Source organism: Bradyrhizobium sp. WSM1253, assembly GCF_000244935.1.
Taxonomy (GTDB): domain Bacteria; phylum Pseudomonadota; class Alphaproteobacteria; order Rhizobiales; family Xanthobacteraceae; genus Bradyrhizobium; species Bradyrhizobium canariense.
Genome location: NZ_JH600073.1, coordinates 6,578,085 through 6,692,288, shown reverse-complemented (window position 1 = coordinate 6,692,288; position 114,204 = coordinate 6,578,085). Strand labels below are relative to the sequence as shown.

At 62.3% G+C, this 114,204-nt stretch carries 97 protein-coding genes and 1 pseudogene (1 of these 98 cut by a window edge); 48 read left to right on the top strand and 50 right to left on the bottom strand.

All coding sequences use genetic code 11. From position 1 onward, the window contains the following. Window positions 1–1,087, top strand: the 3' portion of a protein-coding gene (locus BRA1253DRAFT_RS32450; protein WP_007601343.1) for a hypothetical protein. It extends 8 nt beyond the left edge of the window; only the last 1,087 of its 1,095 coding nucleotides appear in the window; its start codon lies beyond the left edge, outside the window; its stop codon occupies window positions 1,085–1,087. A 17-nt stretch (window positions 1,088–1,104) separates the two neighbouring features. Here BRA1253DRAFT_RS32450 and BRA1253DRAFT_RS32445 read toward each other — a convergent pair whose 3' ends face one another. After that, window positions 1,105–2,421 (bottom strand): esterase family protein, encoded by a 1,317-nt coding sequence (locus tag BRA1253DRAFT_RS32445; RefSeq protein WP_007601341.1) that lies wholly within the window; start codon window positions 2,419–2,421, stop codon window positions 1,105–1,107. A gap of 277 nt (window positions 2,422–2,698) precedes the next feature. Here BRA1253DRAFT_RS32445 and blaBJP point away from each other — a divergent pair, with 277 nt between their 5' ends. Beyond that, on the top strand, window positions 2,699–3,583 hold the full coding sequence (blaBJP, locus tag BRA1253DRAFT_RS32440; RefSeq protein WP_007601339.1) for a BJP family subclass B3 metallo-beta-lactamase: 885 nt from the start codon (window positions 2,699–2,701) through the stop codon (window positions 3,581–3,583). A gap of 326 nt (window positions 3,584–3,909) precedes the next feature. Then, complete coding sequence (locus BRA1253DRAFT_RS32435) at window positions 3,910–5,916, top strand: bifunctional diguanylate cyclase/phosphodiesterase (RefSeq protein WP_007601337.1); 2,007 nt, start codon at window positions 3,910–3,912, stop codon at window positions 5,914–5,916. Between the two features lie 12 nt (window positions 5,917–5,928). Here the strand turns inward: BRA1253DRAFT_RS32435 and hutU are convergent, their stop codons facing one another. The 3 genes from hutU to hutI are packed head-to-tail and all read right to left on the bottom strand — an operon-like array spanning window position 5,929 to window position 10,380. Beyond that, window positions 5,929–7,596 (bottom strand): urocanate hydratase, encoded by a 1,668-nt coding sequence (gene hutU, locus BRA1253DRAFT_RS32430; RefSeq protein WP_007601335.1) that lies wholly within the window; start codon window positions 7,594–7,596, stop codon window positions 5,929–5,931. Window positions 7,597–7,609: 13 nt separating this feature from the next. Next, on the bottom strand, window positions 7,610–9,169 hold the full coding sequence (gene hutH, locus BRA1253DRAFT_RS32425) for a histidine ammonia-lyase (protein ID WP_007601333.1): 1,560 nt from the start codon (window positions 9,167–9,169) through the stop codon (window positions 7,610–7,612). Further along, window positions 9,166–10,380, bottom strand: coding sequence for an imidazolonepropionase (gene hutI / locus BRA1253DRAFT_RS32420; protein ID WP_007601320.1), 1,215 nt, complete (start codon window positions 10,378–10,380; stop codon window positions 9,166–9,168). Before hutI ends, hutH begins: the two co-directional genes overlap by 4 nt. Window positions 10,381–10,479: 99 nt before the next feature. On the opposite strand from hutI, the gene BRA1253DRAFT_RS32415 reads away from it, so the two are divergent. The 7 genes from BRA1253DRAFT_RS32415 (at window position 10,480) to BRA1253DRAFT_RS32385 (ending at window position 18,803) form a co-directional block, all read left to right on the top strand. Beyond that, on the top strand, window positions 10,480–11,838 hold the full coding sequence (locus BRA1253DRAFT_RS32415; protein ID WP_007601318.1) for a formimidoylglutamate deiminase: 1,359 nt from the start codon (window positions 10,480–10,482) through the stop codon (window positions 11,836–11,838). Continuing rightward, window positions 11,835–12,563: a histidine utilization repressor gene (hutC, locus tag BRA1253DRAFT_RS32410; protein ID WP_007601316.1), complete on the top strand. Its 729-nt coding sequence runs from the start codon at window positions 11,835–11,837 to the stop codon at window positions 12,561–12,563. The genes BRA1253DRAFT_RS32415 and hutC overlap by 4 nt, the downstream gene beginning before the upstream one ends. Before the next feature lie 106 nt (window positions 12,564–12,669). Next, on the top strand, window positions 12,670–13,614 hold the full coding sequence (locus tag BRA1253DRAFT_RS32405; RefSeq protein ID WP_007601314.1) for an ABC transporter substrate-binding protein: 945 nt from the start codon (window positions 12,670–12,672) through the stop codon (window positions 13,612–13,614). Between the two features lie 73 nt (window positions 13,615–13,687). Beyond that, complete coding sequence (locus tag BRA1253DRAFT_RS32400; RefSeq protein ID WP_007601313.1) at window positions 13,688–14,461, top strand: ABC transporter permease; 774 nt, start codon at window positions 13,688–13,690, stop codon at window positions 14,459–14,461. After that, the gene (locus BRA1253DRAFT_RS32395) at window positions 14,458–15,243 is read left to right on the top strand and encodes an ABC transporter ATP-binding protein (RefSeq protein WP_007601311.1); all 786 of its coding nucleotides are present in this window, start codon (window positions 14,458–14,460) and stop codon (window positions 15,241–15,243) included. The genes BRA1253DRAFT_RS32400 and BRA1253DRAFT_RS32395 overlap by 4 nt, the downstream gene beginning before the upstream one ends. Beyond that, on the top strand, window positions 15,236–16,468 hold the full coding sequence (locus BRA1253DRAFT_RS32390; RefSeq protein ID WP_007601308.1) for a Zn-dependent hydrolase: 1,233 nt from the start codon (window positions 15,236–15,238) through the stop codon (window positions 16,466–16,468). Before BRA1253DRAFT_RS32395 ends, BRA1253DRAFT_RS32390 begins: the two co-directional genes overlap by 8 nt. A 1,195-nt stretch (window positions 16,469–17,663) precedes the next feature. Next, complete coding sequence (locus BRA1253DRAFT_RS32385; RefSeq protein ID WP_007601306.1) at window positions 17,664–18,803, top strand: MFS transporter; 1,140 nt, start codon at window positions 17,664–17,666, stop codon at window positions 18,801–18,803. A 6-nt stretch (window positions 18,804–18,809) separates the two neighbouring features. On the opposite strand, the gene BRA1253DRAFT_RS32380 is transcribed toward BRA1253DRAFT_RS32385, so the two are convergent. Next, complete coding sequence (locus BRA1253DRAFT_RS32380) at window positions 18,810–19,799, bottom strand: tripartite tricarboxylate transporter substrate binding protein (RefSeq protein ID WP_007601303.1); 990 nt, start codon at window positions 19,797–19,799, stop codon at window positions 18,810–18,812. 296 nt (window positions 19,800–20,095) lie between these two features. Here BRA1253DRAFT_RS32380 and BRA1253DRAFT_RS32375 point away from each other — a divergent pair, with 296 nt between their 5' ends. Continuing rightward, window positions 20,096–22,933: a winged helix-turn-helix domain-containing protein gene (locus BRA1253DRAFT_RS32375; RefSeq protein ID WP_007601302.1), complete on the top strand. Its 2,838-nt coding sequence runs from the start codon at window positions 20,096–20,098 to the stop codon at window positions 22,931–22,933. Between the two features lie 23 nt (window positions 22,934–22,956). Here the strand turns inward: BRA1253DRAFT_RS32375 and BRA1253DRAFT_RS32370 are convergent, their stop codons facing one another. The 3 genes from BRA1253DRAFT_RS32370 to BRA1253DRAFT_RS32360 form a co-directional block, all read right to left on the bottom strand. Continuing rightward, window positions 22,957–23,895, bottom strand: coding sequence for an aldo/keto reductase (locus tag BRA1253DRAFT_RS32370; RefSeq protein WP_007601300.1), 939 nt, complete (start codon window positions 23,893–23,895; stop codon window positions 22,957–22,959). Between the two features lie 84 nt (window positions 23,896–23,979). Beyond that, window positions 23,980–25,476: an MDR family MFS transporter gene (locus tag BRA1253DRAFT_RS32365; protein WP_007601298.1), complete on the bottom strand. Its 1,497-nt coding sequence runs from the start codon at window positions 25,474–25,476 to the stop codon at window positions 23,980–23,982. Beyond that, window positions 25,473–26,612 (bottom strand): HlyD family secretion protein, encoded by a 1,140-nt coding sequence (locus BRA1253DRAFT_RS32360; protein WP_007601296.1) that lies wholly within the window; start codon window positions 26,610–26,612, stop codon window positions 25,473–25,475. The genes BRA1253DRAFT_RS32365 and BRA1253DRAFT_RS32360 overlap by 4 nt, the downstream gene beginning before the upstream one ends. A 216-nt stretch (window positions 26,613–26,828) precedes the next feature. Here BRA1253DRAFT_RS32360 and BRA1253DRAFT_RS32355 point away from each other — a divergent pair, with 216 nt between their 5' ends. Then, window positions 26,829–27,389 (top strand): TetR/AcrR family transcriptional regulator, encoded by a 561-nt coding sequence (locus tag BRA1253DRAFT_RS32355; RefSeq protein ID WP_245286012.1) that lies wholly within the window; start codon window positions 26,829–26,831, stop codon window positions 27,387–27,389. Between the two features lie 49 nt (window positions 27,390–27,438). Here the strand turns inward: BRA1253DRAFT_RS32355 and msrA are convergent, their stop codons facing one another. The 6 genes from msrA to BRA1253DRAFT_RS32325 form a co-directional block, all read right to left on the bottom strand. Then, window positions 27,439–27,954 carry a peptide-methionine (S)-S-oxide reductase MsrA gene (msrA, locus tag BRA1253DRAFT_RS32350; protein WP_007601292.1) on the bottom strand — a complete coding sequence of 172 codons (516 nt, stop codon included), beginning with the start codon at window positions 27,952–27,954 and terminating at the stop codon, window positions 27,439–27,441. Window positions 27,955–28,106: 152 nt separating this feature from the next. After that, window positions 28,107–28,529, bottom strand: coding sequence for an OsmC family protein (locus BRA1253DRAFT_RS32345; protein ID WP_007601290.1), 423 nt, complete (start codon window positions 28,527–28,529; stop codon window positions 28,107–28,109). A 196-nt stretch (window positions 28,530–28,725) separates the two neighbouring features. Then, window positions 28,726–29,574, bottom strand: coding sequence for an enoyl-CoA hydratase/isomerase family protein (locus BRA1253DRAFT_RS32340; protein ID WP_007601288.1), 849 nt, complete (start codon window positions 29,572–29,574; stop codon window positions 28,726–28,728). Between the two features lie 61 nt (window positions 29,575–29,635). Further along, window positions 29,636–30,949 (bottom strand): epoxide hydrolase family protein, encoded by a 1,314-nt coding sequence (locus BRA1253DRAFT_RS32335; RefSeq protein WP_007601287.1) that lies wholly within the window; start codon window positions 30,947–30,949, stop codon window positions 29,636–29,638. A 261-nt stretch (window positions 30,950–31,210) separates the two neighbouring features. Next, a complete protein-coding gene (locus BRA1253DRAFT_RS32330; RefSeq protein WP_007601285.1) occupies window positions 31,211–31,936 on the bottom strand; it encodes a VOC family protein in 726 nt (241 codons plus the stop codon). Window positions 31,937–31,969: 33 nt separating this feature from the next. Continuing rightward, entirely contained in the window at window positions 31,970–32,641 is a 672-nt protein-coding gene (locus tag BRA1253DRAFT_RS32325; RefSeq protein WP_007601283.1) for a sensor histidine kinase, read from the bottom strand. Window positions 32,642–32,972: 331 nt separating this feature from the next. On the opposite strand from BRA1253DRAFT_RS32325, the gene BRA1253DRAFT_RS32315 reads away from it, so the two are divergent. Together BRA1253DRAFT_RS32315 and BRA1253DRAFT_RS32310 are read left to right on the top strand one after the other, a co-directional pair. Beyond that, entirely contained in the window at window positions 32,973–35,816 is a 2,844-nt protein-coding gene (locus BRA1253DRAFT_RS32315; protein ID WP_007601281.1) for a winged helix-turn-helix domain-containing protein, read from the top strand. A gap of 118 nt (window positions 35,817–35,934) precedes the next feature. Beyond that, window positions 35,935–36,642, top strand: coding sequence for a hypothetical protein (locus BRA1253DRAFT_RS32310; RefSeq protein WP_035994359.1), 708 nt, complete (start codon window positions 35,935–35,937; stop codon window positions 36,640–36,642). 25 nt (window positions 36,643–36,667) lie between these two features. Here the strand turns inward: BRA1253DRAFT_RS32310 and BRA1253DRAFT_RS32305 are convergent, their stop codons facing one another. After that, window positions 36,668–39,553, bottom strand: a complete 2,886-nt coding sequence (locus BRA1253DRAFT_RS32305) for a winged helix-turn-helix domain-containing protein (protein WP_007601279.1) — start codon at window positions 39,551–39,553, stop codon at window positions 36,668–36,670. Window positions 39,554–39,906: 353 nt separating this feature from the next. On the opposite strand from BRA1253DRAFT_RS32305, the gene BRA1253DRAFT_RS32300 reads away from it, so the two are divergent. After that, the gene (locus tag BRA1253DRAFT_RS32300) at window positions 39,907–40,890 is read left to right on the top strand and encodes a helix-turn-helix domain-containing protein (RefSeq protein ID WP_007601278.1); all 984 of its coding nucleotides are present in this window, start codon (window positions 39,907–39,909) and stop codon (window positions 40,888–40,890) included. 83 nt (window positions 40,891–40,973) lie between these two features. Here BRA1253DRAFT_RS32300 and BRA1253DRAFT_RS32295 read toward each other — a convergent pair whose 3' ends face one another. Beyond that, window positions 40,974–43,295 carry a molybdopterin guanine dinucleotide-containing S/N-oxide reductase gene (locus BRA1253DRAFT_RS32295; protein ID WP_007601277.1) on the bottom strand — a complete coding sequence of 774 codons (2,322 nt, stop codon included), beginning with the start codon at window positions 43,293–43,295 and terminating at the stop codon, window positions 40,974–40,976. Window positions 43,296–43,620: 325 nt separating this feature from the next. Between BRA1253DRAFT_RS32295 and BRA1253DRAFT_RS32290 the strand changes: the two genes are divergently transcribed. Continuing rightward, complete coding sequence (locus tag BRA1253DRAFT_RS32290; RefSeq protein ID WP_088941402.1) at window positions 43,621–43,971, top strand: RidA family protein; 351 nt, start codon at window positions 43,621–43,623, stop codon at window positions 43,969–43,971. A gap of 81 nt (window positions 43,972–44,052) precedes the next feature. On the opposite strand, the gene BRA1253DRAFT_RS32285 is transcribed toward BRA1253DRAFT_RS32290, so the two are convergent. Then, window positions 44,053–44,997 carry a LysR family transcriptional regulator gene (locus BRA1253DRAFT_RS32285; RefSeq protein WP_007601275.1) on the bottom strand — a complete coding sequence of 315 codons (945 nt, stop codon included), beginning with the start codon at window positions 44,995–44,997 and terminating at the stop codon, window positions 44,053–44,055. A 232-nt stretch (window positions 44,998–45,229) separates the two neighbouring features. Here BRA1253DRAFT_RS32285 and BRA1253DRAFT_RS32280 point away from each other — a divergent pair, with 232 nt between their 5' ends. Continuing rightward, window positions 45,230–46,165, top strand: coding sequence for an MBL fold metallo-hydrolase (locus BRA1253DRAFT_RS32280; protein ID WP_007601274.1), 936 nt, complete (start codon window positions 45,230–45,232; stop codon window positions 46,163–46,165). 15 nt (window positions 46,166–46,180) lie between these two features. After that, window positions 46,181–47,182, top strand: coding sequence for an alpha/beta hydrolase (locus tag BRA1253DRAFT_RS32275; RefSeq protein ID WP_007601273.1), 1,002 nt, complete (start codon window positions 46,181–46,183; stop codon window positions 47,180–47,182). A gap of 50 nt (window positions 47,183–47,232) precedes the next feature. On the opposite strand, the gene BRA1253DRAFT_RS32270 is transcribed toward BRA1253DRAFT_RS32275, so the two are convergent. From BRA1253DRAFT_RS32270 to BRA1253DRAFT_RS32215, 12 genes are all read right to left on the bottom strand, one after another. Further along, on the bottom strand, window positions 47,233–48,267 hold the full coding sequence (locus BRA1253DRAFT_RS32270; RefSeq protein ID WP_007601272.1) for a Gfo/Idh/MocA family protein: 1,035 nt from the start codon (window positions 48,265–48,267) through the stop codon (window positions 47,233–47,235). 6 nt (window positions 48,268–48,273) lie between these two features. Beyond that, window positions 48,274–48,723 carry a type II 3-dehydroquinate dehydratase gene (gene aroQ, locus BRA1253DRAFT_RS32265; RefSeq protein WP_007601266.1) on the bottom strand — a complete coding sequence of 150 codons (450 nt, stop codon included), beginning with the start codon at window positions 48,721–48,723 and terminating at the stop codon, window positions 48,274–48,276. A gap of 13 nt (window positions 48,724–48,736) precedes the next feature. Then, entirely contained in the window at window positions 48,737–49,483 is a 747-nt protein-coding gene (locus BRA1253DRAFT_RS32260; protein WP_007601264.1) for an amino acid ABC transporter ATP-binding protein, read from the bottom strand. A 62-nt stretch (window positions 49,484–49,545) separates the two neighbouring features. Further along, the gene (locus BRA1253DRAFT_RS32255; protein WP_007601263.1) at window positions 49,546–50,373 is read right to left on the bottom strand and encodes a transporter substrate-binding domain-containing protein; all 828 of its coding nucleotides are present in this window, start codon (window positions 50,371–50,373) and stop codon (window positions 49,546–49,548) included. 51 nt (window positions 50,374–50,424) lie between these two features. Beyond that, the gene (locus BRA1253DRAFT_RS32250) at window positions 50,425–51,081 is read right to left on the bottom strand and encodes an amino acid ABC transporter permease (RefSeq protein ID WP_007601262.1); all 657 of its coding nucleotides are present in this window, start codon (window positions 51,079–51,081) and stop codon (window positions 50,425–50,427) included. 12 nt (window positions 51,082–51,093) lie between these two features. After that, window positions 51,094–51,762 (bottom strand): amino acid ABC transporter permease, encoded by a 669-nt coding sequence (locus tag BRA1253DRAFT_RS32245; protein WP_007601261.1) that lies wholly within the window; start codon window positions 51,760–51,762, stop codon window positions 51,094–51,096. Window positions 51,763–51,813: 51 nt separating this feature from the next. Further along, window positions 51,814–52,668 carry a shikimate dehydrogenase gene (locus BRA1253DRAFT_RS32240; RefSeq protein ID WP_007601260.1) on the bottom strand — a complete coding sequence of 285 codons (855 nt, stop codon included), beginning with the start codon at window positions 52,666–52,668 and terminating at the stop codon, window positions 51,814–51,816. 15 nt (window positions 52,669–52,683) lie between these two features. Further along, on the bottom strand, window positions 52,684–53,511 hold the full coding sequence (gene aroE, locus BRA1253DRAFT_RS32235; RefSeq protein WP_007601259.1) for a shikimate dehydrogenase: 828 nt from the start codon (window positions 53,509–53,511) through the stop codon (window positions 52,684–52,686). 3 nt (window positions 53,512–53,514) lie between these two features. Continuing rightward, the gene (locus tag BRA1253DRAFT_RS32230) at window positions 53,515–54,741 is read right to left on the bottom strand and encodes a CaiB/BaiF CoA-transferase family protein (protein WP_007601258.1); all 1,227 of its coding nucleotides are present in this window, start codon (window positions 54,739–54,741) and stop codon (window positions 53,515–53,517) included. Then, the gene (locus BRA1253DRAFT_RS32225) at window positions 54,738–55,208 is read right to left on the bottom strand and encodes a MaoC/PaaZ C-terminal domain-containing protein (protein WP_007601256.1); all 471 of its coding nucleotides are present in this window, start codon (window positions 55,206–55,208) and stop codon (window positions 54,738–54,740) included. Before BRA1253DRAFT_RS32225 ends, BRA1253DRAFT_RS32230 begins: the two co-directional genes overlap by 4 nt. 13 nt (window positions 55,209–55,221) lie before the next feature. Beyond that, the gene (locus BRA1253DRAFT_RS32220) at window positions 55,222–55,608 is read right to left on the bottom strand and encodes a VOC family protein (RefSeq protein ID WP_007601253.1); all 387 of its coding nucleotides are present in this window, start codon (window positions 55,606–55,608) and stop codon (window positions 55,222–55,224) included. 1 nt (window position 55,609) lies between these two features. Next, window positions 55,610–56,554 (bottom strand): ketopantoate reductase family protein, encoded by a 945-nt coding sequence (locus BRA1253DRAFT_RS32215; RefSeq protein ID WP_007601252.1) that lies wholly within the window; start codon window positions 56,552–56,554, stop codon window positions 55,610–55,612. A gap of 102 nt (window positions 56,555–56,656) precedes the next feature. Between BRA1253DRAFT_RS32215 and BRA1253DRAFT_RS32210 the strand changes: the two genes are divergently transcribed. Then, on the top strand, window positions 56,657–57,640 hold the full coding sequence (locus BRA1253DRAFT_RS32210; RefSeq protein ID WP_007601251.1) for a LysR family transcriptional regulator: 984 nt from the start codon (window positions 56,657–56,659) through the stop codon (window positions 57,638–57,640). A 745-nt stretch (window positions 57,641–58,385) separates the two neighbouring features. Here BRA1253DRAFT_RS32210 and BRA1253DRAFT_RS32205 read toward each other — a convergent pair. The 3 genes from BRA1253DRAFT_RS32205 to BRA1253DRAFT_RS32195 are packed head-to-tail and all read right to left on the bottom strand — an operon-like array spanning window position 58,386 to window position 62,134. Next, window positions 58,386–58,736 (bottom strand): phasin, encoded by a 351-nt coding sequence (locus tag BRA1253DRAFT_RS32205; protein WP_007601250.1) that lies wholly within the window; start codon window positions 58,734–58,736, stop codon window positions 58,386–58,388. Between the two features lie 17 nt (window positions 58,737–58,753). Continuing rightward, window positions 58,754–59,617 carry an alpha/beta fold hydrolase gene (locus tag BRA1253DRAFT_RS32200; protein WP_007601249.1) on the bottom strand — a complete coding sequence of 288 codons (864 nt, stop codon included), beginning with the start codon at window positions 59,615–59,617 and terminating at the stop codon, window positions 58,754–58,756. A gap of 9 nt (window positions 59,618–59,626) precedes the next feature. After that, complete coding sequence (locus BRA1253DRAFT_RS32195) at window positions 59,627–62,134, bottom strand: alpha/beta hydrolase (RefSeq protein WP_007601248.1); 2,508 nt, start codon at window positions 62,132–62,134, stop codon at window positions 59,627–59,629. Between the two features lie 133 nt (window positions 62,135–62,267). On the opposite strand from BRA1253DRAFT_RS32195, the gene BRA1253DRAFT_RS32190 reads away from it, so the two are divergent. The 5 genes from BRA1253DRAFT_RS32190 to BRA1253DRAFT_RS32170 all read left to right on the top strand — a co-directional run bounded on the left by BRA1253DRAFT_RS32190 (window position 62,268) and on the right by BRA1253DRAFT_RS32170 (window position 65,646). Then, window positions 62,268–63,194, top strand: a complete 927-nt coding sequence (locus BRA1253DRAFT_RS32190) for an alpha/beta fold hydrolase (protein ID WP_007601247.1) — start codon at window positions 62,268–62,270, stop codon at window positions 63,192–63,194. After that, on the top strand, window positions 63,191–63,784 hold the full coding sequence (locus tag BRA1253DRAFT_RS32185; protein ID WP_007601246.1) for a hypothetical protein: 594 nt from the start codon (window positions 63,191–63,193) through the stop codon (window positions 63,782–63,784). The genes BRA1253DRAFT_RS32190 and BRA1253DRAFT_RS32185 overlap by 4 nt, the downstream gene beginning before the upstream one ends. An 89-nt stretch (window positions 63,785–63,873) precedes the next feature. Next, window positions 63,874–64,521, top strand: coding sequence for a CoA transferase subunit A (locus BRA1253DRAFT_RS32180; RefSeq protein WP_007601245.1), 648 nt, complete (start codon window positions 63,874–63,876; stop codon window positions 64,519–64,521). A 4-nt stretch (window positions 64,522–64,525) separates the two neighbouring features. Beyond that, window positions 64,526–65,176 carry a 3-oxoacid CoA-transferase subunit B gene (locus BRA1253DRAFT_RS32175; protein ID WP_007601244.1) on the top strand — a complete coding sequence of 217 codons (651 nt, stop codon included), beginning with the start codon at window positions 64,526–64,528 and terminating at the stop codon, window positions 65,174–65,176. A gap of 11 nt (window positions 65,177–65,187) precedes the next feature. Then, window positions 65,188–65,646, top strand: coding sequence for a MaoC family dehydratase (locus BRA1253DRAFT_RS32170; protein ID WP_007601243.1), 459 nt, complete (start codon window positions 65,188–65,190; stop codon window positions 65,644–65,646). Window positions 65,647–65,663: 17 nt separating this feature from the next. On the opposite strand, the gene fabI is transcribed toward BRA1253DRAFT_RS32170, so the two are convergent. The 4 genes from fabI to BRA1253DRAFT_RS32150 are packed head-to-tail and all read right to left on the bottom strand — an operon-like array spanning window position 65,664 to window position 70,880. Next, the gene (gene fabI, locus BRA1253DRAFT_RS32165) at window positions 65,664–66,452 is read right to left on the bottom strand and encodes an enoyl-ACP reductase FabI (RefSeq protein ID WP_007601242.1); all 789 of its coding nucleotides are present in this window, start codon (window positions 66,450–66,452) and stop codon (window positions 65,664–65,666) included. Beyond that, window positions 66,449–67,663: an acetate/propionate family kinase gene (locus tag BRA1253DRAFT_RS32160; protein WP_007601241.1), complete on the bottom strand. Its 1,215-nt coding sequence runs from the start codon at window positions 67,661–67,663 to the stop codon at window positions 66,449–66,451. The genes fabI and BRA1253DRAFT_RS32160 overlap by 4 nt, the downstream gene beginning before the upstream one ends. A 5-nt stretch (window positions 67,664–67,668) precedes the next feature. Then, window positions 67,669–68,631 (bottom strand): phosphate acetyltransferase, encoded by a 963-nt coding sequence (locus tag BRA1253DRAFT_RS32155; RefSeq protein WP_007601240.1) that lies wholly within the window; start codon window positions 68,629–68,631, stop codon window positions 67,669–67,671. Between the two features lie 23 nt (window positions 68,632–68,654). Then, window positions 68,655–70,880, bottom strand: a complete 2,226-nt coding sequence (locus BRA1253DRAFT_RS32150; RefSeq protein WP_007601239.1) for a DUF3141 domain-containing protein — start codon at window positions 70,878–70,880, stop codon at window positions 68,655–68,657. A 266-nt stretch (window positions 70,881–71,146) separates the two neighbouring features. On the opposite strand from BRA1253DRAFT_RS32150, the gene BRA1253DRAFT_RS32145 reads away from it, so the two are divergent. The 5 genes from BRA1253DRAFT_RS32145 (at window position 71,147) to BRA1253DRAFT_RS32120 (ending at window position 78,576) form a co-directional block, all read left to right on the top strand. Then, window positions 71,147–71,680 (top strand): GNAT family N-acetyltransferase, encoded by a 534-nt coding sequence (locus BRA1253DRAFT_RS32145; protein WP_007601238.1) that lies wholly within the window; start codon window positions 71,147–71,149, stop codon window positions 71,678–71,680. Window positions 71,681–73,218: 1,538 nt separating this feature from the next. Then, window positions 73,219–74,484, top strand: coding sequence for a glycosyltransferase (locus BRA1253DRAFT_RS32140; protein ID WP_007601236.1), 1,266 nt, complete (start codon window positions 73,219–73,221; stop codon window positions 74,482–74,484). Next, window positions 74,481–75,533, top strand: coding sequence for an HlyD family secretion protein (locus tag BRA1253DRAFT_RS32135; protein ID WP_007601235.1), 1,053 nt, complete (start codon window positions 74,481–74,483; stop codon window positions 75,531–75,533). The genes BRA1253DRAFT_RS32140 and BRA1253DRAFT_RS32135 overlap by 4 nt, the downstream gene beginning before the upstream one ends. Window positions 75,534–76,483: 950 nt before the next feature. Then, a complete protein-coding gene (locus BRA1253DRAFT_RS32125; protein WP_007601234.1) occupies window positions 76,484–77,248 on the top strand; it encodes an outer membrane protein in 765 nt (254 codons plus the stop codon). A gap of 278 nt (window positions 77,249–77,526) precedes the next feature. Beyond that, complete coding sequence (locus BRA1253DRAFT_RS32120) at window positions 77,527–78,576, top strand: transporter (RefSeq protein WP_007601233.1); 1,050 nt, start codon at window positions 77,527–77,529, stop codon at window positions 78,574–78,576. 211 nt (window positions 78,577–78,787) lie between these two features. On the opposite strand, the gene BRA1253DRAFT_RS42210 is transcribed toward BRA1253DRAFT_RS32120, so the two are convergent. The 4 genes from BRA1253DRAFT_RS42210 to BRA1253DRAFT_RS32105 all read right to left on the bottom strand — a co-directional run bounded on the left by BRA1253DRAFT_RS42210 (window position 78,788) and on the right by BRA1253DRAFT_RS32105 (window position 82,283). Next, window positions 78,788–79,321, bottom strand: coding sequence for an HdeA/HdeB family chaperone (locus tag BRA1253DRAFT_RS42210; protein WP_007601232.1), 534 nt, complete (start codon window positions 79,319–79,321; stop codon window positions 78,788–78,790). 584 nt (window positions 79,322–79,905) lie between these two features. Beyond that, complete coding sequence (locus BRA1253DRAFT_RS32115) at window positions 79,906–81,495, bottom strand: IS66 family transposase (RefSeq protein ID WP_007601229.1); 1,590 nt, start codon at window positions 81,493–81,495, stop codon at window positions 79,906–79,908. A gap of 69 nt (window positions 81,496–81,564) precedes the next feature. After that, window positions 81,565–81,918 (bottom strand): IS66 family insertion sequence element accessory protein TnpB, encoded by a 354-nt coding sequence (tnpB, locus tag BRA1253DRAFT_RS32110; RefSeq protein WP_007601228.1) that lies wholly within the window; start codon window positions 81,916–81,918, stop codon window positions 81,565–81,567. Next, entirely contained in the window at window positions 81,915–82,283 is a 369-nt protein-coding gene (locus BRA1253DRAFT_RS32105) for a transposase (protein WP_245285822.1), read from the bottom strand. Before BRA1253DRAFT_RS32105 ends, tnpB begins: the two co-directional genes overlap by 4 nt. Window positions 82,284–82,987: 704 nt before the next feature. Between BRA1253DRAFT_RS32105 and BRA1253DRAFT_RS32095 the strand changes: the two genes are divergently transcribed. Further along, window positions 82,988–83,461 carry a DUF2235 domain-containing protein gene (locus BRA1253DRAFT_RS32095; RefSeq protein WP_083869981.1) on the top strand — a complete coding sequence of 158 codons (474 nt, stop codon included), beginning with the start codon at window positions 82,988–82,990 and terminating at the stop codon, window positions 83,459–83,461. Window positions 83,462–83,592: 131 nt separating this feature from the next. After that, window positions 83,593–83,910, top strand: coding sequence for a hypothetical protein (locus BRA1253DRAFT_RS32090; RefSeq protein WP_007601226.1), 318 nt, complete (start codon window positions 83,593–83,595; stop codon window positions 83,908–83,910). 421 nt (window positions 83,911–84,331) lie between these two features. Here the strand turns inward: BRA1253DRAFT_RS32090 and BRA1253DRAFT_RS45600 are convergent, their stop codons facing one another. After that, window positions 84,332–84,592, bottom strand: a complete 261-nt coding sequence (locus tag BRA1253DRAFT_RS45600) for a hypothetical protein (protein WP_051058478.1) — start codon at window positions 84,590–84,592, stop codon at window positions 84,332–84,334. 313 nt (window positions 84,593–84,905) lie between these two features. On the opposite strand from BRA1253DRAFT_RS45600, the gene BRA1253DRAFT_RS32080 reads away from it, so the two are divergent. Further along, window positions 84,906–86,642: a sensor histidine kinase gene (locus tag BRA1253DRAFT_RS32080; protein ID WP_007601225.1), complete on the top strand. Its 1,737-nt coding sequence runs from the start codon at window positions 84,906–84,908 to the stop codon at window positions 86,640–86,642. Between the two features lie 401 nt (window positions 86,643–87,043). Here BRA1253DRAFT_RS32080 and BRA1253DRAFT_RS32075 read toward each other — a convergent pair whose 3' ends face one another. From BRA1253DRAFT_RS32075 to BRA1253DRAFT_RS32040, 8 genes are all read right to left on the bottom strand, one after another. Further along, entirely contained in the window at window positions 87,044–87,679 is a 636-nt protein-coding gene (locus BRA1253DRAFT_RS32075; RefSeq protein WP_007601223.1) for a response regulator transcription factor, read from the bottom strand. A gap of 156 nt (window positions 87,680–87,835) precedes the next feature. Continuing rightward, the gene (locus BRA1253DRAFT_RS32070; RefSeq protein ID WP_007601219.1) at window positions 87,836–88,462 is read right to left on the bottom strand and encodes a response regulator transcription factor; all 627 of its coding nucleotides are present in this window, start codon (window positions 88,460–88,462) and stop codon (window positions 87,836–87,838) included. Window positions 88,463–88,527: 65 nt separating this feature from the next. Continuing rightward, window positions 88,528–89,721 (bottom strand): ATP-binding protein, encoded by a 1,194-nt coding sequence (locus BRA1253DRAFT_RS32065; protein ID WP_007601218.1) that lies wholly within the window; start codon window positions 89,719–89,721, stop codon window positions 88,528–88,530. Window positions 89,722–90,391: 670 nt separating this feature from the next. After that, complete coding sequence (locus BRA1253DRAFT_RS32060) at window positions 90,392–91,210, bottom strand: outer membrane beta-barrel protein (RefSeq protein WP_007601217.1); 819 nt, start codon at window positions 91,208–91,210, stop codon at window positions 90,392–90,394. Between the two features lie 202 nt (window positions 91,211–91,412). Beyond that, the gene (arcA, locus tag BRA1253DRAFT_RS32055) at window positions 91,413–92,675 is read right to left on the bottom strand and encodes an arginine deiminase (protein WP_007601216.1); all 1,263 of its coding nucleotides are present in this window, start codon (window positions 92,673–92,675) and stop codon (window positions 91,413–91,415) included. A 25-nt stretch (window positions 92,676–92,700) separates the two neighbouring features. Continuing rightward, on the bottom strand, window positions 92,701–94,134 hold the full coding sequence (locus BRA1253DRAFT_RS32050) for a basic amino acid/polyamine antiporter (protein WP_007601215.1): 1,434 nt from the start codon (window positions 94,132–94,134) through the stop codon (window positions 92,701–92,703). Window positions 94,135–94,277: 143 nt separating this feature from the next. Then, entirely contained in the window at window positions 94,278–97,340 is a 3,063-nt protein-coding gene (locus BRA1253DRAFT_RS32045) for an efflux RND transporter permease subunit (protein ID WP_007601214.1), read from the bottom strand. Continuing rightward, on the bottom strand, window positions 97,337–98,440 hold the full coding sequence (locus tag BRA1253DRAFT_RS32040; RefSeq protein ID WP_007601213.1) for an efflux RND transporter periplasmic adaptor subunit: 1,104 nt from the start codon (window positions 98,438–98,440) through the stop codon (window positions 97,337–97,339). The genes BRA1253DRAFT_RS32045 and BRA1253DRAFT_RS32040 overlap by 4 nt, the downstream gene beginning before the upstream one ends. Window positions 98,441–98,752: 312 nt before the next feature. Here BRA1253DRAFT_RS32040 and BRA1253DRAFT_RS32035 point away from each other — a divergent pair, with 312 nt between their 5' ends. From BRA1253DRAFT_RS32035 to BRA1253DRAFT_RS32020, 5 genes are all read left to right on the top strand, one after another. After that, entirely contained in the window at window positions 98,753–98,977 is a 225-nt protein-coding gene (locus BRA1253DRAFT_RS32035; RefSeq protein ID WP_035994337.1) for a DUF3551 domain-containing protein, read from the top strand. An 81-nt stretch (window positions 98,978–99,058) separates the two neighbouring features. After that, complete coding sequence (locus BRA1253DRAFT_RS45595; protein ID WP_245286009.1) at window positions 99,059–99,589, top strand: Na+/H+ antiporter subunit E; 531 nt, start codon at window positions 99,059–99,061, stop codon at window positions 99,587–99,589. A gap of 1 nt (window position 99,590) precedes the next feature. Beyond that, window positions 99,591–99,746 (top strand): hypothetical protein, encoded by a 156-nt coding sequence (locus BRA1253DRAFT_RS46350; protein ID WP_371261347.1) that lies wholly within the window; start codon window positions 99,591–99,593, stop codon window positions 99,744–99,746. Window positions 99,747–99,815: 69 nt separating this feature from the next. Next, entirely contained in the window at window positions 99,816–100,523 is a 708-nt protein-coding gene (locus BRA1253DRAFT_RS32025; protein ID WP_051058477.1) for a proton-conducting transporter membrane subunit, read from the top strand. 188 nt (window positions 100,524–100,711) lie between these two features. After that, a complete protein-coding gene (locus BRA1253DRAFT_RS32020; protein ID WP_007601211.1) occupies window positions 100,712–101,215 on the top strand; it encodes a DUF1269 domain-containing protein in 504 nt (167 codons plus the stop codon). 6 nt (window positions 101,216–101,221) lie between these two features. Here the strand turns inward: BRA1253DRAFT_RS32020 and BRA1253DRAFT_RS32015 are convergent, their stop codons facing one another. Continuing rightward, window positions 101,222–101,935, bottom strand: coding sequence for a Bax inhibitor-1/YccA family protein (locus BRA1253DRAFT_RS32015; protein WP_007601210.1), 714 nt, complete (start codon window positions 101,933–101,935; stop codon window positions 101,222–101,224). A 240-nt stretch (window positions 101,936–102,175) separates the two neighbouring features. Here BRA1253DRAFT_RS32015 and BRA1253DRAFT_RS46345 point away from each other — a divergent pair, with 240 nt between their 5' ends. From BRA1253DRAFT_RS46345 to BRA1253DRAFT_RS31970, 11 genes and pseudogenes are all read left to right on the top strand, one after another. Further along, on the top strand, window positions 102,176–102,400 hold the full coding sequence (locus BRA1253DRAFT_RS46345) for a hypothetical protein (protein WP_083869979.1): 225 nt from the start codon (window positions 102,176–102,178) through the stop codon (window positions 102,398–102,400). Between the two features lie 152 nt (window positions 102,401–102,552). Beyond that, window positions 102,553–103,992, top strand: coding sequence for a basic amino acid/polyamine antiporter (locus BRA1253DRAFT_RS32010; RefSeq protein WP_007601209.1), 1,440 nt, complete (start codon window positions 102,553–102,555; stop codon window positions 103,990–103,992). A 302-nt stretch (window positions 103,993–104,294) separates the two neighbouring features. Further along, window positions 104,295–105,419, top strand: a complete 1,125-nt coding sequence (locus BRA1253DRAFT_RS32005) for an AI-2E family transporter (RefSeq protein ID WP_007601206.1) — start codon at window positions 104,295–104,297, stop codon at window positions 105,417–105,419. A gap of 11 nt (window positions 105,420–105,430) precedes the next feature. Further along, the gene (locus BRA1253DRAFT_RS32000) at window positions 105,431–106,030 is read left to right on the top strand and encodes a hypothetical protein (protein ID WP_007601205.1); all 600 of its coding nucleotides are present in this window, start codon (window positions 105,431–105,433) and stop codon (window positions 106,028–106,030) included. Continuing rightward, window positions 106,031–106,516 (top strand): DUF992 domain-containing protein, encoded by a 486-nt coding sequence (locus BRA1253DRAFT_RS31995; protein WP_007601203.1) that lies wholly within the window; start codon window positions 106,031–106,033, stop codon window positions 106,514–106,516. 151 nt (window positions 106,517–106,667) lie between these two features. After that, window positions 106,668–107,225, top strand: coding sequence for an HdeD family acid-resistance protein (locus tag BRA1253DRAFT_RS31990; protein WP_007601201.1), 558 nt, complete (start codon window positions 106,668–106,670; stop codon window positions 107,223–107,225). A gap of 15 nt (window positions 107,226–107,240) precedes the next feature. Further along, window positions 107,241–107,516, top strand: a complete 276-nt coding sequence (locus tag BRA1253DRAFT_RS46340) for a twin-arginine translocation signal domain-containing protein (protein WP_157158659.1) — start codon at window positions 107,241–107,243, stop codon at window positions 107,514–107,516. A gap of 80 nt (window positions 107,517–107,596) precedes the next feature. Further along, complete coding sequence (locus BRA1253DRAFT_RS31985; RefSeq protein WP_007601199.1) at window positions 107,597–107,839, top strand: hypothetical protein; 243 nt, start codon at window positions 107,597–107,599, stop codon at window positions 107,837–107,839. Window positions 107,840–107,893: 54 nt separating this feature from the next. Further along, window positions 107,894–109,138, top strand: a complete 1,245-nt coding sequence (locus BRA1253DRAFT_RS31980) for an efflux RND transporter periplasmic adaptor subunit (protein WP_007601198.1) — start codon at window positions 107,894–107,896, stop codon at window positions 109,136–109,138. After that, window positions 109,135–112,254, top strand: coding sequence for an efflux RND transporter permease subunit (locus BRA1253DRAFT_RS31975; protein ID WP_007601197.1), 3,120 nt, complete (start codon window positions 109,135–109,137; stop codon window positions 112,252–112,254). The genes BRA1253DRAFT_RS31980 and BRA1253DRAFT_RS31975 overlap by 4 nt, the downstream gene beginning before the upstream one ends. Before the next feature lie 1,567 nt (window positions 112,255–113,821). Further along, window positions 113,822–114,204: pseudogene (locus BRA1253DRAFT_RS31970) on the top strand (transposase); the annotation flags it as partial.

The following is a 114,204-nucleotide window of genomic DNA, read 5'->3' as shown; positions in this document are numbered from 1 at the left end:
GAGACTGATATCGTTGCTGCGCCGCATCCCCGCGGTGAAATGGGCGTTGACCCGGCTTCGGCCTGCGCCGCACGGCGGCAGCATCGCGGTCGCGCCTGATACCGCAGACGCCTCATCCGCCATTGTTGCTGACATTGCAGTAGCCGCGGAGGTTCTCGACACCAGCATCGGCGTGGATACGTCGCACTGCGACGCCGCGGTCGCGGCTTCGGCCGAAGACGACAGCGCCAGCCCTGTCATCGCGGAGAGCCCGTCGGAAGCGCCAGCCGATATCAGCGGCAGCGACGAATCCTCCCGGGAGACGGCGGCGGACGTCGAGCCGGTCGTCGTGGAGGAAGCGTCGGTCGCGACCATCGAGGTCGTGCGCGAGCCGGTCGACGTCCCCGAACTCATCACCAACAGCGATGCATCTCCCGAGCTTGCGGCCGTTGAGCCCGTTGTCGCGGAGGAGGCCTCGTCCGCCGATGCCGCGGTCGAGGTCGTCCCGGTTGATGCCCCCGCTCTCGCCGTCAACGACGAGCATTCCGCTACCGTCGACGTGGATACTCGCTCAACTCTCGACGATGCGTGTGTGGCGCTTGCCGATCGCGAAATCTCGGCGGAGCATGTCGCTGAGGATAGCATCGACAGCGATTCCTCCCCCAGCGCCGCGAAAGTCGCCGACGACACGCCCAGCGTCGTCACGGATGTTGCGCCGGAGCCGGCCCTCGAGGCCCCCGCTCCGGAGATCACTGGCGCGCCGAAGATCCGTGCAAAGATCGCAGAACCAGCCGACCGCGCCACGCTGATCCGGCAGCGTTGGGCGGAGACCGGGATCAGGATGTGGAATCCGCGCCTTCACGGCGCCGGTGATGCCACACTGAACATCCAGGGCAGTGTCGGGCTGCTGCCGCCCGCGCCCGGCGAGACGATGCCGCGCTACGACAAGCTGGAATTCCGGATGCTCGGTGGACAGATCGTTTGCGAAGGCGTGATTGTCGAAGCACCCGCGCATGCAAGCCAGCGCAGTTTTACGCGGCTCGCCGAGCCGGGGAAACCCGATCGGGTCCGCGAACCAATGCGGGAACGCCAGGCCGCTCTCGCCTGACCCTTTATTCCCTGCGCTCAGGGGATCGGATAGCCCTTCCAGACCCACTCCAGCGCCGACGGCAGCGTCTGCGCGATCGTGGGACGGTCGACGTGCTTGGCGTTGCGCACGAACAGAAACTGATAGTGGTAGCCCTTCTCCGCCAGCACCTTGGCCATCAGCGCGTTGGACAGGGTCCAGTCGTGCATGCCGTCGGGAATGGTGGGGTTCGGATAGAACAGGTCCTGGTCGCCGCCGAAGAACCAGAAGCGGATCGGCTTGGCCGGCGCAGCGACGATCAGCGGCACGCCGGGCGGCTCGGCCGGCGTGAGCACGCCAGCCTTGGAAATGAGATTGGGTGTGGCCGGCCCCGTCCATGCGCTGTGATATTCCCAGGCGCCGCCGCGCAGCGACGGGTCGTGCGGCCATTGCTGGTTGACCATGGTCGGCGAGAACGCCAGCACGCGGTGATAGAGATCGGGATAGAACCACGCTATGGTGAAGGCTGCCACACCGCTCGAACTCAGCCCCATGGTCGCACGCCCATCGGGATTTCTGGTCAGCTTGACGTCGGCATTCTTTTCGACCAGCGGCAGCACTTCACGCTCGACGAACTGCGCGTAGGCCCCTGACACCGCGTCATATTCGCGGCCGCGCTGACTGCCCTGCGCGTCCTGCCCGCCATTGCCGATCTGGATCGCGATCATCGGCGGCACGCGGCGCTGCGCGATCAGATTGTCGAGCGTGACGGCGAGATCCTTGTAGGCGTTGGAGCCGCCGTCGCCGACCACGATGAACGGCGCCTCGGTGCCGCGCACATATTGCGCCGGCACATAGACGTCGATGGCGCGCGACCAGATGCCGGGGTGGCTGGTGGTGACTATCATGTGCGACTTGTCGTCCGGCGCCGTGACGGTCGTCATGATCGAGGAGTTGGTGCAGCCGGCGACGTCGTCGCGGATCAGGCCGGGATTGTAGATGGTGCTCTCCTTCGACGGCAGCGTGAAGGATTTTGTCGTCCCGCGCGGCACACCCTCCCTCGCGATCGTCTCCGGCGCAGGATTGTGGGTGGGGCCGATGATAAAATTGCCCTCGGCACCCGGTGGCGGCAGCGTTCCGTCAGGAAGCTCGGTCGCGCGCGGGTAATTGGGATTGGATGGATCGCGCGTCGGAGGCGCCGTCTTGAAATCGAGACCCGTCGTATCGATAAAGAACGGGGCCGCCTTGTCGGTGCTGTTGGCCCCAGGCGGCATCACCATGTTCTGGGTGACGCAGGCCGGCTGCGAGTAGGCAATTGAAGTGAAGGAGACGAGGAAACTCAGCGTCCCCGCAAGGACGGAGGATGATCTGGTCATTTCAGCTCCCGATGCCGACGAGTCTTTCTGGCTCGCCTTGGGGCAAAGTATGGCGAGCCGACTGCGCGCGGTCAAACCCCAACCGGCCGCGTTGCAGCGATGGCCGCCATGCTCAAAACGGACGGGCACGGTTATTCCGCGCACGCCACGACATTTTTCAGACATGTGGCCGTTGCTGCCGCACCTCGCACGACGTAGCTTGCCGGCCGGCCGCGCGAAGGCCGCGCCCGATCAAGACGACAAGAACAATCTGCAAGAACAATCTGGGAGACAAACGATGAAAAAGCTCACGGCCGCGCTCTGTGCATTGGCGTTCCTCGCAACCGGCGCGCAGGCGCAGACCGTCAAGGATTTCATTGCGGCGGTCACCAAGAAATGGACCACGCCGTTCGAGCCGTTCCAGCTCATCGGCAACATCTACTATGTCGGCACCGACGGCATCGCCGTCTACATCATCAAGACCTCACAGGGCCTGATCCTGATGGATACGGCGCTTCCGGAATCCACCGGCATGATCAAGGACAACATTGCCAAGCTCGGTCTCAAGGTCTCCGACATCAAGATCATCCTCAATACGCACGCGCATTTCGACCACACCGGCGGCTTCGCCGAGATCAAGAAGGAGACCGGTGCACAGCTCGTGGCCGGTGAACGCGACAAGCCGCTGCTGGAGGGCGGCTATTATCCTGGCGACGAGAAGAACGAGGATCTCGCCTTCCCCACAGTGAAGGTCGATCGCGCCGTGAAGGAAGGCGACAAGGTCACGCTCGGCGACACCACGTTGACGGCGCATGCGACTCCTGGCCACTCGCCGGGCTGCACGAGCTGGGAAATGACCGTCAAGGACGGCAATCAGGACCGCAAGGTGCTGTTCTTCTGTAGCGGCACGGTGGCATTGAACCGGCTGGTCGGCCAGCCGACCCATGCCGGAATCGTCGACGACTACCGTGCGACCTACGCCAAGGTGAAGGCGATGAAGATCGACGTGCTGCTCGGGCCGCATCCGGAGGTCTATGGCATGCAGGCCAAGCGCGCCGAAATGAAGGACGGCGCACCGAACCCGTTCGTCAAGCCGGGTGAGCTCGCAGCCTACGCCACAACCCTGTCGGAGGATTTCGACAAGCAGCTCGCCAAGCAGACCGCCGCGCTCGAGAAGAAATAGCGGTCATCCGGGCATCCGCACACCTTTCCTCGACAAAGAGAGGTGTGCGAGCAGATCGCCTCGCACCATTGGCGATGCGACAGAATGCTGCGCCGACACCGATGGTTAGCAGAGCGTCACCAACGTTTTTGCGGTCTTTTGCAATCGATACGCTCGTTTTCGCCGCCACATATCGTTAACCCGGCCTCACCAATGCAGGCGGCCGGAAAACTCCCGGTAGCGTACAACCTTCGCCGGCTTTTCCTGCGAGACCCGCCTAACGCGACCTTTACCCTCGCCGTGCAACATCCCCAGCGTTTTGAAGGGGATCCGGGGCTCGTATTGCAATGCCTGTCACCAATTTGAAGTCTCATCTCGCCGCCGCGTTGCAGCTGTTTCGCGTGCCCGCTGACCCCGACCTCACGCGCGCGCAATTCGACGCCTTCTCCAAGCAGATCCCGTTGCTCTATTTCATCCTCATGAGCAACACGATCGCTGTCGCCTATACCTATGTGAGCGTGGCGCCGGACTGGTTGACGCTCATCGTGCCATCCGTGCTGACCGCGCTCGCGGCGCTTCGCACCTTCTGGTGGCTGCGCCAACGGCACCTCGTGCGCACCGATGCCGACATCCTACGCAATCTGCGCGCCACCAACTGGATGACATTGCCGATCGGCGCGGGCTTCACAGTCTGGTCCTTCGCGCTCTACCCTTACGGCGACCCCTTCGCCAAGAGCCAGGTTGCCTTTTACATGGCGGTGACCGTGATCGGCTGCATCTTCTCGCTGATGCATCTGCGCTCGGCGGCACTGATCGTGACGCTGGTCGTCGACGTGCCCTATGTGCTGTTCTTCTGGGCCACCGGCGAGCCGACGCTGAAGGCGATCGCCGTCAACAATCTGCTCGTGTCGGGGGCGATGGTGACGGTGCTGTTCATCTACTATCGCGACTTCGCCGATCTCGTCGCGAGCCGCAAATCGCTGCTGGCGCAGCAGGCGGCGACCCAAGCCCTCTCGGACGAGAACTTCCGCCTCGCCAACCTCGATTCCCTGACCGAACTGCCGAACCGCCGCCGCTTCTTCGCCGAGCTGTCGAGCGCGTTCACCGATGCCGAGCGCAGGAACGTTCGCGTCGCGGTCGGGATCATCGACCTCGATGGCTTCAAGCCGATCAACGACAATTACGGCCATTCGGTCGGCGACCGCGTTCTGATCGAGGCGGGCCGGCGCATCCGCGAAGTCTGCGAGGGCTTCGGCCCGCAGCGGGTGGAATTCGCCAGGCTCGGCGGCGACGAGTTCGGCCTCGTCGTGTGCGGCGACCCTGACGATGCGGATCTGATGCGGCTCGGCGAACGCGTTGGTGACCAGGTCAAGCTGCCCTACCAGCTCGACACCGCCCATACCGGGCTGTCCTGCTCGATCGGCTTCGCGCTATTCCCGCAATCGGCAACGACGGCGGAAGCGCTCTATGAATGCGCCGACTATTCGCTCTATCACGCCAAGCGGCATCTGCGCGGCCGCACCGTGATCTTCTCGAGCGAGCTCGAGGCCGAGATCCGCAGCCGCGGCGTCATCGAGAATTTGCTGCGCACCGCCGATTTCAGCACCGAGATGGACTTGGTGTTCCAGCCGATCGTGGACGCCATGAGCGAGCACACCGCCGGCTTCGAGGTCCTGGCGCGCTGGCGCAGCTCCCGCCTCGGCCTGGTTTCGCCGGCCGACTTCATTCCCGCCGCCGAGCGCATCGGCCTGATCCGGCCGCTGACGCAAGCGCTGCTGGCGCGCGCGCTCGCGACGGCCAGGACCTGGCCCGACCACATCCGCCTGTCGTTCAACCTGTCCGCGCACGACATCTGCTCGCCCGAGGGCATCCTGCCGCTGATCACCATCGTCGAGAAGAGCGGGCTGTCGTCGCGCCGGATCGATTTCGAGATCACCGAGACCGCCGTCACCTTCGATTTCGTACGCGCACAACAGTCGATCGCGGCATTGAAGGCGATGGGCTGCGGCATTTCGCTGGACGATTTCGGCACCGGCTATTCCTCGCTGAGCCACGTGCACTGGCTGCCGCTCGACAAGATCAAGATCGACCGCAGCTTCATCGCCGACGTCAATGACAATGCAGTGAGCCACAAGATCATCAAGTCCCTCACAGGCCTCTGTGACGACATGGAGATCGCCTGCGTCGCCGAGGGCGTCGAGACCCGCGCTCAGCTCGACACCCTGCGCCGGCTGGGATGCGACTTCATCCAGGGCTACTACTTCGCCAAGCCCATGCACGGCGACGCGATCGACGAGTATCTCGCAAAGGAACGCCAGCGCCTTGGCGGCGCCGGTGCCAGGGTCGTGGCCTGAGTCGCGCCTGGACTAGCGCAGGCTCGGCAGATCGAGCCCCTTGTCGCGGGCACATTCGATCGCGGTGTCGTAGCCCGCGTCGGCGTGGCGCATGACTCCGCTGCCAGGGTCGTTCCAGAGCACGCGCGCGATCCGCTTCGCCGCTTCCGGCGTGCCGTCGGCGACGATCACCATGCCGGCATGCTGGGAATAGCCGATACCGACGCCACCGCCATGATGCAGCGACACCCAGGTCGCGCCGCTGGCGCAATTGAGCAGAGCGTTGAGCAAGGGCCAGTCGGACACAGCATCCGACCCGTCCTTCATCGCTTCGGTTTCGCGGTTGGGGCTCGCCACCGAGCCGCTGTCGAGATGGTCGCGGCCGATCACGATGGGTGCCTTCAATTCGCCGCGCGCCACCATCTCGTTGAAGGCAAGGCCCAGGCGATCGCGATCGCCAAGCCCGACCCAGCAGATCCGTGCCGGCAGGCCCTGAAACTTGATGCGCTCCCTGGCCATGTCGAGCCAATTGTGCAGGTGCTTGTCGTCAGGCATCAGCTCCTTGACCTTGGCGTCGGTCTTGAAGATGTCCTCGGGATCTCCCGACAGCGCCGCCCAGCGGAACGGCCCGACGCCGCGGCAGAACAACGGACGGATATAGGCGGGGACAAAGCCCGGAAAATCGAAGGCATTCTTCAGGCCCATGTCCTGGGCCATCTGGCGGATGTTGTTGCCGTAGTCGAGGGTCGGGATGCCTTGCGCATGGAAATCCAGCATGGCCTGGACGTGCTCGACCATCGAGGTTTTCGAGGCGCGCTCCACGGCCTTGGGGTCGGCGGCGCGCGTGGCTTCCCACTCCGCGAGCGTCCAGCCCTTCGGCAAATAGCCGTTGATCGGATCGTGCGCGCTGGTCTGGTCGGTGACGATATCGGGCCTGACGCCGCGGCGGACCAGCTCGGGAAAAATCTCCGCGGCATTGCCGAGCAGACCGACCGAGACCGCCTTCTTCGTCTTGGCCGCCTCCGCCGTGATCGCAAGTGCCTCGTCGAGCGTGGCGGCCTGGCGATCGAGATAACCGGTGCGCAGACGCATCTCGATGCGGCTCGGCTGGCATTCGACTGCCAGCATCGAGGCTCCCGCCATGGTCGCAGCCAGCGGCTGCGCGCCGCCCATGCCGCCGAGACCGGCCGTCAGAATCCATTTGCCGGCGAGGCTGCCGCCGTAATGGCGACGCCCGACCTCAACAAAAGTCTCGTAGGTGCCCTGCACGATGCCCTGGCTGCCGATATAGATCCAGGAACCCGCCGTCATCTGGCCGTACATCATCAGGCCCTTGCGATCGAGCTCGTTGAAATGATCGAGCGTCGCCCAGTGCGGCACGATGTTGGAGTTGGCGATCAGGACGCGCGGCGCGTCAGCATGGGTGCGGAACACGCCGACCGGCTTGCCGGACTGGACCAGGAGCGTCTCGTCGGCTTCGAGCTTGCGCAACGTCGCAATGATCCGGTCAAAGCTCTCCCAGTCGCGCGCGGCGCGGCCGATGCCGCCATAGACCACGAGCTCGCTCGGACGTTCTGCAACGTCGGGATCGAGATTGTTCATGAGCATGCGCAAGGGCGCTTCCGTCAGCCAGCTCTTGGCGCTGATTTCGCTGCCGCGGGGCGCGCGGATGGTGCGGTCATTGTCCAGTCGGCGGTTCATGCGGAACACCTCGTCAGGCAAGCGTCGGAAACGGGTCGGTTGAAAGTACGGCGAGCGCCGCAGCCGGCAGCGCGTCGGCCTCGATCATCGCTGCAGCCTTGGCGAGATCGCCGGCCATGTAGCGGTCGGCGCCGAGCGGCGCTACCTGCTCGCGCAGTGCCGCAATGACGGCAACGAGCGGCGCACTCGTCGCGTGCGGCGCGCGTAGCGTGATGCCCTGGGCGGCGACCAGGAACTCGATGCCGAGGATGGCAGCGAGATTGTCGGCCATATCGGACAGCCGCCGTGCGGCATGCGCGGCCATCGAGACGTGGTCTTCCTGGTTGGCACTGGTCGGCGTCGAGTCGATCGAGCAGGCGGCCGCGCGCTGCTTGTTCTCGGCATAGAGCGCGGCCGCCGTCACCTCGGCGATCATGAAGCCGGAATTGATACCGGGATCGGGAGTGAGGAACGGCGGCAGGCCGAAATTGAGCGCGGGATCGACCAGCGTCGCGATGCGCCGCTCGCTGATCGCACCGATTTCCGACAGCGCAAGCGCGATGGTATCCGCGGCAAAGGCCACCGGTTCGGCATGGAAGTTTCCGCCGGAGACGATCTCGCCGGTCTCGACCAGCACGAGCGGATTGTCGGTGACGGCATTGGCCTCGACGATCAGCGTCCGCGCCGCCTGCACGATCAGGTCGAGCGCCGCGCCTGCGACCTGCGGCTGGCAGCGCAGGCAATAGGGATCCTGCACGCGCTCGTCGCCTTCGAGATGCGACAGGCGGATGTCGCTGCCCTCGAGCAGCGCCATCAAGGCTGCCGCGGCCGCGATCTGTCCCGAATGGCCGCGCAGCGCCTGGATTTCGGGGCGGAACGGCGCCGTCGAGGCCATCGCCGCATCGACCGACAGCGCGCCGGTGACGAGCGCGGCGCGGGCCAGGCGAAATGCGCGCAGCACGCCGGAGACGGCGTAGGCAGTGGAGAATTGCGTGCCGTTGATCAGCGCGAGCCCTTCCTTGGGACCGAGCGTCAGTGGCGGCAGGCCGGCCGCGGCGAGCGCCTCGCGGCCCGATACGATCTTGCCATCGACGATCGCCTGCCCTTCGCCGATCATCACGGCGGTCATATGCGCGAGCGGCGCGAGGTCACCGGAAGCGCCGACCGAACCCTGCTGCGGCACCAGCGGTGAGACGCGCCGCGCCAGCATGGCCTGCAGCTGCTCGATCACCTCGCGGCGCACGCCGGAGGCGCCGCGCCCGAGCGAGATGATCTTCAGTGCCATCATCAGGCGGACGATGGGCTCGGGCGTCGCCGCACCGACGCCGCAGCAATGCGAGACGATGAGGTTGCGCTGGAGCAGCGCGGTCTGGTCCGGCGGAATGCGCTTCGAGGCAAGTTTGCCGAAGCCGGTGTTGATCCCGTACACGGGAGCGTCGGCGCGCGCGGCCCTTGCAACGATCTCCGCGGCCGCGTCGACGCGCGGCCAGAACGAGGGATCTAGAACAACAGACGCGCCTTCGAGCACGCGCGCGAGGTCATCGAGGCCGACGGTTCCCGGCTTGACGACGATCGGCGCGCGCTTCTCCGTCATTGTCCCCTCCACACCCGGCGGTGCAGCGGATTGAAGCCGATACGGTAGACCAGCTCGGCGGGGCACTCGATGTCCCAGATCGCAAGATCACACCATTTGCCTGCCTCTAACGTGCCGGTATCATGGAGCACGCCGAGCGCTCGCGCGCCTTCCCGGGTGACGCCGGCAAGGCATTCGGCCACATTCATCCGGAACAGCGTCGCGCCCATGTTCATGGCAAGCAGGAGCGAAGTCAGCGGCGAGCTGCCCGGATTGCAGTCGGTCGCAAGCGCCATGGCAACGCCGTGCTTGCGGAACGCCTCGACCGGCGGTTTTTGCGTCTCGCGGATGAAGTAGAAGGCGCCGGGCAGCAGCACGGCCACCGTTTTAGCTTTTGCCATCGCCGCTGCACCGGCTTCGTCGGTGTGCTCGAGGTGATCAGCCGATAGCGCCGAGAATTTCGCGGCAAGCGCAGCGCCGCCGAGGTTCGAGAGCTGGTCGGCATGCAGCTTAACCGGCAGTCCAAGCCGCCCCGCTGTCTCGAACACCTGCGCCGTCTGCTCGCCGGAAAATGCAATCCCCTCCATGAAGGCATCGACGGCATCGGCCAGGCCGGCCTTTGCAATCGCAGGCAACATCTCCCTGCAGACGAGATCGATGTAACGATCCTTGTCGCCCTCCGCCTCGATCGGCAGCGCATGCGCGCCGAGGAAGGATGTGCGGATCGCGACCGACCGCTGACAGCCGAGGCTTCGCGCGGCGGCCAGCTGGCGCATCTCGGTCTCGGTATCCAAGCCGTAGCCGGACTTGATCTCGACCGTGGTGGCACCCTCGGCAATCAGCGCATCGAGCCGCGGCAGCGCGTGTGCTACGAGCTCGGCCTCGCTTGCCTTGCGCGTCGCGGCCACTGTCGAGACGATACCGCCGCCGGCGCGCGCGATCTCCTCGTAGCTCGCGCCCTTCAGGCGCAGCTCGAATTCATGGGCGCGGTTGCCGCCATAGACCAGATGGGTGTGACAATCGACGAGACCGGGCGTGATCCAGCGCCCTCCGCAATCGATCCGTTCGGCTGCATCGGCATCCGCCGGAAAATCAGTCTGCGCACCTGCATAGACGATACGGCCGGCGCGCGCGGCGATCACGCCATGCTCGATCTCACCAAGATCGGGGCGGTCGGCCCGCATCGTGGCGAGCCGGGCGTTATGCCAGATCCGGTCGAAGCGCTCTGCCATGCAACTGTCCCTTCGCGGATGCCCCTGCGCCCTGGGATGCTTGACTTATATGTCTAGACATATAATCGTGTCGCGGTTCTGTCCAGCCGGCATGGAAACATGACACGACTGCATTTCGCCTCCGCGCTCCTGCCCTCGGGCTGGGCCAATGACGTGCAGGTGGTGATCACCGCCGGCGCGATCGCCGAGGTGACGCCGGGCGTGGCCCCGGCCTCCGGGGACGAACACCACGACATCGCGCTTCCGGGACTTGCGAGCCTGCACAGCCACGCCTTCCAGCGCGGCATGGCGGGTCTCGCAGAACTGCGCGGCGACAGCACCGACACCTTCTGGACCTGGCGCGAGGCGATGTACCGCTTCGCGCTGGCGATGACGCCTGACGACGTCGCAGCGGTCGCGACACTGCTTTATGTCGAGATGCTGGAGCAGGGTTTTACCCGCGTCGGCGAATTCCATTATCTGCATCATGACCGCGATGGCTCGCCCTACGCCGACATCGGCGAAATGGCCGCACGCATCGCGCAGGCCGCCGAAGCCTCGGGTATTGCACTGACATTGCTGCCGAGTTTTTATGCGCACGGCTCATTTGGTGGCGCAGCACCGCATGCCGACCAGCGCCGCTTCATCTGTACGGTTGATCAGTTCGCCGCGCTGGTGAGCGCCTCGCGCAAGGCGATTGAACAATTGCCGGGCGCAAATATCGGTATCGCGCCGCACAGTTTGCGCGCTGTGACGCCGGCCGAGCTTGCAGCGATCATTCCGCTCGCGGACGGCGGCCCGGTGCACATTCATGCCGCCGAGCAGGTGAAGGAGGTCGAGGATTGCCTGGCCTGGTCTGGACAGCGTCCAGTGCAATGGCTGCTTGAGCACGCGCCAGTCGACCGACGCTGGTGCCTCATCCACGCGACCCACACGACGGATGAAGAAGTCACTGCATTCGCCAAGACTGGCGCGGTCGCGGGACTCTGCCCTATCACCGAGGCAAGCCTTGGCGACGGCATTTTCTCGGCTCGCGAATTCGTCGGTGCCGGCGGTGCCTTTGGCATTGGCACGGATTCCAATGTGCTGGTCGGCGTCGCCGACGAGCTGCGCCAGCTCGAATATGGCCAACGGCTCAAGCACCGCGAGCGCAACGTGCTCTCCGCCGGCGCAGGCCGCTCGACGGGACGCGCCCTGTTCGATCATGCGCTTTCAGGCGGCGCGCGGGCACTAGCACAGATGTCAGTCGGTCTCACGCCAGGTGCGCGCGCCGACATCGTCACGCTCGACACCACGCATCCCTCGCTGGCGGGGCGCGCGCGCGACGCCGTCATCGACGGCTGGATCTTTGCCGCAGGCAGCGGTGCGGTCGATTGCGTCTGGGCCGGCGGCGACAAGGTCGTCGAGGGCGGACGGCACCGGCTGCGCCAGACCGCACGCGAACGCTTCAACGCGTCGGTCCGGAGGCTCGTCGCATGAGCCTCGCCACAGATGCCGCCGACAAGCCGACGCTCTACAAACGGATCCGCGCCGACATCGAGAAGCGCATCCTGACCGGGGAATGGCCGCCGGGCCATCGCATCCCGTTCGAGCACGAACTGGTCGCGCGCTACGGCTGCTCGCGCATGACCGTGAACAAGGCGCTGTCGGAGCTCGCCCAAGCCGACCTGATCGAGCGGCGGCGACGTGCCGGCTCCTTCGTCCGCCGGCCGCAACACCAGTCGGCCGTGCTCAAGATCGCCGACATGCGCGCAGAGATCACCGGGCTTGGGCGCGCTTACGGCTACGAGCTGATCGGTCGCAAGCTCCGCGCCGCAACCGCTGCCGACCGCGACCGCCTCGGCGTCAAGAAGGCGGGCAAGGTGGTCGCGATCACCTGCCGCCACAGCGCCGACAACGTGCCTTTCGCCGTCGAGGACAGACTGATCGATCTCGCGTCGGTGCCGGATGCGGCGACCGCGGATTTTTCGCGTGAGCCACCCGGCTCATGGCTGCTTCACCATGTTCCATGGACAGAGGCAGAGCATACGATCAGCGCTATCGTTGCGGACGATCGCACGGCCGAAGCGCTCGACATCGCCGTCGGCGCACCCTGCCTCGTGATCGACCGCTATACCTGGCGCAGCACGCGCACGATCACCGCCGTGCGGCTGCTCTATCCCGGTGACTCTCACCGCCTTGTCGCCCGATTCAAGGGAGGCTGAGAGGACGATGTCGGCACAAATCGTGCAACGTTTCGGGCAACGGTCCATTGGGACTGACAATGATCAACAGGACGTCAATCCATCGATCGGCAAGAGGACGACAATCATGCGTAGTTCGAAAGTATTTGCGGCAGTCATTGCGCTTACGGTCTCCACCCCCGTGCTCGCCGACGACGTCAAGGTCGGCGTCGGCATCTCCGGATGGACCGGCTTCGCGCCGCTGACGCTGGCGAAGGAGGCCGGCATCTTCAAGAAGAACGGCCTCGACGTCACCATCAAGAAGATTCCGCAGAAGGATCGCCATCTCGCGATCGCGTCCGGCGACGTCCAGTGCGCGGCAACGACCGTGGAGACCTGGATCTCCTGGAACGCCAACGGCGTCGCGACCAAGCAGATCTTCCAGCTCGACAAGAGCTACGGCGCCGACGGCATGGCCGTGCGGAACGAGCTCGCCGCGATCAAGGATCTGAAGGGCAAGACGGTTGCGGCTTCCGCGCCCGGCACCTCGCCCTATTTCGCGCTGGCCTGGATGCTCAAGAAGAACGGCCTGTCGGTGAAGGACGTCACCGTCGTGAACCTCGAGCCGGCCGCGGCCGCGCAGGCCTTCGTCTCCGGCCAGAACGATGCCGCGATGACCTACGAGCCGTATCTGTCGACGGTTCGTGCCGCCCCCGACAAGGGCAAGATCATCGCCACCACGCTCGACTATCCGATGGTCATGGACACGTTCGGCTGCACGCCGAAATTCCTCACCGAGAACCCGAAGGCCGCCAAGGCGCTCGCCGACAGCTATTTCGAGGCGCTCGACATGATCGCCAAGGACCAGGCCAAAGCCTACGAGATCATGGGCGCCGACGTGAAGCAGAGCGGCGAGGCGTTCGGCAACTCGGCAAAGTATCTGCGCTGGCAGGACAAGGCAGCGAACCAGAAATTCTTCGCCGGCGATTTCCTGACCTTCAACAAGGAAGCCGCCGACCTCCTGCTGGAGATCGGCATCATCAAGGCCGCGCCGAAGGTCGAGGATCTCTTCGACGCCAGCTACATCAAGTAAATCTCCCAGGAGCCGCCGGCCCCGTCTCGCGGCGGGGCCGGTAGACTTGTTCACCACCCGGATACACAGTTTGATGCGTCCCCTCGATCCCGTGACGTCAAGGCAGCGCGTGGCTTACGGCCTTGCGTTCTTCGTGGTGTTCGTTGCCCTCTGGTCCTGGGCAACCTTCGGCGGCCACGTGTCGAAAGTGTTCCTCGCCAACCCGCTGACCATGGTGCAGGAAGGCGTCGATCTGATCATCAAACAGGGCTTCCTGTTCGACATCGGCATGACGATCTGGCGCGTCGTCGGCGGCTTCGTACTGGCCGCCATCATCGCCGTGCCGTTCGGCGTGCTGATGGGCGCCTACAAGCCGGTCGAGGCATTCCTTGAACCGTTCGTCTCCTTTGCGCGCTATCTGCCGGCCTCCGCTTTCATTCCCCTCCTGATCCTGTGGGCCGGCATCGGCGAGCTGCAGAAGCTGCTCGTCATCTTCATCGGCTCGGTGTTCCAGATCATCCTGATGATCGCGGTCACCGTCGGCACCACGCGGCGCGACCTGGTCGAGGCGGCCTATACGCTGGGGGCCAGCGACCGCGGCATCATCCGCCGCGTGCTGTTGCCCTCTTCCGCGCCGGAGATCGCCGAGATCCTGCGGCTGGTGCTGGGCTGGGCGTGGACCTATGTCATCGTCGCCGAACTGATCGGCTCCTCCTCCGGCATCGGCCACATGATCACCGACAGCCAGGCGCTGCTCAACACCGGCCAGATCATCTTCGGCATCATCGTGATCGGGCTGATCGGCCTGGTCTCGGACTTCCTGTTCAAGGCATTCAACGCGTGGCTGTTTCCCTGGAGGCTCGCATGACGATCCTCAAGATCGAACAGGTCTCGCGAACCTTTCCCGCGCGCCACGGCAACGCCCCGACGAGGGCGCTGGAGCCGACCGATCTTGTGATCGGCAACAACGACTTCGTTACTATCCTTGGCCCTTCCGGCTGCGGCAAGTCCACGCTGCTGCGCATCGTCGCCGGCCTCGATCGTCCGACCGGCGGACGCGTGGTGCTCGATGGACGCGAAGTGACCGGCCCGGGCGCCGACCGCGGTATGGTGTTCCAGTCCTACACGTTGTTTCCCTGGCTGACGGTGCGCGAGAACATCGCCTTCGGCCTGCGCGAGCGTGGCGTGCCCGAGGCGGAGCGAAACAAGATCGCCGACGCCTTCATTCGCCAGGTCGGCCTGTCCGGCTTTGAGAACCATTGGCCCAAACAACTCTCCGGCGGCATGCAGCAACGCACCGCGATCGCGCGCGCGCTCGCCAATGATCCCAAGATCCTGCTGCTCGACGAGCCCTTCGGCGCGCTCGACAACCAGACACGCGCCCTGATGCAGGAAATGCTGCTCGGCATCTGGGAGCGCGACCAGAAGACCGTGCTGTTCGTGACCCACGACATCGAGGAAGCGATCTTCCTCGGCAGCCGCGTCATCGTCATGAGCGCGCGTCCCGGCCGCATCAAGGCCGAGATCAACGTGGACCTGCCGCATCCGCGCTCCTACAAGATCAAGACCACGCCCGAATTCGTCCAGTTGAAGGAACGGCTGGTCGAGGAGATCCGCACCGAGGCGTTGAAGGTTGCCGAGCATGCCTGAGACCTTTTCACGCGCAAACGGCGAGCGGGTTCTCGCCGATCTCAATGCGCTCCGTGCCATCGGCGCCTACAAGACCGGCGTGCACAAGCCGACTTTCTCCGAGCCGCACAAGCTTTCGCTGGATTGGCTGGTGCGGAAGCTACCCGACGCGGGCCTCACCGCCGCGATCGACGGCATCGGCAATGTCTTCGGCACCAGCGCAAAGTCGGGACCCAAGCTGCTGGCGGGATCACATCTCGAAAGCCAGAACTACGCCGGCTGGCTCGACGGGCCGCTCGGTGTCGTCTACGCGCTCGAAGCGGCCCGCGTGCTCAATGCCGATCCCTCGCTCGAAGGTGCGGTCGAACTTGCCGCCTGGTGCGACGAGGAGGGACATTTTGGACACTTCCTCGGTTCGCGCTCCTATGTCGGGCAAGTGACCGAGGCCGACATTGATGTCGCACGCGACCGTACCAGCGGCCGCACCATGCGGGACGCACTCGCCGACATGGGGCTCGCAGGACGACCGCGCACTACCGCCGAGCCGGGCCGGCACGTCGGATATCTGGAAGCCCATATCGAGCAGGGCGACACGCTCGAGAGCGGCCGCCTTGCGATCGGCGTTGTCACCTCCATCGTCGGCATCTGGCAATACCAGATCAATTTCGTCGGTGAGCAGAATCACGCCGGCACGACCCGCATGGCTGCACGGAAGGATGCCGGGCTGGCGCTGGCAAAGTTCTGCGTCGCGATCGACGAGCGTTTCGCCGATAGCTGCGGGCCGCGCACGGTCTGGACCACCGGCCGCATCACGCTCGATCCCGGCGCGCCCAGCATCATTCCGGGGGGAGCCGAAATGCTGTTCCAGATCCGCGACGACGATCCTTTTGTCATCGCCCGCCTGGAGCAACTGCTGCGGAGCATGGCGGACGAGGCCAGCGCGAACGGTCCCTGCACCGTCACCGTGGAAAAGATTCGCACTGGCGCGCCGGCCATGATGAACGCGGGCATCCAGGACGCGATCGAAGCCGCGAGCAAGGCCCTGGCCGGCGGACGATCCATCCGCATGCCCAGCGGCGCCGGCCACGATGCGCAGATGCTTGCGGCCGTCATGCCCGCGGGCATGCTGTTCGTACCGTCGATCGGCGGCATCAGCCATCACTGGACCGAGAACACCGCTGACGCTGACATCGCCACCGGCGCCCAGGTGTTCGTCGACGCTTGCAGGCGGATACTCGGCGGCTAGAACGGCGCGCCGCCCCCACTCTCTCCCCATCGTCATTGCGAGCGAAGCGACTTGTCCGCCGAAGCTTTAGCGAAGGCGGAAGCAATCCAGAATCCCTCCGCGGCGGCAGACTGGATTGCTTCGCTGCGCTCGCAATGACGGCGTATGAGGCGGCAGCTTCGTCCTCCCAGCACCACTGTCATTCCCCGCGAGAGCGGGGAATCCAGTACGCCGCGGCTTCTCGGTTCAATCATAACTGTCTCGGAATACTGGATCGCCCGGTCAAGCCGGGCGATGACAGGGAGTGTGTAGCCGCAGACACGGCTTCGCGTCCTCGCGGCGCGTTCGCCCGAGCTTTGCCTGGTGATTCCACCCTCTTGTCCAAGAGGGCGCAGGGAAGGCCGGGTGCCGGCTGGCACCCGCGGTCCGCTGCGCGAAAAGCACACGCAGGAAAACCGCACAGCAGCATACAGGTGTAGCCAATCACTCGGCCTTCCCTGCGCGATGGTTGGACGGCTTATGCCGTGCTCTCCCGGGAGCCGAGTTCTCTTTGGCCTCCCTCGCCTTCGCGAAATTCACCGGCACCGCGCCGGTTGACGCAGATGCCGCATTCGCCAGGGCTTGACCGTAGCAACGACGGCCAGGACCACACGGTTTTGCCGTACGCACGGCCCGCCATTTCGCCGCAGTTTTTCCAGCCCTGTCGACGGAGCCGGAAACTTACAGACGAGACGAAGCCTAGCAGCGCCGCTCGTCGGAACGAAGCCTTGGGCTCACGGAGAGCAATCCGCCCTGCCCTTGGCCACTCGCACCCGAACGCTGCCGCGTCCACCGCAAGCCCGGCTCGCGAACATGACGACCACAAGATCGCCCCTCAAGGATGAGCCGGGATGGCCGATACATACGTCAAAACCGAATTTCGGTAAAGTGGAATATTTTTGCGGCGGCGGATTGACAGGGGGAGCGACACAGCAAGATCCGGTAGCCCGGATGGAGCGCAAGCGTAATCCGGGGTTTTCGCTAGCTAGCCGCACTAGCGGCCCCGGATTGCGCTGCGCTCCATCCGGGCTACGAAGCCTCACTCCTTGGTTCGCACTGGCGTTCCGTCCGCCCCACGGGCCGCCTGCGACAATCCGAGTCCGCCGCGGACATAAAGACGCGACAATTGCGAGGCTTGTCGATTGCCCCTGCCCTGCTTCCCCTCCCCGGAGTTCCCATGTCCTCTGCCGATAGGCCGGCGACACGCCTTGCGACCAGGCTTGCCTTTCTCGTCGCGGGCTTCGGCATCGCGTGCTGGGCACCGCTGGTGCCGTTCGCGAAGGCGCGGCTCGCCGTCGACGACGGCATCCTCGGACTGCTCCTGCTCAGCCTCGGCATCGGCTCGGTCGTCGCGATGGTTCTGACCGGCGTGCTGAGCGCGCGCTATGGCAGCAAGCCGATCATCATTGCGGGCGGGCTCGGTCTTGCCCTGGTCCTGCCTCTGCTGACAATCGCGAGCTCGTCCATGACGCTCGCGCTGGCACTCTTCGCATTTGGCGCCGCGCTCGGCTCCGTCGACGTCGCCATGAACATCCACGCGGTTGAGGTGGAGCGCGCCGCAGGACGTCCGCTGATGTCCGGCTTCCACGCGCTGTTCAGCATCGGCGGCTTCGCCGGGGCCGCGCTGATGACCGCACTACTCTCGCTGCAACTCGGCGCGCTCGCTTGCACGCTGATCTGCTCCGTCCTGATGCTGATCGCGATGCTGGCGGCGTGGCCGCGGCTGCTTCGCTCTGTGCAGGTACAGGAGGGGCCGTTGTTCGTGCTGCCGCATGGCGCCGTGCTCCTGCTCGCGCTGCTTTGCGCCATCACCTTCCTGGTCGAAGGCGCGATGCTCGATTGGGGCGCCTTGCTCGTCATCGGCGCGGGTCTCGTTTCCGAAGCGCAAGGCGGGATCGGCTACATCGTGTTCTCGGTAGCCATGACGATCGGGCGGCTCGGCGGCGACGCCGTCGTCGCACGCGTCGGAGACCGCACGACATTGTTCTGGGGCAGCCTGATTGCGATCGCGGGTTTCGTGGTCCTGCTCACGGCTCCCGTCGTGGCGGTCGCCATAGCCGGCTTCCTGCTGATCGGCCTCGGCGCATCGAACGTCGTACCGGTGCTGTTCCGCCGGGCGGCGAGGCAGACGGTGATGCCCACGGGGCTCGCCGTTGCGGCGATCACGACCGCCGGCTATGCTGGCGTTCTCGTCGGCCCCGCCGGTGTCGGCTTCGTCGCACGCTTTGGCGGATTGCCGATGGCGTTCTGGCTCCTGGCCGCGCTGATGGGCCTCGTCACGCTGACGGCGCGCATGGTTACGCGCGCCGACGGCTGAGCGGCCTCACAAATTGCTCAGCCCGATCGATTTGATCAGGGGCGCGAGGCTTGCGGATGTGGCCTCGACGATGCGCTGGAATTTGTCCGGACTTGAATCGTTGTCCGGCTCCATGCCCTGGGCGCGATAGCTCGCCAGAAGCGCCGGTTCGGCCATGGCGAGCCGCGTCGCCTGCGCGATTCGGTCGATGATCGCATCGTCGGTGTCCTTGGGCGCGAACAGACCGAACCATCCCTCATACCGGATGCCGGGCATGCCGGATTCGACGGCGGTCGGGATCTCCGGCGCGCCGCTCAGCCGCGTTTCGGTGGTGACCGCGAGCAGCCTGACTTTCCCCGCTTGAGTCAGCTGCTGCAATTGAACGGACATGACGGCAATGACGAGCGATATCTGGCCGCTGACGAGGTCGTTGGTCGCTTGCGCGATGCCCCGATAGGGCACGTGGACGATGTCCAGCGCGCCGGCCTGCTGCTTGAAGGATTCGCCGACCAGATGGTTTCCGGTGGCGATCCCCGGCGTGCCATAGGACAGCTTTCCCGGATTGGCTTTCGCATAGGCGATCAACTCGCGCAGGTTTGCGGCGGGCACCGAAGGATTGACGGCGAAAACCAGCGCGCTGTTGATCAGCCGGTAGATGGCGCGGAAATCGCCAACCGAATATCCGGGATTCGCCGACGTCATGGGAATGATGACCTGCGTGCTGCCGTTACCGAGCAGCAGCGAATAGCCGTCGGGCTCCTCGCGTGCGACCGCCGCGGTCCCGATGGCGCCGCCCGCACCGCCGATATATTCGACGAAGGTCGGCCCGAGCAGCGACGGCATCCTGTCAACCCAGGGGCGCGCGATCTGGTCACCCGATCCACCGGGTCCGTAGGGAATCACCAGGCGAATGGGACGAGACGGATAGTCGGCGGCTTGTCCGCTGCGGGGAAGCGCGGCGAGCGCCGCTGCGCTTGTCAACGCGTGCACGAATTTTCGCCGCGTGAAAGAGGCCATGCTGGAAATTCCGGAAGTCGGCAGTCGATGTGGTGGCGGGACCGGCTCCCGGACGATGCCATCGCAGCAATCCGGCATCACAGTCAATGCTCCATCCGGGCGAGCCTCGGCGTCATCGCATTGTCACATCGGCCTAACTCTTTACTTTCCAAGCACAATTTCGCGAGCGAGCCGACCCAAGCCGTCCACGCAGGGCTGCCAGCCCTGCCCACTGCTTTCGGCCAGTTTACTGTACGCCTCGTTCTGGTAGACCAAAAAGTAATACCTTTTGACTCCCTTCGAGGGGGCGATGGCGCGTGCCAGATCGTAGCGAAGACTCGGCCATTTCCTTTGGGCCATTTCGACTGTTTCCGAAGTCCCGGCTCTTGGAGAAGGAGGGGGCGCCGCTTCATGTCGGCGGCCGCGCGCTCGACATTCTCATCTTCCTTGCCGGACGCCCCGGAGAAGTCGTCGACAAGAGAGAGCTGGTCAAGCGCATCTGGGCCGGCGTCAATGTCGACGAGGGCAGTCTGCGCTTCCATGTCGCGGCGCTGCGCAAAGCGCTCGGCGATACCGGCAAGTCGGCCCGTTACGTCGTTAACGTGCCGGGCCGCGGCTATTGCTTTGTCGCCTCGTTCGCTCAAGCAGCTGCGCCAGCCGCCCCGCTCGCGGCCGAAACCGCCCCTCCCCGCTCCCTGCCCGCTCAGCTAACCAGGATGGTCGGCCGGGAAGATGTCATCGAGAAGATCTCGAACGGACTTTCCCTCTATCGCTTCATGACGGTCGTCGGCCCGGGCGGCATCGGCAAGACCTCGGTCGCCGTCACCGTCGGGCATCGCCGCTCCCAGGATTTCGGCGGGCGAGTCTTCTTTGTCGATTTCGGTCCGCTGAGGGATGCCAGTCACATCGCGACCACCATTGCTTCGGCGCTCGGACTGACCATCAGCGCGGAAGATCCGACGCCGGCCCTTCTGACTTTCCTCAAGATCGGCCCGGCCCTGCTGATCTTCGACAGTTGCGAACATGTGCTGGATCAATTGGCGCCTCTCGTCGAGCACATCGTTCGCGAAGCACCGCAGCTTCGTGTTCTCGCAACCAGCCGCGAGTCGTTCCGGAGCGAAGGCGAGCGGATTTTCCGGCTGTTCCCACTGGATTGTCCGCCCGAGCGCGAAGGGCTTGCTGTCGACGAGGTTCTTGCCTATCCCGCGGCTCAACTCTTTGTGGACCGCATTGCGCAGAGCTCGGGACCGTTTCAGCTCAGCGCAGAAGAGGCGCCCCTCGTCGCGAGCATCTGCCGGCGCCTCGACGGCATCGCGCTGGCTATCGAGCTCGCGGCGGGCCGCGTCAATGCTTACGGCATCGCCGGCACGGCATCCCTGCTCGACAGCCGCTTTTCGCTGCAATGGCGCGGCCGGCGCACCGCCGTGCCGCGGCACCAGACGCTCGCTGCGGCGCTCGACTGGAGCTACGACCTTCTGCCTCCCGTGGAGAGCGCCACGCTGCGACGCTTGTCGGTCTTTGCCGGGCCTTTCGCGCCGGAGGCGGCGGCAGCGGTCGCGTCCGGTGACGGCCTCAACGCATCCGAGACCCTCGAAGCAATCGACAGCCTGGTGACCAAGTCGCTGATCTCGCCGTCCGGCTCGCGGACGCTGCGCTATCGGCTGCTCGACACCACGCGCACCTATGCATACGGAAAACTCAACGAGCTCGGCGAAGCCAGGCAGTTCGCGCGGCGTCATGCCGAGCATTTTCGCGATTTATTCCAGCGCGCGGAGGCGGATATTTCGACGCCGCTGCCCGAATGGCTGAGCATCTATGGCGCGGAGCTGGACAATGTGCGCGCGGCGTTGGACTGGGCCTTCGGGCCCGACGGCGAGGCGACACTCGGCATCGCGCTGACGGCGGCCGCGATCACGCTGTGGGTACGTCTTTCACTGTTCGCGGAATGCCGTGAGCGCAGCAGAACGGCACTCGCAGCGCTCGGAGACACCGCCGACGATGACCGCATCCGCATGCAGCTCCTGTCGGCACTCGGCTGGTCGCTGATGTATGGCGAGGGCCGCGCGCGCGAGGCGCGGCCGATCCTCGAGACGACCCTCGAGCTGGCTGACAGGCTCGACGACAAGGATTTCCGGCTGCGCGCGCTCTGGGGCTTGTGCATCGACCAGTTCAACAACGGACAGTTCGGCAAGGCCCGTGCGCTCGCCGATCGCTTTGCGAACGCAGCGGCGAACTCGTCCGACAGGACCGACGTCATGCTGGGCGACCGGCTAATGGCCGTGGCGCTGCACTATCTCGGGGATCAGAACGAGGCTCGGCTGCGCATCGACCGGGTCAATGCATCGCTGCATGTGTTGGCGGAGAAGCCGAAGATCTTCCCGCTCGATCTGAGAATCTCGACCCAATATTTTCGAGCTCGCATCCTGTGGCTTCAGGGCCTGGCCGATCAGGCTCAGGCCCTCACCGCCAGGAACATCGAGGAAGGCCGCGCCAATGGCCACGCGCTGACCTTCTGCAGCGTACTCGGACAAGCCGCCTGTCCGATCGCCTTCTGGTCCGGCGATTTCGACGCCGCGCAGCGTCACGGCGCCGAGCTGCTCGAACACACCGAGCGCCACGCGATCCGGCTGTGGGGCCTGTGGGCTAGGGCCTTCAACGCCGCTGTCATGGTCAAACGCGGCGACTCGACCGGCCTTCCGCTGCTGCGCGAGGAGCTCAATCGCGCCGGCGATGCGCGCTTCCTGCCGCGTTTTCTGCCCCTGCTCGGCGAGCTCGCCGCGTGTTCCGGAGAGGCCGACCAGGTCGATCGCGGCCTCGACGTGATCGAGGATGTCCTGACCCGCTGCAACGACCGGCAGGAGCTCTGGTATCTGCCGGAGCTGATCCGCATCAAGGGAGAGTTGATGCTCAGGAGCACCCGGCATTCAGGAGACGCCGAGCCGCGCTTTCGCGAGGCCATGGACATTGCCGGCCAGCAAGGCGCGCGCTTCTGGGAGCTGCGAAGCGCGGTCAGCCTGGCGCGGTACATGATCGGCGCTGGCCAGACCAAGGAGGCCTTGGCAATTCTGGAACGCGCATGCCGGCCGTTCACCGAAGGTGCCGGCATCGCCGAAATCCGCAGCGCCCACGATTTGATCGAGCAGCTCCGAGCTTGACGAGTCGGCTGGCCGGCGCCGATTCATCCGGCGCGCGGAATGAATCCGGGCACGCCGGTCTCGACGACCGTGTTGAACCTGATGTTTGTCGTGATCTCGTCCCTCATCTCTCGCATGGCGTCTTTGGGCAAAGCCGAAATATCGAAGTTCTCCTGGATGCGCCGGGGATTGGTCGAAGTCGTCAGGAAAGCGGTGCCGCGCTGGACGGCCCACGCCAGCGCAATTTGGGCCGGTGTCTTGTGCAAACGCTCCGCGATGGCAGTGATCACCGGATCGGCCAGGACGTTCGGCTTCATCGCGTGCCCCAGCGCTGCAAACGCCTGCAAGACGATCCCGTGCTCTCGACAGAAGTCGAGCAGGTCCCACTCGGGAAGATACGGATGCGATTCGACTTGCACCATGGCGGGCCTGATCCGCGCGACCGAAACGATCTCGCGCAGCTTGTCCAGGGTGATGTCCGACAGACCGATCGACTTGCAGTGCCCCTCGTCGACCAGGCGCTCCAGCGCCCCCCACGTCTCCGCCAGCGTAACCCCTGAATCATAGATGACCCGACCGTGCTCATCTCTCGGATCCTGTTCGTCGCCGGGTTGAAAGGCAAAGGGCGTATGGATGATGTAGCAATCGATCTCGTCGACTTGCAGCCGCCGGCGACTGGCGTCGAAGGCAGGCCTGACCCGTTCCGGTCGATGATTGGTGTTCCATAGCTTCGTCGTAACGAACAGGTCCTTGCGCTGAAGCGTTCCCTCCTTGAACGTCTCCTGCAGCGCATCGCCGACCGCTTCCTCGTTGCGATAGCGCTCCGCGCAATCAAGGTGTCGAAATCCGGCCTCCAATGCAGCCTTGGTGGCCTGCCTGGTCACGAGCGGATCCGGAATGAGCGTGCCAAATCCCACCGCGGGAATCGTCCCGGATTGATGAGTTGGAATCCTCGTATAACGAAGCGTATCTGACGAAGTCATGCTCATACTCCTTTGTTTGTCCTCGGCTCCCTCAAAAGCGAGGGACGAGGTATTCGATGCGATGTCATTCCACGGCTCCAGGCGTTAACCGGTCGGCCGCGGCTTACGGAGAAAAAACACGAGCGGAATCACGACGAGCATGGCGAGCATCAGGATCTCGAACTGGTCGATGACCGCGACGGTCGCCGCCTGACGCGTGACCATGCCGTTGAGGGCGGCAAGGCTTGGCTTCGCGATCGGCCCCCCGACGAATGCAGCGACTCGGTAGGGCGTGAGGTTCTTTGCGAGTGCGACGTGCACAGCCTGCGTGTTGGCGTAGAAGAAGAGCTGGACCACCGCGATGCCGATGGTGCTGCCATAGAGGCGCGACAGGTTGATCAGCGCGCTGCCTTCCGGGCGGAGCTTCGGATCGAGCGTGCCGAACGCGGCCCTGGCGAGCGCGGGCAGCAACATGCCGAGGCCCGCTCCCTGGAGCAGGCCGGCCTCGACCACCGGCCGCCAATCCATCGCCGGTGAATAGCCAAGCATCAGCCAGTTGGCATAGACCACCAGCGTCATTCCACCCACGAGGAACGGCCGGTAGTCGATCTGCGCCGGGACCAGGCTCGTCAGCACCAGCGCTCCCACCAGCGCGACGCCGCGCGGAACGGTCATGTATCCGGTGGTGTCAACGGGGTAGTTGAGCAATTCCTCCAGCATCGGGGACGTCAGGGCCAAGGTCGGCAGCAGCACGAAGCCAACCGCGAAGGAGATGACCGTCGAGAGCACGAGATTGCGGTCCCTGAACAGCGCCGTGCGGAGAAAGTGCTCCTTTGTCGTCATGACGTGCACGACGAAGAGATAGAAGCCGAGCACGGAGGCGCCCGCCTCGATCCAGATTTCCGTCGAGGCAAACCATTCGAGGCGCTCCCCGCGGTCGAGCAACATCTGCAACCCTATCATGCCGACGGAGAACGTCGTCAGGCCGAAGAAGTCGAAGGGCTGGCTCCGCTCCGCCCGCTTCTCGCCGAGCAGCTGAGCCATCGTCAGGAAAATGAAGCCCGTCATCGGCAGGCTGAAATAGAAGATCGCGGGCCAGCCGTAATATTCGCTGAGCCAGCCGCCAATGGCCGGGCCGCTGCTGATGCCGAGCAGGGAGCAGACGGTCCAGGCCAAGTTCATGCGCGCATGTCGCGCCGGCGGTGTCGCCTCGAGCAGGATCGCCAGCGAGAGCGGCGCCAGCGGTCCGCTCGCCGCGCCCTGGAGGATTCGCGCCAGCACGAAGTGGATCGACGTCGTCGCCAGCGTGTCGAGGGCGAGACCCAACACGAAGATCGTGACAGCGGCCTGATAGACCACTTTCCGGCCGTAGCGTCCCGCCAGCCATTGCGTGATCGACATGGTCACGGCGCTCGCCGCGATATAGGAGGAAAACACCCAGCCGACCTCGTCATTCGCCATCGAGAGCGTCGCTTGAATATGGGGTAGCGCCGCGTTCGGTATCGAAATGTTGACGGCCTGCATGTAGGTCGCCATGAGTGCGGCCGCGGCGATCGCGTGATGACCGCCGGGCGCCGTGGTCGATGGAAGGGGCGTACTCATTTGCCCTCCGTTGCAGGCGCCGGTTGGAGCAGATGCGGCCAGCTGCGGCGATGGCCTGTATCGACCCGCGCCGTCACGCTGATGCCCGAGAACAATGGCCGGTTCGGATCGAGATCGTCGAGTTCCAGGCGCACCGGCAATCGCTGCACGACCTTGACCCAGTTTCCCGTCGCATTCTCGGGCGGCAGGAGCGAGAAGTCAGAGCCGGTCCCCGGACTCATGCTGACGATGTGCGCCTTGAACTTGCGATCCGGATAGGCATCGACGTCGATCGTCGCCTCCTGGCCCGGGCGCATGTGGGTCAAGCCGGTCTCGCGGAAATTCGCCTCGACCCAGACGTGCCGGCTCGACAGCAGCGAGAACGTCGTTGCCCCGGCATTGACGAAGCCGCCGATCTGGAGATCGTCCACCTTGGTCACGATGCCGTCGTCCGGCGCCGTCACGGTGGCGTAGGAGAGATCCAGCCGCGCACGGTCGAGCTGTGCCCTGGCCGCGCGAACGGTCGGATGACGGTCGACATCGATATCGGCATCGCCGTTGAGGGCAACGATCGTGTTGGCGATCTGCTGTTCGATCGACGCCATGCGGTGGCGAGCGACCTTCATGTCCGTCTCGGCCCGCTCATATACCGCGCGTGGCGTGAAGTCGGAGGCAACCAGCATCTTCTTGCGATCGAACTCGCGCTCGTCGAAGGTAGCCGTCTCTTTGGCCGACTGCAGCTCCGCCTGCTGCTGACGATGGGTCGCCTTGAGGGACTCGATCTGGAGCCGCGCACTTCCGAGGCGCGCCTCGGCCTGGTCGACGGCAATTTGATAAGGCTCCGGGTCGATGCGAAACAGCACCTGCCCCCGCCGGACGCGCTCGTTGTCGCGCACGGCTATCTCGACCGCCTGGCCGGAAACGCGCGCGTTGACGGTCACCTTGGCGGCACGCACGAAGGCGTCGTCGGTCGAGACATATTGCTCCTGCGCCAGATAGATGAAGGCGCCAACCACGGCCACCGCCATCGGCAGCGCGAGCATCAGCGGCAGCCGCTTGCCGAGCCCTGCCCCAAACCATTGCGCGGCAGCCTCGCTCGGGCGGAAGCTGCTGCCATCGCCGAGCCCGCCGGCGATTGGCGCGAAATCGAAACGCATCGGAAGATCCTCGGGTTCAATCTATTTAATAACGATCGTTACAAATATTGCACTCCAACGCGGCGATCAAGGCTGCGACCCTTGATTTTTATAACGATCCATACAAATATACGTGTAGAACAGGGCAACCGGGGTTCTGACGATATGGCACGGAAAAAGAGCGAAACGAGCCCGGCGCGCCGGGGACGGCCACCGGCCTACGACGCAGAGACCGCCTTGAAGCGGGCAACGGAGACGTTCTGGAGGACGGGCTATTCCGGTACCTCCCTGGACAAGGTCGCTGCCGCGACCGGGATGAGTCCGCCGAGCCTCTACGCGGTGTTCGGCAACAAGCATGCGCTCTACCTCGAGGCGCTCGCGCGTTATTGGGAGATCAGCCTTGCCGCGACGCGTGAGGCTCTCGCCGGGGACCATCCCTTGGACGAAGCGCTGATGCTGGCCTATGACGCGGCGCTGTCGATTTACTTTTCCGGCAAGGGAGCCGCGCGCGGCTGCTTCGTGGTGGGGACGGCGGTGACCGAAGTCGCCGAAGATGCCGCGATCCGGAGCAGCGTCGCGGCGGGACTGCGGATGATAGATGCCGATTTCGAAGCCCGCTTCCGCCTTGCGCAGGACAAGGGCGAGTTGAAGCGCGACGCCGATCCAGCGGCGCTTGCCATTCTCGCTTCAGCCACGATGCACACCATCGCCATTCGCGCCCGTGCCGGCGCCCGCCGCTCCGAGCTGAGGGAGATGGCCCGAAAAGCGGTCGATGTGCTCTGCGGATGCCGGCGGTGATCTCGCGGATTTCGGGCATGGCTCTCCCCGACAATAACGACGACCAGCTCTAGCCTGCCGCTGCAGCCCCGCGCCGCGGCAGTTTCCAGTCGGGGCGGATGAAGTGGCAGGTGTACCCGTCCGGATAGCGTTCGAGATAATCCTGGTGCTCCGGCTCGGCTTCCCAGAACTCGCCCGCGGGCGCGACCTCGGTCACGACCTTGCCAGGCCAGAGACCGGACGCCTCGACGTCTGCAATCGTATCCTTTGCGATGCGCTTCTGTTCGTCGCTGGTATAAAAGATCGCCGAGCGATAGCTCGTGCCCAAATCATTGCCCTGGCGGTTGAGCGTGGTCGGATCGTGGATCTGGAAGAAGAACTCCAGCATGGTCCGAAAGCTGGTCTTGGCGGGATCGAAGGTGATCTCGATCGCTTCGGCATGACCTTCATGATTGCGGTAGGTGGCATTCTTCACAGCGCCGCCGGTGTAGCCGACGCGGGTCGAGATCACGCCCGGCTGCCTGCGGATCAGATCCTGCATGCCCCAGAAGCAGCCTCCGGCTAAAACTGCGCGTTCCGTTGTCATATCTCCACTCCCAATTGATCCGTCTGTCCGTTCTGAATCCGTCGCATCCTATGCTTTTGGCGGCTCAGCCGAAAGCCAGGCATTTGTCCATCCAGCTCCTCTCGCGAGACGCAAGCTTCCAGAACCGGATGGAGACACAATGAGAGCGCGCCCTACGTCAGTTTAGCGTCGAGCGTGATTGCGGCGTTGAGCACTTTCGACACCGGGCAGTTCTTCTCGGCCTCGCCCGCGATGCGGGCAAAGCCGGCATCGTCGAGGTTCGGCACCTTGGCACGCAAGGTCAGCGCCGATTTGCTGATCTTGAAACCCTTGCCTTCCGGCTCGAGCGTGACCGCGGCTTCCGTCGAGAGTTCGTCAGGAGTGAAGCCGGCGAGCTGCAGGCCGAAGGCCAGCGCCATGGTAAAGCAACCGGCATGGGCCGCCGCGATCAACTCCTCGGGATTGGTGCCCTTCTCGTTCTCGAAGCGGGTCTTGAAGGAATAGGGCGTCGCAGCGAGCACGCCGGATTCGCTCGATAGCTGACCGGTCCCGTCCCGACCGGTGCCCTTCCAGACTGCTGTTGCCTTGCGGATCATCTCAATTCTCCTGGTTGATTTTTTGGCACCGGCGCTCGGTACCGAAGGAAAGCGACATTGGCACGACCGCTTGTCGCCAATTCCAACCGGCCGAGCGCCGCAGCGGTTCCGTCAAGTCCCGTTCCGAACGGGACTTGATTCTTGCTTTGACGCGTTTTCTTCACGCGAACCGGTATCCACTTCGCTCGAAAACGCTCTAGTTACCGATCTGTCCGACGTGGAAGCCGAGCCGGTTCTCGACGTCACCGGCGCGGTGGAAGCCGCGCGACATCAGCGCCTTGATGCGGGTCTGGCTCGCGGGGCGGCTGAGCGAGGCCAGGAACGCGTCCCATTCCGGCTTGATCTCGACATCCGGCGGCAGGCTCGCGACGTCGACGAGGCGCTTGGTCTCGGCAATCGCCTCCTTGTCGAAGGACGCGATGCGCATGGCCAGCGCCTCGACGAAGCCGTCGAGCTCGGCATCCGGCAGCGACCGGTTCACATAGCCGTAACGTTCGGCGAGATCACCGTGGATGTCATCGGCGCCGAGCAGAACTTCGAGCGCGCGGCCGCGGCCCATCAGGCGCGGCAACCGCGCCATCGGCCCGCCGCCGGGCACCAGGCCCGCACCGACTTCCCATTGCGACAGTATCGCCTTTTCGCGGCTGGCAAAGCGCATGTCGCTCGCGAGCGCCAGCTCGCTGCCGACGCCGGTCGCGCGGCCCCGGATCGAGGCAATCGAGACAACCGGCGCGCGGCTGAGACGCACCAGCATGTCGGGCAGTGCCTGCAGGCCGGTCGGCCCGGGCGGGATACGAAGCGAATCCTCCAGCGGCGCGAGGAAGTCGTAATGCGTGATGAAGAAGCCTTCCACGGCGCTGTCGAACACCACGACCTTCACCTCAGGATCGGTCTCGATCGCCGTGACGACGTCGTCGAGAAGCGGAAGCTGCTTGGGGCCGAAGATATTGACCGGGGGCATGTCGAAGGTGACACGCCAATACGACGGCAGCCGACGTTCCAGGCGGATTTGGTCGGTCGTGAAGGTGCGTTCGGGGCGGTTCATGATTGCATTCCTGTCTGTGGGGAAAAATGAGAACGCGCGGAAGTGCGCGTCCCCGCAGGTCTCAGATCGACTGACGCAGCGGTCGGAAGGCGGTGCGCATTTCCGCGCAGAACAGCGCGGGCTGCTCCCAGGCGGCGAAGTGGCCGCCCTTGTCGAGGCGATTGTAGTGCATCAGCTTCGGATAGGCCTTCTCGGTCCAGCTGCGCGGCGCGGCGTAGATCTCGTCCGGGAAGACGCTGACGGCGACCGGGATCTTGATGTGCTTGGGCTCGAAGAACACCAGCTTGTTCTCCCAGTACAGCCGCGCCGAGGACACCGCGGTGTTGGTGAGCCAATAGAGCGTGATGTTGTCGATCACGTCATCGCGCGACAGCCCTTCCGTCTTGCCGTCGAACACCCGGGCGATCATCGCGGTGCTGCGCGCATCGTGGTCGAGCATCCAGGACGTGAGGCCCGCCGGCGAATCCACCAGGCCATAGAGCGTCTGCGGCCGGTTCGACATCTCGATGGCGTAGCCGAGACCGTGCTTGTAGAAATCATCGAGCTGATCGTAAGCGTAGCGCTCGTCGGCCGAGAGGTTCGACGGCCGCGATCCGCCGGGCTGAAGCGCCTTGGCGATGTCGTCCGGAACGGTCGCGGGCATGTTGGTATGGATGCCGAGCAGCTCGGGCGGCGCAATCACTGCCATCTGCTCCGTCACGGCATTGCCCCAATCGCCGCCTTGCGCGACATAGCGGTTGTAGCCGAGCCGCTTCATCAGCACGATCCAGGCGCGCGCGACGCGCTGGGGGTCCCAGCCCAGCTCCGTCGGCTTGCCGGAGAAGCCGTGGCCGGGCAGCGACGGGATCACGAGATCAAAGGCGTCCGCCGCCGTCGCGCCGTGTGCGGTGGGGTCGGTGAGCGGGCCGACGATTTTCATCTGCTCGATGATCGAACCGGGCCAGCCATGCGTGACGATCATCGGCAGCGCGTTTTCGTGACGCGAGCGAACGTGAATGAAGTGGATGTCGACGCCGTCGATCTCGGTGACGAATTGCGGCAAGGCATTCAGCCGCGCCTCCATCTTGCGCCAGTCGTAGTCGTTCTGCCAGTAGTTCACGAGTTGCTGCACCGTCGTCAGCTGCACGCCCTGCGATTGATCGACAACGATCTCACGATCCGGCCAGCGCGTCGCCCCGAGGCGGCGGCGAAGATCGACCAGATCCTGCTCGGGCACGCTGACGTGGAACGGGCGAACCGCCCCACTCACGCCAGCCTTGGCGGAATGCAGCGGCAACAGGCTCGATACGCTTGCGGCAACCGCGGTCATCGCGGCCTGGCTCAACAGTTGACGGCGGTCTGGATTGAGAATGTCGATACGTGCTTGCGTGGTCATGTTCGATCTCCCTGGCTTTGGTCGGTGACGCTGACCGAATTCGACATCAACGCCTCGGTTCGTCATGCAGAGAGATTGGCGCAGGCCCTGGCAATTTGCTCGTTATGGGTTGTTAGACCGCGTTAGCCGTTGCGAGCCGCGCGACGCCGAGCAGAGCAAGCGGCGATCCACGATGGTCGCCGCCAAAGCAACACGGCGCGCGATCAGCTCAGTCATCGCGCGCCGCGTCGGCTTGCATCAGTCGAGAAGCCGCCGTCCAGCTCAGGATGGCAGCGGCTGGCCCGCTTGCTCGCGGACGATATAGTCGGCATACCAATCGGCCCAGTTCTCATCGTGCCCGCCGGTCCCCTTTTCGTGCTCGCCATGTGCCACCGCCGCACGGCGCAGTGCTGCGGCCAGCGCGGCCTGCGAAGCGAATGTCGTGCCGTCGCCCGCGATCCGTCCCGGCAATCGCGTCGTGACCTCCTGGAACAGCCAGCCATTGCCGTCGGGATCGCTGAACGAGGCAAATGAGCCGTAGCTGCCACGCTTCGGGTCAGCACCGCTAACCCGAACGCTGCCGGAGAGATAAGGCTCGTCGGTTCCGGCGTGGACATCGCCGGCACCATGGAATGGAGCGCTGACCTCGATGCCGCGGCCGAGCAGATCCTTTCGCGCCGCCTCCAGATCGGAGACGATCAGGTACAAGCCTCGCGCCGAGCCCGGCGCTGCCGCGGTCACGTTCCTGCCGAAGATCACCGAGCAGGCCGAGCCTGGCGGCGTGAACTGGATCACGCGCCAGTCATTGCCGGAGGCAAAATCGGCGTCAAGTCGCCAACCGAGACGCGCGTAGAAGGCCTTGGCGCGATCGACATCGGACACGGGGATCACGATCACCTCGAGCCTCTGATCAATTCTAGGCGATGTCGAAGGCTTGCTCGCAGACTTGTTGGAAGGGTTCTTAGAAGACTTGGCCGCGGCGTCGCGGTCGATTTCGGTAGTGGCCATGTCGAACTCCCTGGGTTGGATCGAAGACGAACTTCAAGCAGCTGCGATCGGCATCACGATCGTTACACGTGTGCCGTCTTCTCCCGCCTCGCCCTGCAGCCGGGCGCGAATGCTGCGTGCGAGTCCTTCGAGAATCCGGCTGCCTGTGCCCTGAAGCGGCCCGGTCGCGCCGATCCCGTTGTCTAATACCGTGCAGAACCAGGCGCCGTCACGATTGGCTATCTCGATGCGGATCATTGCATCATTCCTGTTCGGGAAGGCGTGCTTGGCCGCATTCGTCACCAGCTCCGTCAGCATCAGCGCGAGCCGATGGCATTGCGATGCCGGTAGGGTCCCGTTTTCGATCGCCGCCTCGCAGCGGATGCCCGCGGGCTCCAGCACGGCCTCGGAAATCGCTCCGCACAAATTTTCGAAGAAGGCCGCCACCGGGATCGCCGTATGATCGTCATTGTCGGACAAGAGTTGATAGAGCCTGCCGAAGGCGACGATGCGCCGCTCGAGCCGGTCCGCGGCAAGCGACACGTCCCTGGTGCCTGCCCGGGTGAAATCGCGGCGGACTGACGCACCCAGTATCGTCAGCGTGTTCTTCATCCGATGGTGGGATTCCCGCAGCACGAGCTGCCAGTCACGCGACTGATCGTCTAAACTGGCCACAAGCTGAGATCGAACGACGTCGTCATTCGGCCGAGCGTTGATACCGGACATCGTCGCCTCCCCGTTGGAATTAACGTCAAACTCGGAACGGATACTGGATGCAGTTCGCGTGCATTGCTCGTTAGACGTTGCAAGATTTTGTTATGATGAGGGTGCGACGACCGGGACTCCAAGCCGTGAGCTGGGCGGTCAAGCACGCCGCCGGGCTGCCCCTATCGCTTCGCAAGATGCTCGCGTTTGAGTACAATTTGCGACGGATCGTCGCGCGCGACGGCCAATTGCCGGCGCCCCACGCGATTTCGCCACTTTCGGCCAGTTTACTCGGGGTTCCCTTCTGCTAAATCAAAGTGCAGAGTTCAGCTCTCACTGGAATGATTGGCCCGTGCCGGACACTAACGACCAGGAGTCGGCCATTGCTTTCGGGCCATTCCGGCTGTTCGCAAAGACGCGGCTGCTCGAGAAGGACGGCGCCCCGGTTCACCTCGGCGGCCGTGCGCTCGATATTCTCGTTTTTCTGGCCGAGCGCGCCGGGGAGGTCGTGGACAAGCGTGAGTTGATCCGGCGCGTCTGGGCCGACGTGAATGTGGACGAAGGCAGCCTGCGCTTTCACATCACGACACTGCGCAAGGCCTTGGGCGATCCGGGCGAAGGCTCCCGCTACGTCGTCAACGTCCCCGGGCGGGGTTATTGCTTCACGGCCGCGCTGCTCCGGGCTGCCCCATCGGAGAACCGGACCAGCCTGCCCGTCGCTGCGCCGCGCTCGCTGCCCTCGCCGCTCGCGAAGATGATCGGGCGGGACGATGCGGTCGCGAGAATTTCCGCCGAGCTTGCCTTGCATCGCTTCGTCACGATCGTCGGCCCCGGCGGGATCGGCAAGACTTCGGTCGCACTGGCGGTGGCGCATGGCGAACTCCAGGCCTTCGACGGCCAGGTGTGTTTTGTCGATTTCGGCGCACTCAGGGAGACGCGGCTCGTTGCGGGAACGATTGCGGCCGCGCTGGGCCTTACAGTCAATTCCGACGACCCGATGCCGGGGTTGCTGACATTCCTGCGCAGCCGGCGGATGCTGCTGGTCTTCGACAGTTGCGAGCACATCCTCGACGATCTCGCCCCCCTGGCCGAACGCATCGTCCGGGAAGCGGGCGGGCTGCATATTCTCGCCACCAGCCGCGAATCCTTCCGCGCCGACGGTGAGCGTGTCCATCGGCTGTTTCCACTGGATTGCCCGCCACAGCGCGACGGGCTCGGCATCGCCGACATCCTTGCCTATCCCGCAACTCAGCTCTTCGTGGAACGCATTGCAGAGAGCCTGAGCGAATTCGAGCTCAGCGAAGAGGATGCGCCGCTCGTCTCCGAGATCTGCCGTCGGCTGGACGGCATCGCGCTCGCGATCGAGCTCGCGGCCGGGCGTGTGAACGCCTACGGCATTGCCGGGACCGCCTCGCTGCTCGACAGCCGTTTCTCGCTGCTATGGCGCGGTCGGCGCACCGCTGTGCCGCGGCACCACACCCTGAGTGCGGCGCTCGCCTGGAGCTATGATTTGCTGCCGGCAAACGAAAGCGCAACGCTGCGCGGATTATCAACGTTCGTCGGGCCGTTCACCCTGGAAGCCGCGCTAGCGGTCGCGTCCTGTCAGGGAATTGGCGAGGCAGAAGCCGCCGAGGCGATCTCCAATCTGCTTTCCAAATCGCTGATCGCGACCTCGCCTGCGGAGCGGCGGCTGCGCTATCGCCTGCTCGACACCACACGTGCCTTCGTCGCGGACAAGCTCGTCGAGAACGGCGAAGCGGACCGCGTCGCACGCGCCCACGCCGAATATTTCCGCGATTTCCTGCGCGACATTGCGCTCAAATCCACGGGCATGCAGAGTGCCGGCGGCTTTCTTCCCTATGCCGACCACCTGCCCAATGTTCGGGCCGCGCTGACCTGGAGCTTTTCGGACGGCGGGGACCGAACGATCGGCGTGGATCTCGCGGCTTCGGCAGCCCAGTTCTTCCTTGAGCTGACATTGCTGACGGAATGCTACCGCTGGACCCAGCAGGCGCTGGCGTCCCTCGACGCGAGCGCGGTGGATGGCCGCAATGAAATGATCCTGCACGCCGCGCTCGGCGTCTCCGCGATGTTCACGCAGGGCAATACCGAAGCGGTCCGCTCGGCGTTCACGCGCAGTCTCCAGCTTGCCCGAGAGCTCCAGGATCTGCACTGGCAGCTCTGGCTGCTGCGCGGATTACACATCTACCTGACCAGGGTCGGGGATTTTCACGGAGCACTCGGAACCGGCGAACAGGGCGAGAGCGTCGCGCGGAAGCTGAACGATCCCGCCAGCACGCTGAACGTCGAATGGATGCTGGGCGTCGCCCATCATTTAATCGGCAACCAGGACAAGGCGGTGCAGCTCTGCGAGAGCGCGATGTTGCATAATCCCGGCTCGCAGCGGCTGAATATCGGGCATCTCGGCTATGACGACCGCATCGTCGCACTGGTGGCGCTCGCGCGCGGGCTTTGGCTCACCGGCCGGCCCGATCGTGCGATCGAGGCGTCCCGATACACCATTCGCGAAGCCGAGCTGCTCGAGCAACCGCTCACTCTCGGTATTTCCTTGATCTGGACCATCTACGTGTTCCTCTGGGTCGGCGACCTGGCGAATGCGGAAATCCTGATCGAGCGGCTGATCGATCATTCGGCGCGGCACTTCCTCGGCCCCTATCATGCGGTCGGCATCGGCCAGAAGGGTGAGCTGCTGCTTCGCCGCGGCGACGTCACCGCCAGCATCGAGCACCTCCGCCGCAGCCAGGCCACGCTGTACGCAACGCGACACCGGATCATGACGACGGTGTTTGCGACCGCGCTCGCGGAGGGACTCGTGGCGCAGAACCAGGCCGACGAAGCCTTGCAGACCATCAATGATGCCATCGCAGAGATCCCCGATCATGGCGAATCCTTCGACATGCCCGAGATGCTGAGGGTCAAGGGCGATATCCTCGCCCGATCGGGCAATGCCGCGGAGGCCGAAAGCTGCTTCCGGGACTCGCTTGATCTGTCACGCCGCCAATGTGCGCTCGGCTGGGAGCTGCGGGGGGCAATCAGTCTCGGCCGGTTCTGGCGCCAGGCCGGAAAAGCCGGAGACGCGCGCGCCCTGATCGCCCCTCTCGTCGCGCGGTACCAGGAGGGCTTCCAGACCCGTGATCTCGTCGCAGCCAGGGAGCTCCTTGCGGCGCTGAATTGAGTGTATCTTCAACGGGATACCGCAAGAATTTCCGCTCGCAACTCCTAACAACTTCTAACACGCCAAGCCGCATCCGCCCCGCCATGGTGCTGGCACTTCACGGTGGATATGGCGGGACATGGCGCTTCTTGACGATGTAATTGATGCCAGCGGCGGAATGGCCCGCTGGAATAGCTTGAGCCGGTTCACGCTTCACCTCTCCGTTGCCGGAACGCTGTTCTCCAGCACCGGACATGCCAGCGAATTCAAGGACGTGACGGCGGAGGGCTCGACCCGCACGCAGTCGGTCCGCTTCACCGGCATCACCGGAGGGGAACATTCCGGCTCGTTTCAGCCGGACGCGATCACGATCGAAAGCCTCGAGGGTGAGGTCCTCAGGACCTGGCGCAATCCAAGCCTTGCGTTCACCGAGGCCGGTTCGCCTACGCTGGCGGACGAACTGCATCTCGTCTTCTTCTGCGGCGTCGCGATCTGGAATTATCTGACCAATCCATTCCTGCTCGCCCATCCCGACGTGGTGGTGGAGGAACTGCCGCCGTGGCAGGAGAACAACGAGTCATGGCGGCGGTTGCGGGCGCAGTTCCCGCCGGGCCTGATCACGCTCGCGCCCGAGCAGATCTTTTATTTCGACGACAACGCGTTGCAACGGCGGGCCGATCACGATCTGTTCGGGATGAAGGTCGCACACTACTCCTGGGCCCATGACAGCTTCGGCGGCATCGTGGTGCCGACGCTCCGACGCGCGCAGACGCTGCGGCCCGACGGAACAGTGGTCGCCAAGCCCGTACTGATGGACGTCGAGATCTTTGACGCCGTCTTCGAGTAGCGGCCCGCGCGATTCGCTTCGAACTTCACCGGGCCGCCGGCTCGTTCAGCATGCGCCGTGCTGCAATGAGATCGGCGGTCTCGAACCCCTCCGTGAACCGGGCATAGGTTTGAGCGAGCTGTTCGAGCGGATTTTGCACACGCTGCCGGACTCGAAGCCGCGCCAGCGACATCTCGGCTCGCAGCCGCCAGGACAACGCGCCCTGCTGTTCGGAGAGCGAGATCGATGCGACAAGATCCGCCTCGGCCGCGTCGGGATTGCCGCCATGGGCCTCCAGCTCTCCCCGCAGACGGAGCAGCTCGGGCATGTCGAAGGCGCCGCCTTCCTGCTCGACCCGCAGAATGGTTTCGTGAAGAACCTGAATGCCTTCCGTCAATTGTCCCAACGTGACCAAGCCTCGAGACAGGTCCGCGGCGAACGCTGAGGCGTAGAGCTCGTAGCGATCGGCACGCAGGCGGGGAAGCGCGCTCCGCAACAGGTCGACGCCGTCGGCGATCTCGCCCCGAGCGATCATGCTCTGCGCTCGAAAACCCGTCGCGACGGCTTCGTAGGGCCCGAGTCCGTGCATGCTCGCATGCGCGGCCAGACGACCGATCATGGCCTCGACCGACGACCAATCGCCAAGCCAGCCGAACACCGAAGCGGACCAGCATAATGCGATACAATGCATGACCACGTCATGCGGCGCTGAAGCGCCGACCAGCGGCCGGATGCATTCAAGCGCACGATCGGGAAAGCCGCGCAGCCATAGCACGCGCGCAAGCGGAATCTGCGGTGTGCGTGAATAGGCGAAATGCCCGGGTTGGGTCCCGCGGAGCGCAGCGTCGTCGCGCAGGCCCTGGTCGAGATGGGCTTGCGCCGCGGCCTGGTCTCCGGCGAGGTGATATGACACGCCGAGCAGCGCTTTGCTCCCGGCGATCCCCGCGGTATCGCCGATGACGCGGGCAATCCGCTCGGCGTGAAGCGCAGTCGGCAACAGATGCCGATAGCGACCGGTCCGGCGGTAGAACATGTTGAGCCGGGACAACAACCTGAATGTGTTGGCGTGATCGGAAAGCGCTTCCGCTATTTCCAGCCCGCGCCTGAGCGCCGCTTCCGCCTGCTCGCTGTTGCGCTCGGTGAACATCAAGGCGTGACCGAGCGTCGACTGAAGTTCGAGCTCCCATGCGCCGCCCCGGTCGGCCTCGTCGAGCATTGCGAGGGCGCGATCGGACCAGATGCGCGCCTCGTTGAGCAAATTGAGTTCGACGAAGAGCCTTGTGCAGCTGCCGGCGAGCGGCACGCGCAAGCCGGCGCCCTCGTCGTTGGCATAAGCCCATTGCAGCGCCGCGCGGGCATCGGCGAGCAGGCTCGCGCGTTCCTGCAAACGTGAGGCATGATTGCTGCCCTCCTTATCCCTCATGCCCGCTTCGAGCGTGCATTGAACATAGAGAGCGTGACGGTGCGCGATCTCGGCCAGCTGTCCGCCGTCGGCCAGTTTCTGCAGGGCATAGGCGCGCGTTGCGTCGAGCAGCCGATAGCGCCGCGATGCGCCGTCCGGCTGGGTGGAAACCAGCGACTTCACCACGAGCTGCTCCAGCGCCTCGACTACGCGGTCCTCCGGCATCGCCGCCCCGGCCGCGATCGCTATCGCGCCCCTCAACGTGAAGTGACCTGCGAAGACGGCGAGGCGCTGAAATACGATCCGCTCGCTCTCGCCGATCAGACCGAAACTCCAGTCGAGCGTAGCGCCGAGCGTCTGCTGCCGCGGCGGCGCCGTTCGCCGCCCGCGCCATTCGAGCTGCAACCGGTTGTCGAGCAGTGCCGCCATCTCGCGCAGTCCATAGAGACCGACGCGCGCGGCAGCCAGCTCAATCGCCAGCGCGATGCCATCGAGCTTGCCGCAAATCCGGGCCAGGACTTCGGCATCCTCGTCGGTGATGTCGTCGCGATGCCCGGCCGCGACGGCGCGATCGACGAACAGGCGCACAGCGGGATAAGCCAGCACCTCGCCGGCGCTGAGGCGGGTGCCCTGCGGCGGACCAGGAAGCGAAACGAGCTCGAAAATCTGCTCGCCTTCCACCAGCAGCGACTCGCGGCTGGTTGCGAGGATGACGATGCCGGGCGCCGCCCGGCAGATGTTTTCTGCAAGACGCGCGACCTCCTCGATGACGTGCTCGCAGCTGTCGAGCACGAGAAGCAGCCGGCGGCCCCGCAGGAAATTGACGATGCTGGCCGAGGGATCATCATGGTGCACGACGAGGCCCAAGGCGGCGGCAACCGTGCTCGCGACCAGGGCCGCGTCCTTGAGCGGACCGAATTCGAGAAAATGGACATTGCCGTCGAAGCTATCGCACATCTCGTGCGCGAGCGCGGTCGCAACAGTGGTCTTGCCGATGCCGCCCGGCCCCCGCAGCGTGACGAAGCGATCGCGGAGCAAGCGCGCCGCCAACTCGGCCACGGCGTCCTCCCGCCCCACCATCCGGTCCAATCGGCGCGGCAGCGACGGTGGCGGCGCGGCCCTTTCAGGCACACGCGACGCCGGTGTAGCCACCTCCGCGCGCTCGCCACGCCGCACGGGCGCCACAAAGCAATAGCCCCGGCCCGGGATGTTGGTGATGTAGCGGGCACCATCCTTTCCATCGCCGAGCACCTTGCGCAGCTCCGCGACATGGACCCGCAGGCTGACCTCCTCGACGGAAAGTCCGGACCACGCATAGCCGAGAATTTCGTCCTTCGGGACCACTTCGCCGGCGCGACTGACCAGCAGGCGCAAAATATCCGTCGCGCGGCTGCCGAGCCTGACCGGCAAGCCATCCTTCTCCAGCAGCCGCGACCGAAGCGAAAATGGCCCGAACGCGACGGCATCGAGATCCAGAATCGCCGCGGTGTCGCTGCTGCGGGGGCCATGTCCTGCCGAGAGCTCGGTCACTTCTGACTCATCCTGACGGCCGCTCCATCGAAATGCGGCGCGACTATACCCCGCGCCAGTGCGAGGTCCAGCGAGGGCAAACCACGGAACTCACGCCGCCGCGTCGATCTCCACGCGATGTCCGGCGCTCTCCTATGTCGGGCCGGGGATGCGCAAATATCTGATAAATTGTACAAAAAGGACGCTTCCTGAGACGGGATGCCGCACCTGATGCGCTCCCACAAAAACTAACACATCCTAATCACCACTAACGAGCTTGCAGGTCAGCTCACGCCTATCCTCTCAACATGGAAAGCAGGGCTTTGTGCGTTTGCTGGTTGCAAACAGCGGAGAACGCCCGGAGAGGACGAACGATGTTGACCAATTTGCAGGCAAGTGATGCCTGGATTGAATTTCCGGGCGCCTCGGGGGATTGCGAGATACCTCAGGCAACACAAGCGATCATTCGCGAGCGTCAATGGCGTCAGGTCGATCCGCGCGCGGGGGTGGCCGCCAAGGACATCGCGATCTCGCGATGGGAAGACCCGCGGAGCACCTCGTCGCACGAAGCGACGACCCCTGAGGATCGCTATTTCGTCGGCATCGCCCTCAAGACCACGCGCGCGAAACTGACCCGGGATCGCCAGGTCATTTTCGACGGGACCATGCCCGCGGGCACACTGTATCTCACCGCGCCGTCGAAGCCCCTCGCCGTGCAATTCCAGTCGCCATGCGCCTTCTTGCACTTTTACATCTCCGCGGATCAATTTCCGGCACAATTTTCCGGGACCGAGGGATTGAATGACCTCGTCCTGTTGCGCGATCCGCTCGCAGCCGAGCTTGCCAAGGCGCTGATCGAACTTGGCGACGCCGCGGACCACGAGTTCACGCGCTGCATCGGCCAGACCCTTGCGATGCATCTCGCACGTCTGGAATTGCCACGCGCCAGGGTCAATGCCTTGCCGAAATGGCGGCTGCGGCGGGTCGAGCAATATGTCGCCGATCATTTCCACCGCTGCATTAGCCTGTCCGAACTCGCCAATGTCGCCGGCCTGTCCAGAATGCACTTTGCGGCGCAATTCCGCGCCGCGACCGGTTACCGGCCCCGAGAATATCTGCTCAATCACCGGATCGAGCACGCCAAGACGCTGCTGGCCACCACCGAACGGCCGCTGGCGGAGATTGCGCTTGCGGTCGGCTTCAGCACGCAGGCGCATTTTTCGACCGTCTTCAAGCGCATCAGCGATCAATCCCCGGCACGCTGGCGCCTCGCCAGCAAGGGCGAACGGCGAGAGGTGCAAGCACTCCCGCCGCGTCATCCTTTGACGGAGAGGGACTGGATCAGCGCAGCCGCGTAAGCATCCGCTCGCGCCCTCATCCTCCCGGGCCTGCGAGCCACTCGGGGCCGTCCCTGCCCCCACACAGGACGGCCCCTTTTTTTCTACACCGGATCGAAAGCCCGGATCGGCGGCAGATTGCCGGTGAACTTCTCGACCTCGACTGTCGTGAGCTGGCCGGTGCAGCCCTGCGCAAAGGACGAGGTGCCGACGTCGCGGGTCAGCACGTTCGGATTGCCGTGCACGCAGAGCGGCGCGTCGTCTTCGGGGTCCATCGGGTCGTACCAGGCGCCGGTCGGGAGCTGGACCACGCCGGGCGCGATACCGTCGGTGACGTGGACCGCGGCAAGACAGGCACCGCGCGCGTTGAACAGCCGGATGATGTCGCCGTCCTTGATCCCGCGCGCGTCAGCATCCCGCGGGTTCATGCGCGCGACCTCGCGGCCGCGATGCTTGGCGGCGAGCGAATGTCCACCGAAATCGAGCTGGCTATGCAGACGCGTCACCGGCTGGTTTGCGACCAGGAAGCACGGCGCCCCCGGCTTGGGCATGTCGGACTTCTCCAGCCAGACCGGATGGCCCGGACAATCCGCATCGCCATGACCTGCGATCTTGGCGGAGAATATCTCGATGCGACCGCTCGGCGTCGGCAAAGCGTGATTGACGGGATCGTCGCGGAAGCGGCGCAGCCGGCCGCCGTCGTCAGGCTGCTGCGGCACGACCAGGCTGCCGCGCCGCCAGAACTCTTCGAAGCTCGGCGCCTCCAAACCGCGCGCTTCGAGCGAGGCGCGGGTCGGCTCATAAAGATGTTCCAGCCACTGCCGTGACGTCCGCCCCTCGGTGAAGGGTTCGCGCGCGCCGAGACGGTCGGCGAGATCGGCAAAGATCTCGTAGTCGTCGCGCGCAAGGCCGAACGGCTCGGCGATCCGGTGCATGGCGACCATGAGGGGATCGTTGCTGGAATAGCCGATGTCTTCGCGTTCGAGCGTCATCGTCGAGGGCAGCACGATGTCGGCATGCCGGGCCGTAGCAGTCCATGCGAGTTCGTGCACGACCAGCGTGTCGACTTTCGCAAACGCCTTGCGCAGGCGATTGATGTCCTGGTGGTGATGGAAGGGATTGCCGCCGGCCCAGTAGACGAGGCGGATATCCGGATAGGTGCGCGTCTCGCCGTTGTAGCGATAGGTGCCGCAGGGCTTGAGCAGCATGTCGGCGATGCGCGCCACCGGAATGAAATCGCGGACAGCGTTGCGGCCCTGCCCCAATGTCGGCCCCGGCACGTCGTTGACGCGGCGGCCGTAATAGCCGATCGCCCCCAACGAATAGGCGTAGCCGCCGCCGGAGAGGCCGATCTGGCCGAGCGCTGCCGCCAGCACCATGCCCATCCACACCGGCTGCTCGCCATGCTCGGCGCGCTGGAGCGAATGGGAGACAGTAATGAGCGCACGCTTGCCGGCGAGCCGGCGCGCAAGTGTGCGGATCGTATTTGCGTCGACGCCGCAGATCGCTGCGGCCCATTCGGCGTGCTTGGGTTGGCCGTCGCTCTCGCCTGTGAGATAGCGCAGGAAGACGGGCCATCCCTCGGTGTAGCGATCGAGGAAAGCCTGGTCGTGCAGGTTTTCCGCGACCAGCGTATGAACGATGCCGAGCATCAGCGCGGTGTCGGTGCCGGGCACGCACGTCATCCATTCGGCGCCGGCCTCGACGGGCAGGTCTTCGCGCAGTGGGCTGACCAGGACGAACTCGCAGCCGCGGCGGCGCGCAGCTTCCATCGCGCCGCGCTCGACATGCTTGCTGATCGAGCCGCCTGCGACCATCGAGTTCTTCAGCGCCATGCCGCCGAACGCCAGCACGATGTCGGTATCGGCCGCGATCTGCTCCCAGGTGACGTTACGCTTGGTGATGTCCTCGTAGCCCGCCAGGATCTGCGGCAGCAGCACCGAGGACGCGCCGGAGGAATAGGAGTTCACCGAGCGCACATAGCCGCCCAAAGCGATGTTGAGGAAGCGATGCACCTGGCTCTGGGCGTGGTGGAAGCGGCCCGCGCTCGACCAGCCATAGGAGCCGCCGAACACCGCGCCGGGGCCGCGCGTCTCACGGATGCGTGCCAGCTCGTCGCCGAGCAGATCGAGCGCCTTCTCCCAGCTGACGGAGACGAATTCGTCGCGGCCGCGGCGATCGTCCGGACCGGGACCGCGTTCGAGCCAGCCGCGGCGGATCGCAGGTTGGGTGATGCGCGCCTGATGGCGCAGCGCGCCGGGTAAATTGCCGATGATGCCGTTCGGATCGGGATCGCCCGCATAGGCCCTGACCTCGAGCCCGGCCTCGCCTTGACGTGCCGAGAACACGCCCCAATGCGAGGTGTGCGGCTTGAAGCCGTCGGACAGGTCGAGGCCGGGGTCGGGGAAGCCAATCGTATCGTCCATCGTCGCATTCCTTGTTCCGGTCGCGGCACTGTCCCGGCCGCACCGATAACCCGGGTCGCAGTATAGCGATCCGCGCTTCGATGTCGTCGGGTCAGGGCCGGCGAAAATGCCGGGCGCTCGTGCAAAGATAGATTGGCGAACGTTCGCAGGGACGACCGGCGGCGATTTTTCGACCAATTTGTGCTTTTATTTTCAACGTCTTAGCCGTCTGCATTCGGGGCCGTGCGGTCCGTTTTCCGGTAAGACTTGGCGCGAGATCTCTTGCAACGACACTGACATTGAAATGTGCGATATGCCGCCCGTCACACACAACATCGGTCCCGTCATGATCAAGCGCGAATTGCCCTACGAAGGTCTGCTCCACGAAGTGGTCGAGCACAATGGCGTGCTTTACATCGGTGGAATCGTCCCCGAGGACACGAGCCTCGACATGTCGGGCCAGGCCAACGACGTCCTCGGGCAGTTGGCGCAGTTACTCAAGACCCTCGGATCCGATCTGAGCAACGTCTTGCAGGTGACCATCTACATGGCGAGCCTCAAGGAAAAGGCAGAGTTCAATGCGGCCTGGAAGGCGCATTTTGCAGAGGCTCATCTGCCGGCGCGCGCGGCAATCGGCGTGGCCGATCTCGGTCCTGGCGTCAAACTCGAGATCACGGCCATCGCCGCTCGACAATAGTGGCACGGAATCCGCTGATCGAGAGGTCCCGACGATCATCAAGCCTAGATGCGCGACGTGGTGCGGTTGAGGCAAGTCGAATCAGGAGGCGGCCGCTTGGTACAGGCACTCACGTAACCAAGCATGAGCTCCGTCCTCCTGATTGCGCGGATGCCACAGCGCAACGATGCGCGCCGGCGGCAGATCGAGCGGCGGCGATGTAAGATCGAGCTCGTGGGAAAATCGCATCAGAAAGCGTCGCGGAAGGGTGCAGATGCAGTCGCTGTGGGCAAGGATGACCGGCGCCAGCGCATAGGTTTGAATCGAGACGGCGACGCGTCGGGAACGGCCTAGCCCGGCGAGTGCGTCGTCGACCAGACCAGAAAAGCCGCCACCGTCGGCGGAGATCAACAGATGGTCGAGCGCGCAAAAACGATCGAGATCAAGCGGCCCGTGGCCGCGCGGGTGACCTTTGCGCTGCGCGGAGAGGAAGCTGTCCTCGAAAAGCGGGCGCTGCATCAGATCGCCGTGTGCCCCATCAGCCCCCGTCACCAGAATGTCGATCTCGCCCCGTTCAAGCCGATCGACAACGTCGCGCGTCGGATGGACGAAGGCTAGCCGCGCCCGTGCGGCCGTGGAGGTCAACCGCGCGACGAATCCGGGCGCCAGCGTCACGGCTGGATTCTCGTGGATGGCAACGACAAAGGTGCGCTGGCTGTGGACCGGGTCGAATACGGCCGGTCCCTCGACCATGCGACGGAGCTTGCCGAGCACGTCTGCCAGCTCCGCCTGCAGCTCCACCGCTCTCGTCGTCGGCACCACGCCGCGGCCCGCCGCCGCGGGCACGAACAAGGGGTCGGCAAAGACCTGTCGCAGCCGGTTCAATCGAGCCGATAGCGCGGGCTGACCGATGTTCAGGCGCGACGCCGCGCGCGTGACGTTCCGCTCGCGCAGCAGAGCCTCCAGGGCGAGCAATAGGCCGAGGTCGATCTCGGCGAGATCGGTGTCGTCGGCCAGCCGACCTGGACCGTGTTCCGCATCCGGCATCGGTCCTCCTCCGTTCAAAGCACATGATCGCGGCCGAACGAGCCGCGATGAGAGAGGTAGAGCCAAAATGGCGGTCTGAAAAGCTGGGCTGACCGCCTTTCGATATCGACGTCGTCGATGGGACCTATCGAGCCCACGGCCCTCCCGGCGGCGTGGTGCGCTTCGTACTTCCCGGTCACCGCGGCGCTGGCAATCAGGCCGGCTCAGCCACGACCTGGAGTGGAGGACCTTGATGACGCAAGCGACGAAAACCTATCGCGTTGGCGATGCAGCCGTCACGCGGATCGATGAATTGCGGCTTGCCGCATTCAAGTTCGGCGCCCTCTATCCTGACGCCGAACCGGATGCGCTTGAGCGCCATCGCGACCGGCTCGAGGCGGGCTCGTTCGATCCTGCAACCGGCACCTTCATTCAAAGCATTCACAGCTGGCTGGTCAAAACCCCGCACCACACGATCCTGATCGACACGGCGACCGGCAACGACAAGAACAGGCCCGACATCCCGCCGCTGCATCGTCTGAACGAGCCGTTCCTGGCGCGGCTGGCGGCGGCGGGCGTCACCCCGGAACAGGTGGACTACGTTCTGCTCACGCACGTCCATGCCGACCACGTCGGCTGGAACACGCGCCTGGTCAACGGTCGCTGGATTCCGACATTCCCGAACGCAACCTACGTCTTCTCCGGGATCGAGCAGGCCTATGGCGAGAGCCTCGCGGCGGGCACGGAGCCCACAGGGGCAGCCCGCCCCGACCCGGCGCTCGGCCCGGCGGCGCGCAAGCCGGCCGACCGCGTCTATGACGACAGTGTGCGGCCGGTGATCGAGGCCGGCCTTGCCAAGCTCATCGCAGTGAATGGCGACGAGCTCCTTGAGGGCATCTCTTTCATCCCGACTCCCGGCCACAGCATCGATCACGCGTCGATCCGTCTCGTATCCCGCGGCGAGCAGGCGCTTTTTGCCGGCGACGTGATGCACCATCCACTGCAGGTGTATGAGCCTTCGCTCAATTCCTGCTTCTGCGAATTCCCTGAGGCCGCCTCGCGCTCTCGCGCCGCCGTCCTCGAGGACGCAGCCGAGCTTGGCGCAACCGTCTTCACCACCCATTTCGCACAATCGTCCGTCGGGCGCATCGACTGCCGCGGCGATCGCTTCGCCTGGCAATTCGTCTGATAAAGGAGACCGATCATGGACCAGCAAACTTACGCGCAGGCAGACGGATCCGACATCGTGGTCGAGGATCTCATGATCCCGAGCGACACGGCCGGCATCTCGCTTCACTTGCGCAACAAGCGAACAGCGGCGCTCAAGACGTTTTCCGCCGAGCGAACCATCCTGATGATGCACGGCGCGACCTATTCGTCGGAAAGCCTGTTCGATGTGCCGCTCGATGGCATCTCCTTCATGGATTATCTCGCCGGGCACGGCTACGACGTCTTTGCACTCGACGTGCGCGGCTATGGCGGATCGACGCGTCCGCCCCAAATGGACGCGCCGCCGGAGGATTCTGAGCCGATTGTGCGCACGGAAGTCGGCGTGCGTGACCTCGCCAGCGCAGTCCAATACATCCTGAAGCAGCGCAACATCACGCGGCTCAATCTGGTCGCGATGTCCTGGGGCGGCTCTGTGGCCGGTGCCTACACGGTAAGCAATAACGATAAGATCGTAAAGCTGGCGCTCGTCGCGCCACTGTGGTTGCTGAAGGGCCCGGCTCCGATCGATGCGGGCGGCCGCCTCGGGGCCTATCGCCACGTCCCTGTTCTGGACTTCAGGGAGCGCTGGCTTTCGGCAGCACCGGAAGCAGCGCGATCAAGTCTCATCCCGGAAGGTGGGTTCGAACTCTGGGCGGACATCTCGCTCGCAACAGACCCACAGGCCAGCGCAGGAGCTCGTCCGCTCATGCGTGCCGTGAACGGCCCGATCCTGGACATCCGCGAGTACTGGGCCGCCGGCAAGGCCCTTTACGAGCCCAGCGAGATTCGCGTGCCGGTGTTTCTGGTCCACGCCGAATGGGACCGCGACGTGCCCATCGGCTCGGCACAGGACCTCTTCCTCTCACTGAAACAGGCGCGATATCGGCGATGGGTCGAGATCGGCGAAGGCACGCACATGGTTCTGCTGGAGAAGAACCGGTTGCAGGCGTTCGACGCGATCAACCAGTTTCTCTCGGAACAGTATGAGCATGACTAGCGCGATCTTCGCGCGGATCCCGCCGCGAGAACACAGGTGCCTCGCCCGAATCAAACCGACACGAGATCTCCGGTTTCCGCTGCGCGCTTGACCGCGTCGATCACCCTGAGCGTTTTTAGCCCTTCGTGCCCACTCACCACAGGCGTGGCCGTGCCGCAGATAACACCACAGAAATTTGCGATCTGCAGGCCAAGCGGGTCTTCCTTCTCATATCTTAGCTGCTCGCGCTCAATCGGCGCCCACCAACTGGCCTTGCTCGGATGATGCCATAAATCGAGTTGCGGAATAGCCAGCGATGCCCGCGTGCCGCCGATCTGGTAACACGCCTCCTGCGTACGACTGTAGGCTGGGTTCTCACCGGCGGTGAATTCCCAGCTCCAAGGCGACTGGATGGTATCGGAGACATTGACCGTTCCCAGCGCGCCGGAGGCGAAATGCAGGATCACCACCGCGGTCTCTTCAACGCCATTTCCGCGCAGCCGATTGGATTGGGCAGCCTGCACCGCGACGATATCGCCGCACAGATACCGCAACAGGTCGATATCGTGGATGAGATTCAGGAAAATGGGGCCCGCTCCTTTCTCGCGGCGCCAGGACACTTCAAAATAATCGTCCGGCTTGATCAACCAGAACATGCCATGCACCGATACGATCTGACCGAGCCCGCCACTATCGATCTCCGCCTTGGCGCGTTGGATCATCGGGCTGTGGCGGCGGTGGTGGCCGGTTAGCAACGGCACGCCCGCCCGGTCGGAGGCTTCGACCAACGCCTGTGCAGCAACGACATCATCCGCTAACGGTTTCTCGATCAGCGCCGGGATGCCCGCAGCGATACAATCCATGCCGTTCGCCACGTGCATCTGGTTGGGGGTGGCGACGACCACCCCGTCGGGCCGACTTTCGGAGAGCATGTCCCGAAAGGACGGAAACCAGTTCACGTTCAGCGAAACCGCCAACTCTCGTGCTGCCGGCGTCGGATCGACGATCGACGACAGCACCGCCTCCGGCCGCGCGAGAATATGTTCAATATGTCGCTTGCCGATGAGACCCGCTCCCATGACCATCAGGCGGATGGGTGCACTCATGCGATTCTATACCTTCTTCTCATCGAGCAGCTTGGCCACGCGACGCAAGCCGAGCAGATAACCCTGAGTGCCGAAGCCTGCAATAACGCCATCAGCTCGTTTGGAAACGAACGAGTGGTGGCGGAATTCCTCGCGCTTGTGCACATTGGAAATGTGCACCTCGATCACTGTCCCCTCGAACGTGTTCAAAGCATCCAGGATGGCGACTGACGTATGGGTGAAAGCCGCGGGATTCATCACGACGCCGACAGCCGTCTCGCGTGCCTCGTGGATCCAATCGATCAACTCGTATTCTCTGTTCGACTGGTGAAAGCGTAGCTCCAGAGCGAGCTCCGTGGCTAGCCCCCGACAATCTCGCTCCACATCCGCAAGCGTCTCGTGGCCATAGATGTGGGGCTGACGCTTGCCGAGCAAATTGAGATTTGGCCCGTTGAGGACGTAGACAAGACGACTCATGGAATAACTCCGTTCAGTGATGGGCTAGGATCTCGCCAAGGAACTGCTTGGTGCGAGCGTGCTGCGGATTGCGGAAGAAAGCGTCGGGCACACCTTCTTCGATGATCTGCCCTTCAGCCATGAAGATGACGCGGTCGGCGACCTGGCGGGCAAAACCCATCTCGTGGGTGACGCAAATCATGGTCATGCCGTCGTTGGCGAGACCGATCATCGTGTCGAGCACTTCCTTGACCATTTCCGGATCGAGAGCCGAGGTCGGTTCATCAAACAGCATGACCTTGGGCTGCATGCTGAGAGCACGCGCGATCGCAACACGTTGCTGCTGACCGCCCGAGAGTTGAGCCGGATACTTCTCGGCCTGCTCACCAATGCGCACCCGCTCGAGATATTTTCGCGCGGTCGCCTCCGCATCGGTCTTGCCGATGCGGCGCGCGCGAATGGGCGCGAGCATGCAGTTCTGCAAGACCGTCATATGCGGAAAAAGGTTGAAGCTCTGAAAGACCATGCCGACATCCTGACGCACGACATCGATGGCCTTGATGCTGTCGTCCAGCCGATGACCGTTCACCACGATACTGCCCTGCTGGATCGCCTCCAGGCGGTTGATACAGCGTATCAGCGTCGACTTGCCCGAACCGGAAGGACCGCAGAGCACGATCTTTTCACCTCGGCGCACAGTGAGATCAACGTTGCGGAGAGCCTGGTACCCGCCGTACCATTTCTGCACGCCCTTCATTTCGATCAGGATCTGGTCCTGCATGGATTCGACCTCCGTTATCGGACGACGGCCAACGCGCCCAGCGCGTCGGCCGCTTGCAGTGACTATTGAACTGTGAACGGAACTCCGGGGACTGAGTCGGGGAAGATTGGCACGGGCGCCTTCATCCACTTGGCGTAGAAACCGGCCAATTTGCCATTGGACTTGATCTGGTCGATGAATTTGTTCGCCGTCTCGTTCCACTCCTTCTCTCCCAGGCGCGTGCAGGCCCCGTTGTACAAGGCGGTGAAGTGAAGCTTGGGCTCGAACCCAAGTTCCGGCTTTGCAGCGTTCAGACGCTGCGGGTAGAAACTGTTTGCGCCGACCGCCTGCACCTGACCCGAGAGCAGCGCCTGGATCGTGGCCGCGTCATCATCAAACCTGCGGATTTCGGCGCCCGCAGGAGCATTATTGGTGACTTGGGTGTCCTGCGTGGAGGAGCGTGGGACGCCGATAACGTACTTCCCCATATCGGCATTACTGTTGATCGGAGTTGCCTGGGCAGCGACCAGTGTAATCTCATTGGCAACATACGGTTTGGAATATTGTACCGCCTTCGCGCGCTCGGGCAGCATGGCCATGGTCGCGAACAGAATGTCCACCCGGCCTGTGGTCAGCGCCGGAATACGGTTGGCCACCGCCAGCGGGACGAACTCGGCCTTCACGCCGAGATATTCAGCGAAGGCGCGCCCCATGTCGGCATCGATCCCATCCTGCTTTCCCGAGCTATCGACATAGCCCCAGGGCGGATTATCGCCCTGAATGCCGATGACGACGACGCCCTTCTTCTTCACGTCCTCCAGCGTGCCCGCCTGCGAGCCGCCTGCGACAACGATGGCCGCGAGCGTCAGCAGCGCAATGCCGAGCTGGCGACGATTGAGCGAAAACAACATGAGTATCTCCTCCTGGTGATGGCTGTGTTTGATTGAGTAGGTGCGCCGAACCTACCTTTGACCGGCCAGGGCGAGCCTGGCCTCCACCCGACTGCCCCACCATGAGAGTGGCCAGCAGAGGATGAAATACATTGCGCCGACCACACCGAAGACGAGCAACGGCTGGTAGGTCTGGTTCGATACGATTTGACCGGCGCGGGCGAGTTCGATGAAGCCGACGATGGCAGCGAGCGAGGTGCCCTTGATGAGCTGCACGAGATAGCCGATGGTCGCCGGCAGCGCGATGCGAATGGCTTGCGGCAGCACGATGTCGCGCATGCGCGCGGAATAATGCAGACCGAGCGCCATTGCGGCCTCGGTCTGACCGCGAGGCACGGCCTGGATTGCGCCGCGCCAGATCTCGCCGAGAAAAGCCGAGGCGTTGACGGTGAACCCGATCGCGACCGCAACGAATGCCGACAGCTTCAATCCGAGGAGCGCCAAGCCGTAGTACACCACGAACAGTTGCAGCAGCAGCGGTGTCCCCTGGAAGATTCCGATATAGATCCGGACTATCCATTCCACACTCGTGCGACCGCAGGTGCGCAACAGTGCGACGACCAGGCCGGCGGTACAGCCACCGACGAATGCAACCAGCGTCAGGAGTACCGTCCATTGCAGACCACGCAGGAGGAAGCCGAACTCGGGAAGGCCGAAATGCGGTGTCATGATCTGTGCTCCTCAGCGCGTCGGATATGAGAAGAAGCGGTGAGAGATGATTGCGAAGCCCGCCATCAGCAGCCAGGAGATCGCGAGGTAGAGGAAAGTGACGAAGAAATAGACCTCGAAGCTGCGGAATGTGTCGCTTTCGATGCGCTGCGCCACCGACGTCAATTCATAGGCGGACACAGCCGAACAGATCGACGAGGTCAGCGTCAGCATGATGAACTGTCCCGTGAGCGAGGGATAGATCGCGCGAAGCGCGGGCTTGAGTACGATGGAACGGAATACCTGCCCTTTGTGCAGTCCGAGCGCGTAGCCGGCCTCGATTTGCCCTTTGTGAATCGATTGCACGCCGCCGCGGATGATCTCGATGGCGTATGCCCCTCCGTTCACACCGAGCGCAATAATGGCGGTGGCAGTCGGATTGAGCTTTACCCCGACGAGTGGCAGTGCAAAGAACAGAAAGAAGATCTGCACCAGGAACGGCGTGTTGCGCACGATTTCGACGAAGCCGATCACGATGGCGCGCAACCAGGCCGCCTTCGCATCGCGGGCTGCGACGCCCGCGACGCCGATGATCATTGCGAGCGTCATGCCAGCAAGCGCCAACCCCAACGTCCCCACGCAACCCCACAGCAACGCGGGCATTGCGTGCCAAACCACCGAGAAATCGAGCGTGTAGCCCATCTTGCGTTTCCTCTCGGGCGTTGTGCGTACCGCTCGCCCATCGGCCGGATGTCATCCTCCCAGGGATGCGAAAGTTGCGAAGAAGACGTCTGGATCAGGCGAGACGCCCGTGAACAGGCGGAATGCTTCGGTGCCCTGGAAGATTGCCATTCCGCCACCATCGACGGTGCGGCAGCCGAGGGTACGCGCCGCGCGCAGCAGCGCGGTCTCCAGCGGGAAGTAGATGATCTCAGCGACCCAGAGACCGGAACAGAGCATTGCCAGCGGCAGCGGCGTTCCCGGATACTTGTCCATGCCAATGGGCGTCGCGTTTACAATTCCGTCTGCGGCAGCCACGGCCGCTGCGACATCCCGGCCGACCCTCAAGCGCCCTTTGACAAATCGAGAGGACAAGCCGTCGACCACGCTCTGCGCCTTGGCCAAGTCGACGTCTATGATGGTCAGTTCCTGCACGCCAAGCTTCATGAGCGCGAAAGCAACCGCCGCGCCCGCGCCGCCTGCGCCGAATTGCACGACACGACCGAGTGGTGCACCTTGCATGCTGCGGCGAAAATTCTCGGCAAAGCCGAACCAGTCCGTGTTATGGCCGGTCATCCGGCCCTTTCTGACGACCACGGTGTTCACAGCGGCAAGCGCCTCCGCGTCGGGCGAAAGCTCGTCCAACAGTGGAAGGATCGCCTGCTTACAGGGATGGGTCACGTTCAATCCGTCAAAGCCCATCCGCCTTGCGGCCGTGAGCAATTCCGGTAACGCTTCGACCCCGAGGTTCAACTCGACCAGATCGATCTTCTTGTAGAGATAGCGGATGCCAGCGGCGTCTGCGGCCGCTTCGTGCATGGGCGGCGTGCGAGACGCCGAGATGCCGCTGCCGATCAGGCCGACGAGAAAACTGGGTTTGGGATGCATTGTCGGCGTCGTCCGTCAGCTCAATGGGACAGTCAATTCGGCGATGATCTGGGCCGTGCTCGGTCGGACGCCACGCCACCAGACAAAGGCTTCCGCCGCCTGCTCGACCAGCATGCCGACGCCGTCAGCCAACTTGGCCACGCCTTCAGTGCGGGCCGCTTGCAGAAAGGGAGTCAATCCTTTGCCATAGGCAAGTTCGTACGCCAGCTCCGCGCCCTGGAAGACATTGCTCGGAAGCGGCGGCATTTCACCTCGCAGGCTGGCAGAAGTCGCGTTGACCACGACGTCATAGCCCTCGGCAAGGTCGGCCAGTTCAGCGTAGCCGCTCACGATCAGGGGACCACAGCCGGCAAACTCTTCGGCCAATGCCACGGCTTTGGACAGCGTTCGATTGACGAGAACCAGCTCGGACGGTTGCTGGCGCAGAAACGGCAGTAACGCGCCACGTGCCGCTCCCCCAGCGCCGAGCATCAGGACGCGCCGGCCAACCATTTTGACGCCGAGATTGGCAGTGATGTCACGCGCCAGGCCGATTCCGTCGAAATTCTCGGCAATGATCCGATCGCCCTCGAACTTCAGGCAGTTTGCGGCACCTGCGCGTTGGGCGCTCTCTGAGAGCTCATTTGCATAAGCGAAGGCATCGAGCTTGAACGGGGCGGTGATGTTCAGCCCCTTGGCGCCCTCCGTCCGGAATTGATCAACCCGCGCGCTGAAGCCATCGATGGGCCCCTCGATCGCCTCATAGACGAGATCCTGTCCCATCATTTTGGCGAAAGTGCCATGGATGAAAGGTGACTTGCTGAAGCCGATCGGATTGCCAATCACCGCATAGCGATCGCTCATCGCTCACTCCTGCACTGCAGCTTCGTTGTAGAGCACGCCGTCGCGCACCATCGCGTCGACGGCTTCGGCCGACAGTCCCAGCGAGACAGCAATGCGACGATTGTCCTGTCCAAGCAGTGGCGCCGGAGTGCGCACCGTGGTGTCGCAATCGGAAAACCGGAACGGCAGGTTCGGCAGCGTTACCTTGCCGAGCACCGGATGCTCCTGCTCGACCAGCATGCCGCGCGCATGGATCTGCGGATCCCTCACGACCTCTTCGATGGTCTGCACGGGAGCGGACGGCACACCTGCTTCCTCGAGTGCCGCAAGACACGCATCTCGAGACGGCTGCGATAGCGTCCAATTGCGCACAATCTCCATGGCTTCAGCATAATGGGCGTTCCGCGCGGCGGGCTTGGCGAAACGCTCGTCCAATGCCAGCGTGTCTCCTCCAATCAGGCTCGCCAATCGTCGCCACGCATCATCGACTTGCGCAGCGATGACAAGATTGCCGTCCTTGGCCGGAAAGACGCCGTAAACTGTCGAATCCGGCTGTCCGCTGCCGGTTTGCTTCGGCAGGTCAGCGCCGCCCGAGAGGAAGTAACGCTGAACCGCATAGTCGTGCATCGAGACCATGCAATCGTACAGCGCCAGATCGATATGTTGGCCGCGCCCGGACGACGCACGGCCAACCAGCGCCGCATTGATAGCAGCGACGCCATGAATGCCAGTGTACATATCGGCCAGCGGCATCCGCAGCAGCGGCGGCGGTTCGCCGGGATTGCCCAGTTGCGCCAGCGCACCCGACATCGCCTCTGCGATCAGGCCGAAGCCCGGACGATCGGCATAGGGACCGGTATGGCCATAGGCGGAGACCGAGCAATAGATCAGCCTCGGATTCCGCGCTGATAGTGCTTTGTAACCGAGACCGAGACGTTCGAGTGCGCCGGGTCGGTAATTCTCGATGAAGACATCGGCCGTGTCGACCAGCTTCATCATCATGTCGAGACCACGCTCGTCGCGCAGGTCGATGCAAAGTCCCTGCTTCCCCATATTCTGCTGCAGGAAGTAGCCGGATTGTCCGTCCTTGAAATATCCATGGGCCCGGCCTGCGTCGCCCCCCTTTGGGCGCTCCACCTTGATGACCTCCGCGCCCATCGCGGCGAGGCAACGGCCCATGAACGGGCCGGCCAGGAAATGGCTGTAGTCGATGACGCGAATGCCTTTGAGCGGCAGATCTTGCGCGGTCATGCCTGCTCTCCTGCAGCGCTGGTCTTCGGGCGCATCGGGATCATCAGCCGATGCTCACCTAGCTGAACGACCTCGCCGCGCTGATTGATGAGTTCCGAAGGCAGCACAACGATGCCCCACCCATCCCTCTTTGTGCCGCGCATTGAACCAACGCGGAACTTCACATGCACGGTGTCCCCGAGCTTGATCGGCAGCTTGAAATCCCATGTCCAGCCCAGCGACATTCCCGGGAGGAACCGGTAGGCGGCACGCGTTTTCAATCCGTCAGCGAGCGACAGACCAAACAACCCATGCGCGACGCGGGTGCCGAACGGCGTTGTCTTCGCGTACTCCTCGTCGACATGGACCGGCGTGAAATCGCCCGTCAGTTCGGCATAGGCATTCACCATTGCTTCGGTGACCGTCACCGAGGGGGTTACGCATTCATCGCCGACCTTGGCATCGTCCCAGTAGCGCTCATCTGTCATGTCGCGTCTTCCTCTAGGCACGGGGATTGATCGCCAGGGCGGCTTCCACGGCGCCTGCGCTGGCTTGCAAGATTTCGACGTTGAGCCCGCCCGGCAGCTCGAGCCAGTTCGGCCCGGCGGGCAACGCTTTGGCGGCCCAGGCGGCGGCACGGGTGAGCACACCCTCGTAATCGTCGACCATGATGCCGAGATGGGCGAGACGCCCCTCTGGTCCGACGAAATTCGGATCTTCGATGAGTTGCACGCTTCCGAGCACCCAAACCTGACGCGGGCGCGTACCATCGGCGGGTTGCTCATCGCGAATGGCGAGACCAAGCACCTCACGAAAGAAGTCGACGTGACGATCAACGTCCGGCACGCGGATCGCGACGTGTTCGACATAAGCGCGGGGCAATGACATCTCAGGACTTTCCAGGATAGTCGCTGCGGGCGTATTCGATGCCCTTGACCAGCGCGACGAGGGTGGAATTGACGGGGGTCGGCACGCTGAGCTTGGCGCCCCAGCGCACGACGGAGCCGTGGATGTAGTCAACCTCGGTGAGATTGCCGGACTGCAAACTCTGCAACATCGACGTCTTGAACTCGGGCGGCAGTCCAGCGGACGCCATCGACCAGGCGCGTCGCGGATCGGTAATCGAGATCTTCACGCCAGCAGCTTGCGCGACCGAGATGCCCTCCGAGATTGCGGCCAGCGCGCAATCTTCCAGAACCGGCAGCGAATACAGGCCGCCATAAGTCAGCCCGGTCACGGCGGTAATTCCTCCTCCGGCGACGTTGATGAACAACTTGTCCCACATCGTGCCCAAGATGTTGTCGCTGAGCAGCGTGAGAATGCCGGCGCGATTAAAGGTCTCGGAGATTCGCTGCGCACGTTCTGTCAAGCGCCCATCAAGCTCGCCGATGATGGTCTCCTTGCCGATGACCCCGGAACGAACATGACCAGGGCCGAGCAGCACACCGCCGACGTAGGTCTTGCCCGCCACGACCCGGTCACGACCAACCTCCTCCGACAGGATGTCCTCGTGACCAAGACCGTTCTGAAGCGACATCACGACCGTCCGCGGCCCGATGATCGGCGCCGCGGCACGGATGGCATCCCGCGTGTGGTAGGATTTGACGAGGATAATGACGAGGTCCGCTTCTACGCCGACCTGAGCCGCGGAGGTGCAAGCAGTGACCTTCACGACGGTCTCGGCGCCATCTTCGAGTATTCGCAGGCCACCGGCATTGATTGCGCCGACATGAGCCTGGAACGGATCGATCAGCCAGACCTCGGCCCCGCCGCGCGCCAACGTACCGCCGATGGTCGAGCCCAAGGCTCCCGCTCCGATAAAGCAGATCCTCATCCGAACGCTTCTCCCGCGCCATTCTCGGCGTTGGAAGCATCGTAGCTGGCGGCTCGATATTTATATATGTTATGATTCTTATATCCGTTATTGTGAATTGCAATGAAGCACCAGGATCACACCGAGACCAACCTGCTGGACCCGCGCCTTCTCAGGCTCTTCGATGCATTGTTCACCACTGGCAGCGTCACCAGGGCAGCCGAAAAGCTCGGCCAAAGTCAGCCGACCATCTCGATCTGGCTGGCCCGCCTGCGTGCGGAACTGGACGATCCGCTCTTCATCCGGTCAGCGAAGGGCATGCTGCCGACGCCGCGCGCCGAGGCTCTCATCGGCACCGCGAGGCAGGCGCTGGAAATGCTGCGTCGCCTTGCCGAGCTTCGCACCGATTTCGATCCGACAACCGCAAAGCGCCGTTTTGCCATCTGCATGACGGACGGAAGCCACGTCACGCTGCTTCCGTCCATTCTCGCCCACGTCCGCCGCGTTGCCCCAGGCGTTCGTATCGAGGCGACACAGATTGGCGCCGACACTCCACGCATGCTGCAATCCGGTGAAGCCGACATGGCGCTCGGCTACATCTCGGATCTCGATGCTGGACACTTCCAACAGGCGCTGTTTCCGCAGGATTGGGTCTGCCTCGCGAACGCAAAACATGCTCGGATCCGCGACCGCATCACGGCAAAGGATTTCAGGCGTGAGGCTCACGTCCTCATTCGCTCCGGCACTGGACATCAGTTGCTCGCGGGCGCGCTGCAGGAGCAGAAGATAGTCCTCGACGTTGCACTGGAGTTGCCCGGCTTTTTGGGGCTACCCGCAATCGTCGGAACGACTGACCTGCTTGCTACCCTGCCAAGGCACATCGGCGAAACCCTGGCTCACTATTACGGACTGCGCGTGCTCAACTGCCCGCTGCCGATTGCCGGCTTCACGGTGAAGCAATATTGGCACGCCCGCTTCCATCACGACCCGGCAAGCCAATGGCTGCGTGGCCTCTGCGCGGAGCTTTTTCAACAGCAGGAAGTACGCGGTCTGCATCGTTCCGGTCGGCCGAAGAAACGAGTGCCTCGCGATTTGCAGTCGCAATGAGCTTGTTGAGATCGGCTTTCGGGTAACTTGCCCTACGACCGAAGCTTAACGCCCGGCTCTGCGCACCATGTCGAATGGGGTGAGATGCAGGACAAAGGAAACTTCACCCGCAGCGATCTGCCCGTGCACCGTCCCGCCACGAAAGATATCGCGCGAGACCCGTTCTATTCTCGGCCACCATTTCGCGAAGGTATTGGGAAGCAAGAACTCTTATTTGGTGGACGCACCAGGGCTCGAACCTGGGACCCGCTGATTAAGAGTCAGCCACGGGTCAAATACAATCAATGACTTATGGATCGCACTGCTGCCCTTATCCGACCGCAAATGGGCATTCGTCGCACACCACATTCCACTCCCACCTACAGGATTGGAGCCGGTCGAGATCCCTTGACGAACCTAAGAGCTGATCCGGTTCGGCTGGAATCGCAATCGCGCCAGCGGATTTACCGCCGCGCCAGATCGGTGGCGTTGCGATGCGTCGGGGGTTCGAGTCAGGAGGCCGCTACCGCTTTTCCCCACATGACGCCAATCTGCGATATTTCCTCCGATCGTCCGCCTAAACGGTGGGTTAGATCAGGGTAGGTGCTCGCGCACGGGCAAGGCCTTCCGTCATGAGACGGCGGAACCTCGGAAAACCCCAAATGCAGAGCTGCCTGGTGGGGTTTCATCACGTCACTCATTGATCCTAGTTGCTCAATAAACGATTCCCAGCTTTGCAAGCGACAGCGTCCGCGACGAGCGTGGCTCAATTCTTTGGTGCAAACGCTTCGGTCGCCGCCTTCATGGCAGACTCGCTCATGCTTTTGCTTTGCTCGGTGAGCAATCGCATTTGCGCCTGGAAAAAATCAGATTGAATCTCGAGCGCGTCCTGCATGTCCTTGGCCTGCATGAGTTTGTCGCCGAGGCCGAACGTCGCCGTGACGTTGCGTTGCATGTAGCCGCAGAACTCCTTGGCGTGGTTTGCTATCGGCAGCTTCGAGGCGTTCAGTCCCATTTCCAGCTGCTCGAAATACTCCGCGTTGGCCTTACGCAGGCGAAGAAGCGTCTCGGCGAGCATGGTGCGGATATCCGCTGCGGATGGATTGATATCGGCCATGGTGTCATTCCTCCTTGTTATGCCGCAAGTCCCCCGAACCACGCACCAAAATAGCCGGCGTAGAGCGCGGGCATTTCGAGATTCATCGAATGTCCGATACCGGGCACGACGACGAGGCGGCAGTCCGGCATTGCCGCGGCCATCGCATGAAGATCCGCGGGAGGGATCCAGCCGTCCCGTTCGCCCCACAATACCAGGTGCGAATGCCCGATCTCCGGCATGCGGCTCTCCAATTCCCGACTCTCCCGCTCGCGCGTGAGATTGACGGGCGTCCCGATCCAGATCCCTTCGGAGACGCCGAAGGTTTGTTCGATGATCCGGTCGAACAGCGCCTGGATGTCCGCGCCCCCTGGACGGAATTGCGGGACCTTATTCGGCGCCATGCTTTCCGGCACGAACAGCGATGAGGCCGCGGTCGCCATCACCGACCGGGTCACCTCCTTGCTCGCCATCATGGCGCGGAACAGCCCGATCTGGTCGGCATTAAAAGCCATGCCGAGCGGCGTGACCGGATCAAGCGCAAATACCCGCCCGAATCGCCGTGGCTGCATCAGGAGCATGCGGGCCGCGATGATGCCGCCGGTTGAATGCGTTGCAAGATGGCAGTAGTTGATGTCCAGGGTATCGAGCGCAGCCAGCATGTCCTTTGCGTGCTGCTGCATCGTGTAGTTGGTGTAGTCAACCGCAGGTTTCGGCCGGTCGCTGTCGCCGCAGCCGCGCCAGTCAATGCCGATGACGCGAAGACCAGAAGGAAACAGCGGCGCAGCGAGTTCGATCCAGTCCTTGCTGGCGAGATTGCCGTGGATGAAGACGACGGTAATGTCGCCTTTGCCCCACTCTCGCCAGCCCAGCTGGACTTCGCCCGCTTGCACCATCGGCATGGACCGGTCCTACTTGTTCAGGCCGGCGGTGGGCGCGGCGCCGGCCGGCGTCGGTGCCACCGGCAAAGCAGAAGCCACCGAGCCCTTGATCATACGATCGGTTCCAACCGGCGACGACGTGTCGACGCTTCCGCGCGTCACGAAATCCACTACATCTACCGGGTATTCAACCGGGTTGTCCGTGTGGATGAAGTGCCCGGTCTCCGGATAAATCTTGAGGATCGGCCGGTTGCCCGCATTGGTCATGCGTGTCATGAAGGGCGTGATGGCATCGCGTCCGAGATCCGTCAGTCCATTGAACGCCGGCGTCGGGATGAACGGCTCCTTGTCGCCGAAGACGAGAAAGATCGGAGCCTTGATCTGCGTGAGCCGCTCGTACAGGTTTTTCGGATCATCCTGCTGGAGCTCCGCTCCGATCGTGTAGACGTCGTAGATGAACACGTTGCACCACTGCTCGAGCTCCTTCGGATTGCCTTTAGTCAGCCCAACGCGCTGCTCGGTGTGGAAGCGGGCATATTCGCTGTCGCTGAAGAAATAGCCGCTCTTCGCCGCAGACACCGCGCCAGTCTCCGGATCGCGTTTCTTGAAATAGAAGAAGTCGCGGATGTTCTGCTCGTCACGCGCCTTCTCGGCGGCCAGAATGCCGGTCTGGTCCCAGGTCGCCCTCCACTTGTCGAAGTCATGATCGAAGGCCGGGTCGAACAGCGGCGCCTTTTTGCCCTTGGCGATGGTGATCTCGCGAGGATATTCCTCGAGACCTGATGGCGCCTCCAGCGCGAGACCCTGCACTGCATCCGGCCAGGTCAGGGCATAACCCATCACGAACTGACCGCCGAGCGAATGGCCGAGATAATACGCCTTCTTGACGCCGAGCTGGTTGACGACGAGATCGTAGATGACCTCGCGCATGTCCTGCATGGTGCGCGCCGGACTCTTGTCGAGATTGCCGGGTCCGGACATACCGTAATGCGGCAGGTCGGGCACGATCACGCGCAAGCCGCTACGCAGCGCATACTGCATGATGTTGCCGTAGTGCCCGCCGAACGCGCCTTTGCCATGGACGATCACAAGGATCTTCGGATCCTTCTCCGTGCCGGCGTATTCATCCATGTAGCCGATCTGCCAGGAATTTCCGCCCTTGTCTTTGGCATTGGCGTATTTGACCGGATAGGGATAGGTCACGAACTCTTTCCAGAACGACTTTTTGGGGTCGATGTTCTCGGCGACGCCGGGCACGCGATAATTCTTGTCAACGAATTTCTGCGCGCGGTCGAGGCTCGCCACATCATCCATGAAGGCAACGAACTTCGGGTCGTTCTTGCGCTGGTTGATGATCGGAAACACACCATAATGTGCGACCGGGCTTTCCTGAGCGATAAGGTCCGCACCGGGTACACGGTCGACAGCCTTCTGAGCCAACTTGAAGTTCAGCCACAGGTCGTTGGTAATGTGCATCACCAACGTGCGCGCCTGGATCCGGCCGAGATAAGCATTGATGTTGTGGGTCTCGCCGACACGGTTGCGCCAGACCAGGTCGACCGCATCGTAAAGCTTGGCACGGTTGACGACGTTCAAAGCCGCCTTTTCGTTCGGGGGGTCCCAATAAAAAATTTCGGGCTGGACGGCGCCCCAATTCTGGGTCGTACGGAACGCAAAGTCATAGCCGGTCATGCCGAGGATCGACCAGCCGAACGCCACGCCCGGCATCGGATGCTTCTCTTTGGGCAGCTTGTAATAATCACCATTCGTTTCCTGCCACACCGGATCGGATTCGATCGCCGCGGTCATCATCTGGAATGTCCAGTTGCCGACAGGATCTTCCCCATCCGACTGCGTGGTGCCACCGATCGGCATCATTGCGCCGATATATTCGGGATGCATCACGCCCCAGACATAGGTCTGCGTGCCGCCCATGGAAACGCCGGACACTAGGGCCACGCGCGCGACCTTCAGCCCGTCGCGCAGCATGCGATAATTGGCCTGGACCATGTCATAGTAGCTGTACTGCGGAAACTTTACGCCGAGACCGTCCGAAGGTTTGCTGGCGCCCCAGGTTCCGAGCGGATCGACCATGATGACATAATAACGATCCGTATCGATGGGACGGCCGGGACCAATAATTGGCACGGTGCCTGACAAGGCTGCTCCTTTGACCCACTGCTCGTACATGTCGGTGGCATCGCCGGAATAATATGAGTTGATGACGACGGCATTGGTGATCTCACCGGCGGCGTTGCGCCGCGGCGTACCGACCGCGATATAGGCGGTGTGCAATTTCCCGACGCCCAAAGATTCGAGCGTGACGCCGCCCTCGCCGCCATTCTCCCACTTCGAGGGATCGGCCAGATCGTACTTGCCCCCAAGTCGAAAATTCGCGATCTCGTAGGTCTTCTTCAGCCCGTCATGCTGCATCTGCGACGAGCGGCGCGTGAAGGGCTGCGCAACCGCGAGCGATGTCCCGATCAACAGCAACAGCAGGCTGATGAGATATCGCCGCATGACATGTCTCCCGACCATGGCGAATTCCTCCGGCAGGCTTTGATTTTGCCAAACGCTAGGAGAGGACGCGGCGCGACCCTTGATCTAGCGCAAGGGAATTCGCACTGCCCGCGCGAGTGTCTTGGCACCGAATTACATGCCGGACGCCGCAATGCCTTTCCTCACGCACGGCTCCTACCGGATCCGGTATGAGCTCGACGGTCCTGTGACGGCGCCGGCCTACGTGCTGGTCAATGGACTGACTCAATACTCCGAACTGTGGACCGCTTACCGAGACGCGCTCATCGCACGGGGATTTCGCGTTGCGACATTCGATCTGCTCGGCCAGGGCGCCTCCGACAAGCCGACGCTCTTCATCAATCAGGACGACCATGTCCTTGCGCTGCATCGCCTGATCGAAATGCTCGGTGAAGGTCCGGTCTTCCTCAGTGGAATCAGCTTCGGTGGCCTGATCGCGCTGCGCTACGCGATCGAGCATTGGAGGCGCCTCTCGGGTCTGGTGCCAATGAGTTGCTTTGCCGAGCTTTCGCCTCAACTTCTCCTGATCGGCAACGCACTACGCACCGGCCTAATTCTGGGTGGAACCGGCTATCTCCAGGATCTGCTGCTGCCGATGAATCTGTCCGATGAATGGTTGAAGCCGCTGTTGGATAAGCTCGACGGTGTCAAGCGGCAGGGCTGGCTGGTCAATGACCTCTACGCGCTGCAGAACCTGATGGAGTCGTTCCTCGACTTCCAGCCGCTGACGCCGCAACTCGCCTCGATCGCCGTCCCAACCATGATCCTGAACGGAGAGTTCGACTTCCTGACGCCGCGTGCCCTCCACGAGACGCTGCGAGTCGGAATCCCCAACAGCGCGCTCGTGATCATCCCGGGCGCCTATCACGCTTTCACGTTGGAAAAGGGTGCGCTCACAGCCGACCTGCTCGCGCGCTTCGCCGATGACGTGCTGGCCGGACGCTGGCAAGGTAACAAAGCGGTCTGGATTGCGCCCGAAGACCCTGGTGGTGAGCTCACTCCATTTCCCGCCAGCTACGACCATCTGCGTGCCATCCCCGTCCAGAGGACCCGGGCATGAGCGGACTTCTCGGACCACTCGACTCCGAAGGCCGAGTGCCGCACAGCCAGCAGACTCGCGTCGCCGCTTTCCTGATCTCGGCCCATGGCGCTCTCGCAAGGCAATTCGCCCTCGCCCTGCCGGCGAAGTTCGAGGCCGGCTGGCAGACAGAATTGAACGCTCAGTTCTACCGAGAGAGCGAGATCGTGTCGCTTCTGATGCGCGCAACCACATGGGTGCCGGACCTCGCCCTTGGCTATATGGCCATATCCTGGGAGGCCGCCTGGCTTCCGACGCCGAACGAAGGCATTGCCGATCGCATTCTTTGGCAAGCAGTCCACCTCGCCACGCTCGCGCATGCCGTCCACGCCGGGATCCGGCCAGCGGCGTTACTACCGCTTGAGGCAAACCCGAATGACCCCTTCGTGATGGCGCTACGCCGCATCGAGTTCGAGAGCGGACGTCTGTTGCAGGCGCAAATCCTGTTCCTGAAAGGTCCCGACCTGTTACCCTTCCGTGGCACCGTCAGCACAGTCCTGGAAAGCCGACACACCGAACTGCGCAAGCTCTGGCACGACGCGCTCGCGAGCGTGGGAATCGTCCGCGAATGATGCGGAGCCTTGACGCAGATCAAAGCAGCGCGATTTCCGCCCTCCAGCATTCATCGACGCCCTGCACGCGCCGACCGGAGTTCTCCCTCATGAAGGCCATCTCCCTCGAAGAAGCCGTCGCAATGATCCCGGTCGGCGCGAGTGTCATGGTCGGCGGATTCATGGGTGTCGGAACACCGGAGCGCCTGCTCGACGAGGTGGTGCGGCAGAAGAAGGGCGGTCTGTCGCTGATCTGCAATGATGCGGCGATCCCCGGCAAGGGCGTCGGCAAGCTGTTCGATGCTGCGCTGGTCGCGCGATTGACCGCAACGCATATCGGTCTCAATGCGAAGGCACAGCAGCAGATGCTGGCAAACCAGATCACCGTCGATCTGGTACCCCAGGGAACCTTCGTCGAGCGCATTCGTGCGGGTGGATGCGGGCTAGGTGGAGTTCTGACGCCAACCGGCGTCGGCACGCTGGTTGCGCAGGGCAAGCGCGAGATCGAAGTCGACGGAAAGCCTTTTCTGCTGGAGACAGCCTTGCGTGCACAGTTTGCGCTAGTGCACGCCTTCCTTGCCGACTACCTCGGCAACTTGGCGTACGCACTGACCTCGCGCAACTTCAATCCAGTCATGGCGATGGCCGCCGACACCGTGATCGTCACCGCGGAGAACATTGTGCCAATCGGCGTGATCGCGCCCGACCACGTCGTGACCCCGGCGCCGCTCGTCGACTACCTCATTACAAACGGGTGACGACATGGATCCGCAGATCATCATCGCCCGGCGCGTCGCCAAGGAGCTTCGGAGCGGCGACCTCGTCAATCTCGGCATCGGTATCCCGACGCTCGTCGCGAACTACGTTCCAACGGACCTGAAGGTATTCTTCCAGTCGGAAAACGGCCTGATCGGAACGGGGCCTATCCCCGAGCAAGGCCTGGCGCATCCGACGCTAACGGACGCAGGGGGGCGCCCGATTAGCGCGCTGCCCGGGGCCTCGACCTTCGACAGCGCGATGTCGTTCGGACTGATCCGCGGCGGCCATGTCGACGTCACGGTGCTTGGCGGCCTTCAAGTCGATGCCCATGGCCATCTCGCCAACTGGATGATCCCGGGCAAGATGGTTCCCGGCATGGGCGGCGCCATGGATCTCGTGAGCGGCGCGAAGCGGGTCATCGTCGCCATGCAGCACGCAGCAAAGGGCAAGTCGAAGATTGTTGCGAAATGCAGCTTGCCGCTCACCTCGGCGCGGCCAGTGAATCTAGTCGTCACCGACATGGCTGTGATCGGCTTTGCCGATGGCACGGCGACGCTTCTTGAGACCGCGCCGGGCGTCACGATCGGCGAAGTGATGGCTGCGACTGAAGCCGACCTTCTCGTCGGCGACCATGTCCCGGAGATGATGATCTGAAGGTGAAGGACATGCGGATATTCGGCAATTTTGATGAGATAAGATCTGCGGTCGGTACCGAAATCGGCGCTAGCGACTGGATCGAGGTAACGCAGGACCGGATCAACAAGTTTGCGGAAGCGACCTGCGATGAACAGTGGATCCATGTCGACCAGGAGCGCGCGAGGAAAGAAATGCCCGGCGGCACCACCATCGCCCATGGCATGCTGTCCCTGGCGCTGGCACCGATGTTCATCCGCTCGGTGATGGGGTTAAAAGGCCTCCGAAACACCCTGAACTACGGCGCCGACAGGATCAGGTACCTTTCGCCGGTCCCGGCGGGCTCAAAGCTGCGTGGCCGCGTCAGCGTTGCTGAGACGGAGGATGTCCCTCCCGACGGGCTGCGCGTGAACTATCATCTGGTCATCGAGATCGAAGGCGGCAATCGACCGGCCTGCGTGGCCGAGCTAATCGCCCTGCACTATCGCTGAGTCGCATCCCGTCCCCTTCAGTCGATGATGTGATAACCACCATCAATATAAAGAACGCTTCCTGTAATGAGCTTGGCGCCGTCGAGCGCGAGAAATGCCGTGGCGTTGCCGACGTCTTCAATGCTGACCAGGCTGCGCGACGGGGCCTTGGATTGCGCCTTGTCCATCAGTTCGTCGAACTCTGGAATGCCTGATGCCGCTCGCGTAGCCAGCGGCCCGGGCGAAATCGCGTGCACGCGGATGCCCTTCGGCCCAAGCTCGGCGGCGATGTAGCGGACGGAGGCTTCGAGCGCCGCCTTGGCCACACCCATCACATTGTAGTTTTCGACCACCATCTGGCTGCCGTAATAGGTCATCGTGAACATGGTGCCGCCGTTCTTCATCAGCGGCTCGGCCAAATGCGCCATGCGCATGAAGGACCAGCAGGAGACCTCCATCGTCTTCAGGAAGCCGTCGCGACCGACGTCCACCACACGTCCGTGCAAGGCTTCCTTCGGTGAGAATGCGATCGAGTGCAGCAGGAAATCGAGCTGGCCCCAGTCCCTCTCGACCCGGGCAAATACTTCTTCGGTCTGCCCCTCCGTCATTACATCGAGTGGCATGAAAATAGACGCCTCAAGTGCCTGGGCAAGAGGCTCGACGTGCTTCTTCGCGCGGTCGTTCAGGTAAGTGACGGCTAGATCGGCACCAAGCGCACGAAAGGCCTTGGCGCATCCCCATGCGATCGACTGGTCGTTGGCGATGCCCACGACGAGGCCTTTTTTCCCCTTCAGGGCAATCTTGGTATCCGGAAATACGGGAATCATGATGCCCTCTCCTGTCTTTGATTGGTCGATGTTCTGTTCATCAGCACTGAGAGAGTGTGCTGCGCGATCATCAGCTCCTCGTCGGTCGGCACCACATAGACTGGAATGCGACTGTCGGGACCCGAGATCAGCTGTGAGTGGCGCGTATTCTCGGCTTGATTGAGGGTGACGCCCAGCCACGCAAGCTGGCCAGCGACATGCGCGCGAATTGTTGCGGAGTTTTCGCCGATACCAGCCGTAAACACAAAGGCGTCCAGCCCCTGCAGCGCTGCGGCAAGCATGCCGGCACTGAGGCCTATGCGATAGCAGAAATATTCGACGGCCAGTCTGGCTCTCGGATCGTCACTGCTCTCCAGCACGCGCATATCGTTGCTGACGCCGGATAACCCCTTCAAGCCGCAATCGCGGTAAAGGAAGTTCTGGATGTTGGAGGCAGACATCCCCTTCTCGGAAATGAGATAGAGCACCACCCCAGGGTCGATCTGACCAGGGCGGGTTCCCATCGGAAGCCCGTCGAGAGCGGTGAAGCCCATAGTGCTTTCGACGCTTCGTCCCACGCTGAGAGCGCACATCGAGGCGCCGCTTCCGAGGTGAGCGACGATAATCCGCCCATTCGCAACTTTCGGCGCGACCTTTGGCAAGGTCTTCGCAATGTACTCGTAAGAGAGACCGTGAAAGCCGTAGCGGCGCACGCCCTCGGCATAAAGATGATGTGGAATCGCATAATGATCGGCCACCGCGCTATGTGTGCGATGAAATGCGGTATCGAAACAGGCGACCTGCGGAAGCTCCGGGAAATTGCCGAGAATCGAGCGGATCGGCGCCAGATTATGGGGTTGATGCAGCGGCGCGAGCGCGATGTACCGCTCCAGCCGGGTCACGACACCATGATCGAGCTGGATCGGCCGATCGTAGTCCGGGCCACCGTGAACGACGCGATGACCGACCGCGATCGGGTGAATGCGTTGCTCGTCCCGCAACCAGGCGCCGGCAATGTCCATCGCGGCCGGAACATCCGGCACCGCCTCGATCGGATAGGCGCGATCCGCAACCGGATCGCCGGTGGAGCCACTCGCGCGCAAACGCGGGCGGCTGCCGATCCCATCCATCTGCCCTTTCAGCTGTCGCCGCAATATTCCGTCCCCCTCGATCGAGTAGACCTGGAACTTGACGCTGGAGGAGCCGGCATTGACCACAAGGATGGTGTCCATGGCGTTCACGCGGCAATCGTTGGAGCACGCCGGCGCCGGGCATGGGCATACAGCGCTGCGACCGCGCACGAGGCCATCCGCGCACGCGCCGAATCCGCGCGTGAGGTCAGGACGACCGGGACCCGGGCTCCGAGCACGATGCCCGCGCCGTCCGCCTTGGCGAAATAGGCGAGGTTCTTTGCCAGCATGTTGCCGGCCTCCAGGTCGGGAACGACGAGGATCTGCGCGCGACCGGCGACCTCGGACTTGATCCCCTTGATGCGCGCCGCCTCCAGGTCGATGGCGTTGTCGAAAGCCAGCGGTCCGTCGAGGATCCCTCCGGTGATCTGCCCGCGATCCGCCATCTTGCAGAGTGCTGCCGCCTCGATCGTAGACGGAATTTTCGAGGTCACGGTTTCAACCGCTGACAGGATTGCCACGCGCGGTGACTTGCCGAATCCAGCTTCCACGTAAAGATCGATCGCGTTCTGGATGATGTCGCGTTTGGCGTCCAGATCAGGGAAGATGTTGATGGCCGCGTCCGTCACGAAGATGGTCTCGGCATAGGCCGGCACGTCCATCACGAAGACGTGGCTGATACGGCGGTCGGTGCGCAGGCCTCCGGCCTTCGCGGTGACCGCGCGCATCAATTCGTCGGTGTGCAAGCTGCCTTTCATCAACAGCTCACCTCGGCCGGCGTGGATCAGCTCTACCGCCTTTGCAGCGGCTTCATCGCTATGCGCTGCGTCAACGAGCTCGAAGGCCGCGATGTCGAGACCATGCCTGGCGGCCGTATCCCGGATCTTCCTTTCAGGTCCGACCAGGAGCGGCCGGATGATGCCGGCCTGTGCACTATCGACAGCGCCGCGCAATGAGCTTTCATCGCAGGGATGCACGACGATGGTTGGGGCCGGCGGCACGGCCTGCGCGGCCGCTATCAGACGGTCGTACTTGCTCGGGGACTGTGCCTGCGATGTGTCGGCTGACATGAGCCGGTTCCTTCCAGACAGCGTTACGATGCCTTCGCCTTGGGGTCGAAAGGGGCAACGTTCGACGCCCTCCCCGACGTTTCGGCGTCGAGACCGAACAGCTGCGCGACACGCTGCAGGCGGCTGGCGCGCTCGCCTGTGATGTCCTCGCTGGCCGACAGCACCTCGCTCATCGTCGTGAAAGCCGCGCGGCGCTGATTGACATCGTCGGGAAGCAACTTCGGGATAACGGCCAGCGCCGCCTCGCGATCGAGCAGCAGCATGAAGAACTGCTCGCGAACCAGCATCTTAAATTCGGCAAGCGCTAATCGCGCTCCGCTGTTGTCGTGACGAGCCTGACGCAACGCCTCGATGCTGCGTTCATCCACCATTCCTCTCGCCGAGCCGATATAAAGCAGGGCACGGATGGCCGCCTCGCGAAGCCCGCCTTCGCCAATCCTGGATCGGAGCTCGGCGATCCGTTTGTCGAGCATGGCACGGTGTTCGGCCGGCATCTCGCGCCCGCGCGACGGTTCAGCTTTCGGATCTATGCCGACCGCCGCCTGTAGCGCCGGGGAGCCGTAGACGTTGAGGAAGATCGCCTCGCTCATCGCTTCCTGCGAATCGCGCCAGCTGTCCAGCGCATGAACGATCTGCTTAGAGACCTGCTCCTGAAATGCCAGGAACGGATTGTCGTTCGAAACCGGCTTGCGGTTCTCTTCTAGCCCTTCCGCTGCCGATTTCACCGCCGTCATCCATGGATTCTGACTGCTGAAGGCCTCATACTGCGTCCGCAGCGGGTGCAGGTTACGCATCAAATCTGCCGTCTGCGGCGCCACCATGCCCTTGATCCAGGGCTGCACGAACTTGCGATAGGCGGCAAGATTAAGCTCCGAGACGCGTTTGGCCGCGGCAAAGCGCCGCTCGTCCTCAGGCGAATTGCCGCCCATGGCACGAATATCCTCGAGCGTTCGGGCCTCGCAGCGCATCACCCATTGGCCAACAACGAGATCGGAACTGGTGGTTTCCTCGTCCTTGGCTTCGAACGTCGCTTCGTAAAGGCCGGGCGGTAGTACATCGATCAGATCGATGTTGCTGGAAAATTCAGCGTGCTCCTTCTTGGCGACGCCGCCCGAGACGAAGATGCCGAGATGGCCGACGCTCTCGTGAACGGTATAGACGATCGTTTGCCCATAGGCCCTGATGTCATCCACGTCGGCGTAGCATTCGAGGATCCAACCCAGCGCCTGCTGCGGCGGAGTGATGTTGTCGCCCTTGGAGCAGAACACCACGATCGGCGAACTGATGTTGCGCAGGTCTACCTTCTGCCCGTCGGATAGGGTGATATTGCCAGCGGCCAAGTTGTTGCCAACGAAGAGTTCGTCGACAATGAACTGAATCTCCTCGGCGTTGAGATTGACGTGCCCACCCCACCAGCGCTCGAACTCGAGGTAGCGATCGGCTTCGGTATCCACCTTCGAATAGACATTGTACTGCTTGGTCCAGAGCGTGTTCGACGGATTTTGGCCTTCGAAGTTCTGGACCAGCCAGGCACCATCGAACTTCCCACCGCCGAGATCGCTAACAAGCGCAGTTAGCCAGCTTCCGCCCAGCAGGCCGCCCGAATATCGCATCGGATTTTTACCATGCACGCCGGCCCAGTACGCGAGCGGGGCTCCGGCGATGATCAGTGGACCGAACAGATCCGGCCGAACCGAAGCCAGGATCATGACCGCCCATCCGGCTTGGCAATTGCCTATGACGCAGGGTTTCCCGTCAGCGTCCGGATGGAGACTGATCACCTTTTCGATGAACAGTGCCTCGGCACGCGCGATACGCTCGATCGTCTGGCCCGGCACCGGCTCCGGCAGGAAGCCGATGAAGTAGCAGGGATGTCCCGCCTTCATCGCGACGCCGATCTCGCTGTCGGCCTTGAACCCGCCGATCCCTGGACCGTGCCCGGCGCGTGGATCAATCACGATGAACGGCCGCCGTGTGGAATCGATCTCGACGCCGGCTGGCGGGATAATGCGGACAAGCGCGTAATTGACGGGTTCGTCCAACTTGCGGCCATCAATGATCAGTTCGGCCGCATATTGCAGAACGTGTGGCGCGGTTTGGGCGACGTGCTCCCGATATTGGTCGCCGCGCCGGCGCATCACATCGAGAAAGAGTATGCTCCGTTGCCCCGCATCGACCATGTATTCAACGGCCGAGGCGACGAGACCGGACATCGAACCGCCGGGCGTTCCAGGCACTTCCATCTGCATGCTCCGACCTCAATGTCGTATGAATGCATCCAAAGCCCGCCGCAACTGCAGGCCTTTGATATAGGTCAATGCTGGACGGCGAGTACGCCGACCCAGTCGTGTCACGTCGGTCCTCCCGCCGGAATGTGTCGAGCTGACTGCCGAGATTCAGGCCGCCCGCTTTTTTGCGAGGTCCCTTGATACAAATCAAACGGGCAGCCGACCGCCCCATTCATAGACGAGCCTCAGGCCGACGTGTTTTCCGGCCGCCTGAGCCGAGACCTCGCATGCCGGACATCGCTAAATACAGCGCGACGGAACCCTTGCGGGACGGCAGCATGTCCGAAATCCGAGCGCTGCGGCCGGCCGACGAGACGGCCGTCCTCGACGCGCTGGATCAGACCAGCAAGCAGTCGTTGCAGCGCCGTTTTTTTGGGATCAAGCGTCATTTCTCGGACAAGGAGCGCGCGTTCTTCATGGATGTCGACTTCATGAATCACGTCGCGCTGGTGTGCGAGGTCGGGCAATCCGAGCGTACAATGATTGTCGGAGGCGCTCGATATGTCGTGTTTGAGCCCGGACGAGCCGAGTTGGCGTTCGTCGTCATCGACGCTTGGCAGGGCCGAGGCATCGGCTCCATCTTGATGCGCCACCTTGGCGAGATCGCCTCCAATAACGGATTGCGTGAGCTGACTGCGGAGGTCCTGCCCGAAAACAAGTCAATGCTGGCGGTGCTCGGCAAGTTTGGCTTCAGGCGGGACGGGAACCGCGACCCCCACACGATGCATTTGGCGCTACGCCTGGACAATGAGGGGCGGTGATCAATGAGCGGTAAATGGTTCGGGCCCGCGCGCTCAAACTCAACGCTGGTTCATTGACCACAAGAACTCCAGCAGGATTATGCCGCGAGGTGCATCCGTCGGCGTTACGGAAAGCGTGGGCCGCACGTACGAGCAACGTGTTGCTGTAAGGCCGATCCGAGAATGCCGGACTTACCACCAGAGAACACGCTCTCGCGCATCGCCAAGCCGCGAGTTCTCTCGCGCACGAGCCGTCATGAACCTTGCTGATGTCGCAGTCGAAGAGGCACATTATGAAACCCTTTACTCTGCTGCTCGCTTCAGCATCTATGTTCGCATGCGCTGACGATAGCCACGCAGTCGTGAGAATTGCCAATGACCGCGGTGGCTTGATTCAACGTTACCTTGATCGATATGAGGAGTTGAATGAGACTGGCCAAACCGTGGTAATCGATGGCCTCTGCGCGTCCGCCTGCACGATCGTACTAGCAAAACTCCCAACAGATAGAGTTTGCGTGACGGAAAGGGCAAACCTTGCTTTCCACGCAGCTTGGGATCTCGGCCCTGGTGGACGCCATATTACAAATCGAGAAGCTACACGGATGATCTATTCCATGTACCCGGCTCCAGTTCGGAGTTGGATCTCAGGCCGGGGTGGTTTGTCGCCTCACACAATCTTCCTTCGCGGTGCGCAGTTGCAGACGATATTTGCGCGCTGCTATTTGGACTCTGCAGTCTTCCTGCGGTCATAGTCCTTCGCCGGCGTCTGGCCTGCTATGTACAGCGATTGCCGCATGGGAAGTCGAAAAAGACGCTTTGATCTATCTCAATTCTCTGACAGCAGCGGGCCTCAGTTTGAGGGAGTCGCGTCCATCGCTCCGCCGCGCCGGCCGGGCGGTTGGGCGCTTCCAGGGAGCTCGATATGATCAAGTCGCTCGGAATTGCCACGTTCGCCTTCTTCTTCGCAGTATCCGCTCAGGCGATGACACCTGCCCCGATTGCACAGCCCGAAAGCCTGATTACGGAAGTTGCTGCTGCCTGCGGCGTCGGTAGAACACGTATCAACGGCGTGTGCGTCGCACGGACGACGGTCCGTCAAACCCGTCGGGCGGTCCGCAGATGTGTTAGAGGGACAACGTGCTGATTGGTTGTCCTCAAGGACAATACGCAAAGTGGTTCGTCGTGATTAGATTTAGCAAGTACCGACCCCAACGGTACACCGACGCCCCCACCGGCCTCAGCCTTTCCAGACTGAGGCCGTCTTGCGCCTGAAAGGTTGGACGGACCGGTCACCTTGTGGGATTTAGCGACGCGGCGAACAACTCCAACCGCAACGCTGATGCCGGCACGCCAACAATCAGCCTCAAGAGCAAGCTGTCATCGTCAACTGACGAAGCCAACGCTGCAGTTGAATAGCGCAGACACAAAAAGCAAATGTTTACGCAATTTACCACTCGACCATCAACGTGATGGTCTTCATTTTCCCGTCTGATAATTGCCTTGCGCGCCTTGTTTGGTCGGATGCTCGGAATGGTGCTGTCGTAGCGGAGGTGGCCGGCATGTCCGAAATGATGGAAGTGCTCGCCGGAACGAGTTTATTTCTACTCGCCTTCTCGCTGCTGATATTCGACATCCCCCGCTACACCTTGTCGCTGGTGTCTCTTGCTCTGTTCAGCTCGAAGCGGCGAAGCGTCGGCGGGACGGTTTGCCAGGCGACGGTAAGCGTGATTATCCCGACATTCAACGGCGGCTCCGGGCTTGCTCCTTCGATCAGCTCGCTGCGCCGGCAAACCCTCCGACCTGTCGAAATCATCGTCGTCGACGACGGCTCCACCGACGCAACACGCGCGGTCGCGGAGCGGGCGAAAGCGCAGGGCCTGGTTGACATGGTCATCTGCCATGGGACCCGCTGCGGCCGCAGCGCTGCCATTAACGCTGCAGCACGGTTTGCCCGCGGCGATCTTCTTTTGACCGTAGATGCCGACACTGTCTTCGAACCGAACGCGGTTGAGCGCCTCGCGGCTGCCTTCGACGATCCGCTCGTCGCCGGCGCAAGTTGCAACATCGCGATCAGTAACGAGCGCGACTCGATATGGACAGGACTTCAAAGCGTCGAATACCTGATGTCGATCACCGCGGGGCGGTCGATCCTCGACGTGGTGGATGCGATCGCGTGTCTGTCCGGAGCCTGTTCCATGTATCGCCGGGATATTTTCGCGCAGCAGGGCGGGCTCGACGTCGGCCCGGGAGAGGATATGGAGTACACCTTGCGGCTCCGCAGACTCGGCTATGTCATTCGGTTCGTGTCCGACGCCTGGGCGGAAACAGCCGGCCCCGCAAGCGGCGTAAGTCTATTGCGACAGCGCGCGCGCTGGGATCGCGATGCTCTGCGCATCCGCTTCATGATGTATGGCGAGCTGAGTTTTCGCCATCCGCTGGAGCGTTTACCGGACACGATCCAACGGCTTGACTTCATCGTCTTTGATCTCGTCCCGACGCTCAGCCTGCCGTTCTACTTGGCCTACATTGTGCTGTTGTTCGGCTCGGATGCCGTGCTGTTTCTGTCGGCGGTCTACCTGTTGTTGCTCTGGATCTCGGTCTTCAATATGGCACTTGTGTTCGCCCTGTTCCATCGATCCGTCGGAACGTTTGGCTGGAAGATGGCTCTGATCTTTCCCTTTTACCAGGGTGTCTATCTGAAGTGCGCGCGGTTCTTTTCCTACTCTTCGGAAATCATCTTTGCCTCGTCGCGGAACGATGATTTCGTGCCGCCGCGCGTTCGCCGTGCACTATTCGGCGATCGGACGAAGGAAGTGGCCAAATGACCGTCACCCTAACACGACTCGATCCCCATATCCCCGATCCCATCGAGAGCCGTCGGCGTGCGGCCGGACGGGCCGTCCGCGCCGCCTATGCGACAATCGTATTCGGCATACTCGCATTCTTTGTCGTCTATTTCGGGAGGCCAATTCTTTATCTCGGCGGCCCGGGCAGCGTGTCCTCACCGAGATATTTGGTTTCACTGCCTTACATCGTGCAGATCAACAGCATCACCGTGCTGAGAGGTGCATCGGTCAAGGCCGGCGACGAAATCGGAAGGGTTCGGTCTCCGCAGCACGATGAGATTGTCGCCACCTATATGCGCTCGCTCGCGGACATCGCCGGTCGCAAAGCGGAACTGCGTGTTAAGGCCCGGGTTGCGCGCGAATCTCTCGACGCGGCGCGCTCACATCTGCGGCTTGCTGAGGAAGCTGTCGAACTTATCGCAAACTCATCGGCCGCGAGCCTGAATTACCGCATAGACATGTCCCGGGAGCGCGCCTTGGCGAACAAAGCCGTGGTCTCGCAGGAGGCGGAAGCCGCCGAAGCCAGCACTCAATTGGCCGCTCTCGACGAATTCAGCCGGCAACTCGGTGATCGCCTCGAAAAGGTTGAAAGCAGCTTTGCAGACGGGAGAGTCTTCGCGCCCATAGCTGGCATAGTCGCGAACAATCCTGCGCGCGCCGGCCAATCCCTGGTGGCGGGCACGCCGATTGCAGAAATTCTCGACCCCACGGATGTCTTTGTCGACTGGTACGTTCCTAACGAACGCCTGTCCGATCCAAAAGTCGGCAACGAAGTCTTTGTGCTGTTCGGCAACCGACGAATTCTGGGCAAGATCGCGGAAATCCTCCCGGTGTCAGATGTGTACCCCGGGGCGGGTTCGTCGGCGGCGCGCGAGCGTACCGCCTCGCAAATCGCGCGAATTCGGTTCAACCCAGGCGCTCATCGCCCGGCGCTGAACTCGGCCGTCGACGTTCACATGCACTACACACAACTGAGCGCGCGGATCGCTTCAGTGCTGGTGAGATTATTCGGGCTCGACGAGCTGTGAGAGTGAGCGAGGTGCAGCATGCAGGTCGAAGCGAACCAAACGGGTTGCCCGGCTTGCGGCTCCTCCACGCTAGAATTGTTTCCAGTATTCCACCACATGATGTGCGCCTATGTTGGTCCGGAGTATGACTTCACGCCAAACATCGCGGGATATACGTGCCCGAAGTGCTGCCGGGGCATTGTGCCAGCTGACCCAGCTTGCGAGATCGTGGGGACTAGCGCGCGCTGCACCCGATGTCGGGGTGAGATGGTCATGGCGCCAGAGTGTGCCGGCTAGCGCGTAAGGGTCAGCGGTCCGTCTTGTATGCCGACAGCCCGAAAAGCTATTTCCGGCCGGGGCGTTCATCCATTGGCACAAAGTGCACTGGCCAACCACTGCGCATCTGCTTGTCTAGAGTGCGCCTTGCCGATTCTTTCCAGCCCCCAAGCTTCCAGGATTGGCAAGATCGTACAGGCCCCGGCGCGGCATCAGCTTCGCCGGGGCCACGGACGCCGGGATGGTCCAGGACTATGGACACAGAGACAGATCGGCAACGAGGTTTGGAGTTGGGTCGCCGCTGGGCAGAGCATGCTTCGGCGCACGAGCTTGCCACCATGGTGAGCGGGTCGTTTGATGATCTCAGCGAAATTCTGCCAGCGGACGCATCTGATGAGTTCGTCGGCGGCTTCCGCGAAGGCGTGTTGCACGTCTGCGCGGGGCCTAGGATCTCAGCATAAGGGTGCGGAGATGAGACCAAGCGCCCTTGCCCCCCATCGCGGAAAATTCCAGGCGGCCAGTTGACTGGTCAACATTCCTGACACAACTCAAACGCGCAAATTGCTCAATTTTCCCAACTGTTGCCACGTAAGCACACCGAATTCCAGGCGGCTCAGCTAGCTTCGAGCTGGAATGCGGGACTGCCAAGAAAAGAGCCGGCATCGTTAGGGTGAAACGTGGATGGAGCAAAAAGAATGAAGAAGATTTGGTTGAGTGGCATGGCCTTGCTGGCCGTGAGCATGGCGGCACCCGCGTCAGCGGCTGATCTGGCTGCTAAACCTTATGTCAAGGCCCCGCCCCCGGTGATCGCGCCGATCTATGATTGGACCGGGTTCTACATCGGCGCCAACGGCGGTTGGGGACAAAGCCACGGCTGTGTGGATTTCGTGACGCCAGCAGGGACGGTCGCAGGTGGTTGCGCCGATCGCTCCGGCGGCCTCGCTGGCGGACAGATCGGGTACCGCTGGCAAACCAATCAGTTTGTGCTCGGCCTGGAAGCGCAGGGAGATTGGGCAGAAATCAAGAATACGCGCGTCAGTCTGATCGACCCGCTGATTTCGACAACCGGTAAGATTGACGCCATCGGCCTCTTCACGGCGCAGCTCGGCTGGGCGTGGAATGCCTCGCTGTTTTACGTGAAGGGCGGCGCCGCCGTGACGCGCAACCGATTCGATATATTCAACAACGTCACCGGGGTCGGCCTGGCATCGGCGGGCCACACGCGCTGGGGCGGCGCCCTTGGCGTGGGCTGGGAGTACGGCTTCACGCCCAATTGGTCGTTCGGTATCGAATACGACCATCTCTGGATGGGCCGTGATAATGCCGGCTTCGCAGGCGTAGTCACTCCCGGAGGGTTCGTCCTCACCGGCAGCGGCGTCAGCCAAGATGTGGATATGGTCACGCTTCGGTTGAACTACCGCTTCGGTGGATACGGCGCACCGGTCGCGGCAAGATATTGATCGCACCCACCTTGGCAAACCAAAGCCCCGGCATGCCGGGGCTTTTTTTGTGCTTATGAATCTTGGCGCTCGAGAAGCCGAGCATCTCCAGCGCAAGCACCTTGAGGGCTGCAACTGCGTCATCGCCCAAGACAATTGTCTCGAGCTGTTACCATTCTGTGACGCATTTTGACGTTGCTTGTGCCTAGTAGTGAAGGCCGTCGTAACCTGGGTCCTGCAGTTCGCGGAGCGCTTTGCTGTAACAGCGCTTGCTGCAAGTACTGCCCAGAGGTTTGCAAATGGGATCAAACAAACAGGGAAGCTGCGTCATCGACTATCTGGCGGTGGCCGCTCTCGTGCTTTGCGCTGATGTTTCGCATGCCGACCAGGGCGGTAGCTCATTCTGGTTTCCGGGTCAGTTTGCAAGTCTCTCCGCGGTGCAGCAGACACCGGGCTGGGCGCTCAGTGTCATCGATTACCATTCCAGCGTCGCCGCCGCGGGGAGTGCTGCTGCGGCCAAAGAGATCCTGGCCGGCAAAATCCCCGCGAACGTCAACGTTAATTTGAATCTGCGTCTGAACGGGCGGGCCGATCTGGTCGCCCTTACGCCATCGTATACTTTCGCTACGGCGGAGCTTGGCGGTCAGTTGGTCGTAGGTATATCGGGCCAGTACGGCAGAGCCGCCACTAGTATCGCCGGAACACTGACAGCGATAGCCGGACCGATTGTGGTGACGCGTACCGGAATGCTCGAAGGCTCGCTTACCTCCTACGGCGACCTCGCGCCCTTCGCGCAACTACTATGGAACCTTGGCGTCGACAATTACATGGCTTACGTCACAGGCAATGTTCCCGTCGGCGACTATGATCCGACGCGGATTCCCAATATCGGGCTCGGGCACGGCGCGATCGACATTGGGGGCGGCTACACCTATTTCGACCCGGCGGCAGGAAACGAAATCTCGGGCGTCGCCGGCCTGACCTACAATTTCAGGAATCCCGACACCCAGTACCGGAGCGGCATCGATTTCCACTTCGACTGGGGCGCATCGCACTCCCTCACTAAGCAGCTTTTCGTCGGCATTGTCGGATACGCCTACCAGCAAGTCACCGACGATTCCGGCCAGAACCCGATCCTCGGTAGTTTCAGGTCACGCGTTTTCGGTGTCGGTCCGCAAATCGGGTACAGCTTCCCGGTCGCAGACATGCAGGGCTTCCTTGGTCTGAGGGGATACGGCGAATTTGGTGCAGCGAACCGTCCGTCGGGATGGAACACCTGGCTAACGTTCACTATTTCCCCGTCCGCTCCCGCCGCCGTAGCCGCCAGGAAGCATTTGGTTGTGAAATAAATCGGTTCCGAACTGGAAGGTCGGCTGCGGTCGGCCGAGGTCTCAAATGAGTCAAACTGCGAAGAACTCCAAGCTTCGCAAATCTTGTCCGACATGCGTCACTGAGCGAACCTCGATGAAATGCGCCGCTACTTGGCTGACGGCCATCAACAGGAGTCAAACTAATACACGGCGCGCTCTGTTGCTCGCAAGCGGCGGGAGACTGGTCCAGCTAACTAGCTCTATTCTGAATGGCCGTTGGTAAAGTGCGGGATTTGTTCTTCTTGCAGTATGCGACGACCGCACTGGAGTTCCTCTGCAGGCGCTCGTAGTCCAATACACTGTTGCTTGCTGCTGCGTTGTAGTAGCCGCTCATGAAGTATCTTACAAAATCTTGATCCGCTGGACCGTATGCCAACCAAGTTCCGCAGGTGATCTTGTTAAAATCCAGCGTAGCGTTAGGCACGGCAGTTACGCCTATCGATTTTTCCAGCCCTACCATCACACTGGCATTCGGGTTGGACTGGCACCACCCTCTTACGTTTGTGACATTTGCCCGATGCAGGTCAAAATCAACAAACGTCCTCCGACTTTCATAACTAAACCAGCCGGTCATCCAAGCCGAAAATTTGCCCGACGGTGTAGCCGGCATGGCGAGATATTCGCTACAGGTGATGCTGCGAATGTCCGTCGTTGTGCCAAGCGCCTCACTGGCGAACGTTGGGGCGATTAGGACGAACGTAACGATACTGAACCTGCACCTCATTGTGATGACTCCCGTAACGAGTGACCGACAGACTAATCGCGATTTGCTGTCACAGGACCTGCATCCCGCGGCTCCAAAGAGTAATCACCCATAGTGGCAAGTGCCCGATTTGATCTAGATCAACCCACCAGGTAAGGAGGAGAGTCAGCCCGCTGCGCGGGACGCGATAAACTGCAAATCGTGTCACCGTTGTGACTGATGTCACGTGGAATACCGTCTTGCCAAACACGTTGCAATGCTGTGCTTCGGTGTGCTCCCTGCCAGCGGGTCCCCGCGGCATGTGCAGGTCGCTCATTGATATTTGCCGATCGGACATTGACTTGGCGATCGGTTTTGCAAGGGGCTTTGCTAAACATAAGCATGCCGCGTTAGGCCGCGTTTGTCCGTGCGCGGTGGCTCTGTCCACCGCCCAGGGAGCGGCTTTTCTCGCGATGCGACGACAATTGCGATCTGTTCTCATTCGCCGGCGGTAACTGGCCTAATGTAGCCGGTAATGGCAAAAATCGATTTGCGAGCTGCCTGCTTGATCTGCTTCAATTCTCTTCTGGCTATCGGACGTAAGCTGTAAGCGCTTAGCCGCAACCCTATTGAGGCTGGCTTGACGTTTTGCGGAATCGCCACGGCATGAGGTCTTTGATGCGGCTATGGGGATGGCCGTCGATGATCGTCTCGAGTGTTTCGGCGATGTAGGCGGCCGGGTTGACGTCGTTGAGCTTGCAGGTGGCGACGATCGAGGCGAGCAAGGCCCAGTTTTCGGCTCCGACCTCATGACCGGCGAAGAGCGCATTTTTTCTGGTCAGGCAGACTGGCCGGATGGCGTTCTCGACAGGGTTCGTGTCGAGCTCGAGGCGCCCGTCTTCGAGGAAGCGGGTCAGACCTTGCCAATGATTGAGCGCGTAGCGGATGTCCTCGGCGAGCGTCGAACCGCTGGAGATCATCGACAGCTGCTTCTCGAACCACATTTTCAAAGCGGCGACGAGAGCCAACGAATGCTCCTTTCGTGCGGCGAGCCGGATGTCCGGCGATGCACCGCGCACCATGGCTTCGATGGCGTAAAGCTGTGCGATGTGCCGAATGGCGGCCTCGGCGATCGGCGATTTGCTATTGCGGGCCAATTTGACGAAGCGTCGGCGCAAGTGGCTCCAGCAATGCACGAGCGTCCAAGGCCCTTGCAGTCGAGCGACTTCGGTCAGTCGATCATAACCGTCATAGGCATCGCATTGCAGGAAGCGTCCGCCAAAGCCATCCAGGAATTGCTCAGCGAAGGCACCGCTGCGACTGGGGGCATATCGGAACAGCACGATCGGCGGACTTGGGCCGCTGTGGCCGCGGTCGTCTGAGGCAATCGCCCAGAAGTAGCCTTTCTTCGTTTGGCCGCGCCCCGGATCGAGTACCGGCGCCTTGGTCTCGTCCATGAACAGCCGATCCGCCATGGCCAGGTGGTGGCGCATGTGTTCCGCGATGGGCTGAAGATGGAAGCAGGCGCGGCCGGACCAGTTGCCCAGTGTCGCCCGATCAAGCCGGATGCCCTGGCGCGCATAGATCTCGGCCTGACGGTAAAATGGCGTATGGTCGCCAAATTTGGAGACGATCACATGCGCGATGGCCGCTTCGGTCGGCAGCCCGCCGGGCACGACGTGCTCCGGTGCGTGCGCCTGCACGACGGGGCCGGAGCAGCGGCGACAGATGTATTTTGGGCGGCGTGTGACCAGCACGCGCCATTGCGCCGGGATCACGTCGAGGCGCTGGCTGACGTCCTCGCCGATCTTCGTCATGGCGCCGCAACCGCACGGGCAAAGCGTACTCGCAGGCTCGATGATCCGTTCCACCCGCGGCAAATGGGCAGGCAGGCAGCCGCGATTGCGATGAGAACCTTGATCCGGCGCGCTCCGCGATCGGCCCTTGATCACAGCCTCGGCTCTCTCCTGCGCCGCGTCCAGGATGCCTTGCGCGATCTCCACGTCTTCCAGCGGCAAGTGATACTGATCTGGCCGCAGCTTCTCGGACGTCGCGCCGAACTTCTCGCGTCGCAATTCGCCGAGAATGACCTCCAACCGACGCCGCGCCTCTTCCGACGTCGCCAGCGCCGCCTGATGTTCGCTCAAGGCCGCCTGCGTTTGCGCCAAAAGCGCTTTCAATTGTTCATTTTCGTCGCGCAGCGCCGCGATGCTCATGCGCTATTTCGAGCACATCGCCGCCGCGCGTGCCACATTCAAAATAGCTGCCGAGTCATTCTGCCGCAGTTATCCAGCCGCCTGGGGACGCCGCGCTTCTTCCGGGCGGACCAACCTCCAATCCAGCCCCTCGAACAGGGCTGCGAACATCGCCGGCGATATCCGTATCACGCCGTCTGCGATCGTTGGCCAAACGAACTTGCAACCTTCAAGACGCTTGTGCACCAACACCAGACCCGTTCGATCCCAGACCAAAATCTTGATCCGGTCCGCTCGTTTCGATCGGAACACGAAGGCTGCGCCGCTGAACGGGTCGAGACGAAGCATCTCCTGCACCTTCGCCGCAAGCCCATCGTGGCCACAGCGGAAGTCGATCGGCCGCGTCGCGATGTAAATCTTCAGATCGGCACCGGCCGCGATCATCGTGACGCTCGCATCGCGCGGATCACACGGGACAGCTGCTCGCCATCTATGGCTGTGTCCGTCCGCAGCACGACATCGCCGATCGAGATCTCGAGCTTGATCGCCGGAACCTGACGCTCCTCCAACGCACCTTCCACGACCAGCGGCGCGAATGTCGGCTGCGATGCATCGCGCGGCGGCAACATGCCTCGCTGTCGAAACCGCCGCCGCCAATCGTAGATCTGCCAGCGCGTCGCTCCGTGCTTGCGCGCCACCTCGGACACCTGGGCACCGGGTAACAGACTCTCGGCGACGATCCGAGCTCTCTCGGCTTCCGAACGTACGCGGCGCCCCGATGGTCCTTCAAGAACCTCCAGCCGGCTCACCGACCCCCTCGTTGAGCCGTCCAAATGGACGTCCTTTTTGCTGTCCAATCCCATCCCAAACCTCCGTCCAAGCCGGAGGCTTCTTTCGCACGTTCATTCGAATTCTGAAGCAAGGGTATCGGCTTCGCGCTTACCGTAAGCTAAGCTTCTTGACAGGAGCAACAGCAGTGCCAAGCGCAGAAAAGTGCCGAGAGTATGCTGCCGAATGCAACGCCAAAGCAAAGGAGGGGCGGATTTCTGCCCGCCGGTGCTCGGTACTAATGAATGTCGCCCGTAGCTGGACAGCGCTGGCCCACCAGCTTGAGAGCCTGACAGACATCGTCAAGGACGAAGCCAAGTGAAGGCTGCCTCGCTGGCCCGCACTGCGCCTCAATAACGAGCGACGACCGCATCCCCACCAAATTTGTACGATAGACGGGCGCGTACCACATCCAGTGTCTGACTTCCGCCCCTGTCCGCCGAACTAGGAGGGCTGGTGGAGATGGCAGTGAACTGGAGGTGTGCGCTACCGAAGTCGTAGTGCTGGTACTCAAAGCGACCGATCCAGTTGCTGCCAAGCAGCTTCGCCTTGACGCCCGCGGAAGGCGCCAAGTTGATCCCGCCGCCCTCGGCCACAAATATCTGGGCGCGGCGCTCGTGACCTCCGGCATTGCGCTACTGATCGGGTTGCACTGGCTAGGTGGCTTCCTTCAGCCGGTCTTTCCATGGTCGGCCTGGATTCTGAGCTACCTCGGCATCGCCACAGCGCTGATTGCTTTTTTCATGAACTATCTGAAGATCGCGCCATCTTGCCCGGTTATGGATTCTGGAAGCGCCTGCAGACGGTGCATTTCGCTCCGCCGAATCACAAATTCTACGACACGACCCTCAATCCGAGGGTGGGCTACGCTAAACATGCGATCTCGATCGACGAGAGCCGCGCCGATTTCAAGCGTGTCACCTGGTCGCCCACGGCCGAGAAGCAGGACAAACGAGACGTGCACGACAACCTTTTCTTCGAACAGGTCTGGTTTTCGGGCGTGCACGCCGATGTCGGCGGCGGCTATCTCGAGAACGAGGCTCGGCTCTCAGACGTCGCGCTCAACTGGTTGCTCGCCGGAGCTTCGCTCATCCCTGGCGGCCTGAAACGCGACGGCAGTATGCTACGGCTGTCGCCCAATCCGGCGGGTGCACAATGAGCAGGCGGGAGGCTTCCTCAAGGCCGGGTTCGTGACCTGCCGATCGACCCGGAGACGGAAGACTCGAGATCACCGATGCACAAATCGGTCTATCGGCGTTCGGAGCAGCGTCCGTTCTTCTCTACGATCGCATGGCGGCCTACCGCCCGGACAACATGAGGGTGCACGTCGACTTCAACCACTACTTCGATGGGAGCGCGGCGCAGCTGCCCCAATGCGCCGCCGATGACATTGAAAGGAAGTGGGAAGATGCCGCCCATGTCTCGGGCGGCTCTGACCCAGATGCAACATTGATGGAGCAGTTCTGTCGGGCGGCCTTCGAGACGCCTTTGGCCTCCGCGGAGACGAGGAGAGCACATCACAATGCCGAGAGTCGCCGCCCGGCCGTCAAAAAACACCGTTTGAAAAACCGTTTTAGTTCGGCCTTCTCAAACGGTTTCTCTCGCTAAGGTCTTGATTTAAATGGTGGGCGCACCAGGGCTCGAACCTGGGACCCGCTGATTAAGAGACACGCTACCGCCATTGGTTTCTCAAGCGAATTTTTCCAACTGGCCCAATATCCGATCATTGCAGATCAACGGCTTACAGCGAAAACCCCAACCGCGAGTGCGCTTGGGGTGGCGCATCACCCCGCTATCGTTCGCGTCATTCGAGGGTGGGTTCAGCATTTTGGAATTCGAGGTGCTTCCGCGCCGAAAGATGCGCACGCGCAATCAACGGTCGATTCCGACAGAAGCGTAGGCCTGCCGGTTGCACAATGATCAATCTAGAGTTCGCCGCGTTGAACATTCGAGCTTCTATGCTGGCTGATCAATCGGTCCAATCCATCATGGGCAAGTTTGAGCTAGCTCCGGCTAATACGGTCCATGCTCACAGTGCCGACAACCACGCCTGCGCACCTTCGGCCCACACTGGCCGATCGGCACCTGAGAATCGCTGGTTAATCGCAGACAAGACGAGGACTCGCTGCCCGCCAGCTTCCGCTTCTGGAGGCGTGCTCCAGCTTGGGACGCCGTCCGACTTCAGTTGCTTGAGCACGGCATCGAGATCGGTGGTCCGCGCTCCCGCCACTTTGCCGGCCGCCTCACGGATCCGATCCGCGGCCACGCGCCACGCCTCGCCCTGCGCCACTGCGGTGTCCTTACGCGTAGCCTGCTGCTGCTGGATCTGCTTGCCGGCGCTCGCGAAATGGGCCTTGATCTGCGCTTCGAAGCCGCTCCAGTGCTTTTCCAGATCCGACTTTCTGGTAGCGCTCTTTCGTCTGTCAATCGTCTGGTCGAGCCGTTACGGTTCCTGTTCAGTCGGAGAACGGAGCACTATGCGCTTGGCGGTACCATGGCGACCTTTTTTTGCGCGGATATTCACCGCTGCGCTGGCCATTGCATGGTTGCTGGCGACCCCGTGTCAAAGTCAAGCGGCTGGTCCAACGCCGAAACGGATTCTGATGCTGCATTCATACGGTCTTCGCTTCCAACCGTGGACCGACTATTCCGAGGCCCTTCGCGCCGGAATAAGCCAACGTCCTTTCGTGACCTTTCAGGACCATTCGCTTCTGAATGCCCGGGCGGCCAGCGACAAATCAGACGCAGCATTTGTCGACTACCTTCGTGCGCTCAACCATGATCAGCAGCCCGACCTTATCATCGCTATCGGCTCGCCCGCCGCGAATTTCGTGCAGGCGCACCGGAAGGACCTTTTTCCAACAACCCCTATGCTCTTCACGTTGGTAGAGCGTCGCCGGGTGGACCTCGACAAACTGACCGAATACGACACGGTGGTGGCGGTTGCCAACAATGACGTCGCTTTTTTTGATAACGTCGTGCGCGTCCTGCCCCAAACAAAGACTATCGCCATTGTTGTGGGAGCTTCGCCGGGCGAAACATTTTGGCGGAACGAATTGGCCAAATCCACCGCGCTGTTTGCCGACCGCGTGCAGTTTCGGTGGTACGATGAGCTTTCCTTTGAGGATATGCTCAAAGACGCGGCCAACCTCCCGCCACACAGCGCCATTTTTTGGCTTGGATTGACCGTCGATGCGGCGGGAGTGACCCATGAAGGCAACAGCGCGTTCTCACGGCTTTTTGACGCGGCCAATGCACCGATCTTTTTCCACGACGCGACCTTTTTCGGTAGAGGCATCGTCGGCGGTCCAATGCAGGTCATTGCCGGACAGGGCAAGAAGGCCGCGGAGGTCGCCCTGCGCATTCTTGACGGCGAAAGGGCCGGCGACATTAAGCCGACATTCGTCGTCCCGGCAGCGCCCATGTTCGACTGGCGACAAATGCAGCGCTGGGGAATTTCCGAGAGCCGTCTGCCGCCTGGCAGCACCATCTACTTCCGCGAGCCGTCAGTGTGGGAACGGTATTGGTGGCAGATCTCGTTGATCACCGGCGTTATACTTTTGCAAGGCGGGCTGATATCGACCCTGCTTCGGGAGCATCATCGACGTCATTTGGCGGAAGTGCAGTCCCGGCAACGCATGGCCGAACTGGCCCATGTTAATCGCTTCTCGACAGCTGGCGAACTGACCGCAACAATCGCGCATGAAATCAACCAGCCGCTCGGGTCCATTCTGACTAATGCCGAGACCGCGCAGTTAATCTTAAAATCTCAGAACCCTGACATTGCGGGGCTGGCCGAGATTGTTGACGATATCTTGCGGGATGACCGGCGCGCCAGCGAAGTCATCCGGAGGATGAGGAGCCTCCTTAAGAAGGCACCTTTCGAGCTGAAAAAACTGGATCTCAATGATCTTGTTCGTGAGACCATCGAATTTCTTTCGATGCTGGCCGTTGGACGAAAAGTGGAGCTGATTGAACAGATCATGCCGGAGGCGCTTCCGATCCTGGGCGACCGCATCCAACTTCAACAAGTCATTCTGAACCTTGTCGTGAACGCGATCGAGGCGATGAAGGACACTCCGAGCGAAAGCCGCATCATCAGCATCCAGACCTCGCGCGCCGAGGGCTCTGCCGAGCTGTCCGTGTCGGATTGCGGATCGGGCATTCCAAAAGACCAATTAAAGGAAGTCTTCGAACCCTTCTTTACTAGCAAAGCGGAAGGCATGGGCATGGGCCTGTCCATCGCCCACACTATTGTTGAAGCGCACCAAGGGACGATAGCCGCAAAAAATCGAGATCACGGCGGCGCAACGTTCACGATCAGACTTCCTCTTGTTTAATGGGCAGGATCTTCCCCGATCTGAAGTCAACGTCAGCGGTCCACGAGGCTCATGCAATTGTTCAGCTGCGCCTGATGCGGCTCCCGTTATCGGCAGCGCCGAGGAGGTTCGCCATGCATCCGAGGAAGCGTCTTTGGATCAAGTCAGCGACAGTTGCCGGGATTGCCACTGGCGTCCTGTTGGAGCTTGCGGGTCTCGCATTCAATCCCACGCCAGCAAAGGCGGGGCGTGTACTGCCAGTAAGTTGATATCCAGCAGGTTGCGTTGCCCGCGCAGGCGCCGTGCTCAGGCCACGGCCGCTGGCCGGCTCACATTGGATTAGCCCGCGAATGGAACAGCACAAGGCAGCCCAAGCCGACAGCCACCCACCGCTCGGGCATTCAGGACAACGGCGGAATCCCTCAGGGCGCCACGAGCTTCTTCCGAATGGCATAGCGGACCAGTTCGGCGGTGGATGACATCCCGAGCTTGCGCATGGCCGACGCCCGATGGGTCTCCACCGTCTTCACACTCAAGTTCAAGAGATTACATATCGATCTGTTGGTATGCCCCTCCGCAATCAGCTGGACGACGCTCTGCTCGCGTGACGTCAGCAGCATCTCCGACCTGCCCTGCTTGTTGAGCTGGTAATCACTCAGCAGCTTCTCTATCAAGGCGCTGGTGAAATAAGGCCTGCCGTCGAGCAGCGCCTCGATCGCCGAAATCAGATGCTTCTTGGCATCCGACTTGAACAGGAAGCCGCGGACACCCGCCAGAATAGCGTCCCTCAGCAGTTCCTCGTCTTCATGCATCGTCAGGATCAGTACTTCCGTATGCTGATCAAGTGCCTTTAGCCGACGGCTGACCTCCAACCCGTTCATCAGGGGCATCGAGTAGTCGACGATGACGACGTCCGACCTCGTTTCCAGAGCCAATCCGATGGCTTGTTCACCATTGATCGCTTCGCCGGCGACGATCCAGTTGGACTGCGTTTCGACGATCGCGCGAAGTCCCGAACGTACGACCGCATGATCATCCGCAATCAAGATGCGTTTCATGGCGCCGTTCTCGATTCCGGCCGCACCCCTGGAGACGCTCAGTGCGGCAAGGTCAGACGATCATGCCACTCATGGTTCTAAGCGCCATCCTGCAAAACCCTGAGCCTGCCACCGCGAATGTACCGACGTGGCGGTCCTCAAGAACATCATATGCTGTCATGCCTCGACCAGATGCGAACGAACAGCGTACCGAACCAAACCTGCGGTTGAGTTCACCTCCAGCTTGCGCATCGCGGCCGCTCGATGAGCTTCAGTCGTCTTGACGCTGAGGTTCAGGATCGCGCCAATGCCTTTGTTGCTGTAACCCTCCGCCACCAATTTGACCACAAGCTGCTCGCGTGGCGTAAGCCTCCGGCGCCCATCTGCGCCCTCGCCGCCGTGATCGAGCTCGTCTCGACAGCTTTCGCTGCAGAACCGCTTGTGCGCCAGAAGTGCGTCGACGGCCGCCAACAGCAATCTGTTAGCATCCGATTTCGCCAGAAACGCGCGGGCGCCTGCCTCAAACGCCTGCTGCGCCAGCAGACCCGACTTGTGCACCGTGAAGATCAACACCTCCGTCTGCAACGGATAATCCCTGATCTGCCGCGCGACCTCCACGCCGGTCATCCGCGGCATGGAGAAGTCGATGATAGCCACATGCGGCCGGCTTTCGATTGCCGCCGTAAGTGCCTTGCTGCCGTCGTTCGCCTCGGCAACGACTTCCCAATCCGCCCGCTGTTCGAGGACCGCTCGCAGGCCCGATCGCACCGCTTCGTGATCATCCGCGATAAGAATGTGTTTCATGGCAGAGCACTCCAATATCGTTACGCGGCAGCCACCCGCCACCGGTAACCTCTTCTTCTTCTTCCTCAGTGGGTGCCTGCTGGGGGCCTCACGGAGGTCGTCACCTTACGCCGGCTGCGCGCGCTCTTCGCCAGCCCACGCGGAAGCACTGCGCGCAGGATGGTGCCCGAGGGCCATGTTGCCTGATCGGAGCTGATGTCCAGCGCTCCTCCAATCTGCTCGAGCCTTGCCCTCATCGCCGGAATTCCAACGCCGATCGATGTTGCCTTTGCACGATGTTTGCCATAGTCAGCGCGGAGCCCCCGCCCATTGTCGTTGACCGTGAGCCGAAACTGGCTGTCGGTCGCGTCAATGACGATGCTGACTTTGGTCGCTTGCGCATGACGAAATACGTTCGTGAGCGCTTCCTGGACGATCCGGAGCAAGGTGCGCTGCTTCTCGTAAGGCAGCAGATCGACCTCGGGCACGATCCTCGTCGCTACGTGCAACGAAGTGCGAGCCGCAAATCCATCCGCGTAATTCTCAATTGCGGCTTTGAGCTTATCGTGCGTCAGATTGCGGGGATGCAGCAGATAGGAAAAGGCACGAATTTCCCTAAGCGCCTCGTCAATCGACGCATCGATCTCATCGCAGAGCCGCTCGGCGCTGGGCGGGTCGCTCATGCTGCGTCGGATCCGCATGAGGCCGAGGCTCGCCGCAATCAAATGCTGACACGTCGAATCATGGAGATCAGACGCAATCCGCTGCTGGATTTCCTCCTGAATGGATGCCAAGTCGACGTGGGCGTGGGTATCGTCCAGCGGTCTAGACGCTTCCTCGAACGGACCAGTGTGGGCCATACGATGGCTGCCGACTAGCCGGACCGCACGACCGGCCGCGGGGTCCATGACGGGAACGATCGTCGTCTCCATATTCTGACGTTGGCCACCAAACGCCAGACGATGGCGAACCCTGACCTCCTTCTCTTCGGCGAGACAGGCGCGTAGGGCTTGGCAGACGGGTTCGATGTCGTCGCTGCTCAAGCAATCAGAGACATCCAGCTCCCGGATAGCGTCGGCCGAGATGCCGAGACGCGACTCGAAAGCCGGATTAACCGTCTCATAGACGAAGCGTCCGCCAAGCGAAGCGCGCACCACGAAGAGAAACTCGGCTGAGCACATCCAGTAAAGGCGGTCGCTGGCTTCTTCGAAACCTAGCTGCAACCACCCCGTGCCGCTGGTTCGAACTGAGTCGGAGGCGGGAAAACTATGGGGCTTCACGGTACGCGCTCACTCTGCTGCGGGGCCTCCGACATTGAAGATCAATATCGGGAGTCGCCGTCCTGCCCTTCGGGCGAGTTCCATTGCTGGTTCAGAGTGCGGATGCCCTAAGGGTCTTCCAATTATACACTGTCTGGTTGATAGCACCACAAGTAGTATTCTCCTCAGATTGAAATCGCGAATCCGTGCGTGGATCTCAATAAGGGGTGCAGTATGCAACTTGTGCCAGACTGGGCAGCACTGGATTCAAATGAAATGCAACAGATGCTAAAGTATCGTAGAAAGCCTTCACGAGCTGCTTGTGTCGACAACAGCTCCCCAATGCGCAATCAGCGGCTTCCGAGACTCGTGAAGTCGTTCTCGGGTACCGCCACGGCAATCCGGCCGCACCTGCGTCCGTGCGCTACCGGGCTCCAACTCCGCTCGCGCTGGATTTCTTTTTCTTTCCTGCCTTCGCGCTCGGAGCGGGTTGTTGAGGCGGCGAAAGCACCAGCGGATGAGACGGCACCTGGAGGCGGTTAACGCCGACATCATCCCTCAGTGCATCGGTATCCAGGCGCTGGCTCCGGTCAGCAGAATCGCGGGGATCCGCAGAAGCCACGGAGGCGGCCGTTAGACCAACGATGATTCCCACCAATACACACCCGCATCTCGTCATCTTCCAAGCCCTTCAAAACGCGAAATCAAGTCGGGGACCAACCCTGAGATCCCTGTATCGCCGCTCCGGAACGTTCGATGTTCGCGCCTCGTACAATACGCTGGTCGTGATCGACACGTTGCTGGCGAAACTATACCTCAGCCCGACGTCCGCTGAGTAGATCTGATCCTGTCGGCCCCTGTTCAGCCCGTCCGTGAACCAAAAGGCTTCTAACAATGGCGTGCTCACAATCGACCATTTCGGGTCCAGCTTGACTTCGATACCCAGCACCGCGTCAAAGCGCCAGCGGCGGGCTTCCGCAAGATCGGAAAACCGGTAGGTCAGGAGCAACAGTGGCGACAGCGTGACATTGTTCACGCGGAAGTCGCGCGCTACCGAGCCCATCACGTCGTGGGACGTGAAAGCAAGATCGCGATAGACACCGTCGAAATCGTACCGGTTCTCGTAAATAGCGGAGAAGCGCCAGCCGTCCCAATTCTCGGTCAAGCGCGCTCCCATTCGCGCCACTGCGGCGTTGCCGTCCTTCTCGGTCGCAAAGGCCTCGTATTGGGCGCGAGCATAGAGCCGGTACGACAGGTCGCTTGTGAGGTTCCCATCCAACCTGAGACTGACGTCGGGCTCATAATAAAAATCCGACCTGCGGTTGTTCCGGCTGAACAAAGCATTGTCAGTGAAGGTTGGCGCGACGGAGCCAACGACACTCCATGACGGAGCGGAATAATACGGCACAGGACCGCTCGCCTTCAGTTCGGTGAGATCAACATCCGCCGCCCAAGCGGTGTCTGCTCCAAACCATCCAACGACCAGCCAAAGAATCGTCAGCGCGCGCATGGTGTCCCCCGATGGCTTCTGCGTACACCTGGAATCAGCTGAGCGTGGGTGCTGATTATGGCGTGTTAATGGTCAGGAATTAAATCTGTGATTGAGGCGGCAGACGCCGTCTGGCTGGAACTCCCCGGATGCTACCCAGCAACGGCCGAATGCCACGCGGCCGTGAACGCCCTCCTTCAGGGCCGGAGCGCCCGCAGGTCGGCTAATAATCCACCGCGTCCCTAGTGATCGGGCAGGTCATGCAATGACCGCCTCCCCGGCCGCGTCCCAGCTCTGCACCGACAATGGTGATCACCTCGATCCCCTCCTTGCGCAGCAAGGTGTTGGTGTATGTGTTGCGGTCATAAGCGAACACCACGCCCGGAGAGGCGCAGACCAGGTTCGCGCCGCTATCCCACTGGGTCCGCTCGCGCATATACGCGTTGCCGCCGGTCTCAATCACGCGCAACTTCTTCAGGCCGAGCGCTTCGGCCACGACATCCACGAACGGCTTTTCATCCCTGCGTAGATCGAGGCCGGCGGAATTGTCGGCCGGCCGGTAGGAAAAGGCCGCGATGTTGTTGACGATGTCCGGATAGAGCAGGACACAATCCCGATCTGCGAACGTGAAGACAGTATCGAGATGCATCGCCGCGCGCAGCTTCGGCATAGCCGCCACAATCACACGTTCGGCCGCTTTTCTCTTGAACAAGGCTGCGGCAACCTGGCTGATCGCCTGCCGCGAGGTGCGCTCACTCAATCCGATCAGAACGTTGCCCTTGCCGATCGGCATCACGTCGCCGCCTTCCAGCGTCGCGAGGCCGTGATCGCGCGTCGGATCGCCCCACCAGACGTTGACCTTGCCGGCGAAATCCGGATGGAACTTGTAGATGGCTGTGGCGAGGATCGGCTCTTCGTGCCGCGCTGGCCAGTAGAGCGAATTCAGCGTGACGCCGCCGTAGATCCAGCATGTGGTGTCCCGCGTGTACAAGGTGTTGGGAAGCGGCGGTAGCAAATACTCGGTCATCCCGGCTGCTTCGCGCACCAGCTTGAGCATCTCGCCGCCATGGGCATCCGGAAAGTCGTGAGTCGATACTCCGCCGATCAGCGTTTCCGCCAACTCGCGCGGATTGAGACCTTCCAAATAACCGCGCAGCTCGTCGATCAGACCGAGACCGACCTGATCGGCAACAACCTGGTTGTCCAGGATCCACTTCCTGGCCTCGGGGATCGCGACCGTCTCGGCGAGCAGATTGTGCATCTCGACGACTTCGATCCCGCGGTCACGCATTTTTTGAACAAAGTCGAAATGGTCGCGCTTGGCATTGTCCACCCACAGCACGTCATCGAACAACAGAGTATCGCAATTGGAGGGCGTAAGGCGCTGATGAGCCCGCCCTGGCGAGCAGACCATCACCTTCCTCAGCTGGCCGACCTCTGAATGGACGCCGAAGGGAGCCGAGGTGTCCGATGTCTGCTTTGCCATGGGAGTTCTCCCGGGAGTTGCCTGCCTAGATGGTGATGTAGCCGGTGGCCAGTCCGTGTATTCCAACAGCAGCGCCGAGGGCGGCTGCAATGAAGAGGCCCCACTCGATGGCTGTAAAGACCCGCGCCTTCTGTTCCAGGCGCGCCCAGAAATAGAGTGCAGTGCCTGGCGCGTAGAGGATCAAGGACAGCAGCAGGAACTTCATCCCGGCGGCATAGATCAGGAACAGCGTATAGACCAAGGCGACGCCGGCAAAGATCATGTCGCGCTTGCGATCACGGCTGCTTTTCTCATAGGTCTCGCCGCGACGGACGAGCAGGAGCCCGTAGGCTGCGACGAGGAAGAACGGAATGAGTGACATCACGCTCGTGAGATTGAGCATCAGCGCGAATGCATCCTGCGACCAATAGGTGCTGATGACGAAGAGCTGAACGATCACATTGGTGAGCCAGAGCGCCGCAGCCGGCACCTTGTTCGCATTTTCGGTGCCGAACAAAGCTGGCATATCCTTCGTTCGTCCGGCGGCGGAGAGCACCTCAGCGCAGATTAGCGACCAGGCGAGATAGGCCCCCAATACCGAAACCAGGAGTCCGATGCTGACGAAGATCGCGCCCCAATGCCCGACCACCGCCTCCAATACCGTTGCCATGGACGGCTGTCGCATGCCGGCGATCTCGGCGCGGGGCAACGCGGCATATGGCAGCATGGTCACGAGCACCATCAGGGTCGTAACGATCGCAAACCCCAAAATGGTCGCCGCGCCGACATGCGCCCGTTCCTTGGCATAGCGCGAATAGACGCTGGCGCCCTCGATGCCGAGAAAGACAAACACCGTCACCAGCATGGTCGCGCGAATCTGGTCGAACAGACTCTTGTCCGGCATCCCCTCGCCGCCCCAGAAATTGGCGCGGAAAAGATCGGCTTTGAACGCAAAAATCAGGATAGCAATGAAGACCAGGATCGGCACGATCTTCGCAATCGTGACGATGGTGTTGATCGCCGCGGCCTGCTGCACGCCGCGAAGAATCATGAAGTGAAACAGCCAGATTCCTATCGAGGCGACGATGATGGCTGTGACCGTGTTCCCGTCTCCAAAGACAGGAAAGAAGGCGCCCAAGGTCGACTTGATAAGGACCCAATAGGATACGTTGCCGATGCAGCTGCCGATCCAGTACCCGAACGCCGATAGAAAACCAGGATAATCACCAAATCCCTCCTTCGCATAGGCGTAGACACCAGCATCGAGCTCTGGCTTTCGTTCAGCCAGCGTTTGGAACACCCGGGCGAGCGCGTACATGCCGCCGCCGGCTATACACCAGGCGAAGACCGCTCCGAACGGACCAGTGGCGATGCCGAATGTTCTCGGGAGCGAGAAGATGCCCGAGCCGACCATCGATCCGACCACCATCGCGGTCAACGCGAACAGGGAGAGCTTCTGGACTGACGGCGTCCCAGTCATGTGAAGACCTCGCGATAGCGCGGGTGCGCAACATCCTGGCCGATCGACTTGCCGGCACTTCACCATGCACCTCGGGCGGCGCCCGGAATATCAGGTGAACTCCTAATCCCGAGACAGGATTCCCCTCGCCGGAAACCAGCGGCTTAGCCGACCGATTGAGCGGAAGTCCCTACCCGCCCCTTCTCTCCGAACCAGCTCACATACAATGTCGGCAGCAAGACCAGCGTCAAAACGGTTGCAACCAGCAGACCGCCCATGATTGCGACGGCCATCGGGCCCCAGAATACGGTGGGAGCGATCGGGATCATGCCGAGCACGGTCGACACCGCCGTCAACATGATGGGACGAAACCGGGAGCTGCTGGCATCGACCGCTGCGTCCCACGGGCTCTTGCCCTGTGCCCGTTCGGCGTCGATCTGGCTGATCAGAATCACCGCGTTCTTGCTGATCATGCCGAGCAACGCGAGAATTCCGAGGATAGTGACAAAGCCCATCGGTCTGCCGGAAAGCAACAGTGCGGCGACAACACCGATCATCCCGAGTGGCGCCACGCTTATGACCATCAGCAGTCTCGGAAAGCTCTGCAACTGGATCATCAGGACCGTGAGCATGACGAACAGCATCATCGGCACCACAGCAAGCACCGACGCCTGCGAGTTCCGGCTCTCTTCAACGGTTCCGCCCACGGCCACCTCGTAGGAGGTCGGTAGCGTCTTCCTCAACTCGCCTATTGCGGGCGACAGAGCGTCCACCAGCGCAGCCGGCAGTGATCCGCCGCCAATATCGGCGCGCACCGTCAGCGTTGGAATGCGGTCGCGCCGCCAGATCAGCGGATGCTCCTGGTGATACGCGAATGTCGCAAACTGACTGAGAGATACCGTCCTGCCGCTGGGCAAAGGCACCTGAAGCGTACGCAGGTTGGACAGCGAGATGCGCTGCTCATCGACCGCCCGGGCCACCACATTGACCAGATAGATGTCGTCGCGGACCTGCGTGACGATTGCGCCGGATATCACCGTGTTCAGCACGCTCGATATCGCTTGCGAGCTCAGTCCGAGACGTCGCGCTTCGTCCTGATCGACCTGGATGCGGAGCTGGCGTTCCGGCTCCATCCAATCGAAATTGACGCCCTTGGCCCTGGGCTCGGAGGCAATGATTTGCCCAAGCTTGAGCGCAATCTCACGTACCCGTTCGACATCCGGTCCGCTGACGCGATATTGCAGCGGCCATCCCACAGGTGGGCCAAGACCGAGCGGCGAAACCGACGAGACGGCGGCGGGAACTTCCTCCGCGAGCAAACGTTCCAGCCTCACGCGCAGACGCTCGCGCGCCGCGACGTCCTTCGCCACGACAACCGCCTGCGTGAACGAATCGTTTGGAAGCTCGACATTGAGCGGAAGATAGAAACGGATGGCACCGCGCCCCACGTTGGTACTCCAATGATCGACGTCCGGATCGCCGGTCAATGCGGCATCCAAGCGCCTGGCTGCCAGCTCGCTCGCATGGATCGATGCATTCTGGGGCAAACTGAGGTCCACCAGCAGTTCAGGTCGATCTGACGATGGGAAGAACTGCTGCGGAATCAGCGGAAGCGCAAGAACCGACGCGATAAAGAGCACCAGCGAGGTGGCGATCGTGAGCCACTTGGCGCGCATCGCCAGCGTAAGAAACGTGCGATAGAAGCGGAATATCCTGCCTGGCGCGTCCGAGCTCTCCTGTCCCGGCGGAACGAGAATGATCACACCCAGCAATGGCGTAAAGATCACAGCAACGAGCCATGACACCAGGAGAGCGATCGCGACTACCGCAAACAGCGAAAATGTATACTCGCCGGCCGAACTCGCGGCGAAGCCAACCGGGATGAAGCCTGCGATCGTCACCAGAGTCCCTGCAAGCATAGCAAAGGCGTGGCTGCGGTAGGCGAAGGTCGCTGCATCGATTTTGCTGTCGCCTTGGGCCAGCCGGTTGAGGGTGGCGTCCGTGGTCGTCATCGCATCATCGACCAAGAGTGCGAGCGCGATGATCAGCGCGCCCAACGATATTCGTTGCATGTCGATGCGGGCGATCTCCATGATCGGGAACACGACGGTTAGGGTCAGCGGAATGGCAAGCGCGATGATGAGGCCTGGACGAATTCCGAGGCTGATGAAACTCACCACTAGAATGATTGCGACGGCCTGTAGTAGCGAGGTCATGAATTCGCTGATCGCACTATCGACCACCGTAGCCTGGTCGGCGACGAGCGCGGGCTCGATTCCAATCGGGAGATTGGCGGTCATCTGGGCCATCGCCGCCTTGATATTTCTGCCAAGCGCAAGAATGTCGCCGCCATCACGCATTGCGATAGCAAGCCCGATTGCCGGCTGGCCGTTGACCCGGAACATCGGCTGCGGCGGATCCACGTAGCCACGCCGCACTTTCGCAATGTCGCTCAGCCGGATCGTGCGACCGCCTGCGACGAAATTGACACCGGCGATGTCCTGCTCCGACCCAAAGCCGCCGGACACTCGAACGGAAATGGTTTCCTTGCCCGTCTGGATTGTCCCCGCCGGCCGGACAATATTCTGAGCTTGCAGCGCACCGAGCAGAGCCGCCCGATCGACCTGCAAGGTCGCAAGGTCCTGCTTGGAGAACTCGACGAAGATCACCTCGTCCTGGGCACCCAGTAGCTCGATCTTCGACACGTCAGGAACCTGAAGCAAGCGCGCACGGACATTCTCGACGTAATCTCGCAACTCTCGCTGCGTGAAGCCGTCGCTGCTAAAGCCGTAGACGATCCCGAACGTGTCACCAAAATCGTCGTTGAAGCCGGGGCCGACAACGCCAGCGGGAAGCGTGTGGCGCATGTCGCCGATGTTCTTCCTCACCTCATACCAGGTATCGGCGACCTCCCTGCTGTTCGCGCTTCCCTTCAGGTTGACGAAGATAGTGACGAGACCGGCGCGAGTGAAGCTGCGCAGGAACTCAAGATGGGGCGTTTCCTGCAATCGCCGCTCGAGTCGCTCGGTCACCTGTTTCATCGTCTCTTCGGCCGTTGCCCCCGGCCAGGCAGCCTGCACGACCATCGTCTTGATCGTAAACGAAGGATCCTCGCTCCGGCCAAGGCGGAAAAACGCGAGATAACCTGCGATCGCGGCAACGATCATCACATAGACGACGAGCGAGCGGTGCCTGAGCGCCCATCCGGAGAGGTTAAACCCGGTCATGGCTCTGATCCGAGCACGCGCACCTTCTGGCCCGGATGGAGCGCTTGGACGCCCGCGGTGACAACGATGTCGCCGGCATTCAGTCCCTGCGAGACGATGACGTCGGTCTGGTCGAAACGCAGGATGTCGACATTACGCGCCGATATGATGTTCGTCTGGGGATCGAGGATCCAGACGGCCGGCTGCTGATTTATTCTTGTTAAGGCGGTAGCGGGTACATCGATCACCGGTCCGGAACCCAACTCGACGCGGCCGTTTACGGTGGCGCCGAGCCGCATGGCTGGTGGCGGATCCGTTAGACCGACCTTGACCTCGAACGTGCGGGTGACGGGGTCGGCCTGCGCCGCGACCTGGCGGACGCGGCCCTGTGCCGTGATCTTCGCGTCATCTGTCAGGCTGACCATGACCTGCACGTCGGCCGGCGTCGATCTGATCATTTGAGCCGGAACGTCGAAGACTGCGTCACGGCCGTCCTGCCTCGCGATCCTCGCGATCATTTGCCCGGCCTGAACGACCTCGCCATCAGAGGGACCTGTCGCGGTGATTTTGCCGGGCGCATCGGCCCGCAGCTCCGTAAAGCTGACGAGGTCGTGCGCGGAGTCGACTTGCGCCTCCGCCGCCTCGACCTGCGACTGCGCGGCCTGTCGTGCCTGCGTCGCCGCCTCGAAATTGGCACGCGTGGTCCACCCCTGCGCCAACAGCGTTTCCTGACGTTCGTAGTGGTTGCGTGCCTGCGTCAACTGGCCCTGCGCAGCGGAAAGAGCCGCTTTTGCCTGCCGCAATGTGCTCAGCTCGTTCTGGGACTCCAGTTGTGCCAGCAACTGTCCGGCCTCGACCCTGTCTCCGAGTTTCGCATGGCTCGCCCGCAAGCGTCCGGATATCCGAAAGGCGACGGCCACTTCGTCCTCGGCCTCGATGCGGCCTGTAAAAATCAACGGCACCAGGCTATCGCGCTTCTCGATGGTCGTGGTCCGAACCGGACGCGGGGGCAGCTCCTTCGTTTCCGCTTGGCGGCCGCAGGCTACCAGAAACGGTGCGAACACGGAGGCGATCAACGTCACTGCGAAGACTTGCCGAGATGTGGTTCGCCTACCGCGCATCGCCATGCCCTCCTCGATTCCAGACGTTAGATCAGGCAGGTCGCCCTTTCACATCTCGCGATCTACGGTATCGTCCCTGGTATTCTTGCCCAAAGGAGGGGCCACACACATCGGCAAATCTACTTGGTGCGTCCGGATGCAATCGCGACCGCGGGCCGCAGTCGCAGGCGAAACGCCGGCGATATATGAAACGGCGCCTCATGGAGCGCTCCGGGGAATTCCTGCCGCCTAATCGGGCAAAGACCCAATATCGCAGGTCGTATCAAGAGCGCATCGTCAGGGTCAGCTAAAGCGATCGGGCCTGTCAGACCGATGAACCCGGAGGATTTTCGAATGCGGAGATTTATCCTAGTTGCAATGGCGGTCTCGGGAATGCTGGCCATCATGCCACAGACTGCATCAGCGCAGACCGAGCAAAACCAATGGTGCTCCAAGTTCAAGGGGCATGTGAACTGCAGGTACTCCACCCAAGATCAGTGCCAGGCGTCCCGAAGCGGGAGGGGCGGCACCTGCTTCCCCCGGCAGGCGTCGCGCTAGTTGCGTAGCAGGGCAGCGAAGGGCCATCCAAAACGATGGCGTCGAACGATCCGCTCGTGGACGCCATTCGAGCCGGTGTGGATGCTGCTGTATCGCTACGCCAACTCACGCATCCGCACGTCGAAGGATACCCGGCTGCAGACACCGACAGTCGTGCCGCCGGACACCCGCCAGTCAATACACGATGCCGGATTTTCGAAGCACCGCACGGGACGGCGCCATCCGTCGCCAATCGAGGAATCGCCTGTGAGAGGGTCCGCGGGAAAGCCAGATGCGCTCACGGGCGCCACAGCCGGCGCGTCCTGGTGGAGCGCGACGTCCCGCGCGGCTTCGTTCCTCTGCCTCTGGTTGGTACTTTCCGGCGCCGCTCTCGATGACGTTCCTGCCGCGGCAGTCGCCGTCGCGGCGGCAACGTGGACGAGCTTGCATTGGCTGGAACCTGGCAGATCGCGGCGCTCACCTGGCGCCATCTCGCGACTGACATTGCTCTTCTTATATCACTCCATTGTTGCCGGAGTGGACGTCGCGAGGCGGGCACTCGACCCCCCGGCTGCCGCTGCACTCGGGGTTTATCGCATATTCAACCCGTCTTCCCCGCGGCTTTCGTCGTAACGTGTTTGCAACGCTGACGAGCCTGCTACCAGGCACCGTGCCGGCCGCAGAGGATGACGCGCATATCCTCTATCACTGTCTGAATATCGAAAATCCCGCGGTCGCCGAGCTTGCCGAAGAGGAGGCTGCTCTGGTCCGAGCGCTGTACAATGACTGAGTTCCTGACGGCCGCAGTCGGCTTCATCCTGGCGATGCTGCCGTCTCCCATGCCACGGCCAAAGCAGCAATGTTCATGGCTGCCGGATCGATCTATGCGAGGCTGGGTCATGATCGCCTCACAGACTTGCGTGGTCTGGTGAGAACGATGCCATTGAGCGTCTTAGCTTTTGCTCTCGCCGGCATCGCGTTGGTAGGCGTACAGCCGAGCGGTGCGTCGCTGGCAAAAGAGCTGTTGCTTCGTGCCGCAGCCGAAAGGGGGCAGTGGTGGTGGGCGGTCGTGCTCGAGGCGGGCGGAATGCTTACAGCGGCCTACGTTATCTTGGTCCTGGCTCACGCGCTGGTGCCTACGGTCGAGCGGATTGCATCGACCGGTCCTGCACTACACGTCCGGAACATCGCGGCGCTTGTGCTGGCCCTGTGCTCGCTATCGCTCGGCCTGTTGCCTTGGGATTCCTATCTAGCCGTCTCGCACGGTTCGGTGTCCGGTTTCTTTGCGGTCGAGACTCTCACCAAAACACTCTCCTCCGTCCTGGGTGGCGTTGTGCTGGCGATCCTGGTCGCTCCCTGGCCGCATCCGGATGCCTATTCGACGCGCTGGAAAATGGTCGCCAGCATACTCGGTCTTTTTCAACGCAGCTGCCATAGGTCCGTTGGCTGCCTAGAGAAGGCCAATCGCGTTCTCTGCCAGTGGCCTGCGGCCAGCATGTTCCTCCTCATCCTGGCGCTGCTGTTTGGCGCGCTGATGGCTGGGGCGCATACCTCTCGGCCGGGATAAGGTCAGCCTCAGGCGACCCTCCAGCAACAACGATCAGGAACATTCATCCCCACGCCTCAGGGTTTTCTCCGATCCCAAGCCGACCGATCGAAAGCTAGTGTTCGACAGCGCGTTCCGCCAGTGGCACGGTTGCACCGGTCGGCGCATCGTCTTGGTCGCGGCGGAGCTTGATCCAGCAGGAGGTTTGCATGTCCGATCTAGTAGCGATCGTGTATCCATCCGAGGCGAAGGCCGAGGAAGTGCGTCAGCGGCTGCTCAAGCTGCAGAAGGAATATCTGATCACAATCAGCGACGCAGTGATCGCCGTGAAGACGGATTCCGGCGGCATCAAGCTCAATCAGCTCGTCAACACGACGTCGATGGGGGCGGTGACCGGCGGTTTCTGGGGACTTCTGATCGGCATGATCTTCCTCAATCCGATCCTCGGTGTCGCCGTCGGAGCAGCTTCCGGCGCACTTGGCGGCGCACTGTCCGATTTCGGCATCGACGACTCCTTCATGAAGGAATTATCAGTATCACTTCACACGGGCAACGCCGCCTTGTTCGTGCTGATCAAGAATATGACTGCGGACAAGGTCTTGAAGGAGATCAAGGACGCCGGAGGGACCGTGCTGAAGACGTCCCTGGACGACGCCAAAGAACAGGCTCTGCGCGACGCACTCGCAAGCGCCGCGGAGCGGCCGGCGGCCTGAAGCCACTTAGCGGCGGTTGCCGACCAGACGCAGCAGCATCATGAACAGGTTGATAAAGTTGAGATACAGCGACAGCGCTGAAATCACCGACTTGCGGTCTCTGGTTGTTTCGTCGTCCCGGCTGTCATGCATCGCCTTGATCCGTTGCGTGTCGTAGGCCGTCAGCCCGGCAAACACGCCGACGCCCACAATCGAGATCAGCCAGTCAAGCCCGCTGGATTGCAGGAACAGATTCACCAGGGTGGCGATGATGATCCCGATAAGGCCCATGAACAGGAAGGTGCCGAGACCGGATAGGTCGCGCCTTGTGGTATAGCCAAAGACGCTGAGCGCCCCGAACGTCGCCGCGGTGATGAAGAAGACGCGCGAAATCGAGGCGCTGGTGTAGATGTGGAGCAGCGTCGAGAGCGACACGCCGACCAGCGCCGCATAGATGAAGAACAGCAGACGCGCGGTCGACACCGACAGCGTATTGATCCGCGAGCCGATGAAGAAGACCAAACCCAGCGGCGCCAGTATGAAGACCCACATCAACGGGCTCTGCAGCAGTGCAGGACTAGTGAGCTGATAGGTGAGCCACGCAACAACGGCCGTTAGGCCGATGCCGGCAGCCATATAGTTGTAGATGCGCAGCATGTAGCTACGCAGTCCAGCATTGACCGCGATTGCCTCGCCGCCGCCCGCTCCCGCCGTCGTCACGTTCGGATCATAGTTCGACATTGCCTGTCTCCTGCCAGAGCTCGCTAATCAGGTCATGCTATCTCTGGGTATCAGTAGACGGCATCGGACAATCACCCGAGAGTTGGCAAGGACAATCACCCTATCGCACAGCTTTTTACTGCGCACCTGAGCACGGTGATTACGAACCGGTAATCGAAACCGCCGGAAGTGTCCTCCTTTGGGCGGAGACGCATTACGCGTTTGGGGAAAACGGCCGCGATCCGGCCTAATCCGGCCGGTATGCGCTTCTACTTTCATATCGTCGACAAATACGGTCTCTCGCCCGATGGGACCGGATGCGAGCTCGCCAATCAGGACGCAGCGTCCCTGCACGCCCGATGCATAGCGGCTGAGCTCGCGAAGGCCGGCGAGTTCTGCCGTTTCAGCGTCGTGCTTTTGGCGGCCGCTTCCGGGCCATCATCCGGTCCCGGTCAAATCGCGACTGCCCCTCCCCCAAAAACTTGAGGGCGATGCCCAACCTTACAGTACGTCAATTTCCTGCCCTCGCTGCCTACAGAGAATCCCGGATGTGCGAAGGGGAAAGCCACGTCTAATGTCCTCTCCAATGCGGCGGGCATCAATGCCCGTCGCATCCCGGATTGGAAGGCCATCCCGTCATGGCTCCCCCGCCGAATGCGGCCGACCAGAAACTCTCGCGGAATGCTCTCATCGCGCTCGTGATCGGCTCGATGGTGGGGTCCGGCATTTTCGCACTACCTGCGGCGTTCGGACGAACCACGGGTGCGCTTGGAGCAATGATCGCCTGGGCTATCGCGGGCAGCGGCATGCTGATGCTGGCTTTCGTGTTCCAGACGTTGTCACACCGCAAGCCCGACCTTGATGCCGGGATCTATGCCTATGCCAGAGCCGGATTTGGCGACTACATCGGCTTTGCTTCAGCCGTCGGGTACTGGATCGGTTGCTGTCTTGCAGACGTCGCCTGTCTCGTCTTGATCAAGGCAACGCTCGGGCAGTTTTTTCCCGTGTTCGGCGACGGGACAACTCCGGTGGCGATCGCTTCGGCGTCTGTCCTGCTGTGGGGAGTGCACATTTTGCTGCTGCGCGGCATCAAGAGCGCAGCCACCCTCAATACGATTGCGACCTACACAAAGATCATCCCGATTTTGCTGTTCATTGGCACCGCCGTCATTGCTTTTAACGGCGATCTGTTCGCCGTTAATTTCCACGGAACGGAGCAGTCGGATGCGTCGAGTGTGTCTTCTCAGGTTCGCGGCACGATGCTGCTAACCGTGTTCGTGTTCGTCGGAATTGAAGGCGCGAGCGTCTACTCCCGCTACGCCCGGAGCCGTGCCGACATCGGCTTCGCAACCATTGCCGGATTTCTGACGGTGCTCGGCCTGCTCGTTCTCGTGACGCTCTTGTCCTACGGCGTGTTGCCGAGGGCTGAACTGGCGGATCTTCCGACGCCATCCATGGCTGGCGTGATGGAAGCGATTGTCGGCCGCTGGGGCGGCGTATTCATCAGCCTGGCGCTCCTGATCTCGGTTCTCGGCAACTACCTATCTTGGTCACTGCTGGCGGCCGAGATCCTGCATTCCGCGGCGATCCACCGCACCATGCCTTCCTTTCTTGCCAGGGTGAATGCGCACAAGGTCCCTGCCGGCGCGCTCTGGCTCACAAATTGCGTCATCCAGATCTTTCTGCTGGTCGCCTGGTTTGCGGAGTACGCGTTCACACTCGCGTTGAAGATGACGAGCGCGATGACGCTGATCCCGTATTTCATTGTCGCGGCGTACGGCTTAAAGCTTGCCTGGTCGGGCGAGACCTACCGCGCGGGCGAGCGCGCTCGCACCACCGACTGGATCCGATCGGCTATCGCAACGATCTATGCAGCTGGCATGATCTACGCCGGCGGACCGAAATTTCTCTTGCTGTCGTCCATCCTCTATGCACCCGGCACTCTGCTGTTCCTGCTTGCGAAACGCGAGCGCAAGGAAACGATCTTCGGGCCATTCGAAGCTATGCTTTTTGCAGCGATCACGATTGCCGCGTGCGCCGGCGTTTACGCACTCGCAACCGGAGCCATATCGATTTGAATCTTTGTCCCTAGTTGCATGGAGGCGAATATGAGCACACGGGCCATCTGTGGCGCCTTGATCATATACGGATCGATGGCGGTCTGCGCCTTTCCAACCGTGTCGCTGGCCCAATCGACTGAGACCGGCGTGTCTGCCCAAAGCGGCGCCGGCGCGTCGCCACCGGAGAAAGCAGCTCCAAACACCAATACGAACCCGACGAAGCACCGCTACTGGCGTCATCGCGGAGGAAAGCATCCGCACTTTGGCAGCCGGCGCGTCCGGGCCTAGGTACCACAGGCGACGGCGATTGAACCGATACCATGAACGAGTCCAGGACAGCACCGGAGAGACTCTGCGAGATCGCTCCACGCGATGGCTCCGCCGTCGTGCCGGAGAACGGCACACGACGCGGCATTCTCGCAACCGGGCTCGGCCTGGTGGCTGCCTGCGTCTTGCTGTTTCTGGTGTGGCAGACGGTCTCGAGTCTCCTGCTGATCTTTGCAGGCGTGTTATTCGCCGCGTTTCTGGATGCTTGCGCAAGGGCCCTGGCGGCCGTCCTCCCGCTCAATCGCGCCTCGCGGCTGACGCTGGTTCTGTTGCTGTTCTCCGCTCTGTCGGGATTTGGACTGATCTGGGGCGCGGGCAAGCTGCCGGAGCAGACGCGCCTCTTGCTGAAGGTCATGGACAACCAGCTCGACATCCTGCAGGAGCATCTTCTGTCATATGGCGTGGATCTGCTCGGTCCGGAATGGGGCCGCGACTTTGCGCAGTGGCTGTTCTCGGACCAAGGCCGGTTTCTCAGCCATGCTCAGTTCCTGCTTGGCGGAGCGTCGAGCCTTCTGACCGGTGTCCTAGTGGTCCTGTTCCTCGGGATCCTCTTTGGTCTAGACCCAACCAGCCACCGTGAAAGCCTGGTCATGCTGGTGAAGCCCTCCCAGCGCCAGCGGGCGAGAACGGTCATGGACGAGATGGGCAATGTCATGCGGCTGTGGCTCGTCGGGCAGTTCATCCGCGTCATACTCATGACGTTGTGGGTCTGGGCCGCGCTCTACCTCATTGGGTTGCCTGGACCCTTCGTGCTCGGACTGCAGGCGGGCCTGTCGAATTTCATTCCCTATGTCGGACCAATCGTAGCCGCAATACCGATCGCGCTGGTCGCAATGCCGCTCGGCAGTTCCCTGCTGATCTGGGCCGTCCTCATTTACTCGATCATCCAGTCTGTCGAAGGCTATGTGATCGGTCCGCTGATCCAGCGCCAGGCCGTCGAGATCCCTCCTGCCTGGACGTTGGTCGCCATCGTCCTGCTCGGTGCGCTGTTCGGCGTCCTGGGCATCGCGCTCGCCATGCCGCTGGTGGCGATCGGCCGTGTCGCAATCATCCGATTCTATGTCGAGGACTACCTCGGCGACGAGTTCAAGCAGACGTTCAACAGCGGTGAATCGTGAGTGAGGACCCCATGAACCAGAGCGGGGCGCCACGGCACGAGGGTACCGATCCTCCCTCGCCTCAATCGACAATGGCTCAATTCCTGTGGCAGCAGCTTCCTTATGTCGTGGCGCTGGTGCTTGCCATCGCGGGCGTCGCCTATACTAACGTTTCCCACCAACCTCTCGTCGGCTACTGGGAATTCCTGGCGCTTGCCATCTGCATCGTGTGCGTCGTCACCAAATGGCCGGAAACCCAAGGCAAGGAGGCCCGGCTCCGCTTGATCTGGACCCAGGCGCTGCACTGGGTCGCCGTGCTGGTCACGATGAACATCATTCTGGTCTCGGGCGTTCAGCAATTGCTTCCGACCCCGGCGACCGGCCTTGTCCTGCTGACTTTGCTTGCGCTCGGCACGTTCCTCGCGGGCGTCAACCTTCTATCGCTGCAGATCTCTTTCCTCGGCCTTGCCATGGGCATTGCCGTCCCGGCGATATCCTGGCTGAAGCAGTCCGTCTTTTTCTTCCTGCTGGGCGCAGTGCTGCTGATCGGACTCGGCATCACATTCTGGTTCCGCCAGGACAGCCGACCGAGGAGCGCGCTCTCCGATACCAACAGTCAAGTGGAGGCCTGAATGCGAATGATGCGGTTTGTGGCAGTCTTCGGCACGTCCGCGTTGCTATGCGTCGCAGCCCTGCCGGCGCGCGCCGAAACGTTCAGGGTCGGCCGGCTCCTGTGCTTCAGCAACCCGCGCGTCGGGCTTGTGCTCGGATCGGTGCAGTCGTTGCGCTGCACATTCTTTGCAAGAAATCCGCCGAGGCAGTTCATCTATGAGGGACGAATCCGGCGTGTCGGCCTTGATATCGGCGTGACCAGCGCAGGCACCTTGTCTTGGGCCGTGCTCGCCAAAAACTCGCGGATCGGATCCGCCACCTTGCGCGGCAACTATGTCGGCGCGAGCGGCAGCTTTGCGTTCGGCCCCGGGCTCGGCGCGAACGTCCTGATCGGTGGCTCGCGACGGAGCGTGATGTTGCAACCCCTGTCGATCGAGCGATCGATCGGGATCAACCTGGCCGCCGGCGTCACTAACCTGACGCTGGGTCCGCGCGGCCCGCGATAGCTTGCAAAGGCGATCGAGCACACAATCGCTCCGCTCGTGGCCCACGAGAACATTCCCGCCCCATCGCTCAGGGTTTCGTCGGATGTCGATAGCGGAGGTTCGACGCTAGCGTCCCAAGCGTGCCGACCATCACGCAGACCAGGAGGATGGGATGACAGTTTATGACGACCGCTCCGATATCGAGGCTTTGGGCGGCCCTCCGCTGTGGGTCTGTGCCCTTCTCGGAATCGTGATGATCGCCGCCGGTTTCGCAGCTCTCAGCGACGTGGCGTTCGCAACCATCATCAGCGTCAAGTTCATCGGGCTGATGGCCATCGCGGCCGGCGCGTTCGAGATCATCCATGCATTCTGGACCAAGGGATGGGGTGGGTTCCTATGGCAGATCCTGCTCGGCGCGCTCTACGCCGCCTTCGGCCTTGTGCTGCTTACCCAGCCCGCCTCGGGTGCCCTGATCCTCACCTACCTCCTCGGCGCGGTGCTGTTCGCCTCAGGCGTCATTCGATGCGTGCTGAGCTTCGCCCATTGGCGGCAGAACGGATGGATGATGCTGATCTCGGGCATTTTTGGGCTGCTCGCCGGCGTGCTGATTCTATTCGGCTTTCCGGCCATCAGCGTCTGGGCCCTCGGATTTCTGCTTGGCGTCGACCTGATTTCGCACGGCCTCGCCTGGCTGCTTTACGCGCTTCAGGCGGCGCGGCGAACCGCCTAACAAAGGAGAAGAAACATGATGGACACACCGAGCCGTCGGGCTTTCCTTGGCTTTGCTCAGAATGCCGTCGCTGCCGTGGCGATCGGCGCCATCGGGGTTCGTTTCATTGAGGCCGCGGAAGCAATGCCTATTGCTCACGATCTCGGCCGGCCGAGCGAGCAACCAGACCTCCCGACGCAAGCACAATGGGGACCGCCGTCTCGTCGTCGGGGATGGGGCCGGCCGCGCCGGCGTCGCTGGGTGTGCTGGTGGCATCGCGGTCGTCGCCGTTGCGGATGGCGGTGGCGCTAACAACGCGTCCTCGCGCAATCCGCGGTCGACAGATACTCCGCGAAGCCGGCACCAGTCCCAATCAGACGAAGGAGGCAGCCTTGCGCATCACGAAACGATGGGTCGTTGGGACCTTCCTGGCAGCTCTTCTCGTTGCGGCAACCTGGTATTGCGTGGCGGTATGGCAGGCAACGCCGTCCATGCCGCTTTACCGCAACGTCATCCTGGGAGGCGCTGCAATCCTGATGCTGGTCACCGGCTGCGGACTGATCGGGCTGATGTTCCACAGCCGCCGCAAGGGCTACGACGAACCCGCGCGCAGCAATCGCATGCGGCGGGAGTAGCGAGGCGCCGGTGAAGCACTGACCCGGCTCCGGATCCGTTGCAAGGAGCGGACAATGACCTTTGCTGGCGTCTCGATCAGGCTGCTGGGGGTCACTCTCCTGATGGTCACCGCCGGCGGATCGGCCCAAACCCAGTCGACTTCGGCCGCGCCACCCGCGGTCGGCATCGTGGAAGCGGCCAAGCGGCCGATCACCGAGAGCAGTGAATTTCTCGGGCGGATCGAGGCGATTAATCGGGTCAACCTCGTTGCTCGCGTCACTGCATTTCTGGAACGGCGCCTGTTCGAGGAAGGCGCCGAAATCAGCAAAGGCGATGAGCTCTATCGGCTCGAGCGTGGCCCTTTCGAATCGGATCTCGCATCGAAACAGGCGCAGGTGTCCCAGCTTGAGGCCACACTCGAGAATGCCAAGCTGACGACCGAACGCGCGCGGACCTTGCTCGGAGGCCCTGCCGGGCAACAGTCCACCTACGACGCAGCAATCGCGAACCAGCGCAGCCTCGAAGCCCAGGTGCGAGCCGCGCAAGCCGGGGTCCAGGCCTCTCAGATCAATCTCGATTACACAGTGATCAGCGCGCCGATCGCCGGCAAGATCGGACGAACGGCGGTGACGGTGGGCAACGTCGTCAGTCCAAGCTCGGGGGTACTGACCAGCATCGTCAGCCAAGACCCGATGTATGTCACCTTTCCCGTGCCGGTGCGTCAGGGACTGGAGCTGCGCGAACGATACGCGCCGCAAGGCGGTCTGGAAGCCGTGGTCATCAGGCTGCGACTGCCGAACGGGCGAATGTACGGAAAAACCGGCAAGCTGAACTTTGTCGACAATACCATCGCCCAGAGCACTGATACGATCACCGTGCGTGGCGAGATCGCCAATCCGATCCTGCGGGCGCCCTCGGCGGCCGGCGTCTCCGTTCACGAGTTGACCGATGGCGAGTTCGTGACCGTAGTGCTTGAGGGCGTTCAGCCGGTCGAGGTGCTGGTGATCCCTCGCTCGGCCGTGCTCTCCGATCAGCAGGGCAACTATGTTCTCGCTGTCGGCGCCGACAACGAAGCCGAACAGCGTCGCATCCAGCTCGGGCAATCGACCCCGACTGTCGCGGCGGTGATCGCCGGACTTGCGGCCGGCGACAAGGTGATTGTCGAAGGCCTGCAGCGGGTTCGTCCCGGCCAGACCGTGTCGCCAGGACCAGCCAGCGCGCGGATCCTGTCGAGCATGAAAGCCGCCGCAGATGGCACGGCTCCGCAAACGGATCACGGCCCCTCCGGCAAGGCTGGTCCGGCGGATAACAAACCATGATGTCCGCCCTCTTCATCGATCGTCCGCGGCTTTCGATGGTGATCGCATTCATCATCACGATTGCCGGCGCACTGGCGCTGGCGCAAATCCCGGTGGCACAATTTCCAGACATCGTGCCGCCACAGGTCACGGTCGCCGGCATCTTCCCTGGCGCGTCCGCCGAGGTTGTAGAGAGCAGTGTCGCCCAGCCGCTGGAGGCGCAGATCATTGGAAGCGACCGCGCACTCTACATGAAGTCGACTAGCGCCAATGACGGCAGCTACACACTGACGGTTTCGTTCGCGCTCGGTACCAACCCCGACATCAACACCGTCAACGTCAACAACCGCGTGCAGAGTGCTCTGTCGCAATTGCCCACCGAAGTACAGCAGCAGGGCGTGACGGTGCACAAGCGCTCCTCGTCGATCCTGCAGTTCCTCGTACTCTACAGCGGAAATGGCCAACAGGACCCGCTCTTCATCACCAACTATGCAATCATCAACGTGCTTGATGCGATCGCCAGCACGCCGGGGGTCGGCCAGGCGAACCTGTTCGCGAAGATGAACTACTCGATGCGGATCTGGTTTGACACGCAGCGGCTCACCAGCCTCAATCTCACGCCGTCGGACGTCATTGCCGCGATCCGTACGCAAAGCGTCCAGGCCCCGGTCGGCCGCATCGGCGCGCGCCCGATCAGCGACGACCAGCAGTTCCAGTTCAATGTGCAGACCCTGGGCAGGCTCGCCACCGTCGATCAATTCACCCAAATCGTGCTGCGCGCCAATCCGGACGGTTCATCGCTGCTCGTGGGCGACGTTGCCCGCGTCGAGATGGGCGCGCAAAATCTCGACAGCGAAGCGCGGATCGACGGACGTGCGGCCGTGCCGATCGCGATCTATCTGTCACCAGGTGCCAATGCGGTGACCACCGCACAGGCGGTGACAGCGACGATGCAGCGGCTGTCGCAGCATTTTCCCACCGGGCTGAGCTACCTCGTCCAATACGACTCAACGAGCTTCGTGCGTGCCACCATCGCGGAAGTGTTACAGACGCTAGGCGAGGCCTTCCTGCTGGTCGTGATCGTGGTGTACCTGTTCCTCGGCAATCTCCGGGCCACCGTGATCCCGGCCGTTGCCGTTCCGGTGAGCCTGATCGGCACCTTCGCCGTGCTGCTGGTGCTCGGATATTCGGCCAACACGGTGTCCCTGCTCGCCATGGTGCTCGCCATCGGCATCGTGGTCGATGACGCCATCGTCGTCGTTGAGAATGTTGAGCGGATCATGGAGGAGGAGCCCTCGCTTTCTCCCGCCGAGGCCAGCAAGAAGGCTATGGTACAGATCACGGCGCCGATCATCGCGATCACGCTGGTACTGCTCTCCGTCTTCGTGCCGATCGCTTTCAGTCCCGGCATATCCGGCACGCTGTTTCGCCAGTTTGCAGTGACAATCAGCGCCGCGATGATGATTTCGGCACTGAATGCACTGACGATGTCGCCGGCGCTATGCGCGCTGTTCCTGCGCCACACCGGGCCGCGGCGTGGCCTGATCGGTCGTGTGCTTGGCGGCATCGACTGGTTGCGGGACCGCTACAGCAGCGGCGTGCGCCGCTTGGTGCGGAAGGCGGGGCTCTCGCTCCTGCTGATTGCCCTATTCGGCGCCGGCATCTTCGGCATGTCGCTGATCACGCCGACGGGTTTCTTGCCCGAGGAAGATCAGGGAGCCTTCTTCACCTCGGTACAACTGCCGGACGGCGCGTCGGTGGCACGAACCAGCGAAATCACCCAACAGGTCGAACGCATCCTGAAGCAGATGCCCGCGGTCGATCATGTTCTTGCCATCATCGGCTTTTCCCTGCTCGACGGCGCATCCGAACCGAACAGCGCGCTGGTGGTCACGCGCCTGAAGCCGTTTGCCGATCGCAAGGCAGCAACAGATTCTGCGCGAGCGCTGATCGGCCAAACCTTCGCCGCTGGCGCGCAGATCCGCCAAGCCAATGTCCTGCCGTTCAATCTGCCGCCGATCATCGGGCTCTCCACCGGCGGCGGGTTCGAATACCAACTCCAAGCATTGGAAGGACAGAACCCGGCCGAAATCTCCAGTGTCACCGGTGCGCTGATCGGCGCCGCCAACGCCGACCCACGGCTCTCGCGCGTCTTTTCGACCTTCACTGCAACCAATCCGTCGATCTATCTCGATATCGACCGCCGCAAGTCTCAGGCGCTCGGAGTGACAATCAGCGACATCTTCACGGCCCTACAAGCGACGCTCGGCGGCATCTACGTCAACAACTTCAATCGGTTTGGCCGCACCTGGCAGGTCAACGTTCAGGGCGAAGCGCTCGATCGCGCCGATATTTCGGACATCTGGCAAATCTTCGTGCGCAACGCCAACGGCCAAATGGTGCCGATCAGATCGCTCGCCGGGATCAAGATCGTGACCGGACCTCAGGTGATCACCCGCTACAACAATTATCGCTCAGTGACGGTGAACGGTAGCCCGGCGCCCGGTGTCTCATCAGGCACCGCGCTCACAGCGATGGCCGACGTTTCTCATGCCGTACTGCCTGCGGGCTACAGTTTTGAGTGGACCGGTACCGCCTATCAGGAGCAACAGGCCGCTGGCCAGACCGGCATTGTGCTCACGCTTGCCGTGCTGTTCGCGTATTTGTTCCTGGTCGCGCTCTATGAGAGCACGATTATCCCGATCCCGGTCCTGTTGTCGGTCCTGGTCGGCGTGCTCGGCTCCTATGTCGGCATCAAGGTCGCTGGCGTCAATCTCGATCTGTACGGTCAGATCGGACTCGTGGTGCTGATCGCACTCGCCGCCAAAAACGGCATCCTGATCGTCGAGTTTGCGAAGGAGCAGCGTGAGGCGGGCGTGGCGCTCGAGCAAGCCGCGATCCAGGGCGCATATATGCGTTTCCGCGCAGTGATGATGACTTCCGTTGCCTTCATCCTTGGTCTCCTGCCGCTTGTGATTGCGACCGGCGCCGCCGAGCTCAGCCGCAGGGCCGTCGGCACAGCCGTGTTCGCAGGCATGCTTGCAGCGAGCTCTGTTGGGATCTTCCTGGTGCCGATGCTCTACGTGACGTTCCAGCGCCTGCGCGAGCGCGTGAAGACGGGCGCCCTTGGCCATTGACATGCCGCAGCAAACTCCAGAAGCGCGGATCCCCATGCAGCTGGTACCGGGCTCCTCATCCTGGCTACTTCAAGGGCACGGTTCTGTTCGCATCCAGCATCATTCAGTCCATGGCACGCATCCAAATCCATCCGGAGATCGCGCAAGCAAAGGAAGACGATAATGAACGTGCGAACCCGTGATGGTTTCCTTGCACTCCTAGGATGCCGGTGCTGCTGGCACTGCCGACGGGATGTGTTATCGATTTTGAAGGCACAAAAAGGATTCCGGTCGCGTTGGATCCAAGCGAGTTCCGAAAGGGCTCGACCTCGTGAGAGAAACCGGTGTACCGCCGCCTGCTGCCACTTGGGGCTGCGGCTACGCGGTGCCCGCGCAGCTGTCCTCGATTGTGGTATCCGCGGCGTCGCGCGGCCGGCAACCAATGTAGTTGGCGTTGGAATGCAATCGTCCGCGGTAAGGTTTACCGGTCCGACAAGCTCTGGAGCATGCGATGCGCAACAGAGATCGGTGTAAGCCACACGACGAGGCTGTGCGCACCAAAAGAGACCGGAAGATAAAGCCAACAAAACGTGACGTGCCCACCTCGACTAGTCTCGTGCAAGTCGCACTCGCGATGGTACTGGGGGTTGCGCCAATGCTCAGAATGGCTGTGACGCATCCCGCCTCCGCACTCTGAGGCTGCTCGTCAGCGCTCGCCTACGCGCCGGTATTTCGATGTCTGCGGTTGCGTCAACGTGCGAGGCTCGTCAGGAGAGGCCCACATAGCTTTTAATGAGATATTTCTTGATCTCCCGGTGCACACATCGTGCACACGTGGCCTTCTAACCGCTTGTAAAGCTTGAACTCTCGATCCAATCCATCATGGCGAAGTTTGAGCTAGTCCATCCAGTGATCGCTATCGAAATCTAAGTTCGTATATCCCATCGACCACTTTGCGCCAGAAGCAGCCATTCGAGAATGGAAGGGCTTCAACGGGTATCAGGTGGTATCCCTTTTCTGCACCTTAGCTTGGTTTGCCGAAGTTGGTGTCCGTTGACTTAGCCTAACCTGGGCTTGCCCATGCCTTGGTCGATAATGCTCTCGATAGGAATGGGGAGGCTGCGAACTCGTTTGCCAATCGCGTGATAAACCGCGTTCGCGATGGCAGCCTCGCCGCGCTTTGTCGGTGCCTAGGCCTGATAGGCGGCGAGGTCTTTCCTCAGGCCCACCACAATAGTGGGGGATACATGGTAGCGGGAGACCGCTACCGCTTTTCCTCACATGGCGCAAATCTGCGATATTTCCTCCGATCTTCCGCTTAAACGGTAGGTCAAATCGGCGTAGGTCCTCGCCCACCAGGGAAGCCATCCTTCATGAAGACGGCGGAACGTCGGATAAACCCCAAATGCAGAGCTGCCTAGTCGTCCGTGAACAAGGCTCTAAGCGATTGAGCAGGAGTCAGTTTTCCGGTTGCGGCGGCATTTGAGATTGCAGGGATTGGGGGCTTGAGGCCCCCAAATCTTGCAATTGTCGTTTGTGGATTCCCTTTCGCTGCGGGCCATGATTCTGTGGTGCATCGGAGGGGCCGATGCGACCGAAGAAGCACAGGACGACGGGATCGAACGATCTGTTCCGGGCGCGGCTGGACCAGATCATCAACATGAAGCACGAGCTGGTTCAGCTCGCCGGCAAGATCGATTGGGACTGGATCGACGGCGAGGTCGCGCCGCTCTACAGCGAGAATGGCCGGCCCGGGATCGAGACCCGGTTCATGATCGGGCTGCTGTTGCTCAAGCACACTTACGGGCTGTCCGATGAGGGCGTTTGCGAGCGCTGGGTTCACGACCCGTATTTCCAGTTCTTCACCGGGCAAGAGTTCTTTCAGCATGCCTTCCCGCACGAGCGCTCGGACCTGAGCCATTGGCGCAAGCGGCTCGGCGACAAGTTGGAGCTGCTGCTGGCGGAGAGCCT

Excerpts from the sequence above, each read along its gene's own strand:
- BRA1253DRAFT_RS32445 (WP_007601341.1), bottom strand. The coding sequence starts at position 2,421 with ATGACCAGATCATCCTCCGTCCTTGCGGGGACGCTGAGTTTCCTCGTC.
- blaBJP (WP_007601339.1), top strand. The coding sequence starts at position 2,699 with ATGAAAAAGCTCACGGCCGCGCTCTGTGCATTGGCGTTCCTCGCAACC.
- BRA1253DRAFT_RS32435 (WP_007601337.1), top strand. The coding sequence starts at position 3,910 with ATGCCTGTCACCAATTTGAAGTCTCATCTCGCCGCCGCGTTGCAGCTG.
- hutU (WP_007601335.1), bottom strand. The coding sequence starts at position 7,596 with ATGAACCGCCGACTGGACAATGACCGCACCATCCGCGCGCCCCGCGGC.
- hutH (WP_007601333.1), bottom strand. The coding sequence starts at position 9,169 with ATGACGGAGAAGCGCGCGCCGATCGTCGTCAAGCCGGGAACCGTCGGC.
- hutI (WP_007601320.1), bottom strand. The coding sequence starts at position 10,380 with ATGGCAGAGCGCTTCGACCGGATCTGGCATAACGCCCGGCTCGCCACG.
- BRA1253DRAFT_RS32415 (WP_007601318.1), top strand. The coding sequence starts at position 10,480 with ATGACACGACTGCATTTCGCCTCCGCGCTCCTGCCCTCGGGCTGGGCC.
- hutC (WP_007601316.1), top strand. The coding sequence starts at position 11,835 with ATGAGCCTCGCCACAGATGCCGCCGACAAGCCGACGCTCTACAAACGG.
- BRA1253DRAFT_RS32405 (WP_007601314.1), top strand. The coding sequence starts at position 12,670 with ATGCGTAGTTCGAAAGTATTTGCGGCAGTCATTGCGCTTACGGTCTCC.
- BRA1253DRAFT_RS32400 (WP_007601313.1), top strand. The coding sequence starts at position 13,688 with ATGCGTCCCCTCGATCCCGTGACGTCAAGGCAGCGCGTGGCTTACGGC.
- BRA1253DRAFT_RS32395 (WP_007601311.1), top strand. The coding sequence starts at position 14,458 with ATGACGATCCTCAAGATCGAACAGGTCTCGCGAACCTTTCCCGCGCGC.
- BRA1253DRAFT_RS32390 (WP_007601308.1), top strand. The coding sequence starts at position 15,236 with ATGCCTGAGACCTTTTCACGCGCAAACGGCGAGCGGGTTCTCGCCGAT.
- BRA1253DRAFT_RS32385 (WP_007601306.1), top strand. The coding sequence starts at position 17,664 with ATGTCCTCTGCCGATAGGCCGGCGACACGCCTTGCGACCAGGCTTGCC.
- BRA1253DRAFT_RS32380 (WP_007601303.1), bottom strand. The coding sequence starts at position 19,799 with ATGGCCTCTTTCACGCGGCGAAAATTCGTGCACGCGTTGACAAGCGCA.
- BRA1253DRAFT_RS32370 (WP_007601300.1), bottom strand. The coding sequence starts at position 23,895 with ATGACTTCGTCAGATACGCTTCGTTATACGAGGATTCCAACTCATCAA.
- BRA1253DRAFT_RS32365 (WP_007601298.1), bottom strand. The coding sequence starts at position 25,476 with ATGAGTACGCCCCTTCCATCGACCACGGCGCCCGGCGGTCATCACGCG.
- BRA1253DRAFT_RS32360 (WP_007601296.1), bottom strand. The coding sequence starts at position 26,612 with ATGCGTTTCGATTTCGCGCCAATCGCCGGCGGGCTCGGCGATGGCAGC.
- msrA (WP_007601292.1), bottom strand. The coding sequence starts at position 27,954 with ATGACAACGGAACGCGCAGTTTTAGCCGGAGGCTGCTTCTGGGGCATG.
- BRA1253DRAFT_RS32345 (WP_007601290.1), bottom strand. The coding sequence starts at position 28,529 with ATGATCCGCAAGGCAACAGCAGTCTGGAAGGGCACCGGTCGGGACGGG.
- BRA1253DRAFT_RS32340 (WP_007601288.1), bottom strand. The coding sequence starts at position 29,574 with ATGAACCGCCCCGAACGCACCTTCACGACCGACCAAATCCGCCTGGAA.
- BRA1253DRAFT_RS32335 (WP_007601287.1), bottom strand. The coding sequence starts at position 30,949 with ATGACCACGCAAGCACGTATCGACATTCTCAATCCAGACCGCCGTCAA.
- BRA1253DRAFT_RS32330 (WP_007601285.1), bottom strand. The coding sequence starts at position 31,936 with ATGGCCACTACCGAAATCGACCGCGACGCCGCGGCCAAGTCTTCTAAG.
- BRA1253DRAFT_RS32325 (WP_007601283.1), bottom strand. The coding sequence starts at position 32,641 with ATGTCCGGTATCAACGCTCGGCCGAATGACGACGTCGTTCGATCTCAG.
- BRA1253DRAFT_RS32310 (WP_035994359.1), top strand. The coding sequence starts at position 35,935 with ATGGCGCTTCTTGACGATGTAATTGATGCCAGCGGCGGAATGGCCCGC.
- BRA1253DRAFT_RS32300 (WP_007601278.1), top strand. The coding sequence starts at position 39,907 with ATGTTGACCAATTTGCAGGCAAGTGATGCCTGGATTGAATTTCCGGGC.
- BRA1253DRAFT_RS32295 (WP_007601277.1), bottom strand. The coding sequence starts at position 43,295 with ATGGACGATACGATTGGCTTCCCCGACCCCGGCCTCGACCTGTCCGAC.
- BRA1253DRAFT_RS32290 (WP_088941402.1), top strand. The coding sequence starts at position 43,621 with ATGATCAAGCGCGAATTGCCCTACGAAGGTCTGCTCCACGAAGTGGTC.
- BRA1253DRAFT_RS32285 (WP_007601275.1), bottom strand. The coding sequence starts at position 44,997 with ATGCCGGATGCGGAACACGGTCCAGGTCGGCTGGCCGACGACACCGAT.
- BRA1253DRAFT_RS32280 (WP_007601274.1), top strand. The coding sequence starts at position 45,230 with ATGACGCAAGCGACGAAAACCTATCGCGTTGGCGATGCAGCCGTCACG.
- BRA1253DRAFT_RS32275 (WP_007601273.1), top strand. The coding sequence starts at position 46,181 with ATGGACCAGCAAACTTACGCGCAGGCAGACGGATCCGACATCGTGGTC.
- BRA1253DRAFT_RS32270 (WP_007601272.1), bottom strand. The coding sequence starts at position 48,267 with ATGAGTGCACCCATCCGCCTGATGGTCATGGGAGCGGGTCTCATCGGC.
- aroQ (WP_007601266.1), bottom strand. The coding sequence starts at position 48,723 with ATGAGTCGTCTTGTCTACGTCCTCAACGGGCCAAATCTCAATTTGCTC.
- BRA1253DRAFT_RS32260 (WP_007601264.1), bottom strand. The coding sequence starts at position 49,483 with ATGCAGGACCAGATCCTGATCGAAATGAAGGGCGTGCAGAAATGGTAC.
- BRA1253DRAFT_RS32255 (WP_007601263.1), bottom strand. The coding sequence starts at position 50,373 with ATGTTGTTTTCGCTCAATCGTCGCCAGCTCGGCATTGCGCTGCTGACG.
- BRA1253DRAFT_RS32250 (WP_007601262.1), bottom strand. The coding sequence starts at position 51,081 with ATGACACCGCATTTCGGCCTTCCCGAGTTCGGCTTCCTCCTGCGTGGT.
- BRA1253DRAFT_RS32245 (WP_007601261.1), bottom strand. The coding sequence starts at position 51,762 with ATGGGCTACACGCTCGATTTCTCGGTGGTTTGGCACGCAATGCCCGCG.
- BRA1253DRAFT_RS32240 (WP_007601260.1), bottom strand. The coding sequence starts at position 52,668 with ATGCATCCCAAACCCAGTTTTCTCGTCGGCCTGATCGGCAGCGGCATC.
- aroE (WP_007601259.1), bottom strand. The coding sequence starts at position 53,511 with ATGAGCGATCGCTATGCGGTGATTGGCAATCCGATCGGCTTCAGCAAG.
- BRA1253DRAFT_RS32230 (WP_007601258.1), bottom strand. The coding sequence starts at position 54,741 with ATGACCGCGCAAGATCTGCCGCTCAAAGGCATTCGCGTCATCGACTAC.
- BRA1253DRAFT_RS32225 (WP_007601256.1), bottom strand. The coding sequence starts at position 55,208 with ATGACAGATGAGCGCTACTGGGACGATGCCAAGGTCGGCGATGAATGC.
- BRA1253DRAFT_RS32220 (WP_007601253.1), bottom strand. The coding sequence starts at position 55,608 with ATGTCATTGCCCCGCGCTTATGTCGAACACGTCGCGATCCGCGTGCCG.
- BRA1253DRAFT_RS32215 (WP_007601252.1), bottom strand. The coding sequence starts at position 56,554 with ATGAGGATCTGCTTTATCGGAGCGGGAGCCTTGGGCTCGACCATCGGC.
- BRA1253DRAFT_RS32210 (WP_007601251.1), top strand. The coding sequence starts at position 56,657 with ATGAAGCACCAGGATCACACCGAGACCAACCTGCTGGACCCGCGCCTT.
- BRA1253DRAFT_RS32205 (WP_007601250.1), bottom strand. The coding sequence starts at position 58,736 with ATGGCCGATATCAATCCATCCGCAGCGGATATCCGCACCATGCTCGCC.
- BRA1253DRAFT_RS32200 (WP_007601249.1), bottom strand. The coding sequence starts at position 59,617 with ATGCCGATGGTGCAAGCGGGCGAAGTCCAGCTGGGCTGGCGAGAGTGG.
- BRA1253DRAFT_RS32195 (WP_007601248.1), bottom strand. The coding sequence starts at position 62,134 with ATGGTCGGGAGACATGTCATGCGGCGATATCTCATCAGCCTGCTGTTG.
- BRA1253DRAFT_RS32190 (WP_007601247.1), top strand. The coding sequence starts at position 62,268 with ATGCCTTTCCTCACGCACGGCTCCTACCGGATCCGGTATGAGCTCGAC.
- BRA1253DRAFT_RS32185 (WP_007601246.1), top strand. The coding sequence starts at position 63,191 with ATGAGCGGACTTCTCGGACCACTCGACTCCGAAGGCCGAGTGCCGCAC.
- BRA1253DRAFT_RS32180 (WP_007601245.1), top strand. The coding sequence starts at position 63,874 with ATGAAGGCCATCTCCCTCGAAGAAGCCGTCGCAATGATCCCGGTCGGC.
- BRA1253DRAFT_RS32175 (WP_007601244.1), top strand. The coding sequence starts at position 64,526 with ATGGATCCGCAGATCATCATCGCCCGGCGCGTCGCCAAGGAGCTTCGG.
- BRA1253DRAFT_RS32170 (WP_007601243.1), top strand. The coding sequence starts at position 65,188 with ATGCGGATATTCGGCAATTTTGATGAGATAAGATCTGCGGTCGGTACC.
- fabI (WP_007601242.1), bottom strand. The coding sequence starts at position 66,452 with ATGATTCCCGTATTTCCGGATACCAAGATTGCCCTGAAGGGGAAAAAA.
- BRA1253DRAFT_RS32160 (WP_007601241.1), bottom strand. The coding sequence starts at position 67,663 with ATGGACACCATCCTTGTGGTCAATGCCGGCTCCTCCAGCGTCAAGTTC.
- BRA1253DRAFT_RS32155 (WP_007601240.1), bottom strand. The coding sequence starts at position 68,631 with ATGTCAGCCGACACATCGCAGGCACAGTCCCCGAGCAAGTACGACCGT.
- BRA1253DRAFT_RS32150 (WP_007601239.1), bottom strand. The coding sequence starts at position 70,880 with ATGCAGATGGAAGTGCCTGGAACGCCCGGCGGTTCGATGTCCGGTCTC.
- BRA1253DRAFT_RS32145 (WP_007601238.1), top strand. The coding sequence starts at position 71,147 with ATGCCGGACATCGCTAAATACAGCGCGACGGAACCCTTGCGGGACGGC.
- BRA1253DRAFT_RS32140 (WP_007601236.1), top strand. The coding sequence starts at position 73,219 with ATGTCCGAAATGATGGAAGTGCTCGCCGGAACGAGTTTATTTCTACTC.
- BRA1253DRAFT_RS32135 (WP_007601235.1), top strand. The coding sequence starts at position 74,481 with ATGACCGTCACCCTAACACGACTCGATCCCCATATCCCCGATCCCATC.
- BRA1253DRAFT_RS32125 (WP_007601234.1), top strand. The coding sequence starts at position 76,484 with ATGAAGAAGATTTGGTTGAGTGGCATGGCCTTGCTGGCCGTGAGCATG.
- BRA1253DRAFT_RS32120 (WP_007601233.1), top strand. The coding sequence starts at position 77,527 with ATGGGATCAAACAAACAGGGAAGCTGCGTCATCGACTATCTGGCGGTG.
- BRA1253DRAFT_RS42210 (WP_007601232.1), bottom strand. The coding sequence starts at position 79,321 with ATGAGGTGCAGGTTCAGTATCGTTACGTTCGTCCTAATCGCCCCAACG.
- BRA1253DRAFT_RS32115 (WP_007601229.1), bottom strand. The coding sequence starts at position 81,495 with ATGAGCATCGCGGCGCTGCGCGACGAAAATGAACAATTGAAAGCGCTT.
- tnpB (WP_007601228.1), bottom strand. The coding sequence starts at position 81,918 with ATGATCGCGGCCGGTGCCGATCTGAAGATTTACATCGCGACGCGGCCG.
- BRA1253DRAFT_RS32095 (WP_083869981.1), top strand. The coding sequence starts at position 82,988 with ATGGTCGGCCTGGATTCTGAGCTACCTCGGCATCGCCACAGCGCTGAT.
- BRA1253DRAFT_RS32090 (WP_007601226.1), top strand. The coding sequence starts at position 83,593 with ATGGCGGCCTACCGCCCGGACAACATGAGGGTGCACGTCGACTTCAAC.
- BRA1253DRAFT_RS32080 (WP_007601225.1), top strand. The coding sequence starts at position 84,906 with ATGCTGCATTCATACGGTCTTCGCTTCCAACCGTGGACCGACTATTCC.
- BRA1253DRAFT_RS32075 (WP_007601223.1), bottom strand. The coding sequence starts at position 87,679 with ATGAAACGCATCTTGATTGCGGATGATCATGCGGTCGTACGTTCGGGA.
- BRA1253DRAFT_RS32070 (WP_007601219.1), bottom strand. The coding sequence starts at position 88,462 with ATGAAACACATTCTTATCGCGGATGATCACGAAGCGGTGCGATCGGGC.
- BRA1253DRAFT_RS32060 (WP_007601217.1), bottom strand. The coding sequence starts at position 91,210 with ATGCGCGCGCTGACGATTCTTTGGCTGGTCGTTGGATGGTTTGGAGCA.
- arcA (WP_007601216.1), bottom strand. The coding sequence starts at position 92,675 with ATGGCAAAGCAGACATCGGACACCTCGGCTCCCTTCGGCGTCCATTCA.
- BRA1253DRAFT_RS32050 (WP_007601215.1), bottom strand. The coding sequence starts at position 94,134 with ATGACTGGGACGCCGTCAGTCCAGAAGCTCTCCCTGTTCGCGTTGACC.
- BRA1253DRAFT_RS32045 (WP_007601214.1), bottom strand. The coding sequence starts at position 97,340 with ATGACCGGGTTTAACCTCTCCGGATGGGCGCTCAGGCACCGCTCGCTC.
- BRA1253DRAFT_RS32040 (WP_007601213.1), bottom strand. The coding sequence starts at position 98,440 with ATGCGCGGTAGGCGAACCACATCTCGGCAAGTCTTCGCAGTGACGTTG.
- BRA1253DRAFT_RS32035 (WP_035994337.1), top strand. The coding sequence starts at position 98,753 with ATGAACCCGGAGGATTTTCGAATGCGGAGATTTATCCTAGTTGCAATG.
- BRA1253DRAFT_RS45595 (WP_245286009.1), top strand. The coding sequence starts at position 99,059 with ATGCTGCTGTATCGCTACGCCAACTCACGCATCCGCACGTCGAAGGAT.
- BRA1253DRAFT_RS32025 (WP_051058477.1), top strand. The coding sequence starts at position 99,816 with ATGTTCATGGCTGCCGGATCGATCTATGCGAGGCTGGGTCATGATCGC.
- BRA1253DRAFT_RS32020 (WP_007601211.1), top strand. The coding sequence starts at position 100,712 with ATGTCCGATCTAGTAGCGATCGTGTATCCATCCGAGGCGAAGGCCGAG.
- BRA1253DRAFT_RS32015 (WP_007601210.1), bottom strand. The coding sequence starts at position 101,935 with ATGTCGAACTATGATCCGAACGTGACGACGGCGGGAGCGGGCGGCGGC.
- BRA1253DRAFT_RS46345 (WP_083869979.1), top strand. The coding sequence starts at position 102,176 with ATGCGCTTCTACTTTCATATCGTCGACAAATACGGTCTCTCGCCCGAT.
- BRA1253DRAFT_RS32010 (WP_007601209.1), top strand. The coding sequence starts at position 102,553 with ATGGCTCCCCCGCCGAATGCGGCCGACCAGAAACTCTCGCGGAATGCT.
- BRA1253DRAFT_RS32005 (WP_007601206.1), top strand. The coding sequence starts at position 104,295 with ATGAACGAGTCCAGGACAGCACCGGAGAGACTCTGCGAGATCGCTCCA.
- BRA1253DRAFT_RS32000 (WP_007601205.1), top strand. The coding sequence starts at position 105,431 with ATGAACCAGAGCGGGGCGCCACGGCACGAGGGTACCGATCCTCCCTCG.
- BRA1253DRAFT_RS31995 (WP_007601203.1), top strand. The coding sequence starts at position 106,031 with ATGCGAATGATGCGGTTTGTGGCAGTCTTCGGCACGTCCGCGTTGCTA.
- BRA1253DRAFT_RS31990 (WP_007601201.1), top strand. The coding sequence starts at position 106,668 with ATGACAGTTTATGACGACCGCTCCGATATCGAGGCTTTGGGCGGCCCT.
- BRA1253DRAFT_RS46340 (WP_157158659.1), top strand. The coding sequence starts at position 107,241 with ATGATGGACACACCGAGCCGTCGGGCTTTCCTTGGCTTTGCTCAGAAT.
- BRA1253DRAFT_RS31980 (WP_007601198.1), top strand. The coding sequence starts at position 107,894 with ATGACCTTTGCTGGCGTCTCGATCAGGCTGCTGGGGGTCACTCTCCTG.
- BRA1253DRAFT_RS31975 (WP_007601197.1), top strand. The coding sequence starts at position 109,135 with ATGATGTCCGCCCTCTTCATCGATCGTCCGCGGCTTTCGATGGTGATC.